The 106,906-nt window shown below is 50.1% G+C and carries 107 protein-coding genes, 8 pseudogenes and 1 other annotated feature; of the genes and pseudogenes, 67 read left to right on the top strand and 48 right to left on the bottom strand.

What is annotated here, in order from left to right; genetic code table 11:
* The first annotated feature begins 408 nt into the window (after window positions 1–408).
* Both BEA93_RS15550 and BEA93_RS15545 read left to right on the top strand, forming a co-directional pair.
* Window positions 409–1,101, top strand: a complete 693-nt coding sequence (locus tag BEA93_RS15550; protein ID WP_001131156.1) for a FadR/GntR family transcriptional regulator — start codon at window positions 409–411, stop codon at window positions 1,099–1,101.
* A gap of 21 nt (window positions 1,102–1,122) precedes the next feature.
* Window positions 1,123–1,302: pseudogene (locus BEA93_RS15545) on the top strand (MFS transporter); the annotation flags it as partial.
* 13 nt (window positions 1,303–1,315) lie between these two features.
* On the opposite strand, the gene rbsR reads toward BEA93_RS15545, so the two are convergent.
* The 7 genes from rbsR to kup all read right to left on the bottom strand — a co-directional run bounded on the left by rbsR (window position 1,316) and on the right by kup (window position 9,221).
* Window positions 1,316–2,308: a ribose operon transcriptional repressor RbsR gene (gene rbsR, locus BEA93_RS15540; protein ID WP_000224458.1), complete on the bottom strand. Its 993-nt coding sequence runs from the start codon at window positions 2,306–2,308 to the stop codon at window positions 1,316–1,318.
* Between the two features lie 3 nt (window positions 2,309–2,311).
* On the bottom strand, window positions 2,312–3,241 hold the full coding sequence (rbsK, locus tag BEA93_RS15535; RefSeq protein WP_001517412.1) for a ribokinase: 930 nt from the start codon (window positions 3,239–3,241) through the stop codon (window positions 2,312–2,314).
* A 126-nt stretch (window positions 3,242–3,367) separates the two neighbouring features.
* Complete coding sequence (gene rbsB / locus BEA93_RS15530) at window positions 3,368–4,258, bottom strand: ribose ABC transporter substrate-binding protein RbsB (RefSeq protein WP_001056270.1); 891 nt, start codon at window positions 4,256–4,258, stop codon at window positions 3,368–3,370.
* A 24-nt stretch (window positions 4,259–4,282) separates the two neighbouring features.
* On the bottom strand, window positions 4,283–5,248 hold the full coding sequence (gene rbsC / locus BEA93_RS15525) for a ribose ABC transporter permease (protein WP_000211871.1): 966 nt from the start codon (window positions 5,246–5,248) through the stop codon (window positions 4,283–4,285).
* 4 nt (window positions 5,249–5,252) lie between these two features.
* Window positions 5,253–6,758: a ribose ABC transporter ATP-binding protein RbsA gene (rbsA, locus tag BEA93_RS15520; RefSeq protein WP_000387763.1), complete on the bottom strand. Its 1,506-nt coding sequence runs from the start codon at window positions 6,756–6,758 to the stop codon at window positions 5,253–5,255.
* A gap of 7 nt (window positions 6,759–6,765) precedes the next feature.
* Complete coding sequence (gene rbsD / locus BEA93_RS15515; RefSeq protein WP_001517414.1) at window positions 6,766–7,185, bottom strand: D-ribose pyranase; 420 nt, start codon at window positions 7,183–7,185, stop codon at window positions 6,766–6,768.
* A gap of 167 nt (window positions 7,186–7,352) precedes the next feature.
* Window positions 7,353–9,221: a low affinity potassium transporter Kup gene (gene kup / locus BEA93_RS15510; protein ID WP_000102299.1), complete on the bottom strand. Its 1,869-nt coding sequence runs from the start codon at window positions 9,219–9,221 to the stop codon at window positions 7,353–7,355.
* A 222-nt stretch (window positions 9,222–9,443) separates the two neighbouring features.
* Here kup and ravA point away from each other — a divergent pair, with 222 nt between their 5' ends.
* A complete protein-coding gene (gene ravA, locus BEA93_RS15505; RefSeq protein ID WP_010377977.1) occupies window positions 9,444–10,940 on the top strand; it encodes an ATPase RavA in 1,497 nt (498 codons plus the stop codon).
* On the top strand, window positions 10,934–12,385 hold the full coding sequence (viaA, locus tag BEA93_RS15500; protein ID WP_001517416.1) for an ATPase RavA stimulator ViaA: 1,452 nt from the start codon (window positions 10,934–10,936) through the stop codon (window positions 12,383–12,385). The genes ravA and viaA overlap by 7 nt, the downstream gene beginning before the upstream one ends.
* 4 nt (window positions 12,386–12,389) lie before the next feature.
* Here the strand turns inward: viaA and asnA are convergent, their stop codons facing one another.
* Window positions 12,390–13,382: an aspartate--ammonia ligase gene (asnA, locus tag BEA93_RS15495; RefSeq protein ID WP_000845139.1), complete on the bottom strand. Its 993-nt coding sequence runs from the start codon at window positions 13,380–13,382 to the stop codon at window positions 12,390–12,392.
* Window positions 13,383–13,532: 150 nt separating this feature from the next.
* Here asnA and asnC point away from each other — a divergent pair, with 150 nt between their 5' ends.
* From asnC to phoU, 20 genes are all read left to right on the top strand, one after another.
* Window positions 13,533–13,991 (top strand): transcriptional regulator AsnC, encoded by a 459-nt coding sequence (gene asnC / locus BEA93_RS15490; protein WP_000433019.1) that lies wholly within the window; start codon window positions 13,533–13,535, stop codon window positions 13,989–13,991.
* Between the two features lie 89 nt (window positions 13,992–14,080).
* Entirely contained in the window at window positions 14,081–14,524 is a 444-nt protein-coding gene (gene mioC, locus BEA93_RS15485; RefSeq protein ID WP_000763754.1) for an FMN-binding protein MioC, read from the top strand.
* Window positions 14,525–14,902: 378 nt separating this feature from the next.
* Window positions 14,903–16,792, top strand: coding sequence for a tRNA uridine-5-carboxymethylaminomethyl(34) synthesis enzyme MnmG (mnmG, locus tag BEA93_RS15480; protein WP_105224718.1), 1,890 nt, complete (start codon window positions 14,903–14,905; stop codon window positions 16,790–16,792).
* 63 nt (window positions 16,793–16,855) lie between these two features.
* Complete coding sequence (gene rsmG, locus BEA93_RS15475; RefSeq protein WP_000932858.1) at window positions 16,856–17,479, top strand: 16S rRNA (guanine(527)-N(7))-methyltransferase RsmG; 624 nt, start codon at window positions 16,856–16,858, stop codon at window positions 17,477–17,479.
* A gap of 616 nt (window positions 17,480–18,095) precedes the next feature.
* Window positions 18,096–18,476, top strand: coding sequence for a F0F1 ATP synthase subunit I (gene atpI / locus BEA93_RS15470; protein ID WP_000116664.1), 381 nt, complete (start codon window positions 18,096–18,098; stop codon window positions 18,474–18,476).
* 8 nt (window positions 18,477–18,484) lie between these two features.
* Complete coding sequence (gene atpB / locus BEA93_RS15465; RefSeq protein WP_000135618.1) at window positions 18,485–19,300, top strand: F0F1 ATP synthase subunit A; 816 nt, start codon at window positions 18,485–18,487, stop codon at window positions 19,298–19,300.
* Between the two features lie 46 nt (window positions 19,301–19,346).
* The gene (gene atpE, locus BEA93_RS15460; protein ID WP_000429386.1) at window positions 19,347–19,586 is read left to right on the top strand and encodes a F0F1 ATP synthase subunit C; all 240 of its coding nucleotides are present in this window, start codon (window positions 19,347–19,349) and stop codon (window positions 19,584–19,586) included.
* A 61-nt stretch (window positions 19,587–19,647) separates the two neighbouring features.
* Entirely contained in the window at window positions 19,648–20,118 is a 471-nt protein-coding gene (gene atpF, locus BEA93_RS15455) for a F0F1 ATP synthase subunit B (RefSeq protein ID WP_001052219.1), read from the top strand.
* 14 nt (window positions 20,119–20,132) lie between these two features.
* Complete coding sequence (gene atpH, locus BEA93_RS15450) at window positions 20,133–20,666, top strand: F0F1 ATP synthase subunit delta (protein ID WP_001288591.1); 534 nt, start codon at window positions 20,133–20,135, stop codon at window positions 20,664–20,666.
* 12 nt (window positions 20,667–20,678) lie between these two features.
* Window positions 20,679–22,220 carry a F0F1 ATP synthase subunit alpha gene (gene atpA / locus BEA93_RS15445; RefSeq protein WP_001176745.1) on the top strand — a complete coding sequence of 514 codons (1,542 nt, stop codon included), beginning with the start codon at window positions 20,679–20,681 and terminating at the stop codon, window positions 22,218–22,220.
* 50 nt (window positions 22,221–22,270) lie between these two features.
* Window positions 22,271–23,134, top strand: a complete 864-nt coding sequence (atpG, locus tag BEA93_RS15440) for a F0F1 ATP synthase subunit gamma (protein WP_000896498.1) — start codon at window positions 22,271–22,273, stop codon at window positions 23,132–23,134.
* A gap of 26 nt (window positions 23,135–23,160) precedes the next feature.
* A complete protein-coding gene (atpD, locus tag BEA93_RS15435; protein ID WP_000190506.1) occupies window positions 23,161–24,543 on the top strand; it encodes a F0F1 ATP synthase subunit beta in 1,383 nt (460 codons plus the stop codon).
* A gap of 20 nt (window positions 24,544–24,563) precedes the next feature.
* On the top strand, window positions 24,564–24,983 hold the full coding sequence (locus BEA93_RS15430; RefSeq protein WP_001251965.1) for a F0F1 ATP synthase subunit epsilon: 420 nt from the start codon (window positions 24,564–24,566) through the stop codon (window positions 24,981–24,983).
* A 376-nt stretch (window positions 24,984–25,359) separates the two neighbouring features.
* Window positions 25,360–26,730 (top strand): bifunctional UDP-N-acetylglucosamine diphosphorylase/glucosamine-1-phosphate N-acetyltransferase GlmU, encoded by a 1,371-nt coding sequence (glmU, locus tag BEA93_RS15425; RefSeq protein ID WP_000933745.1) that lies wholly within the window; start codon window positions 25,360–25,362, stop codon window positions 26,728–26,730.
* 161 nt (window positions 26,731–26,891) lie between these two features.
* Entirely contained in the window at window positions 26,892–28,721 is a 1,830-nt protein-coding gene (gene glmS / locus BEA93_RS15420; protein WP_000334041.1) for a glutamine--fructose-6-phosphate transaminase (isomerizing), read from the top strand.
* 310 nt (window positions 28,722–29,031) lie between these two features.
* Window positions 29,032–30,072 carry a phosphate ABC transporter substrate-binding protein PstS gene (gene pstS / locus BEA93_RS15415; RefSeq protein WP_000867170.1) on the top strand — a complete coding sequence of 347 codons (1,041 nt, stop codon included), beginning with the start codon at window positions 29,032–29,034 and terminating at the stop codon, window positions 30,070–30,072.
* 86 nt (window positions 30,073–30,158) lie between these two features.
* Window positions 30,159–31,118: a phosphate ABC transporter permease PstC gene (gene pstC, locus BEA93_RS15410; RefSeq protein WP_097169380.1), complete on the top strand. Its 960-nt coding sequence runs from the start codon at window positions 30,159–30,161 to the stop codon at window positions 31,116–31,118.
* Entirely contained in the window at window positions 31,118–32,008 is an 891-nt protein-coding gene (gene pstA / locus BEA93_RS15405) for a phosphate ABC transporter permease PstA (RefSeq protein WP_001252002.1), read from the top strand. Before pstC ends, pstA begins: the two co-directional genes overlap by 1 nt.
* A 90-nt stretch (window positions 32,009–32,098) precedes the next feature.
* The gene (gene pstB, locus BEA93_RS15400; RefSeq protein ID WP_000063126.1) at window positions 32,099–32,872 is read left to right on the top strand and encodes a phosphate ABC transporter ATP-binding protein PstB; all 774 of its coding nucleotides are present in this window, start codon (window positions 32,099–32,101) and stop codon (window positions 32,870–32,872) included.
* 14 nt (window positions 32,873–32,886) lie between these two features.
* Window positions 32,887–33,612, top strand: coding sequence for a phosphate signaling complex protein PhoU (phoU, locus tag BEA93_RS15395; RefSeq protein WP_000377803.1), 726 nt, complete (start codon window positions 32,887–32,889; stop codon window positions 33,610–33,612).
* 93 nt (window positions 33,613–33,705) lie between these two features.
* On the opposite strand, the gene yieH is transcribed toward phoU, so the two are convergent.
* Window positions 33,706–34,371, bottom strand: a complete 666-nt coding sequence (gene yieH / locus BEA93_RS15390; protein WP_000078042.1) for a 6-phosphogluconate phosphatase — start codon at window positions 34,369–34,371, stop codon at window positions 33,706–33,708.
* Between the two features lie 166 nt (window positions 34,372–34,537).
* Here yieH and adeP point away from each other — a divergent pair, with 166 nt between their 5' ends.
* Window positions 34,538–35,875 carry an adenine permease AdeP gene (gene adeP / locus BEA93_RS15385; protein WP_010377951.1) on the top strand — a complete coding sequence of 446 codons (1,338 nt, stop codon included), beginning with the start codon at window positions 34,538–34,540 and terminating at the stop codon, window positions 35,873–35,875.
* A 54-nt stretch (window positions 35,876–35,929) separates the two neighbouring features.
* Here adeP and yieF read toward each other — a convergent pair whose 3' ends face one another.
* The 13 genes from yieF to BEA93_RS26365 form a co-directional block, all read right to left on the bottom strand.
* Window positions 35,930–36,496, bottom strand: a complete 567-nt coding sequence (gene yieF / locus BEA93_RS15380) for a class I chromate reductase YieF (protein WP_001517422.1) — start codon at window positions 36,494–36,496, stop codon at window positions 35,930–35,932.
* Between the two features lie 21 nt (window positions 36,497–36,517).
* The gene (locus tag BEA93_RS15375; protein WP_001517423.1) at window positions 36,518–37,267 is read right to left on the bottom strand and encodes a 4'-phosphopantetheinyl transferase family protein; all 750 of its coding nucleotides are present in this window, start codon (window positions 37,265–37,267) and stop codon (window positions 36,518–36,520) included.
* A gap of 156 nt (window positions 37,268–37,423) precedes the next feature.
* On the bottom strand, window positions 37,424–38,383 hold the full coding sequence (gene yidZ, locus BEA93_RS15370; protein WP_001517424.1) for an HTH-type transcriptional regulator YidZ: 960 nt from the start codon (window positions 38,381–38,383) through the stop codon (window positions 37,424–37,426).
* A complete protein-coding gene (mdtL, locus tag BEA93_RS15365; RefSeq protein WP_000086015.1) occupies window positions 38,358–39,533 on the bottom strand; it encodes a multidrug efflux MFS transporter MdtL in 1,176 nt (391 codons plus the stop codon). Before mdtL ends, yidZ begins: the two co-directional genes overlap by 26 nt.
* A 132-nt stretch (window positions 39,534–39,665) precedes the next feature.
* Window positions 39,666–40,913, bottom strand: a complete 1,248-nt coding sequence (gene tnaB, locus BEA93_RS15360; RefSeq protein WP_105224717.1) for a low affinity tryptophan permease TnaB — start codon at window positions 40,911–40,913, stop codon at window positions 39,666–39,668.
* Between the two features lie 91 nt (window positions 40,914–41,004).
* Window positions 41,005–42,420, bottom strand: a complete 1,416-nt coding sequence (gene tnaA / locus BEA93_RS15355) for a tryptophanase (protein WP_001517426.1) — start codon at window positions 42,418–42,420, stop codon at window positions 41,005–41,007.
* A gap of 218 nt (window positions 42,421–42,638) precedes the next feature.
* The gene (gene tnaC, locus BEA93_RS15350) at window positions 42,639–42,713 is read right to left on the bottom strand and encodes a tryptophanase leader peptide (protein WP_010377944.1); all 75 of its coding nucleotides are present in this window, start codon (window positions 42,711–42,713) and stop codon (window positions 42,639–42,641) included.
* 242 nt (window positions 42,714–42,955) lie between these two features.
* Window positions 42,956–44,320, bottom strand: coding sequence for a tRNA uridine-5-carboxymethylaminomethyl(34) synthesis GTPase MnmE (gene mnmE / locus BEA93_RS15345; protein ID WP_001282361.1), 1,365 nt, complete (start codon window positions 44,318–44,320; stop codon window positions 42,956–42,958).
* Window positions 44,321–44,425: 105 nt separating this feature from the next.
* Window positions 44,426–46,072, bottom strand: a complete 1,647-nt coding sequence (gene yidC, locus BEA93_RS15340; RefSeq protein WP_000378258.1) for a membrane protein insertase YidC — start codon at window positions 46,070–46,072, stop codon at window positions 44,426–44,428.
* A gap of 2 nt (window positions 46,073–46,074) precedes the next feature.
* On the bottom strand, window positions 46,075–46,332 hold the full coding sequence (yidD, locus tag BEA93_RS15335; protein ID WP_001307474.1) for a membrane protein insertion efficiency factor YidD: 258 nt from the start codon (window positions 46,330–46,332) through the stop codon (window positions 46,075–46,077).
* Entirely contained in the window at window positions 46,296–46,655 is a 360-nt protein-coding gene (rnpA, locus tag BEA93_RS15330; RefSeq protein WP_000239730.1) for a ribonuclease P protein component, read from the bottom strand. Before rnpA ends, yidD begins: the two co-directional genes overlap by 37 nt.
* A 16-nt stretch (window positions 46,656–46,671) precedes the next feature.
* The gene (gene rpmH / locus BEA93_RS15325; protein WP_000831330.1) at window positions 46,672–46,812 is read right to left on the bottom strand and encodes a 50S ribosomal protein L34; all 141 of its coding nucleotides are present in this window, start codon (window positions 46,810–46,812) and stop codon (window positions 46,672–46,674) included.
* Between the two features lie 238 nt (window positions 46,813–47,050).
* On the bottom strand, window positions 47,051–47,122 hold the full coding sequence (locus BEA93_RS26365) for a hypothetical protein (RefSeq protein WP_122983130.1): 72 nt from the start codon (window positions 47,120–47,122) through the stop codon (window positions 47,051–47,053).
* 296 nt (window positions 47,123–47,418) lie between these two features.
* Here BEA93_RS26365 and dnaA point away from each other — a divergent pair, with 296 nt between their 5' ends.
* The 6 genes from dnaA to yidA all read left to right on the top strand — a co-directional run bounded on the left by dnaA (window position 47,419) and on the right by yidA (window position 55,005).
* Window positions 47,419–48,819, top strand: a complete 1,401-nt coding sequence (gene dnaA / locus BEA93_RS15315) for a chromosomal replication initiator protein DnaA (RefSeq protein WP_000059100.1) — start codon at window positions 47,419–47,421, stop codon at window positions 48,817–48,819.
* 4 nt (window positions 48,820–48,823) lie between these two features.
* Window positions 48,824–49,924: a DNA polymerase III subunit beta gene (dnaN, locus tag BEA93_RS15310; protein WP_000673456.1), complete on the top strand. Its 1,101-nt coding sequence runs from the start codon at window positions 48,824–48,826 to the stop codon at window positions 49,922–49,924.
* Window positions 49,924–50,997 (top strand): DNA replication/repair protein RecF, encoded by a 1,074-nt coding sequence (gene recF, locus BEA93_RS15305; protein ID WP_105224716.1) that lies wholly within the window; start codon window positions 49,924–49,926, stop codon window positions 50,995–50,997. Before dnaN ends, recF begins: the two co-directional genes overlap by 1 nt.
* Window positions 50,998–51,025: 28 nt before the next feature.
* Complete coding sequence (gene gyrB, locus BEA93_RS15300) at window positions 51,026–53,440, top strand: DNA topoisomerase (ATP-hydrolyzing) subunit B (RefSeq protein WP_000072079.1); 2,415 nt, start codon at window positions 51,026–51,028, stop codon at window positions 53,438–53,440.
* A 239-nt stretch (window positions 53,441–53,679) separates the two neighbouring features.
* Window positions 53,680–54,078, top strand: a complete 399-nt coding sequence (locus tag BEA93_RS15295; RefSeq protein ID WP_000522197.1) for a YidB family protein — start codon at window positions 53,680–53,682, stop codon at window positions 54,076–54,078.
* A gap of 114 nt (window positions 54,079–54,192) precedes the next feature.
* Window positions 54,193–55,005 carry a sugar-phosphatase gene (gene yidA, locus BEA93_RS15290; protein ID WP_061090992.1) on the top strand — a complete coding sequence of 271 codons (813 nt, stop codon included), beginning with the start codon at window positions 54,193–54,195 and terminating at the stop codon, window positions 55,003–55,005.
* A 43-nt stretch (window positions 55,006–55,048) separates the two neighbouring features.
* Here the strand turns inward: yidA and BEA93_RS15285 are convergent, their stop codons facing one another.
* Window positions 55,049–55,705, bottom strand: coding sequence for a hypothetical protein (locus BEA93_RS15285; RefSeq protein WP_016249431.1), 657 nt, complete (start codon window positions 55,703–55,705; stop codon window positions 55,049–55,051).
* Window positions 55,706–55,984: 279 nt separating this feature from the next.
* On the opposite strand from BEA93_RS15285, the gene dgoR reads away from it, so the two are divergent.
* From dgoR to BEA93_RS15260, 5 genes are all read left to right on the top strand, one after another.
* Entirely contained in the window at window positions 55,985–56,674 is a 690-nt protein-coding gene (gene dgoR, locus BEA93_RS15280; protein WP_001517430.1) for a D-galactonate utilization transcriptional regulator DgoR, read from the top strand.
* On the top strand, window positions 56,671–57,549 hold the full coding sequence (dgoK, locus tag BEA93_RS15275; protein ID WP_016249429.1) for a 2-dehydro-3-deoxygalactonokinase: 879 nt from the start codon (window positions 56,671–56,673) through the stop codon (window positions 57,547–57,549). The genes dgoR and dgoK overlap by 4 nt, the downstream gene beginning before the upstream one ends.
* Window positions 57,533–58,150, top strand: a complete 618-nt coding sequence (gene dgoA, locus BEA93_RS15270) for a 2-dehydro-3-deoxy-6-phosphogalactonate aldolase (protein ID WP_001198729.1) — start codon at window positions 57,533–57,535, stop codon at window positions 58,148–58,150. Before dgoK ends, dgoA begins: the two co-directional genes overlap by 17 nt.
* Window positions 58,147–59,295: a galactonate dehydratase gene (dgoD, locus tag BEA93_RS15265; RefSeq protein ID WP_000705001.1), complete on the top strand. Its 1,149-nt coding sequence runs from the start codon at window positions 58,147–58,149 to the stop codon at window positions 59,293–59,295. Before dgoA ends, dgoD begins: the two co-directional genes overlap by 4 nt.
* Window positions 59,296–59,414: 119 nt before the next feature.
* Window positions 59,415–60,707 carry an MFS transporter gene (locus BEA93_RS15260; protein WP_000354284.1) on the top strand — a complete coding sequence of 431 codons (1,293 nt, stop codon included), beginning with the start codon at window positions 59,415–59,417 and terminating at the stop codon, window positions 60,705–60,707.
* Here BEA93_RS15260 and cbrA read toward each other — a convergent pair.
* A complete protein-coding gene (gene cbrA / locus BEA93_RS15255) occupies window positions 60,668–61,768 on the bottom strand; it encodes a colicin M resistance lipid reductase CbrA (RefSeq protein WP_105224720.1) in 1,101 nt (366 codons plus the stop codon). The genes BEA93_RS15260 and cbrA overlap by 40 nt on opposite strands.
* 100 nt (window positions 61,769–61,868) lie before the next feature.
* Between cbrA and BEA93_RS15250 the strand changes: the two genes are divergently transcribed.
* Window positions 61,869–63,083 carry a DUF3748 domain-containing protein gene (locus BEA93_RS15250; RefSeq protein WP_061090990.1) on the top strand — a complete coding sequence of 405 codons (1,215 nt, stop codon included), beginning with the start codon at window positions 61,869–61,871 and terminating at the stop codon, window positions 63,081–63,083.
* Window position 63,084: 1 nt separating this feature from the next.
* Here the strand turns inward: BEA93_RS15250 and BEA93_RS15245 are convergent, their stop codons facing one another.
* On the bottom strand, window positions 63,085–63,417 hold the full coding sequence (locus BEA93_RS15245) for a YceK/YidQ family lipoprotein (protein ID WP_010377863.1): 333 nt from the start codon (window positions 63,415–63,417) through the stop codon (window positions 63,085–63,087).
* A 238-nt stretch (window positions 63,418–63,655) separates the two neighbouring features.
* Window positions 63,656–63,728 (top strand) — a sequence feature (ROSE (Repression Of Heat Shock gene Expression) occurs in the 5'-region of heat shock genes and acts as an RNA thermometer to modulate expression.).
* On the opposite strand from BEA93_RS15245, the gene ibpA reads away from it, so the two are divergent.
* The 3 genes from ibpA (at window position 63,722) to BEA93_RS15230 (ending at window position 66,532) form a co-directional block, all read left to right on the top strand.
* Window positions 63,722–64,135: a small heat shock chaperone IbpA gene (gene ibpA / locus BEA93_RS15240; RefSeq protein ID WP_001243437.1), complete on the top strand. Its 414-nt coding sequence runs from the start codon at window positions 63,722–63,724 to the stop codon at window positions 64,133–64,135. (Overlaps the previous feature by 7 nt.)
* Window positions 64,136–64,246: 111 nt before the next feature.
* Window positions 64,247–64,675 carry a small heat shock chaperone IbpB gene (ibpB, locus tag BEA93_RS15235; RefSeq protein ID WP_001243426.1) on the top strand — a complete coding sequence of 143 codons (429 nt, stop codon included), beginning with the start codon at window positions 64,247–64,249 and terminating at the stop codon, window positions 64,673–64,675.
* A gap of 195 nt (window positions 64,676–64,870) precedes the next feature.
* Window positions 64,871–66,532, top strand: coding sequence for a putative transporter (locus BEA93_RS15230; RefSeq protein WP_001279777.1), 1,662 nt, complete (start codon window positions 64,871–64,873; stop codon window positions 66,530–66,532).
* Here BEA93_RS15230 and BEA93_RS25325 read toward each other — a convergent pair.
* Both BEA93_RS25325 and yidI read right to left on the bottom strand, forming a co-directional pair.
* A pseudogene (locus BEA93_RS25325) lies at window positions 66,529–66,612 on the bottom strand (GntR family transcriptional regulator); the annotation flags it as partial. The gene BEA93_RS15230 and the pseudogene BEA93_RS25325 sit on opposite strands and share 4 nt — an antisense overlap.
* Window positions 66,609–67,058: a protein YidI gene (gene yidI / locus BEA93_RS15225; protein WP_000511286.1), complete on the bottom strand. Its 450-nt coding sequence runs from the start codon at window positions 67,056–67,058 to the stop codon at window positions 66,609–66,611. The gene yidI and the pseudogene BEA93_RS25325, both read right to left, overlap by 4 nt.
* Before the next feature lie 106 nt (window positions 67,059–67,164).
* Here yidI and BEA93_RS15220 point away from each other — a divergent pair, with 106 nt between their 5' ends.
* The 3 genes from BEA93_RS15220 to BEA93_RS15210 are packed head-to-tail and all read left to right on the top strand — an operon-like array spanning window position 67,165 to window position 68,358.
* The gene (locus tag BEA93_RS15220; RefSeq protein ID WP_000703955.1) at window positions 67,165–67,512 is read left to right on the top strand and encodes a YidH family protein; all 348 of its coding nucleotides are present in this window, start codon (window positions 67,165–67,167) and stop codon (window positions 67,510–67,512) included.
* A complete protein-coding gene (locus BEA93_RS15215) occupies window positions 67,502–67,864 on the top strand; it encodes a DUF202 domain-containing protein (protein ID WP_001113441.1) in 363 nt (120 codons plus the stop codon). The genes BEA93_RS15220 and BEA93_RS15215 overlap by 11 nt, the downstream gene beginning before the upstream one ends.
* The gene (locus BEA93_RS15210; RefSeq protein WP_000148082.1) at window positions 67,861–68,358 is read left to right on the top strand and encodes a radical SAM protein; all 498 of its coding nucleotides are present in this window, start codon (window positions 67,861–67,863) and stop codon (window positions 68,356–68,358) included. The genes BEA93_RS15215 and BEA93_RS15210 overlap by 4 nt, the downstream gene beginning before the upstream one ends.
* A 7-nt stretch (window positions 68,359–68,365) precedes the next feature.
* Here the strand turns inward: BEA93_RS15210 and emrD are convergent, their stop codons facing one another.
* Window positions 68,366–69,550 carry a multidrug efflux MFS transporter EmrD gene (gene emrD / locus BEA93_RS15205; protein WP_105224714.1) on the bottom strand — a complete coding sequence of 395 codons (1,185 nt, stop codon included), beginning with the start codon at window positions 69,548–69,550 and terminating at the stop codon, window positions 68,366–68,368.
* Between the two features lie 403 nt (window positions 69,551–69,953).
* Between emrD and ivbL the strand changes: the two genes are divergently transcribed.
* The 7 genes from ivbL (at window position 69,954) to uhpT (ending at window position 77,168) form a co-directional block, all read left to right on the top strand.
* Complete coding sequence (ivbL, locus tag BEA93_RS15200; protein ID WP_001300753.1) at window positions 69,954–70,052, top strand: ilvB operon leader peptide IvbL; 99 nt, start codon at window positions 69,954–69,956, stop codon at window positions 70,050–70,052.
* 104 nt (window positions 70,053–70,156) lie between these two features.
* Window positions 70,157–71,845 (top strand): acetolactate synthase large subunit, encoded by a 1,689-nt coding sequence (gene ilvB, locus BEA93_RS15195; protein WP_105224713.1) that lies wholly within the window; start codon window positions 70,157–70,159, stop codon window positions 71,843–71,845.
* A 3-nt stretch (window positions 71,846–71,848) separates the two neighbouring features.
* A complete protein-coding gene (gene ilvN / locus BEA93_RS15190; protein ID WP_001181706.1) occupies window positions 71,849–72,139 on the top strand; it encodes an acetolactate synthase small subunit in 291 nt (96 codons plus the stop codon).
* Between the two features lie 72 nt (window positions 72,140–72,211).
* On the top strand, window positions 72,212–72,802 hold the full coding sequence (uhpA, locus tag BEA93_RS15185; protein ID WP_000633662.1) for a transcriptional regulator UhpA: 591 nt from the start codon (window positions 72,212–72,214) through the stop codon (window positions 72,800–72,802).
* On the top strand, window positions 72,802–74,310 hold the full coding sequence (gene uhpB / locus BEA93_RS15180) for a signal transduction histidine-protein kinase/phosphatase UhpB (protein WP_001517438.1): 1,509 nt from the start codon (window positions 72,802–72,804) through the stop codon (window positions 74,308–74,310). The genes uhpA and uhpB overlap by 1 nt, the downstream gene beginning before the upstream one ends.
* Window positions 74,311–74,319: 9 nt before the next feature.
* A complete protein-coding gene (uhpC, locus tag BEA93_RS15175; protein WP_001517439.1) occupies window positions 74,320–75,639 on the top strand; it encodes an MFS transporter family glucose-6-phosphate receptor UhpC in 1,320 nt (439 codons plus the stop codon).
* Window positions 75,640–75,776: 137 nt separating this feature from the next.
* Entirely contained in the window at window positions 75,777–77,168 is a 1,392-nt protein-coding gene (gene uhpT, locus BEA93_RS15170) for a hexose-6-phosphate:phosphate antiporter (protein ID WP_000879190.1), read from the top strand.
* 42 nt (window positions 77,169–77,210) lie between these two features.
* On the opposite strand, the gene adeD is transcribed toward uhpT, so the two are convergent.
* On the bottom strand, window positions 77,211–78,977 hold the full coding sequence (gene adeD, locus BEA93_RS15165) for an adenine deaminase (RefSeq protein ID WP_016262715.1): 1,767 nt from the start codon (window positions 78,975–78,977) through the stop codon (window positions 77,211–77,213).
* 174 nt (window positions 78,978–79,151) lie between these two features.
* On the opposite strand from adeD, the gene adeQ reads away from it, so the two are divergent.
* The 3 genes from adeQ (at window position 79,152) to nepI (ending at window position 82,401) form a co-directional block, all read left to right on the top strand.
* Window positions 79,152–80,486 (top strand): adenine permease AdeQ, encoded by a 1,335-nt coding sequence (gene adeQ / locus BEA93_RS15160; RefSeq protein WP_010377843.1) that lies wholly within the window; start codon window positions 79,152–79,154, stop codon window positions 80,484–80,486.
* A 52-nt stretch (window positions 80,487–80,538) separates the two neighbouring features.
* Window positions 80,539–80,991 carry a DUF1198 domain-containing protein gene (locus BEA93_RS15155; protein ID WP_105224712.1) on the top strand — a complete coding sequence of 151 codons (453 nt, stop codon included), beginning with the start codon at window positions 80,539–80,541 and terminating at the stop codon, window positions 80,989–80,991.
* Window positions 80,992–81,210: 219 nt separating this feature from the next.
* Window positions 81,211–82,401: a purine ribonucleoside efflux pump NepI gene (nepI, locus tag BEA93_RS15145; RefSeq protein WP_105224711.1), complete on the top strand. Its 1,191-nt coding sequence runs from the start codon at window positions 81,211–81,213 to the stop codon at window positions 82,399–82,401.
* 41 nt (window positions 82,402–82,442) lie between these two features.
* On the opposite strand, the gene yicS is transcribed toward nepI, so the two are convergent.
* The gene (gene yicS, locus BEA93_RS15140; RefSeq protein WP_000843473.1) at window positions 82,443–82,736 is read right to left on the bottom strand and encodes a protein YicS; all 294 of its coding nucleotides are present in this window, start codon (window positions 82,734–82,736) and stop codon (window positions 82,443–82,445) included.
* A 220-nt stretch (window positions 82,737–82,956) separates the two neighbouring features.
* Between yicS and nlpA the strand changes: the two genes are divergently transcribed.
* Window positions 82,957–83,775, top strand: coding sequence for a lipoprotein NlpA (gene nlpA / locus BEA93_RS15135; protein ID WP_000779416.1), 819 nt, complete (start codon window positions 82,957–82,959; stop codon window positions 83,773–83,775).
* Window positions 83,776–83,778: 3 nt separating this feature from the next.
* On the opposite strand, the pseudogene BEA93_RS15130 reads toward nlpA, so the two are convergent.
* Window positions 83,779–84,703: pseudogene (locus tag BEA93_RS15130) on the bottom strand (carboxylate/amino acid/amine transporter).
* Between the two features lie 201 nt (window positions 84,704–84,904).
* Here BEA93_RS15130 and fliB point away from each other — a divergent pair.
* The gene (fliB, locus tag BEA93_RS15120; protein ID WP_105224710.1) at window positions 84,905–86,119 is read left to right on the top strand and encodes a flagellin lysine-N-methylase; all 1,215 of its coding nucleotides are present in this window, start codon (window positions 84,905–84,907) and stop codon (window positions 86,117–86,119) included.
* Window positions 86,120–86,532: 413 nt separating this feature from the next.
* Here the strand turns inward: fliB and BEA93_RS15110 are convergent, their stop codons facing one another.
* The 11 genes and pseudogenes from BEA93_RS15110 to BEA93_RS15060 all read right to left on the bottom strand — a co-directional run bounded on the left by BEA93_RS15110 (window position 86,533) and on the right by BEA93_RS15060 (window position 92,211).
* Entirely contained in the window at window positions 86,533–87,570 is a 1,038-nt protein-coding gene (locus tag BEA93_RS15110; protein WP_001280590.1) for a virulence RhuM family protein, read from the bottom strand.
* 73 nt (window positions 87,571–87,643) lie between these two features.
* Window positions 87,644–87,748: pseudogene (locus tag BEA93_RS15105) on the bottom strand (DUF4942 domain-containing protein); the annotation flags it as partial.
* 344 nt (window positions 87,749–88,092) lie between these two features.
* On the bottom strand, window positions 88,093–88,935 hold the full coding sequence (locus BEA93_RS15100) for a DUF4942 domain-containing protein (protein WP_100616724.1): 843 nt from the start codon (window positions 88,933–88,935) through the stop codon (window positions 88,093–88,095).
* Between the two features lie 84 nt (window positions 88,936–89,019).
* Window positions 89,020–89,217 carry a DUF957 domain-containing protein gene (locus BEA93_RS15095; protein WP_087891818.1) on the bottom strand — a complete coding sequence of 66 codons (198 nt, stop codon included), beginning with the start codon at window positions 89,215–89,217 and terminating at the stop codon, window positions 89,020–89,022.
* Between the two features lie 48 nt (window positions 89,218–89,265).
* Window positions 89,266–89,442, bottom strand: a pseudogene (locus tag BEA93_RS15090) (DUF5983 family protein); the annotation flags it as partial.
* Window positions 89,439–89,816: a TA system toxin CbtA family protein gene (locus tag BEA93_RS15085; protein ID WP_105224709.1), complete on the bottom strand. Its 378-nt coding sequence runs from the start codon at window positions 89,814–89,816 to the stop codon at window positions 89,439–89,441. The gene BEA93_RS15085 and the pseudogene BEA93_RS15090, both read right to left, overlap by 4 nt.
* 89 nt (window positions 89,817–89,905) lie before the next feature.
* Window positions 89,906–90,274, bottom strand: coding sequence for a type IV toxin-antitoxin system YeeU family antitoxin (locus BEA93_RS15080; protein ID WP_105224708.1), 369 nt, complete (start codon window positions 90,272–90,274; stop codon window positions 89,906–89,908).
* Window positions 90,275–90,289: 15 nt separating this feature from the next.
* Window positions 90,290–90,937: an antitoxin of toxin-antitoxin stability system gene (locus BEA93_RS15075; protein WP_105224707.1), complete on the bottom strand. Its 648-nt coding sequence runs from the start codon at window positions 90,935–90,937 to the stop codon at window positions 90,290–90,292.
* 18 nt (window positions 90,938–90,955) lie between these two features.
* Entirely contained in the window at window positions 90,956–91,177 is a 222-nt protein-coding gene (locus BEA93_RS15070; RefSeq protein ID WP_105224706.1) for a DUF987 domain-containing protein, read from the bottom strand.
* Between the two features lie 68 nt (window positions 91,178–91,245).
* Window positions 91,246–91,722: a JAB domain-containing protein gene (locus tag BEA93_RS15065; RefSeq protein ID WP_123057415.1), complete on the bottom strand. Its 477-nt coding sequence runs from the start codon at window positions 91,720–91,722 to the stop codon at window positions 91,246–91,248.
* Between the two features lie 15 nt (window positions 91,723–91,737).
* Window positions 91,738–92,211 (bottom strand): antirestriction protein, encoded by a 474-nt coding sequence (locus BEA93_RS15060; RefSeq protein ID WP_000855078.1) that lies wholly within the window; start codon window positions 92,209–92,211, stop codon window positions 91,738–91,740.
* 100 nt (window positions 92,212–92,311) lie between these two features.
* On the opposite strand from BEA93_RS15060, the gene BEA93_RS25455 reads away from it, so the two are divergent.
* From BEA93_RS25455 to BEA93_RS15015, 9 genes and pseudogenes are all read left to right on the top strand, one after another.
* Window positions 92,312–92,557 carry a hypothetical protein gene (locus BEA93_RS25455; protein ID WP_157942461.1) on the top strand — a complete coding sequence of 82 codons (246 nt, stop codon included), beginning with the start codon at window positions 92,312–92,314 and terminating at the stop codon, window positions 92,555–92,557.
* Between the two features lie 554 nt (window positions 92,558–93,111).
* Window positions 93,112–93,366, top strand: coding sequence for an ash family protein (locus BEA93_RS25060; protein ID WP_236942060.1), 255 nt, complete (start codon window positions 93,112–93,114; stop codon window positions 93,364–93,366).
* On the top strand, window positions 93,294–93,491 hold the full coding sequence (locus tag BEA93_RS25055) for a host cell division inhibitor Icd-like protein (RefSeq protein ID WP_001372505.1): 198 nt from the start codon (window positions 93,294–93,296) through the stop codon (window positions 93,489–93,491). Before BEA93_RS25060 ends, BEA93_RS25055 begins: the two co-directional genes overlap by 73 nt.
* Window positions 93,484–93,888: a hypothetical protein gene (locus tag BEA93_RS15045; protein ID WP_001067132.1), complete on the top strand. Its 405-nt coding sequence runs from the start codon at window positions 93,484–93,486 to the stop codon at window positions 93,886–93,888. The genes BEA93_RS25055 and BEA93_RS15045 overlap by 8 nt, the downstream gene beginning before the upstream one ends.
* Window positions 93,842–94,204 (top strand): phage protein Gp27 family protein, encoded by a 363-nt coding sequence (locus BEA93_RS15040; RefSeq protein WP_105224705.1) that lies wholly within the window; start codon window positions 93,842–93,844, stop codon window positions 94,202–94,204. The genes BEA93_RS15045 and BEA93_RS15040 overlap by 47 nt, the downstream gene beginning before the upstream one ends.
* Before the next feature lie 320 nt (window positions 94,205–94,524).
* Window positions 94,525–95,253, top strand: coding sequence for a Mor transcription activator family protein (locus BEA93_RS15030; protein ID WP_105224704.1), 729 nt, complete (start codon window positions 94,525–94,527; stop codon window positions 95,251–95,253).
* Window positions 95,254–95,481: 228 nt separating this feature from the next.
* Complete coding sequence (locus BEA93_RS15025; protein ID WP_105224703.1) at window positions 95,482–96,306, top strand: phage protease; 825 nt, start codon at window positions 95,482–95,484, stop codon at window positions 96,304–96,306.
* Window positions 96,293–97,189: a Mu-like prophage major head subunit gpT family protein gene (locus BEA93_RS15020; RefSeq protein WP_105224702.1), complete on the top strand. Its 897-nt coding sequence runs from the start codon at window positions 96,293–96,295 to the stop codon at window positions 97,187–97,189. The genes BEA93_RS15025 and BEA93_RS15020 overlap by 14 nt, the downstream gene beginning before the upstream one ends.
* 43 nt (window positions 97,190–97,232) lie before the next feature.
* Window positions 97,233–97,844, top strand: a pseudogene (locus tag BEA93_RS15015) (phage tail tape measure protein); the annotation flags it as partial.
* Window positions 97,845–98,056: 212 nt separating this feature from the next.
* Here the strand turns inward: BEA93_RS15015 and BEA93_RS15005 are convergent.
* Entirely contained in the window at window positions 98,057–98,923 is an 867-nt protein-coding gene (locus BEA93_RS15005) for a DUF932 domain-containing protein (protein ID WP_236942059.1), read from the bottom strand.
* Between the two features lie 93 nt (window positions 98,924–99,016).
* Here BEA93_RS15005 and BEA93_RS25730 point away from each other — a divergent pair.
* Window positions 99,017–99,097, top strand: a pseudogene (locus BEA93_RS25730) (hypothetical protein); the annotation flags it as partial.
* A 161-nt stretch (window positions 99,098–99,258) separates the two neighbouring features.
* On the opposite strand, the gene BEA93_RS14995 reads toward BEA93_RS25730, so the two are convergent.
* The 4 genes from BEA93_RS14995 to BEA93_RS14975 all read right to left on the bottom strand — a co-directional run bounded on the left by BEA93_RS14995 (window position 99,259) and on the right by BEA93_RS14975 (window position 102,969).
* On the bottom strand, window positions 99,259–99,795 hold the full coding sequence (locus BEA93_RS14995) for a DUF4234 domain-containing protein (RefSeq protein ID WP_105224701.1): 537 nt from the start codon (window positions 99,793–99,795) through the stop codon (window positions 99,259–99,261).
* A 62-nt stretch (window positions 99,796–99,857) separates the two neighbouring features.
* Complete coding sequence (locus tag BEA93_RS14990) at window positions 99,858–101,159, bottom strand: hypothetical protein (protein ID WP_157942460.1); 1,302 nt, start codon at window positions 101,157–101,159, stop codon at window positions 99,858–99,860.
* A 42-nt stretch (window positions 101,160–101,201) separates the two neighbouring features.
* Complete coding sequence (locus BEA93_RS14980; RefSeq protein ID WP_105224699.1) at window positions 101,202–101,882, bottom strand: helix-turn-helix transcriptional regulator; 681 nt, start codon at window positions 101,880–101,882, stop codon at window positions 101,202–101,204.
* A gap of 202 nt (window positions 101,883–102,084) precedes the next feature.
* Entirely contained in the window at window positions 102,085–102,969 is an 885-nt protein-coding gene (locus BEA93_RS14975; protein ID WP_105224698.1) for a GTPase family protein, read from the bottom strand.
* A 105-nt stretch (window positions 102,970–103,074) separates the two neighbouring features.
* On the opposite strand from BEA93_RS14975, the gene BEA93_RS14970 reads away from it, so the two are divergent.
* Complete coding sequence (locus BEA93_RS14970) at window positions 103,075–104,019, top strand: hypothetical protein (RefSeq protein WP_105224697.1); 945 nt, start codon at window positions 103,075–103,077, stop codon at window positions 104,017–104,019.
* On the opposite strand, the gene BEA93_RS14965 is transcribed toward BEA93_RS14970, so the two are convergent.
* Window positions 104,016–104,825 carry a hypothetical protein gene (locus BEA93_RS14965; protein WP_105224696.1) on the bottom strand — a complete coding sequence of 270 codons (810 nt, stop codon included), beginning with the start codon at window positions 104,823–104,825 and terminating at the stop codon, window positions 104,016–104,018. The genes BEA93_RS14970 and BEA93_RS14965 overlap by 4 nt on opposite strands.
* Window positions 104,826–106,501: 1,676 nt before the next feature.
* On the opposite strand from BEA93_RS14965, the pseudogene BEA93_RS14955 reads away from it, so the two are divergent.
* Window positions 106,502–106,828, top strand: a pseudogene (locus tag BEA93_RS14955) (inovirus Gp2 family protein); the annotation flags it as partial.
* Window positions 106,829–106,906 lie beyond the last annotated feature (78 nt).

Here is a 106,906-nt window from a genome sequence, read left to right as displayed (position 1 = left end):
TTTAGCGTCTTGCGACGTTAAGAATCCGTATCTTCGAGTGCCCACACAGATTGTCTGATAAATTGTTAAAGAGCAGTGCCGCTTCGCTTTTTCTCAGCGGCGCGGGGTGTGCATAATACGCTTTCCCGCTACAGAGTCAAGCATTTTTTCGCTTTTCTCTGTCGAAGTTCTCAGGAGAACCCCGCTGACCCGGCGGCTTATTTGCCGTTGTTCCGTGTCAGTGGTGGCGCATTATAGGGAGTTATTCCGGCCTGACAAGAGGAAATTTAAAATAATTTTCCGAATGCGTGTTTTTTCATCAAAACACCTGTTAATGCGCCATAAAACAAGCAATTTGCCGTTTTTGCAACCGCAATCACACTTCCTGGTGGCATACTAAGGATGAAAAAAAGAATAAGGAAGATGAGTATGCCATTAAGCGCACAACAGTTAGCTGCACAGAAAAACCTTTCGTATGTTCTGGCTGAGAAGCTGGCGCAACGGATCTTAAAAGGTGAATACGCACCCGGCACCATTCTGCCTGGTGAAATTGAGCTGGGTGAGCAATTTGGAGTGAGCCGTACTGCGGTACGCGAAGCGGTCAAGACGTTAACGGCAAAAGGAATGGTTTTGCCACGTCCACGAATTGGTACGCGTGTCATGCCGCAATCCAACTGGAACTTTCTTGATCAAGAGTTGCTTACCTGGTGGATGACGGAAGATAACTTTCATCAAGTTATTGATCATTTTCTGGTTATGCGTATCTGTCTGGAACCGCAAGCCTGCTTACTGGCAGCAACGATGGGCACCGCAGAACAGAAGGCACATCTTAATACGCTGATGGCCGAAATGGTGGCATTAAAAGAAAATTTCCGCCGGGAACGTTGGGTTGAGGTTGATATGGCCTGGCATGAACACATTTATAAAATGAGTGCTAACCCGTTTTTGACCTCTTTCGCCTCGTTATTTCATTCGGTTTATCACACCTACTTTACATCGATAACCAGCAACACTGTAATAAAACTGGATCAGCACCAGGCGATCGTTGATGCGATAATCCATAGTGATGGCAACGCAGCTTTCAAAGCTTGTCAGGCACTGCTACTTCCCCTCGAGAAGTAAGACAGCCTAACGAAACACTGAATGAGCGATAAAAAGCGTGGTATGGCGAGTTTATTGTGGATTGCGGCAATGACCTTCTTTATGCAGACTCTCGATGCCGCCATTCTGAATACTTCCTTCCCCGCTATCGCTCATAGCCTCAATCGCTCACCCCTTGCCATGCAATCGGCCATTATCAGTTATACGTTAACGGCGGCAATATTTTGCTTGAAATCTAAGCAGAACCGCGCTCCATCAGAATCGGGGTGAGTTGTAATCGTTGTTGCTGTAAGGTTGGTTGAGCCATCCGGTGGATAAGTACATCAATTGCCAGCTCTCCCAGTTCATCTTTCGGTTGATGAATTGTGGTGAGCGGTGGCGTCATATAACGTGCCAGTTCAATATCGTCATAACCAATCACCGCGATGTCCTGCGGAACATGTAACCCAGCCTGGTATAACGCCTGGTACACACCGACCGCCATCGCGTCATTTCCAGTAAACACAGCCTGGGGACGTAACGGATGCGATAATAACTGCTGCATCGCGTCAAACCCGCCGTTAAATTCAAAATCGCCTGTCACTTCATAGCCATCAGGAACTTCCAGTCCAGCACGATCCATTGCCGCCCGGTAACCTTCCAGCCGCAAACGTGCAGGCGTTTTATCCAGCGGGCCGGTAATACAGGCAATACGGGTATAGCCTTTGTCGATCAGATATTGCGTCGCTAAATCCCCCCCCAGAAACGAGTTATCCTGAATGAGATCGCTGTCGCCATCGAACGGCGCCCAGTCCATCATCACGGTAGGAATTGTTGGATAGCGTTGCATGATCTCACGCGAAGGCTGGTGTGTTTCAGTACAGAGTAATAGCAAACCATCGACACGTTTTTGCATCAACGTTTCCAGATTGCGATTCATTCGCTGCTCATCGCCTTCGGTATTGCAGAGAACAAGGCTATAACCGCGTTCAAAGCAACTGCGTTCAACGCCACGCACCAGTTCAGAATAGAAAGGATTGGTACTGGCAGTGATCAACATGCCAATAGTATGTGTTTGATTGAGCTTGAGACTACGTGCCAGAGCTGATGGCGCGTAATTGAGTTCTTTAATCGCCGCTTCAACTTTGGCGGTAATCGCTTCGCTGACGAAGCGATCTTTATTGATGACGTGAGAAACTGTCGATGTAGAAACGCCCGCCAGACGGGCAACATCTTTCATTGTAGCCAAGCGTCACCTCTGCCTGTCTAAGAAGGTATCGATCTCTTCACGCCAGGGAACGGAAGGTTGTGCACCTTTACGTGTCACAGCAATCGCAGCGGCAGCATGGGCAAAACGAATCGCCTCAGGCAATGTTTTTTCTTCCAGCAACGCCGTGATTAACGCGCCATTAAAAGTATCTCCGGCAGCAATAGTATCAACAGCCTGAACCCGGAATCCAGGTACGCGCTGACCTTCGCCATTCACACTGGCCCACACGCCACGGCTCCCTAAGGTAATCAGTACAGTACGGATACCTTTCTCATGTAGTATCTGCGCAGCTTTCGCCGCATCTTCATCATTTTCAACACGAATACCGGTGAGCTTTTCTGCTTCCGTTTCGTTTGGCGTGATGATGTCCACCAGCGCCAGCAATTCGTCAGGAAGTTCACGAGCCGGAGCCGGGTTAAGTGCAACGATAGTTTTATTTTGATGGGCGATTTTCGCCGCTGCCATCACACTTTCGAGTGGTGATTCCAACTGCATTAATAATGCCGACGCGTTGGCAATACGCTCACGTTGCGCTTCCACCAGCGTTGGGGAAAGGGCTGCGTTAGCCCCGGCATGAATGCCGATAACGTTCTCGCCTTCGGCATTAACAAAAATCAGCGCTACGCCTGTCGATTCGCCCTTGATCACGCTGACCGGAGAAATATCAATATTATCAGTGGCGAGTTGCTGACGAACACTCTCACCAATGCTGTCATCCCCTGTGCAGGCAATGAACGCAATATTCGCGCCACTACGCCCTGCGGCCACAGCCTGATTCGCGCCTTTACCGCCGAATGCGACCTGATAGTGGTTACCGGTTACGGTTTCGCCTGGAGTAGGAAAAGATTGAAGATTAAGGATATGGTCAGCATTAATGCTGCCAAGAACAACGAGGCTGCCTGCATTTTGCATATTCGGGATGTCCATAAAATGCGCCACCGGGTTAGGGTGGCGCGTGCCCTGCTTTTCTTTATATTACACGTTCATCTGTCGATGCCGTATTTATGCCACCATCAGGTTATAAAACCTGATTAAAGACTACTGCTTAACAACCAGTTTCAGATCAACCGGATACTTAGCCTGAACTTTCTCGCCTTTCAGCACTTTATCGGCGGTTTCGACGCCTTTCGCGCCAATCTGATCGGGTAACTGAGCGATAGTCGCTGCTAGTTTGCCATCATTAACCGCTTTTTCGCCATCCGGCGTACCGTCAAATCCGACAACCATCACATCCGATTTACCGGCAGTTTGCAGAGCGCGCAGTGCGCCCAGCGCCATTTCATCGTTCTGCGCGAATACAGCCTGCACATCCGGGTGCGCCGTCAGCAAGTTCTGCATCACGTTCAGACCTTTGGTACGGTCGAAGTCTGCTGGCTGGCTGGCGAGAACGTTAAATTTGTGAGCTGCAACGGCCTGCTGGAAGCCTTCGCCACGTTCGCGAGCAGCGGATGTACCGGCGATGCCCTGCAATTCGATAACTTTCGCCCCTTCACCTGCTTTCTTCGCGATGTAATCACCGGCAATTTTGCCGCCCAGTACGTTATCGGAAGCAATGTGGCTAACAACGTCGCCTTTCGTTGCCTGGCGGTCAAGAGTGATTACCGGGATGTTCGCCTGGTTGGCCATCTTCACGGCGTTACCTACCGCGTCGGAGTCGGTCGGGTTAATCAGCAGAATTTTGGTGCCGCGAACAGTTAAGTCCTGCACATTCGCCAGTTCTTTTGCCGGGTTGTTCTGGGAGTCCAGCACCACCAGGTTATAGCCGAGTTTATCCGCCTCTTTCTGCGCGCCATCTTTCAGCGATACAAAGAACGGGTTATTGAGCGTGGAAACCACCAGCGCAATGGTATCTTTTGCCATTGCATTCGCACTGACGGTGGCGCTTAACGCAACAGCAGAAACCAGGGTAGCCAGTTTTTTCATGTTCATATTCAAGATGTCCTGTAGTCGTTATTACTGCTTTTTGTTGTCTACCAGCACCGCCAGCAAAATCACCACCGCTTTGACGATCATCTGGTAATAGGAGGAAACACCTAACAAATTCAAACCATTATTAAGGAAGCCAAGAATTAATGCGCCGATCAATGTCCCAACAATGCGACCTTTTCCGCCTGCCAGACTCGTACCCCCCAGAACCACCGCGGCAATGGCATCCAGCTCGTAGCCAGTCCCCGCCGTCGGTTGCGCAGAGGAAAGACGCGCTACTTCAATGATCCCAGCCAGCGATGCCAGCAGTCCACAAAGAGAGTAGACGATGATTTTGATTCTATTGACATTGATACCAGAAAGACGCGTTGCCGCTTCGTTGCCACCCAGCGCGTAGATGTAACGCCCCAGACGCGTGTGATGCAGCATGTACCAGGCCGCGAGGAAGACAATACCCATGATCCACACAGGCGTCGGTACGCCCAGCGGACGACCAATACCAAACCAGCCAAACAAGTCGGCGTTCTCGGTAAAGCCGGTATTCACCGGGCTACCGTTGGTGTAAACCATCGTCACGCCACGCAGTAAAAGCATCATCACCAGGGTAGCGATAAACGCCTGGACGCGGCCTTTCGCTACAATCACCCCGGTTACCGCGCCAATTGCAGCTCCTAATGCCAGTGCGGCAGCAACAGCCACCAACGCGTTAACTTCAATGCCAACGATGGAGGCAGCAACTGCACCAGTTAGCGCCAGCAGAGAACCGACGGACAGGTCGATACCCGACGTCAGGATCACCAGCGTCATGCCGACCGCCATAATGGCGTTAACCGAGGTTTGCTGGAGAATATTGAATAAGTTATTAACGGTGAAAAAGTTCGGACTTAACGTCGAGACAATCGCGATCAGCACCAGCAGAGCGATAAGCGATTTCTGCTCCATCAGCCACGCTTTCGTGAAATAACGGCGACCAGAGACAGTCTGGGTTGTCATTTTTTTACTCCTGATTCACGCGATTAAGCTTGCCCACAGCGGCAGCCATTAACACTTCCTGGGTGGCCTGCTCACGAGTAAATTCCCCGCTGAGATGCCCTTCATGCATAACGATGATGCGATCGCTCATGCCTAATACTTCTGGCATTTCCGATGACACCAGAATGATGCTCAAACCATCGGCTTTGAACTGGTTGATCAGTTGATAAATCTCTTTTTTCGCGCCGACATCCACGCCACGGGTGGGTTCATCAAGGATAAGCACTTTCGGGCGCGTCATCAGACCGCGGGCAATCGCCACTTTTTGCTGATTGCCACCGGAAAGCAGACCAATTGCCTGTTCCATCGACGGCGTTTTCACATTGAACAGACGAATAAAATCACTCACCGCCTGTTGCTCATCGGCATGCTTCAGACTGCCATCAGCACGGCTGAAGTAACGCAGGGCAGTTAGCGACATGTTCTCTTTTACTGACATGCCCAGCACTAAACCGTCGCGTTTGCGGTCTTCGGAGATATACACAATGCCATTTGCCAGGCCATCCTGCGGTGAACGGGTAACAACTTCATGCCCATCCAGAGTGACGTAACCGCTGGTGCGCGGCAGTGCGCCGTAGAGCACTTTCATCAGTTCGGTGCGGCCGGCGCCCATCAAACCAGAGACGCCGAGAATTTCACCTTTACGTAGGGTAAAAGAGACATCGTTAACGCCAGGTCCGCAGAGATTATCAACTTTCAGACGGATATCTCCCGGCGCTTTTTCCAGGTGTGGATATTGTTCTTCCAGTTTGCGGCCCACCATCATCTCAATCAGCGAATCTTCGGTTAGTGATGCCACTTCACGCTCGGCAATAAATTGCCCGTCACGAAAAACCGTAACGTCATCACAAATCTCGAAGATTTCTTTCATACGGTGGGAAATATAGACAACGCCGCGCCCTTGCAATTTCAGCTCGCGAATGACGCGGAACAGGGATTCGGTTTCGGTATCGGTCAGCGCATCGGTCGGTTCATCCATAATGATAACTTTCGACTCAAAGCTTAATACCTTCGCGATTTCAACCATCTGCTGGTCACCGATGGAAAGATCGCCCACCAGCTTGTCGCTTTTAAACCGCAGATTAAGTTTAGCCAGCAATTTATCCGCTTCGGCATACATGGTTTTCCAGTCAATTTTGCCAAAACGATTCACAAACTCTCGGCCGAGGAAAATATTTTCCGCAATGGTCAGTTGCGGGATCAGATTCAGTTCCTGGTGGATAATGCCAATTCCAGCTTCCTGAGAAGATTTCGGCCCGGTAAACGTCGTTTCTTTGCCCAGCCATAAAAGCGTACCGGCATCACGGGTATAGATACCGGTAAGCACTTTCATCATGGTGGATTTACCCGCGCCATTTTCACCTACCAGCGCCATCACGCGACCCGGATAGACATTTAGCGCGGCTCCCGAAAGCGCTTTTACGCCCGGGAAGGCTTTATCGATACCTTTAAGCTGTAGTAATGCTTCCATGGCGGCCTCAGAACGTCACGCCAGCACAGAGAATGATATTCGCATACGGGGAACACTCCCCGCTGCGAATTACCGCCTGACTGTTTGCGGTTTGTTGTTTGAATTGTTCATGCGTGATGTAACGAATTTCAATGAAATTTCCCTGGTGTTTTTGCAGCGTCTCAAGATGTGAGAGCAACGTTTCGTGGAGTTGCGGATTATGTTGTTTGATCTCTTCCGCGATAATGGCAGCCTCGACCTGCATTTCACTTGTGACGACGCCCAGCACCTGCATAAAAGAAGGTACGCCCTGGGTTAATGCCATATCGATACGCGTTGTACTTTTGGGGATAGGTAAACCAGCATCACACACCACCAGCGTATCGGTATGCCCCAGGCGGGAGATCACCGACGAAATACCTGAATTAAGAACGGCGCCTTTTTTCATTTTTTTCTCCATCAGCGAAACGTTTCGCTGACCCGCAGTTTAATCCCGTCTAATTAAGGAAAACCATCGCGACGTTGCAGAAATGTGATCAACATCGAAACGTTTTATATCGAGAACAAACAATGAAAATAAAAACGCCCCCTTATGGAGAAAGGAGGCGTCTGGGGTTAGATCTCGACCTGTGTACCCAACTCGATAACCCGGTTTGGTGGGATTTCAAACTGATCCGGAGCGCGCAACGCATTACGTTGCAACAGCAAATACAGCTTGCCGCGCAAACGTAAGTACCACGGACGTTTGCCGAGGATCAGTGATTCATGTGACATAAAGAAGGACGTTTCCATCATTCGACAACTTAACCCTTCCAGACCACAGCGGTGGAAAACTTCTTCTACGTTTGGCGTTTCCCGCCAGCCGTAACTTGCCACCACGCGCCAGAAAGTAGGCGACAGTTGTTCAATCTGTACCCGACGGACGTTATGGACATATGGCGCGTCTTCAGTACGCAGAGTTAACAGAATAACCCGCTCGTGCAATACCTTGTTATGTTTGAGGTTATGCATTAGAGCAAAGGGAATGACATTGATTGCGCGCGACATATACACCGCAGTTCCGGGCACACGAACAGGCGGTGATTTCTCCAGCGAAGCAATCATCGCCTCCAGAGAGTTACCATGTTCATGCATCCGCCGCAGCAGGCGGAAACGCTCACTCTTCCAGGTGGTCATCACGATAAACATCACCGTACCGAGGCTCAATGGCAACCAGCCACCGGAGAGCAGTTTATCAAGGTTAGCGGTAAACAGCGGGATATCAACACACAAGAAGGCAATCAGAATCAGCGCAACAAAATACTTATTCCAGTGCCAGTTCTGGCGCGCCACGGTAGTTGAAAGAATAGACGTCAGTACCATAGTTCCGGTAACTGCAATCCCATATGCCGCCGCCAGGTTACTGGAGTGCTCAAAGCTGACTATCACAATCACGACTGCGACATAAAGCATCCAGTTCACAAATGGAATGTAGATTTGCCCCGATTCCATTTCAGAAGTGTGAATAATGCGCATCGGAGACAAATAGCCCAGACGTACCGCCTGACGCGTCAATGAGAAGACACCAGAGATAACCGCCTGCGAGGCAATTACCGTTGCCAGTGCGGCGATGATCAGCAGCGGGATCAGCGCCCAGTCCGGTGCCAACAGAAAAAACGGGTTTTTAATCGCTTCCGGGTTCTTTAACAGCAGCGCCCCCTGACCGAAGTAGTTAAGGGTTAAAGAAGGCAGTACGACGGTAAACCATGCCAGGCGAATCGGGAACTTACCAAAGTGCCCCATATCAGCGTACAGCGCCTCAACACCGGTAATCGACAGAACCACCGCGCCTAACGCAATAAAGGAAACGGTTTTATATTCAAGGAAGAAATGCACCGCCCACATTGGGTTTAAGGCATGCAACACTTCTGGATTGGCAATAATGCTACGTAACCCAAGAGCTGCCAGAATCAAAAACCAGGTCAGCATAATCGGCGCAAAAAGCTTACCGACCATAGCAGTGCCATGTTTTTGAATCATAAACAGTAACGTGAGAACGATGATTGAGAGGGGAACAATCCAGGTGTCCAGTTGTGGGGCGACGATTTCCAGACCTTCGATGGCAGACATTACCGAAATGGCGGGTGTTATGACAACTTCACCATAGAAAAAGCTGCCGCCTATTAGCCCCATAATCACCAGAATTGAGGTCGTTCGCGCCGACGTATTGCGCCCGGCAAGCGACATCAGCGTCAGAATTCCCCCTTCACCGGCGTTATCTGCACGCATCACGAAGGTGAGATATTTTATGGAAACCACAAAGATTAGCAGCCAGAAGATCAGCGATAAAAAGCCAAACACGGCATCGCGTTCAACGCCAAAACCAAACTGGCCGGACAAACATTCACGAAGCGTATATAACGGGCTGGTACCAATATCGCCGTAGACAACTCCAATCGCCGCGAGGGTAATCGCGGGCAACGATTGCTTATTATCAGTGCTCATAGACTAGTCTTTCGTTGAAATATGAAATGTGTGCGTAGTCCCTTGGCCCACAAAAAAGCGTTCAGTATGCACGATTAACGGCAAAATCGTACTCCTAAATGCGGTCACATTAACCTGGCTCAAAGAAAAATAGCCCTCCTTTGAGACTATTTTTGCCACCATCAAGAAACGTCTATACTCGCAGTTTACGCAGAACTTTTGACGAAAGGACGCCACTTCATTATGGCTCACCCTCATTTATTAGCGGAAAGAATTTCCCGCCTGAGCAGTTCGCTGGAAAAGGGGCTTTATGAACGTAGCCACGCCATCCGCCTGTGTTTGTTAGCGGCATTAAGCGGCGAAAGCGTATTCCTGCTCGGCCCGCCAGGTATTGCCAAAAGTCTGATTGCCCGGCGTTTAAAATTCGCCTTTCAAAATGCTCGCGCGTTTGAATATCTGATGACCCGCTTCTCCACCCCGGAAGAAGTTTTTGGCCCGCTTTCCATTCAGGCGCTAAAAGATGAAGGCCGCTATGAGCGTTTAACCACCGGTTACCTGCCGGAAGCAGAAATCGTCTTTCTTGATGAGATCTGGAAAGCCGGGCCAGCGATTCTTAATACCCTACTGACCGCTATTAATGAACGCCACTTCCGCAACGGTGCACATGTCGAAAAAATTCCTATGCGCTTGCTGGTGGCGGCCTCCAACGAACTGCCGGAAGCAGACAGTAGCCTGGAAGCGTTATATGACCGTATGCTGATTCGTCTGTGGTTAGATAAAGTGCAGGATAAAGCGAATTTCCGCTCCATGTTGACCAGCCAACAGGATGAAAATGACAATCCCGTTCCTCCCTCTCTACAGGTTACAGATGAGGAATATGAACGCTGGCAGAAAGAGATTAGTGAAATTACGCTGCCCGATCATGTATTTGAGCTGATTTTTATGCTGCGCCAACAACTGGATAAATTGCCGGATGCCCCCTATATTTCCGATCGCCGCTGGAAAAAAGCAATCCGTTTACTGCAGGCCAGCGCCTTTTTTAGCGGTCGCAATGCGGTAGCCCCGATTGATCTGATCTTGCTGAAAGATTGCCTGTGGTATGACGCGCAAAGCCTGAATTTGATTCAACAACAAATTGATGTATTGATGACCGGTCACGCATGGCAACAGCAAGGGATGTTGACTCGCCTGGGCGCGATTGTGCAGCGTCGCCTGCAACTTCAGCAACAACAAAGCGATAAAACGGCTTTTACCGTGATTCGTCAGGGCGGTATGTTCAGCCGTCGCCCACAATATCAACTTCCAGCCGACGTTACCGCTTCCACGTTGACCCTGCTGCTGCAAAAACCATTAAAACTGCATGATATGGAAGTGGTTCATATCGCTTTTGAGCGTAGCGCACTGGAACAGTGGCTGAACAAAGGCGGTGAAATTCGCGGCAAATTAAATGGTATTGGTTTTGCCCAGAAGCTGAATATGGAAGTTGATAGCGCCCAACATCTTGTTGTCCGTGATGTCAGTTTGCAGGGTACGACACTGGCTCTCCCCGGCACATCTGCAGAAGGCCTGCCTGGCGAAATAAAACAACAACTGGAAGAGCTTGAAAGTGACTGGCGTAAACAACAAGTTTTATTCAGCGAACAGCAAAAATGTCTGTTTATCCATAGCGACTGGTTAGGTCGCATTGAAGCCAGCCTACAGGATGTCGGTGCCCAGATTCGCCAGGCGCAACAATGCTAACACTGGATACGCTTAATGTAATGCTGGCCGTCAGCGAAGAGGGATTGATCGAAGAGATGATCATCACGCTGTTGGCCTCGCCACAACTGGCTGTTTTCTTTGAAAAATTCCCACGCCTGAAGGCGGCAATCACTGATGATATTCCCCGCTGGCGTGAGGCGCTGCGCAGTCGGCTGAAAGATGCACGCGTCCCACAGGAACTCACTGAAGAGGTCATGTGCTATCAGCAAAGCCAACTTCTCTCCACACCGCAATTTATTGTGCAGTTACCGCAGATCCTGGACTTACTGCATCGACTAAATTCCCCATGGGCCGAACAAGCCCGGCAGTTGGTTGATGCCAACAGCACGATCACCCCAGCATTACACACGCTTTTTCTCCAACGTTGGCGCTTAAGTCTGATCGTGCAAGCGACGACGTTAAATCAACAATTATTAGAAGAAGAACGCGAACAACTGTTGAGCGAGGTTCAGGAACGCATGACGTTAAGCGGTCAACTTGAACCGGTTCTGGCGGAAAACAACACCGCAGCCGGTCGCTTGTGGGATATGAGCGCCGGTCAGCTCAAACGCGGCGACTATCAGTTAATTGTGAAATATGGTGAATTTCTTAACGAGCAGCCGGAGCTGAAACGTCTGGCAGAACAGTTAGGGCGTTCACGGGAAGCAAAATCGATCCCCCGCAACGATGCGCAGATGGAAACCTTCCGCACAATGGTACGCGAACCAGCGACCGTTCCTGAGCAGGTTGATGGCTTGCAGCAAAGCGATGATATTTTACGCCTTCTGCCGCCGGAACTGGCGACTCTGGGCATTACTGAACTGGAGTATGAATTTTACCGTCGGCTGGTGGAAAAACAGTTGCTCACTTATCGCCTGCACGGTGAATCATGGCGTGAAAAAGTTATCGAACGTCCGGTCGTCCATAAAGATTATGACGAACAGCCGCGCGGGCCGTTTATTGTCTGCGTAGATACATCTGGCTCAATGGGCGGCTTTAATGAACAGTGCGCGAAAGCGTTCTGTCTGGCCTTGATGCGCATTGCCCTCGCTGAAAATAGGCGCTGCTTTATTATGTTATTTTCCACCGAGATCGTCCGTTATGAGCTTTCAGGCCCACAAGGCATCGAGCAAGCGATCCGTTTTTTAAGCCAGCAGTTTCGTGGCGGCACCGATCTTGCCAGTTGTTTTCGCGCCATTATGGAGCGCTTGCAAAGCCGGGAATGGTTTGACGCCGATGCGGTGGTGATTTCTGATTTTATCGCCCAACGGTTGCCTGACGACGTGACGAGTAAAGTAAAAGAGTTGCAGCGGGTACATCAGCATCGCTTTCATGCAGTGGCGATGTCGGCGCACGGCAAACCCGGCATCATGCGCATTTTCGATCATATCTGGCGCTTTGATACCGGGATGCGTAGCCGCCTGCTCAGACGCTGGCGGCGATAAGTCATTACAACAGAGAAGAGACGCTCTCGCGAACGGCCGCAGGCCATACGCCGCACTGAACCTGCCCAATATGTGGCAGTTGCAGCAACAACATGGTTAAACGAGACTGACCGATACCTCCGCCGATAGTCTGTGGCATTTCGCCGCGCAGCAGCGCCTGATGCCACTCCAGTTGCAGACGATCTTCATCACCGGTCAGCGCCAGTTGATGTTTCAACGTCTCGGCATCCACACGGATACCCATTGAAGAAAGCTCAAACGCATCTTCCAGTACGGGGTTCCACACCAGAATATCGCCGTTCAACCCCGCATATCCAAGCTCTGAAGGAGTACTCCAGTCATCATAATCCGGTGCGCGCACGTCGTGGCGGTGGCCATCGCTTAACTTGCCGCCAATTCCGACGAGGAATACCGCGCCAAGATCTTTCGCAATCGCCCGCTCACGCCCTTTGGCATCAAGATCCGGATAACGGGACAGTAATTCCTGACTATGTACAAAGTGGATCTGATCCGGCAGGAACGGTGCCAGGCCAAACTCTTTGCTAACTGCGGCTTCGGTCGCTTTAATTCCCGCCCAGATCGCCTCTACCGTGCTTTTCAGAGTGGAGAATTGGCGCTCACCGTCGCCCATTACGCGTTCCCAATCCCACTGATCAACATAGACCGAGTGCAACGGGGAAAGACGGTCTTCATCGGGGCGAAGGGCTTTCATGTGCGTGTAAAGCCCTTCGCCCACGCTGAAGTCGTGTTGCCCTAATGTCTGACGTTTCCACTTCGCCAGTGAATGAACCACTTCGAACTGGGCGTCAGGCAGCGCTTTCACTTTTACCTGCACCGCTTTTTCACAGCCCGACAAGTTATCCTGCGTGCCATCCCCCACACGGCTAAGGATTGGCGCCTGGACTTCAATCAGCCCTAAGCGTTCTTCCAGTTGACGAGAAAAGTGAGATTTCACGAAGCTAATTTGACGTTGTTTGGCAATGTAAGCGGTTTTCATTTTTTATACTCCTGCGTCCTGTGCTTATGATTAAGCAACAAAAACCGGCACACATGCAATAATCATTCAATAAAAAGCCTTGCTTACTTTTGATTCATTAAAAATTAAGGCTAAAATAGACTGAATCATTAATATTCATAAGAAAAATCTATGGAAAATTATCAAATCGACAATCTGGACCGCGGCATTCTGGAAGCATTAATGGGCAATGCGCGTACCGCTTACGCCGAACTGGCGAAACAATTTGGCGTCAGTCCGGGAACGATCCACGTTCGCGTAGAGAAAATGAAGCAGGCAGGGATTATTACTGGTGCTCGGATTGATGTTAGCCCGAAACAGCTCGGTTATGACGTAGGCTGCTTTATCGGCATTATATTGAAGAGCGCCAAAGACTATCCTTCCGCGCTGGCAAAACTGGAAAGCCTTGATGAAGTAACTGAAGCCTATTACACCACCGGCCACTACAGCATCTTTATTAAGGTAATGTGCCGCTCGATCGACGCTCTCCAGCATGTACTTATCAACAAGATCCAAACAATTGATGAAATTCAGTCCACTGAAACTCTGATCGTACTGCAGAACCCGATCATGCGTACTATCAAGCCATGATCGACTTTTTTAATCCCATACTTTTCCACAGGTAGATCCCAAAGCGTTCACAGCGTACAATACGCCACTCTTAAAAAAGGTGGCGGTTTATGGCAGATATTACTCTTATCAGCGGCAGCACCCTCGGTGGTGCCGAATATGTGGCAGAACACCTGGCTGAAAAGCTGGAAGAGGCAGGTTTTACCACCGAAACGCTGCACGGCCCGTTGTTAGAAGAGTTATCTACCTCTGGGATCTGGCTGGTTATCAGTTCTACCCACGGTGCCGGAGACATTCCGGACAACCTCTCTCCTTTCTATGAAGCATTGCTGGAACAAAAAACCGATCTTTCTGCGGTACGCTTTGGCGCAATCGGCATTGGTAGTCGTGAATACGACACTTTTTGTGGTGCTATCGATAAACTCGATGCTGAACTCAAAAATTCCGGTGCGAAACAGATTGGCGAAACACTGAAGATCAACATCCTTGATCATGACATTCCGGAAGATCCGGCAGAAGAATGGCTGGGATCGTGGGTTAATTTACTCAAATAACTATACAGATCGTGCGATCTACTGTGGATAACTCTGGTAGGAAGCTTGGATCAACCGGTAGTTATCCAAAGAACAACTGTTGTTCAGTTTTTGAGTTGTGTATAACTCCGCATTCTGATCCCAGCTTATACTGACCAGGATCACCGATCATTCACAGCTAATGATCCTCAGCAGGTCATTGATCTTAAAAGCCAGATCCTTGTTATCCACAGACCAGGTCGATCCTAATAAGAGATCACAATAGAACAGATCTCTAAATAAAAAGATCTTCTTTTTAATACTCAGGATCCCAGGTCTTTCTCAAGCCGTCAAAGTTGAGTAGAATCCACGGCCCGGGCTTCAATCCATTTTCATACCGCGTTATGCGAGGCAATCACCATGTTTTATCCGGATCCTTTTGACGTCATCATCATTGGCGGGGGTCATGCAGGCACCGAGGCAGCGATGGCCGCGGCGCGTATGGGTCAACAGACTCTGCTTTTGACACACAATATCGACACTCTGGGGCAGATGAGCTGCAACCCGGCGATCGGCGGTATTGGGAAGGGACATCTGGTAAAAGAAGTGGATGCACTCGGCGGTCTGATGGCAAAAGCGATCGACCATGCAGGTATTCAGTTTAGGATACTAAACGCCAGCAAGGGGCCAGCGGTTCGGGCTACCCGGGCACAGGCGGATCGCGTGCTCTATCGTCAAGCGGTACGTACTGCTTTGGAGAATCAACCGAACCTGATGATCTTCCAGCAGGCGGTTGAAGATCTTATTGTCGAAAACGATCGCGTGGTCGGCGCTGTTACCCAAATGGGCCTGAAATTCCGTGCCAAAGCTGTCGTTCTTACTGTCGGGACTTTCCTTGACGGTAAGATTCATATCGGTCTGGATAATTACAGCGGTGGTCGTGCTGGCGATCCTCCATCCATTCCGCTCTCGCGCCGTTTACGTGAACTTCCGCTGCGTGTTGGTCGTCTGAAAACCGGGACACCGCCGCGTATTGATGCGCGTACCATCGACTTTAGCGTCCTTGCACAACAGCATGGCGATAACCCGATGCCGGTGTTCTCGTTTATGGGCAATGCGGCCCAGCATCCACAGCAGGTGCCGTGCTACATCACCCATACCAACGAAAAAACGCATGACGTGATCCGCAGTAACCTCGATCGCAGTCCGATGTATGCCGGAGTGATCGAAGGTGTCGGCCCACGCTACTGTCCGTCGATCGAAGACAAAGTCATGCGCTTTGCTGACAGAAACCAGCATCAGATCTTCCTGGAGCCAGAAGGGTTAACGTCTAACGAAATTTATCCGAACGGTATCTCCACCAGCCTGCCGTTCGATGTGCAGATGCAAATCGTCCGCTCCATGCAGGGGATGGAAAACGCGAAGATCGTGCGTCCGGGTTATGCCATTGAATATGACTTCTTCGATCCGCGTGACCTGAAACCTACGCTGGAGAGCAAGTTTATCCAGGGGCTGTTCTTTGCCGGTCAAATTAATGGCACTACAGGTTACGAAGAAGCGGCGGCGCAAGGTTTGCTGGCCGGTCTTAACGCCGCTCGCCTGTCTGCAGACAAAGAAGGCTGGGCACCGGAGCGCTCCCAGGCGTACCTCGGCGTACTGGTAGATGACCTCTGCACACTGGGTACTAAAGAACCGTATCGTATGTTTACCTCTCGTGCGGAATATCGTCTGATGCTGCGCGAAGATAACGCCGACCTGCGTCTGACTGAAATCGGACGTGAGCTGGGGCTGGTTGACGATGAACGTTGGGCGCGCTTTAACGAGAAACTCGAAAATATCGAGCGTGAGCGTCAGCGTCTGAAATCCACTTGGGTAACCCCGTCGGCGGAAGCTGCTGCCGAAGTGAATGCTCACCTGACTGCGCCGCTTTCCCGTGAAGCCAGTGGTGAAGATCTGTTGCGTCGTCCGGAAATGACCTATGAAAAATTAACCTCGCTGACGCCGTTTGCCCCTGCGTTGACAGACGAGCAGGCGGCGGAACAGGTTGAGATTCAGGTTAAATATGAGGGTTATATTGCGCGCCAACAGGATGAGATCGAAAAACAGCAGCGTAACGAGAACACACTGCTGCCTGCGACACTGGATTACCGCCAGGTATCCGGTCTGTCTAACGAAGTGATCGCTAAACTCAACGATCACAAACCGGCCTCTATTGGTCAGGCTTCGCGTATTTCTGGCGTCACGCCTGCGGCCATCTCCATTCTGCTGGTGTGGCTGAAAAAACAAGGTATGCTGCGTCGTAGCGCATAACGCATTAAAAATGCCTGGTAAGCACCCGCTTACCGGGCAACGCATCAAGAACAGGTAATCACCGTGCTCAACAAACTCTCTTCACTGCTGAAAGACGCAGGAATTTCGCTTACCGATCACCAGAAAAATCAGCTTATTGCCTACGTAAATATGCTGCATAAATGGAATAAGGCGTACAACCTGACTTCGGTCCGCGATCCTAATGAGATGCTGGTACGCCATATTCTCGACAGCATTGTCGTGGCACCGTATCTGCAAGGTGAACGTTTTATCGATGTCGGTACAGGACCGGGTCTGCCAGGTATTCCACTCTCTATTGTGCGTCCTGAGGCCCACTTCACGTTGCTGGATAGCCTCGGTAAACGCGTGCGCTTCCTTCGTCAGGTGCAACATGAGTTAAAACTGGAGAACATTGAGCCAGTACAGAGTAGGGTAGAAGAGTTTCCGTCAGAGCCACCGTTTGATGGTGTGATTAGCCGTGCTTTTGCCTCTCTGAACGATATGGTGAGCTGGTGCCATCATCTTCCTGGTGAGCAAGGTCGTTTTTATGCGCTGAAAGGCCAAATGCCAGAAGATGAAATGGCCCTGCTACCAGCAGAATATCAGGTTGAATCAGTGGTTAAACTTCAGGTTCCGGCTCTGGATGGCGAACGTCATCTGGTGGTGATTAAAGCAAATAAAATTTAATTTTTATCAAAAAAATCATAAAAAATTAATCGGTTTGACTGTTAACAACAACCGGGTTTTTTACTGATATAACTGGTTACATTTAACGCCACGTTCACGATTTTGATTCAATACTGTAACGTGGTTTTTTTTGATAAGCAGAAAATAAGTCATTAGTGAAAATATCAGCCGGCTAAAAATCGGCGCTAAGAAGCATAACTTGCTGTTAAAATATTATTAAGAATGTCAATGGCTGGTTTTTGTTATGTAAATGTCATTTATGAAAACAGTATCTGTTTTTAGACTGAAATATCAGAAGCTTGCAATGGCATCATTTGCCAAGTAAATAAATATGCTGTGCGCGAACATGCGCGATATGTGATCTGAAGCACGCTTTATCACCAGTGTTTACGCGTTATTTACAGTTTTTCATGATCCGACATGGTTAGCAGAAAAGTCGCAATTGTATGCACTGGAAAAATATTTAAACATTTATTCACCTTTTGGCTACTTATTGTTTGAAATCACGGGGGCGCACCGTATAATTTGACCGCTTTTTGATGCTTGACTCTAAGCCTTAAAGAAAGTTTTATACGACACGCGGCATACCTCGAAGGGAGCAGGAGTGAAAAACGTGATGTCTGTGTCGCTCTTGAGTCGAAACGTTGCTCGGAAGCTTCTGCTCGTTCAGTTACTGGTGGTGATAGCAAGTGGATTGCTGTTCAGCCTCAAAGACCCCTTCTGGGGCGTCTCTGCGTTAAGCGGGGGCCTGGCAGTCTTTCTGCCTAACGTTTTGTTTATGATATTTGCCTGGCGTCACCAGGCGCATACACCAGCGAAAGGCCGGGTAGCCTGGACATTCGCTTTAGGCGAAGCTTTCAAAGTTCTGGCAATGTTGGTGTTACTGGTGGTGGCGTTGGCGGTTTTAAAGGCGGTATTCTTGCCGCTGATCGTTACGTGGGTTTTGGTGCTGGTGGTTCAGATACTGGCGCCGGCTGTAATTAACAACAAAGGGTAAAAGGCATCATGGCTTCAGAAAATATGACGCCGCAGGATTACATAGGACACCACCTGAATAACCTTCAGCTGGACCTGCGTACATTCTCGCTGGTGGATCCGCATAACCCCCCAGCCACCTTCTGGACAATTAATATTGACTCCATGTTCTTCTCGGTGGTGCTGGGTCTGTTGTTCCTGGTTTTATTCCGTAGCGTAGCCAAAAAGGCAACCAGCGGCGTACCAGGTAAGTTTCAGACCGCGATTGAGCTGGTAATCGGCTTTGTTAATGGTAGCGTGAAAGACATGTACCATGGCAAAAGTAAGCTGATTGCTCCGCTGGCCCTGACGATTTTTGTCTGGGTGTTCCTGATGAACCTGATGGACTTACTGCCTATCGATCTGCTGCCGTACATTGCTGAACATGTACTGGGGCTGCCTGCTCTGCGTGTGGTTCCGTCTGCTGACGTGAACGTAACGCTGTCTATGGCACTGGGCGTATTTATCCTGATTCTGTTCTACAGCATCAAAATGAAAGGCATCGGCGGCTTCACGAAAGAGTTGACGCTGCAGCCGTTCAATCACTGGGCGTTCATTCCTGTCAACTTAATCCTTGAAGGGGTAAGCCTGCTGTCCAAACCTGTTTCACTCGGTTTGCGACTGTTCGGTAACATGTACGCGGGTGAGCTGATTTTCATTCTGATTGCTGGTCTGTTGCCGTGGTGGTCACAGTGGATCCTGAATGTGCCGTGGGCCATTTTCCACATCCTGATTATTACGCTGCAAGCCTTCATCTTCATGGTTCTGACGATCGTCTATCTGTCGATGGCGTCTGAAGAACATTAATTTACCAACACTACTACGTTTTAACTGAAACAAACTGGAGACTGTCATGGAAAACCTGAATATGGATCTGCTGTACATGGCTGCCGCTGTGATGATGGGTCTGGCGGCAATCGGTGCTGCGATCGGTATCGGCATCCTCGGGGGTAAATTCCTGGAAGGCGCAGCGCGTCAACCGGATCTGATTCCACTGCTGCGTACTCAGTTCTTTATCGTTATGGGTCTGGTGGATGCTATCCCGATGATCGCTGTAGGTCTGGGTCTGTACGTGATGTTCGCTGTCGCGTAGTAAGCGTTGCTTTTATTTAAAGAGCAATATCAGAACGTTAACTAAATAGAGGCATTGTGCTGTGAATCTTAACGCAACAATCCTCGGCCAGGCCATCGCGTTTGTCCTGTTCGTTCTGTTCTGCATGAAGTACGTATGGCCGCCATTAATGGCTGCCATCGAAAAACGTCAAAAAGAAATTGCTGACGGTCTTGCTTCCGCAGAACGAGCACACAAGGACCTTGACCTTGCAAAGGCCAGCGCGACCGACCAGCTGAAAAAAGCGAAAGCGGAAGCCCAGGTAATCATCGAGCAGGCGAACAAACGTCGCTCTCAGATTCTGGACGAAGCTAAAGCTGAGGCAGAACAGGAACGTACTAAAATCGTGGCTCAGGCGCAGGCGGAAATTGAAGCCGAGCGTAAACGTGCCCGTGAAGAGCTGCGTAAGCAAGTTGCTATCCTGGCTGTTGCTGGCGCCGAGAAGATCATCGAACGTTCCGTGGATGAAGCTGCTAACAGCGACATCGTGGATAAACTTGTCGCTGAACTGTAAGGAGGGAGGGGCTGATGTCTGAATTTATTACGGTAGCTCGCCCCTACGCCAAAGCAGCTTTTGACTTTGCCGTCGAACACCAAAGTGTAGAACGCTGGCAGGACATGCTGGCGTTTGCCGCCGAGGTAACCAAAAACGAACAGATGGCAGAGCTTCTGTCTGGTGCACTGGCACCAGAAACGCTCGCCGGGTCGTTTATCGCAGTTTGTGGTGAGCAACTGGACGAAAACGGTCAGAACCTGATTCGGGTTATGGCTGAAAATGGTCGTCTTAACGCGCTCCCGGATGTTCTGGAGCAGTTTATTCACCTGCGTGCTGTGAGTGAGGCTACCGCTGAGGTAGACGTCATTTCCGCTGCCGCGCTGAGTGAACAACAGCTCGCGAAAATTTCTGCTGCGATGGAAAAACGTCTGTCACGCAAAGTTAAGCTGAATTGCAAAATCGATAAGTCTGTAATGGCAGGCGTTATCATCCGAGCGGGTGATATGGTCATTGATGGCAGCGTACGCGGTCGTCTTGAGCGCCTTGCAGACGTCTTGCAGTCTTAAGGGGACTGGAGCATGCAACTGAATTCCACCGAAATCAGCGAACTGATCAAGCAGCGCATTGCTCAGTTCAATGTTGTGAGTGAAGCTCACAACGAAGGTACTATTGTTTCTGTAAGTGACGGTGTTATCCGCATCCACGGCCTGGCCGATTGTATGCAGGGTGAAATGATCTCCCTGCCGGGTAACCGTTACGCTATCGCACTGAACCTCGAGCGCGACTCTGTAGGTGCGGTTGTTATGGGTCCGTACGCTGACCTTGCCGAAGGCATGAAAGTTAAGTGTACTGGCCGTATCCTGGAAGTTCCGGTTGGCCGTGGCCTGCTGGGCCGTGTGGTTAACACTCTGGGTGCGCCAATCGACGGTAAAGGTCCGCTGGATCACGACGGCTTCTCTGCTGTAGAAGCTATCGCTCCGGGCGTTATCGAACGTCAGTCCGTAGATCAGCCGGTACAGACTGGTTATAAAGCTGTTGACTCCATGATCCCAATCGGTCGTGGTCAGCGTGAATTGATCATCGGTGACCGTCAGACCGGTAAAACCGCACTGGCTATCGATGCCATCATCAACCAGCGCGATTCCGGTATCAAATGTATCTATGTTGCTATCGGTCAGAAAGCGTCCACCATTTCTAACGTGGTACGTAAACTGGAAGAGCACGGCGCACTGGCTAACACCATCGTTGTGGTAGCAACCGCGTCTGAATCCGCTGCACTGCAATACCTGGCACCGTATGCGGGTTGCGCAATGGGCGAATACTTCCGTGACCGTGGTGAAGATGCGCTGATCATTTACGATGACCTGTCTAAACAGGCTGTTGCTTACCGTCAGATCTCCCTGCTGCTCCGTCGTCCGCCAGGACGTGAAGCATTCCCGGGTGACGTATTCTACCTCCACTCTCGTCTGCTGGAGCGTGCTGCGCGTGTTAACGCCGAATACGTTGAAGCTTTCACCAAAGGTGAAGTGAAAGGGAAAACCGGTTCTCTGACCGCGCTGCCGATTATCGAAACTCAGGCTGGTGACGTTTCTGCGTTCGTTCCGACCAACGTAATCTCTATTACCGATGGTCAGATCTTCCTGGAAACCAACCTGTTCAACGCCGGTATTCGTCCTGCGGTTAACCCGGGTATCTCCGTATCCCGTGTTGGTGGTGCAGCACAGACCAAGATCATGAAAAAACTGTCCGGTGGTATCCGTACCGCTCTGGCGCAGTATCGTGAACTGGCAGCGTTCTCTCAGTTTGCATCCGACCTTGACGATGCAACGCGTAAGCAGCTTGACCACGGTCAGAAAGTGACCGAACTGCTGAAACAGAAACAGTATGCGCCGATGTCCGTTGCGCAGCAGTCTCTGGTTCTGTTCGCAGCAGAACGTGGTTACCTGGCGGATGTTGAACTGTCGAAAATCGGCAGCTTCGAAGCCGCTCTGCTGGCTTACGTCGACCGTGATCACGCTCCGTTGATGCAAGAGATCAACCAGACCGGTGGCTACAACGACGAAATCGAAGGCAAGCTGAAAGGCATCCTCGATTCCTTCAAAGCAACCCAATCCTGGTAACGTCTGGCGGCTTGCCTTAGGGCAGGCCGCAAGGCATTGAGGAGAAGCTCATGGCCGGCGCAAAAGAGATACGTAGTAAGATCGCAAGCGTCCAGAACACGCAAAAGATCACTAAAGCGATGGAGATGGTCGCCGCTTCCAAAATGCGTAAATCGCAGGATCGCATGGCGGCCAGCCGTCCTTATGCAGAAACCATGCGCAAAGTGATTGGTCACCTTGCACACGGTAATCTGGAATATAAGCACCCATACCTGGAAGATCGCGACGTTAAACGCGTGGGCTACCTGGTGGTGTCGACCGACCGTGGTTTGTGCGGTGGTTTGAACATTAACCTGTTCAAAAAACTGCTGGCGGAAATGAAGACCTGGACCGACAAAGGCGTTCAATGCGACCTCGCAATGATCGGCTCGAAAGGTGTGTCGTTCTTCAACTCCGTGGGCGGCAATGTTGTTGCCCAGGTTACAGGTATGGGGGATAACCCTTCCCTGTCCGAACTGATCGGTCCGGTAAAAGTGATGTTGCAGGCCTACGACGAAGGCCGTCTGGACAAGCTTTACATTGTCAGCAACAAATTTATTAACACCATGTCTCAGGTTCCGACTATCAGCCAACTGCTGCCGTTACCGGCGTCAGATGATGATGATCTGAAACATAAATCCTGGGATTACCTGTACGAACCCGATCCGAAGGCGTTGCTGGATACCCTGCTGCGTCGTTATGTCGAATCTCAGGTTTATCAGGGCGTGGTTGAAAACCTGGCCAGCGAGCAGGCCGCCCGTATGGTGGCGATGAAAGCCGCGACCGACAATGGCGGCAGCCTGATTAAAGAGCTGCAGTTGGTATACAACAAAGCTCGTCAGGCCAGCATTACTCAGGAACTCACCGAGATCGTCTCGGGGGCCGCCGCGGTTTAAACAGGTTATTTCGTAGAGGATTTAAGATGGCTACTGGAAAGATTGTCCAGGTAATCGGCGCCGTAGTTGACGTCGAATTCCCTCAGGATGCCGTACCGCGCGTGTACGATGCTCTTGAGGTGCAAAATGGTAATGAGCGTTTGGTGCTGGAAGTTCAGCAGCAGCTCGGCGGCGGTATCGTGCGTACCATCGCAATGGGTTCCTCCGACGGTCTGCGTCGCGGTCTGGATGTAAAAGACCTCGAACACCCGATCGAAGTCCCTGTAGGTAAAGCGACTCTGGGCCGTATCATGAACGTACTGGGCGAACCGGTCGACATGAAAGGCGAGATCGGTGAAGAAGAGCGTTGGGCGATTCACCGCGCAGCACCTTCCTACGAAGAGCTGTCAAACTCTCAGGAACTGCTGGAAACCGGTATCAAAGTTATCGACCTGATGTGTCCGTTCGCGAAGGGCGGTAAAGTTGGTCTGTTCGGTGGTGCAGGTGTTGGTAAAACCGTAAACATGATGGAGCTTATTCGTAACATCGCGATCGAGCACTCCGGTTACTCTGTGTTTGCGGGCGTAGGTGAACGTACTCGTGAGGGTAACGACTTCTACCACGAAATGACCGACTCCAACGTTATCGATAAAGTATCCCTGGTGTATGGCCAGATGAACGAGCCGCCGGGAAACCGTCTGCGCGTTGCACTGACCGGCCTGACCATGGCGGAGAAATTCCGTGACGAAGGTCGTGACGTTCTGCTGTTCGTTGACAACATCTATCGTTACACCCTGGCCGGTACGGAAGTATCCGCACTGCTTGGCCGTATGCCTTCAGCGGTAGGTTATCAGCCGACCCTGGCGGAAGAGATGGGTGTTCTGCAGGAACGTATCACCTCCACCAAAACAGGTTCTATCACCTCCGTTCAGGCGGTATACGTACCTGCGGATGACTTGACTGACCCATCACCGGCCACCACCTTTGCGCACCTTGACGCAACCGTGGTACTGAGCCGTCAGATCGCGTCTCTGGGTATCTACCCGGCCGTTGACCCGCTGGACTCCACCAGCCGTCAGTTGGACCCGCTGGTAGTTGGTCAGGAACACTACGACACCGCGCGTGGCGTACAGTCCATCCTGCAACGTTATCAGGAACTGAAAGACATCATCGCCATCCTGGGTATGGATGAACTGTCTGAAGAAGATAAACTGGTGGTAGCGCGCGCTCGTAAGATCCAGCGCTTCCTGTCCCAGCCGTTCTTCGTGGCAGAAGTATTCACCGGTTCTCCGGGTAAATACGTCTCCCTGAAAGACACCATCCGTGGCTTTAAAGGCATCATGGAAGGCGAATACGATCACCTGCCGGAGCAGGCGTTCTACATGGTCGGTTCCATCGAAGAAGCTGTGGAAAAAGCCAAAAAACTTTAACGCCTTAATCGGAGGGTGATATGGCAATGACTTACCACCTGGACGTCGTCAGCGCAGAGCAACAAATGTTCTCTGGTCTGGTCGAGAAAATCCAGGTAACGGGTAGCGAAGGTGAACTGGGAATTTACCCGGGCCACGCACCGCTGCTCACCGCCATTAAGCCTGGTATGATTCGCATCGTGAAACAGCACGGTCACGAAGAGTTTATCTATCTGTCTGGCGGCATTCTTGAAGTGCAGCCTGGCAACGTGACCGTTCTGGCCGACACCGCAATTCGCGGCCAGGATCTCGACGAAGCGCGAGCCATGGAAGCGAAACGTAAGGCTGAAGAGCACATTAGCAGCTCTCACGGCGACGTAGATTACGCTCAGGCGTCTGCGGAACTGGCCAAAGCGATCGCGCAGTTGCGCGTTATCGAGTTGACTAAAAAAGCGATGTAACACCGGCTTGAAAAGCACAAAAGCCAGTCTGGAAACAGGCTGGCTTTTTTTCGCGCGTCGCCGCGAGATTTGTTCTGCTATGTTTTTATATCCCGCAATTAAACCGTCTTTATAACTCAGCGAAATCCTTCGTTGGTTTTCTTGTTTATTCATTGATCGAAATAAGAGCAAAAACATCAGGCTGACGCTTAAATGAAGGTGATGCCTTACTTTTATGCAGACAAAAGGCGTGACGATGGTCGAAAATGGTGCTTTCGCCAGCGAGGATAATCCGTTATTGAACAATTTATCCTCTGTCCATTTCACGATGAAAAAAATGTAGTTTTTTCAAGGTGAAGCGGTTTAAATTCGTTCTCAAATTACAGTCAGGACGCGTATGTTGAATAATGCTATGAGCGTAGTGATCCTTGCCGCGGGCAAAGGCACTCGCATGTATTCCGATCTTCCGAAAGTGCTGCATACCCTTGCCGGGAAAGCGATGGTTCAGCATGTCATTGATGCTGCGAATGAATTAGGCGCAGCACACGTTCATCTGGTGTATGGTCACGGTGGCGATCTGCTTAAACAGGCGCTGAAAGATGACAACCTGAACTGGGTACTTCAGGCAGAGCAACTGGGTACTGGTCATGCGATGCAGCAGGCTGCGCCTTTCTTTGCCGATGATGAAGACATTTTAATGCTTTACGGCGACGTACCGCTGATCTCTGTCGAAACACTCCAGCGTCTGCGCGATGCTAAACCGCAGGGCGGCATTGGTCTGTTGACGGTGAAACTGGATGACCCGACCGGTTATGGTCGTATCACCCGTGAAAACGGCAAAGTTACTGGCATTGTTGAACATAAAGATGCCACCGATGAGCAGCGTCAGATTCAGGAAATCAACACCGGCATTCTGATCGCCAACGGCGCAGATATGAAACGCTGGCTGGCGAAGCTGACTAACAATAACGCTCAGGGCGAATACTACATCACCGATATTATTGCGCTGGCGTATCAGGAAGGGCGTGAAATCGTCGCTGTACATCCGCAACGCTTAAGCGAAGTTGAAGGCGTGAATAACCGCCTGCAACTCTCCCGTCTGGAGCGCGTTTATCAGTCCGAACAGGCTGAAAAACTGCTGTTGGCAGGGGTTATGCTACGCGATCCGGCCCGTTTTGATCTGCGCGGAACGCTTACTCACGGGCGTGATGTTGAAATTGATACTAACGTTATCATCGAGGGTAATGTTACTCTCGGCAATCGCGTGAAAATTGGCACTGGTTGCGTGATTAAAAACAGCGTGATTGGTGATGATTGCGAAATCAGCCCATATACAGTGGTGGAAGACGCGAATCTGGCAGCGGCCTGTACCATTGGCCCGTTTGCCCGTCTGCGCCCGGGGGCAGAGCTGCTTGAAGGCGCACACGTCGGTAACTTTGTTGAGATGAAAAAAGCGCGTCTGGGTAAAGGTTCAAAAGCCGGTCATCTGACTTATCTGGGCGATGCGGAAATCGGTGATAACGTTAACATCGGTGCAGGAACCATTACCTGCAACTATGATGGTGCGAATAAATTTAAAACCATTATTGGCGACGATGTGTTTGTCGGCTCTGACACCCAACTTGTTGCACCGGTAACGGTTGGTAAAGGCGCGACTATTGCTGCGGGTACTACCGTAACGCGCAATGTTGGCGAAAACGCTCTGGCAATTAGCCGCGTGCCGCAGTCGCAAAAAGAAGGTTGGCGTCGTCCAGTAAAGAAAAAGTAATTCTGGCCGGGTAATCCGGCCTCCTGGGATGAAGAGATAACATAATCTCCCGCCCGCAAGCAGTAACTATAAAAATAACCCCACTCTCTACAAGGCTCGGGGCGCCCGGAAAAACGGGCATACAGGTTGACCGACAACGATATCAATCGGAATTAAAAACTATGTGTGGAATTGTTGGCGCGATCGCGCAACGTGATGTAGCTGAAATCCTTCTTGAAGGTTTACGTCGTCTGGAATACCGCGGTTATGACTCTGCTGGCCTGGCAGTAGTCGATGCGGACGGTAATATGACCCGTCTGCGTCGTCTCGGTAAAGTGCAAATGCTGGCCCAGGCAGCGGAAGAACATCCTCTGCATGGCGGAACGGGTATTGCTCATACCCGTTGGGCGACCCACGGTGAACCTTCAGAAGTGAATGCGCATCCGCATGTTTCTGAACACATTGTGGTGGTGCATAACGGCATCATCGAAAACCATGAACCACTGCGTGAAGAGTTAAAAGCGCGTGGCTATACCTTCGTTTCTGAAACCGACACCGAAGTGATTGCGCATTTGGTTAACTGGGAACTGAAACAGGGCGGCACCCTGCGTGAAGCTGTTCTGCGTGCTATCCCGCAACTGCGTGGCGCTTACGGTACGGTAATTATGGATACCCGTCACCCGGATACCCTGCTGGCGGCTCGTTCCGGTAGTCCGCTGGTTATCGGCCTTGGCATGGGCGAAAACTTTATCGCTTCTGACCAACTGGCACTGCTGCCGGTGACCCGTCGCTTTATCTTCCTTGAAGAGGGTGATATTGCGGAAATCACTCGCCGTTCAGTAAACATCTTCGATAAATCTGGCGCGGAAGTTAAACGCCAGGATATCGAATCCAATCTGCAATATGATGCGGGCGATAAAGGCATTTACCGTCATTACATGCAGAAAGAGATCTACGAACAGCCGAACGCGATCAAAAACACTCTTGCCGGGCGTATCAGCCACGGTCAGGTGGATCTAAGTGAACTGGGGCCGAACGCAGATGAACTGCTGTCGAAGGTTGAGCATATTCAGATCCTCGCCTGTGGTACTTCGTACAATTCAGGTATGGTTTCCCGTTACTGGTTTGAATCGCTGGCTGGTATTCCGTGCGACGTCGAAATCGCCTCTGAATTCCGCTATCGCAAATCTGCTGTTCGCCGTAACAGTCTGATGATCACCCTGTCGCAGTCGGGAGAAACCGCGGATACACTGGCTGGCCTGCGCCTGTCGAAAGAGCTGGGATATCTCGGCTCGCTGGCGATCTGTAACGTTGCAGGCTCTTCTCTGGTTCGTGAATCCGATTTGGCGCTGATGACCAACGCAGGTACTGAAATTGGCGTGGCGTCCACCAAAGCATTCACCACTCAGTTAACTGTGCTGTTGATGCTGGTGGCAAAACTGTCCCGCCTGAAAGGCCTGGATGCCTCCATTGAACATGACATCGTGCATGGTCTGCAGGCGCTGCCGAGCCGTATCGAGCAGATGCTGTCTCAGGACAAACGTATTGAAGCTCTGGCGGAAGATTTTTCTGATAAACACCACGCGTTGTTCCTGGGCCGTGGCGATCAGTACCCCATCGCGCTGGAAGGCGCATTGAAGCTGAAAGAGATCTCCTACATTCACGCCGAAGCCTATGCTGCGGGCGAACTGAAACACGGCCCGCTGGCGCTGATTGACGCTGATATGCCGGTTATCGTCGTTGCACCGAACAACGAACTGCTGGAAAAACTAAAATCCAACATCGAAGAAGTTCGTGCGCGTGGCGGTCAGTTGTACGTCTTTGCCGATCAGGATGCAGGATTTGTGAGCAGCGATAACATGCACATCATCGAGATGCCGCATGTGGAAGAAGTGATTGCTCCGATCTTCTATACCGTTCCGCTGCAACTATTGGCGTACCACGTCGCGCTGATCAAAGGCACCGACGTTGACCAGCCGCGTAACCTGGCAAAATCGGTTACGGTTGAGTAATACACAGATGCCCTGCTTTCGCAGGGCATTTTTTCCTGTTATGTTTTTAATCAAACATCCAGCCCACGTCATGTGACAAATCGTCATCTTCGGCTATTTTTTCACTGTCACAGAGTGAAAATTTTCTGTTATCTCTTCTTTATTAATATTTGTAACACACTGAATTTAAATGGTTATTTAAATAAGAGTGAAGGCTTTCTTTCTCTGTCATAAAACTGTCATAAACCTTACATATAACTGTCACCTGTTTGTCCTATTTTGCTTCTTGTAGCCAACAAACAATGCTTTATGAATCCTCCCAGGAGACATTATGAAAGTTATGCGTACCACCGTCGCAACTGTTGTCGCCGCGACCTTATCGATGAGTGCTTTCTCTGTGTTTGCAGAAGCAAGCCTGACAGGTGCAGGTGCAACCTTCCCTGCGCCGGTGTATGCCAAATGGGCTGACACTTACCAGAAAGAAACCGGTAATAAAGTTAACTACCAGGGGATTGGTTCTTCTGGTGGCGTAAAACAGATTATCGCTAACACCGTTGATTTCGGTGCTTCTGACGCACCGCTGTCTGACGAAAAACTGGCTCAGGAAGGACTGTTCCAATTTCCGACCGTGATTGGCGGCGTCGTGCTGGCAGTTAACCTGCCGGGTCTTAAATCTGGCGAACTGGTGCTGGATGGTAAAACCCTCGGTGACATCTACCTGGGCAAAATTAAAAAGTGGGATGACGAAGCGATCGTCAAACTGAATCCGGGTCTGAAACTGCCTTCACAGAACATCGCCGTGGTGCGCCGCGCAGATGGCTCCGGGACTTCTTTCGTTTTCACCAGCTACCTGGCGAAAGTAAATGAAGAGTGGAAAAACAGCGTTGGTACTGGCTCTACCGTAAAATGGCCGATCGGTCTTGGTGGTAAAGGTAACGACGGTATTGCCGCATTTGTTCAGCGTCTGCCGGGGGCAATTGGCTACGTTGAATATGCTTACGCGAAGCAAAACAACCTCGCCTACACCAAACTGATCTCCGCTGATGGTAAACCTGTTGCGCCGACCGAAGAGAACTTCGCAAATGCGGCAAAAGGCGCAGACTGGAGCAAAACATTCGCTCAGGATCTGACCAACCAGAAAGGCGAAGATGCGTGGCCGATCACCTCTACCACGTTCATTCTGGTTCACAAAGATCAGAAGAAACCAGAGCAAGGTGCAGAAGTGCTGAAGTTCTTCGACTGGGCATACAAAACCGGAGCTAAACAGGCCAACGACCTGGATTACGCCAGCCTGCCGGATAGCGTAGTTGAACAGGTTCGCGCTGCGTGGAAGACCAATATTAAAGACAGTAGCGGTAAGCCACTGTACTAATAAAACTCCAGGCCGGATAAGGCGTTTTACACCGTATCCGGCATTACAAAATGACTTTGTAAACGCGTTTAACTGAAGAGTAACTTATGGCTGCAACCAAGCCTGCTTTTAACCCACCGGGTAAAAAGGGCGACATAATTTTCAGCGTGCTGGTAAAACTGGCGGCGCTGATTGTGCTATTGATGTTGGGTGGCATTATTGTCTCTCTGATCATCTCCTCCTGGCCGAGCATTCAGAAATTTGGTCTGGCTTTCCTGTGGACCAAAGAGTGGGATGCGCCGAACGATATTTACGGGGCGCTGGTGCCGATCTACGGTACGCTGGTGACTTCGTTTATCGCGCTGCTGATCGCCGTCCCGGTGAGTTTCGGGATTGCCCTGTTCCTGACAGAGCTTGCGCCAGGCTGGCTGAAGCGCCCGCTGGGTATCGCCATTGAACTGCTGGCAGCCATTCCAAGTATCGTTTACGGCATGTGGGGGCTGTTTATTTTTGCACCGCTGTTTGCCGTCTACTTCCAGGAACCAGTCAGCAATATCATGTCGAATATCCCGATTGTTGGCGCGCTGTTCTCCGGCCCGGCATTTGGTATCGGTATCCTCGCGGCGGGCGTGATCCTCGCCATTATGATCATTCCGTACATTGCGGCGGTAATGCGCGATGTCTTCGAACAAACCCCGGTGATGATGAAAGAGTCAGCCTACGGTATCGGCTGCACCACCTGGGAAGTTATCTGGCGTATCGTTCTTCCGTTCACCAAAAATGGTGTGATCGGCGGCATTATGCTGGGTCTGGGGCGCGCGCTCGGTGAAACGATGGCGGTGACCTTTATCATCGGTAACACCTACCAGCTCGACAGCGCCTCGCTGTATATGCCAGGTAACAGTATTACTTCCGCGTTGGCGAACGAATTTGCGGAAGCAGAATCCGGTCTGCACGTGGCTGCACTGATGGAACTCGGCCTGATCCTGTTTGTGATTACCTTCATCGTCCTGGCCGCATCGAAGTTTATGATTATGCGCCTGGCTAAGAATGAGGGGGCACGCTAATGGCTATGGTTGAAACACAAACAACCGCGGCGCTGGCAGAATCCCGCCGCAAAATGCAGGCGCGTCGCCGCCTCAAAAACCGTATTGCGCTGACGCTCTCAATGGCGACGATGGCTTTCGGTCTGTTCTGGCTGATCTGGATTTTAATGTCCACCATCACCCGCGGTATCGACGGTATGTCTCTGGCGCTGTTCACCGAAATGACGCCGCCGCCAAATACAGAAGGTGGTGGCCTGGCGAACGCCCTGGCGGGTAGCGGCCTGTTAATTTTGTGGGCCACGGTATTCGGTACGCCGCTGGGGATTATGGCGGGGATTTATCTGGCGGAATATGGACGTAAATCCTGGCTGGCTGAAGTTATTCGCTTCATTAACGACATTCTGCTCTCCGCGCCGTCGATTGTTGTTGGTCTGTTTGTTTATACCATCGTGGTGGCTCAGATGGAGCACTTCTCCGGTTGGGCTGGCGTGATTGCCCTGGCACTGTTGCAGGTGCCGATTGTTATCCGCACCACCGAGAACATGCTGAAACTGGTGCCGGACAGCCTGCGTGAAGCGGCTTATGCGCTGGGGACGCCGAAGTGGAAGATGATCTCCGCGATTACTCTGAAAGCGTCGGTCTCCGGGATTATGACCGGTATTCTGCTGGCGATTGCTCGTATTGCGGGTGAAACCGCGCCGCTGCTGTTTACCGCGCTCTCCAACCAGTTCTGGAGCACGGACATGATGCAGCCGATCGCTAACCTGCCGGTAACGATCTTTAAGTTCGCGATGAGCCCGTTTGCGGAATGGCAGCAACTGGCCTGGGCTGGTGTGTTGATCATTACCCTGTGCGTACTGCTGCTGAACATTCTGGCGCGCGTTGTTTTTGCCAAGAATAAACACGGTTAACACTTTGCCGGATGCGGCGTGAACGCCTTATCCGGCCTACGGTAAGCCTGATTAGCGAAGTGCATCAGGCACGATGAGGAAAAGATTGCAATGAGTATGGTTGAAACTGCCCCGAGTAAAATTCAGGTTCGTAATTTGAACTTCTACTACGGCAAATTCCATGCCCTGAAAAACATCAACCTGGATATCGCTAAAAACCAGGTTACGGCGTTTATCGGGCCGTCTGGCTGCGGTAAATCGACGCTGCTGCGTACCTTCAACAAAATGTTTGAACTGTATCCGGAGCAGCGTGCGGAAGGTGAAATTCTGCTTGATGGCGACAACATCCTGACCAACACTCAGGATATCGCCCTGCTGCGTGCGAAAGTGGGCATGGTGTTCCAGAAACCGACGCCGTTCCCGATGTCCATTTACGACAACATTGCCTTTGGTGTCCGTCTGTTTGAGAAACTCTCCCGTGCCGACATGGACGAGCGTGTACAGTGGGCATTGACCAAGGCCGCATTGTGGAACGAAACCAAAGATAAATTACACCAGAGTGGTTACTCTCTCTCTGGTGGTCAGCAACAACGTCTGTGCATTGCGCGTGGTATCGCTATTCGCCCGGAAGTGTTGTTGCTCGATGAACCGTGTTCGGCACTCGACCCTATCTCCACCGGGCGTATTGAAGAGCTGATCACCGAATTGAAGCAGGATTACACCGTAGTGATCGTAACTCACAACATGCAGCAGGCTGCGCGTTGTTCTGACCACACGGCGTTTATGTACCTGGGCGAATTGATTGAGTTCAGCAACACGGACGATCTGTTCACCAAGCCAGCGAAGAAACAAACAGAAGACTACATCACCGGTCGTTACGGTTGATTCAGGAGTGCGTTATGGACAGTCTCAATCTTAATAAACATATTTCCGGCCAGTTCAACGCCGAACTGGAAAGCATCCGCACGCAGGTGATGACCATGGGCGGGATGGTGGAGCAACAGCTTACCGATGCCATCACTGCGATGCACAACCAGGACAGCGATCTGGCGAAGCGCGTGATCGAAGGCGACAAAAACGTCAACATGATGGAAGTGGCGATCGATGAAGCCTGCGTGCGCATTATTGCCAAACGTCAGCCGACGGCGAGCGACCTGCGTCTGGTGATGGTGATCAGTAAAACTATCGCTGAGCTGGAGCGTATTGGTGATGTGGCGGACAAAATCTGCCGTACTGCGCTGGAGAAATTCTCCCAGCAGCATCAGCCATTGTTAGTCAGTCTGGAGTCGCTGGGGCGTCACACCATCCAAATGCTGCACGACGTGCTGGACGCGTTCGCGCGCATGGACATTGACGAAGCCGTGCGAATCTATCGTGAAGATAAAAAAGTTGATCAGGAGTACGAAGGTATTGTTCGTCAACTGATGACCTACATGATGGAAGATTCGCGCACCATTCCGAGCGTACTTACCGCGCTGTTCTGTGCACGCTCCATCGAGCGTATTGGTGACCGCTGCCAGAATATCTGCGAATACATCTTCTACTACGTGAAGGGGCAAGATTTCCGCCACGTAGGCGGTGATGAGCTGGATAAACTGCTGGCAGAAAAAGAACCGAAAAAGTAACGCTAACTGTAGGACGGATAAGGCGTTTACGCCGCATCCGGCAAAATGTGAATACGTAATCTGCCCGGTGAACATATCACCGGGTTTCTTTATTTACCGTGTAATATCCCAGCCACGCGCCTTCCACAGTTCCGGCAATTGCGAAAGATGGGTAAAGGTAGTGACTTTCGGATGAACGATCGGCTTATTGTGCGGGTCAGCGCAGAAGTAAAACACTTCCATACCGGCATCGATTCCTGACTGTGCTCCTGCGCTGGAGTCATCGACCAGAATGCAGTTTTCAACGTTCACATTCATTGCTTTTGCGGCGTGGAACATTAATGCCGGATCGGGTTTCCAACGCTGAATGTCGTAACCGCTGAACAGTTTTTCCGGGAAATAGTGCAGCATGTTGAGCTTGCCGAGTGAATGCTGCATTTTGTTGACCGGACCGTTAGAGACGACGCACATCGGCACTTTCACGCTTTCCAGTAAGGCGTTTGCTCCCGCAATCACCTCCAGTTCGCTATCAAACAGACGCGCCACCTCTGCACGATAAACGTGTTCGGCATCGGCACGGACTATTTCTACGCCCTGTTCTTTGCTAATGATGTCGATGATTTCGTAGAGTTTTACGCCTTTAAAGCGGGTAAAAATCTCTTCAAGGTCAACGTTAATGCCAAACTCTTTGAACATCGTGACATAGGCACGAGAGCAAATAACCTCGCTGTCGACCAGCGTACCGTCGCAGTCGAAAAATACCGCTTCTATCTGGGACATGTCTTTCCTTTATCGTTAGTTTAACGTTTTCGTCATGCAGATTTGAGTGACGCAATCGTTGCCGTATAAGCAAATACAATTAAAAAAAGTTATCTTCAGCCGTCCATATTGTCTCATTTTGGTATAGGATAGCGACGGATTTTCCCTCCTTGTTCGGAAATAGATAATGAGTCAACAACACACAACCCAGGCTTCTGGCCAGGGGATGCTGGAACGCGTGTTTAAACTGCGCGAACATGGCACGACGGCACGGACCGAAGTGATCGCCGGTTTTACCACTTTCCTGACGATGGTTTACATCGTTTTTGTTAACCCGCAAATTCTTGGCGTAGCTGGCATGGACACCAGCGCCGTCTTCGTCACCACCTGTCTGATTGCTGCGTTCGGCAGTATTCTGATGGGACTGTTTGCTAACCTGCCAGTCGCGCTGGCTCCCGCTATGGGCCTGAACGCGTTCTTCGCTTTTGTAGTGGTGCAGGCGATGGGCTTGCCGTGGCAAGTCGGGATGGGCGCAATTTTCTGGGGCGCGATTGGTCTGCTGCTGCTGACTATTTTCCGCGTTCGCTACTGGATGATTGCCAACATTCCAGTAAGTCTGCGTGTGGGCATTACCAGCGGTATCGGTCTGTTCATTGGTATGATGGGGCTGAAAAACGCGGGGGTGATTGTTGCTAACCCGGAAACGCTGGTGAGTATCGGTAACCTGACATCTCACAGCGTACTGCTGGGTATCCTCGGCTTCTTCATCATTGCTATTCTGGCCTCGCGCAACATTCACGCGGCGGTGCTGGTTTCCATCGTGGTGACGACGCTTCTGGGCTGGATGCTGGGTGATGTGCACTACAACGGCATTGTCTCTGCGCCGCCGAGCGTAATGACGGTGGTGGGGCACGTGGATTTGGCCGGGTCGTTTAACCTCGGCCTGGCAGGCGTAATTTTCTCTTTCATGCTGGTCAACCTGTTTGACTCCTCCGGCACCCTGATTGGCGTGACCGATAAGGCGGGTCTGGCTGATGAAAAGGGTAAATTCCCGCGCATGAAGCAGGCGCTGTATGTCGACAGTATCTCTTCTGTTACCGGTTCGTTTATCGGTACATCTTCTGTCACGGCGTATATTGAATCTTCTTCTGGTGTTTCCGTTGGCGGTCGTACCGGTCTGACGGCAGTGGTTGTTGGTTTGCTGTTCCTGCTGGTTATCTTCTTGTCGCCGCTGGCGGGAATGGTGCCTGGCTATGCTGCTGCTGGTGCGCTGATTTACGTTGGCGTACTGATGACTTCCAGTTTAGCACGCGTGAAATGGCAGGATCTGACTGAATCCGTTCCGGCGTTTATTACCGCTGTGATGATGCCGTTCAGTTTCTCGATTACCGAAGGTATCGCGCTGGGCTTTATCTCCTACTGCGTGATGAAGATCGGCACAGGACGTCTGCGTGATCTAAGCCCGTGCGTAGTCATCGTTGCACTGCTGTTTATCCTGAAAATTGTGTTTATTGACGCTCATTAAAATCGATAGCACGCTAAAAAACCCGCCATGCGTTATTGCTGGCGGGTTTTTTATTTAGATTTTCACCCGCTGAATAAACTCGCCAAACGCAGTTAACTGCCCGGCCAGGTGATCCAGCGTTCCCTGATCAATCACCTCTCTGGTTTGCGGATCGACTTTGTTCTGAATCACGCCGCCCATAAACTCAGGTTTGTTCATTACCATCGCATCGAGGAAGACCAGAATCTGGCGCAGGTGATACTGACAACGTGCGCCGCCAATCACACCCATTGAACTGGTCTGAATCAGCACCGGTTTACCGGCCAACGGTTGATCCGGCAGGCGAGATAGCCAGTCGATGGCATTTTTCAGCCCACCCGGCACCGAGTAGTTATATTCCGGCGTGACAATCACCACACCGTCAGCCTGACGGATCTGTTCCGCCAGAGCTTCAACTGTCGCGGGAAAGCCTTCTTCCTGCTGAACATCTGCGTCATACAGGGGAATATCGGCAATGGAAGGCAACGCGTTGACTTCCATACCCGCCGGGGCAATTTTCGGCAGCGTACGTGCAACCATGCCATTAAATGAACCTTTACGCAGGCTCCCCAATAACGTAACCACCTTCAATTTTTCAGACATGATGACTCCTGTAGTTGTTTATTAATTTGGCGAAAAAGACTTCACGGTAGAGAGCTGGGCAAAACGCATCATCCGGCTGGTGGGGTTGTTGGCACGGTTGTGAATATCAGGCAGGCTTTTCCAGCCTTGTTTGCCATCAAACTCCCAGACATTGAGCTTTTCAATTGCCGGAGTGACTGCCACGGACCACACCAGCACGTCCTCTGCGTCGCATAATACTTCTACATGATTGAGATGGGCACATTTCAGGCGTCCCGCAATGGGCATCAATTGCAGATCGCGCGGGTCGTCATTCAGTACATCGCCGGTAAGTTTTAGCACGCTTCGACGCAAAGTAATGAGTTGCGCTCGTGCTTCGTTAGGATCGTTCTGTTTGCTGATCCATAACGATTCATTGCTGGAAAAAATAGGGTTATCGGGTGCATGGGGGCTATGAAACCCGCGTGTCGCGCGCTGGAGTTCCATATCGAGGCCGCATTCGCCTTCGGTTGTTAACGCCACACCGACGATATTTCCGGCATAGGATATTGAAAATGATGGCAAACTTTTATCGCGGAAAACTGGCTTTCCTTTAGCCTGGGTGACGATTTCCGGCAATTCACTAATGCCATACAGCATGAACATCAGTTCTGCGAGTAAACCTCTGGACGCCAGGAAACGGCTTTGACGATGAGGGGGAATATTTTGGGTTTCTTGATGACACTGCGAGGGTAGGCGAACAGATATCAGATGTCCTTCCGTTAACGTTCCTCGGGCAAAGTGAGTCGCCATTTTTCGCTCCATGCTTAATGGTCCATTATGAATACAAGAGTAATCATTTACTGGAACTATGGACAGACTAAAGCGGCGAAAAGTTCGATTCGGATAAACTTATTACATATATTTTACATTTAAACGCGAGATATGGTCGTATTTCATACAACTTGATTATGCCATCGAGGCGTAAAGATTTTTAATGGTTTCTCGTAACCAGACAATCTTCGGGTTATGGCTATTCCGTTTGTGCCACAGCAGAGTAAACGGTACTTCCAGCTTTTTTTGCTGGATTTCATCAAACGGGAGAGGGAGAGCAACCAGCGGAAGCTGGTGGAGCTGGTTGTAGTACTGACAGTAGCGTGGCGCGGTCGCCAGTAGCAGATTGTCAGGCTGCGCCGCCATAAATAGCGCCTGCTCAAATTCCGGTAGACTCATAGCAATCGTGCGTTCGCGTCCTGATTCTTGCAATACATTGTCCAGCGCCCAGGTATCGCTCTGTTCCCAGCAAATGCTGATATGCGGATAACGCAGAAACGAGTCCAGGTTCCACGCTTCATTCAGCACCGGATGATCTTTACGCAGCCAGACGCAGGGTAAATCGCTAAATAGCACTTCATAATCAATGGATAACGGCAGTGAACTTAGCAGTTCCCGGGAGCGTGGATGACTTTCACGCCCGGAAAAACCGATATCCACTTCACCACGAGTAATGGCATCCAGCGAATCGTAATCCCAGTTACGTAATTTAATAGTCGCCTGGGGGTAACGCTGGTAGATCTGTTTCGATAGCGCATTAAACATGATCATCATCAGCGGCGACTCCGCCGCCAGCTCAAATTTCAGGCCGCGCGGCGTTTCATGATGCGGTTTGTCCAGCAGTTGATTACTCATTTGCATCCACTCCGCCAGATTTTGCTCCATGCTGACCATCAGCGGTGTGGGCGTCAGACCCAACGGGGAGTTCACAAAGAGCGGATCATCAAACCATGTCCGAAGCTTTGCCAGCGATTTACTCACTGCCGAAGGTGTTACGTTCATCCGCTTCGCCGCTTTGGTCACGCTGCGCTCCTGCATCAGTAATTGCAGGCAGAGCAGTAAATTGAGATCAAGCGTGGTGATGGATTTCTTCATGAGCGGCAACAGGGCGTCCAGGTGCGACGAGCATAATCAGCAACAGGCTTACTATGCTACAGGCAATCAGAATCCCGATCAGCATATTCCAGGCGCTGATGCCAATCACTGCCGCCAGCCAAATCCACAGTGACGAGCCACAAACCTGTGCAATGCCTAACGTCGAGCTGGCCACGCCTGCGCGTAATGAAAACGGGCCTAATGCCTGGCTCATTGCCACGCCGAAGCCCACTGAGAAACCGGCGCAAATCAGCGTGATGCCAAACAGCGAAACCGCATGGGAAGGCGAAACTGCAAGGATGATACCCGCCGCCAGGAATAACATTTGCGAGGTGATCATCAGTGTGCGCGGCTTAAAAATTCCCAATGCAAACGGCGTGGAAAACGAAACGGTCATGCTGACGCCTGCGGTTAACGCCATAATGGTGGCGTATTCACCACGTTCGAAGCCCATAATTTCCATCATCAATACAGGCGACGTATTCACGAAGGTAAGAATCACGGAAACGCTGAGAGTGGTGATAAGCACACGGCTAAGGAAAAAACGATTAAGCAGCGACTCGGTATTCTCTCGTGGTCTGTCCGAAGCAGCAGGTGCAGCAGGGCGTGTTTCTTTTAAAATAAACAAAGACAACATGAGTACAGTGATGCCCATCATCGCCATTGTCCAGAACAGGCTCTGCCACGGAAATTTGAGCATAATCAGGTGCCCGAGTACCGGAGCTAACACCGGAATGATGCAGGTAATACCATTGAGCAATGACAGCACTTTTGCTCTGCGTCGATCATCCAGCGTGTCGCGTAAAATCGCGAATGCGACGACATAACAGCAGCCAGCGCCCAGCCCTTGCATAAAGCGTCCGACAAGAAATAGCGTGCTGGTTTCAGACAGTGAACAGAGCACAGAGGCGATAATAAATAGCGCCGCGCCGGGAATGGCGACAGGTTTTCTTCCTGAACGATCGGCCACTTTACCGGCAAACAGCATTGCTGCCGCCATCCCCGCCAGATAAACCGAGAAAGCTATATGCAACTGCGCTTCGCTGGCATTGAGATCGGCGGCAATGCGTGGCAAGCCGACCAGATACATATCAATACCTGCGGGATAAAGTAAAACCAGAGCAAAACTACAAATCAAAAAACGGGACATGGGCTAGCGTCCTGACGGTAAGGTGACGCAAAGCATACGTGGTGAAAGAGAATCAGGCGAGTTGCCATTTGGACATGAGTGATTTCCTGACAGGCAAAAAGCCAGCGAATGACCGCTGGCTTTTTGAAGTGCTTAACCAAATTTGGGTAACACATTAAAGACGTTACCAAACCAGCACAAAATCACGGTTATGCCAAAGAGAATAACAATCGCCGGAATAAGATTACCGCCCCAAACTGTGAATATCTGGTTGGGAAATTTCTTGCGGGCTTTGATAGCCAGTACCGCGGGGATAATCACCGCCCAGATGGTGGCGCACAACCCGGCACCGCCGATCCCGTAAATAAAGCCATTAGGGAAGACCAGATACAACAAAGCGGGTGGCAGGAAGGTTAACAGCACGGTTTTGCAACGTCCGGCGTGGGAGTTATCAATCTTAAACAGATCCGCCAGATAATCGAACAGCCCCAGCGTGACGCCAAAAAATGAACTGGCAACAGCTAAGTTTGAGAACACCAGCAGGCAAAACTCGATAATGCCATGCTGTTTGGTGCCGAGGAACGATTTTACCAGCGAATCAACATTGCCGCCCGAAGAGATAATCGCCTTAAAGCTTTCTCGCGGAATATTCCCCATTGTGCAATACAGCCAGAAGAGATAAATCACAAACGCCAGCAGCGAACCGAAGATCACGCTTTTGATTAGCTTATCTTTGCGTTTGCCATAGCAAATAATCAGGCTGGGAATATTGCCGTGGAAACCAAATGACGCCAGGCATACCGGCAAAGCCATAAAGATATACGGGAAGTAAGACGTCCCCGAAGTCGTGCTGGTGGCATCGCGCAGAATGGAATAATCGACCTGGAAGAAGAAAGAACCAAACACAATCACAAAGGAGATAATTTTCAGGCCGAGAAACAACGAGGTAATACGACTGGCGGCTAACGAACTTATCCACAGTACGCTGGCGACGAAAATGGCCGTGCAGATCCCAACAATGCGAGGATTAGCGTGATAGCCGAAATTCATCGATATCGTTTCGCTAATGATTGCGCCGTTAGCGGAGATATAGGCGTAGGTGAGAATATAGAGAACGAAAGCAACCGTAATACCACTAATAATGTTCCAGGTGTTACCGATTAAATCTTTGGTGATGGTATTAAAACTGGAGCCGACGGGATAATTTAAATTTGCTTCTAATAACAATAACCCAGAATGTAGCATTGAAAACCAGGCAATGATGAGGATAAATGCGCCCCAAAAAAACCAGGCACCAGCTAGATCAACAGGTAAAGCAAACATACCTCCACCAATTACTGTACCCGCTATAACCATGACACCCCAAAATGCAGAGTGTTTTTTTTCTGATTGTTCAGTCATGATGCCACCTTTAGAGGAAGGCTATTTTTGTTATTGAGGATGTAGAGAATAAGAGTGGCTAACATCCTTATAGCCACTCTGAGTATATTAATTAAACTTCTTTCAGTTTTGCAGTGAAGTGACGTAATACTTTGGGTTCGTATGTAAAGGTTAACCCTTTAATATTTGCCGCGTTCTCTTTCACATGTTTGAAGGCTTCAATAATGAAGTCCATATGTGTTTGCGTATAAGTTGCGCGTGGAATGGTTAAACGCAGCAGCTCAGCCGGACATGGTAATTGTTTACCGGTTTTCGGATCGCGACCTAACAGGAAAGACCCAATTTCTACCGCACGAATCCCCGCGACTTTATACAGCTCGCAGGCCAGCGCTTGTGCCGGAAACTGGTCTGCAGGGATATGCGGCAACAGTTTACCGGCATCCACGAATGCCGCGTGACCGCCCGCCTGCTGACACACTACGCCAATCTCTTCCAGGCCATCGACCAGATACTGCACCTGCGCAATACGATAGGCCAGCCAGTCCAGATTCATGCCGTCATACAGACCTACCGCCAGACGTTCCATTGCGCCGCCTTCCAGACCGCCATATGTCGGGAAGCCTTCCTGCACCACGCAAAGAGTTCTGCACTCGGTGTAGACATCGAAGAAGCTGTCATCTTTCACGCACAGCAGGCCACCCATTGGCACCATCGCATCTTTCTTGGCGGACATCGCCAGCATATCGGCATATTTGTAGGTTTCACGGGTGATCTGCTCGATAGTCCAGTCTTTATATTCCGCTTCGCGCTGTTTGATGAAATAGGCGTTTTCGGCAAAGCGTGCGGAGTCCATTACCACTGGAATGTCATATTTCTTCGCAATGCTGTACATCGCTTTCATGTTCGCCAGTGAAACCGGCTGGCCGCCTGCGGAGTTACTGGTGATGGTCGCGACGATATATGGCACATTATTCGGGCCAACTTCTTCAATACCGCGTTCTAATCCTTCAAGGTCAAAGTTACCTTTAAAGTCATAACGCACGCCAGTATCGAAGGCTTCTTTGATATAGACGTTGCGTACGGTACAGCCGTTAATCTGGCTATGGCCCTGAGTGGTGTCGAAGAAATAGTTAGAGAACGCCACCATTTTGCTGCGATCCAGGCCTTTTTCCTGTTCACGCTTTTTAATCAGTACCGGAATATAGATTTGCTCTGCACCTCGGCCCTGGTGCGTTGGAATGGTGTATTGATAACCAAAGATATTTTTTACTGACTCAGCTAATGCATAGTAGCTACGACTGCCGCTGTAGGCTTCGTCGCCGCGCATCATCGCTGCCTGCATACTCTGCGTCACCGCCCCGGTGCCGCTGTCGGTCAGTAAATCGATAAACACATCTTCGCTATCCAGCAGAAATGGGTTCATACCGGATTTAATAATCGCTTCTTCACGATAAGCGCGGGTAGTACGTTTTACGGGTTCAATAACACGAATGCGGAACGGTTCAGGGAGATGTTTAAAGTTTTCCATTACATAATCCTTCATTTATTTTAATTGCAATGATCCCTGTGAATATTACATTTGCAATATCTATTAATTTCCAAAATATATACATCTACAATTATTAGCTTAATAAAGCAATTAAGACGGAAATAACGTAGATAAAAAGGAAAATAAAGATATAGCAAACTCATAGATCACATTGAATCTAATCGGTTTGACTCTGGTGATGGCGACAGAAGGGAAAATTAAGGGCGGTGATCGACAATCTTGTTGTCAATATTAAACCACTTTGAGGTCACACATATATGTAAGGTATTCATAATGCACTTATCCTCGAAAGACACGACGCTACAGTATAATACTCAAGATTTTTGTCTATTCTGAAATTGTTTAAATGTGAATCGAATCACAAACGGTCGTGAAGCAATATTAAATGCTCTTTTTAAGAGAATAAATTATGTGAGAAGTTTAATTTTTATAAAAAGGGTTGATTAATAATAAGAGTGCCAACAAGAAAGCGAAACCGCATCTGACAATCAGAATGCGGCTTCGTAATTGCGGGTTACTTACCAATACAGAAGCTGGAGAAAATCCGTCCCAGCAGATCGTCAGAAGTAAACTCTCCTGTGATCTCGCTTAAGTTCTGCTGCGCCAGACGCAGTTCTTCCGCCAGTAATTCACCCGCCCATGCGCCCAGCAGTTGCGCTTTACCCTGCTGCAGATGCTCCGCCGCTTGCTCCAGCGCCTGTAAGTGACGGCGACGCGCCAGGAAACCACCTTCCATATTGGTATCAAAGCCCATGCTCTGTTTGAGATGGTTACGCAGAACGTCCACACCTTCGCCAGTGCGTGCTGAGAGGCGAATCAATGCATGGCCGTTAACTTCACTCATCCCCAGCGTTTCGCCAGTAATATCGGCTTTATTGCGCACCACGGTGATCGGCAGTTTAGCAGGCAGACGGGCAATAAATTCCGGCCAGATTTCTGCCGGATCTACGGCGTCTGTCGTGGTGCCATCGACCATAAACAGCACGCGGTCGGCCTGTTCAATTTCCTGCCATGCGCGCTCGATACCAATGCGTTCGACTTCGTCGCTGGCTTCGCGTAACCCGGCGGTATCGATGATATGCAGCGGCATCCCATCAATGTGGATATGCTCACGCAGTACGTCACGCGTGGTTCCGGCGATATCGGTAACGATAGCGGCTTCACGGCCCGCCAGCGCGTTTAGCAGGCTCGATTTACCGGCGTTAGGACGCCCGGCAATCACCACTTTCATGCCTTCACGCAGCAGGCTGCCCTGACGTGCTTCGGCGCGTACCGCGTCGAGATCGGCAATCACGTCATTAAGCTGGGCTTCAATTTTGCCGTCGGAGAGGAAATCGATCTCTTCATCGGGGAAATCAATCGCCGCTTCGACGTAAATGCGCAAGTGGGTGAGGGCTTCTACCAGATGATTAACTCGTGCAGAGAATGCGCCTTGCAGTGAGTTAAGCGCCGAGCGAGCCGCCTGTTCGGAGCTGGCGTCGATAAGATCCGCAATCGCTTCGGCCTGGGCTAAATCAAGTTTATCGTTGAGAAATGCGCGCTCTGAAAACTCACCTGGGCGGGCAATCCGCAGGCCTGGAATGGTCAGGATACGTTTTAACAGCAGGTCGAGGATCACCGGACCGCCATGACCTTGCAGCTCCAGCACATCTTCGCCGGTGAACGAGTTCGGGCCGGGGAACCATAGCGCGATGCCCTGATCCAGCACGCTGCCGTCGGCGTCTTTAAACGGAAGATAATCGGCGTAGCGCGGTTTGGGTAACTTACCCAGCACGGTTTCGGCAACCTCGCGCGCTTTGAGGCCGGAGATGCGCAGGATACCCACACCGCCACGTCCTGGAGGCGTGGCCTGGGCTACGATAGTGTCATTATCGCTCATGATGTTCCTGTTGCTTTGTTTGGCGGATGCGCTGTGCTTATCCGCCCTACGAAAAGAAAAAAGGCGGTCAACTGACCGCCCTTATTTTAGCGAAAACTCACCGAATCAGGATTTTTTCTTCTCGCGGCTATGCAGGCCACGTTTTTCCAGACCACGGTAAATCAACTGCTGCTGGATAATGGTTACCAGGTTGCTGACGATATAGTACAGCACCAGACCTGACGGGAACCACAGGAAGAACACGGTGAAGATGACCGGCATAAAGGTCATGATCTTCTGCTGCATCGGGTCGGTCACGGTGGTCGGTGACATCTTCTGAATGAAGAACATCGTTACGCCCATCAGGATCGGCAGGATGTAGTATGGGTCCTGTGCAGACAGGTCATGGATCCACAGTGCAAACGGTGCCTGACGCAGTTCAACGGAACCCATCAGCATGTAGTACAACGCCAGGAAGATTGGCATCTGGATCAGCAGCGGGAAGCAGCCGCCCAGCGGGTTAACCTTCTCAGCTTTGTACAGCGCCATCATTTCCTGGCTGATACGCTGTTTGTCATCGCCCAGACGCTCACGCATGGCCTGAATCTTAGGCTGCAGCATACGCATCTTCGCCATGGAGGTGTACTGCGCTTTGGTCAGCGGGTACATGATGCCACGAACGATAAAGGTGATGATGATAATGGAGAAGCCCCAGTTACCCACAAAGCTATGGATCCATTTCAGCAATTTGAACAGCGGCTGAGAGATGAACCACAACCAACCGTAATCAACGGTCAGATCCAGATGCGGAGCAACTGCCGCCATTTTGTCCTGGATTTCCGGGCCAACCCACAGGGTGCTGTTCATCGCGCCAGTCTGACCAGGCTGAACCAGTACCGGCTGAGACTTATAGCCGATAGCGGCGATGCCGTTACCCAGATTAGCGGTATAGAAGTTGTTGGTGCCGTCGTTATGCGGGATCCATGCCGTCGCGAAATACTGTTGCAGCATCGCGACCCAACCACCTTTCGAAGAGATGTTCAGGTTTTCGTTGTCGGCAATAGTATCGAACTTGTATTTCTCGTATTTTTCGTCAGGCGTGGAGTACGCCGCGCCACGGAAAGTGTGCAGTGCGAAGTTGCTGCTTCCGGTGTCGAGATGCGGTGGCAGAGTGATGGATTGCTTCAACTGACCAAAGGTGGAGATCTCCAGCGGTTTTTCGCCAGCGTTCTGCACGTTGTAGTTGACGTTGACAGCGTAATCACCACGTTTCAGGACAAACGTTTTAGTAAACGTGTTGCCTGCTGCGTCGGTATACGTCATCGGCACCTGCAGTTCGTTTTGACCTTCGGCCAGCACATAAGCGTCTTTTTCGACGTTATACAGTGGACGCGGGCCGTTAGCCGGATTATCCGGGCCATCACGACCGGTCAGACCGCTCTGTGCCTGATAAATAAACTGCGGTGAGGTTTCCAGCAACTGGAACGGCTGGGTAGAGTTCAGCTCTTTCGGGTAAGCCGGCAGCAGAGCCTGCTCAACATCACCACCACGGGTGTTGATGGTCAGATCAAGCACGTCGGTTTTTACCGAAATCAGTTTCCCCTGGCCACTGGCCGGTACGCCCTGGTCGGCGGCGCTACCCGCTGCGGTGGTCGTTGTCTGCGTGGTCTGTTGAGCCTGAGGTTGCGGGTTTTTATCCTGCTCCCAGGCTTGCCAGATCATGAAAGACACGAACAGCAAAGCGATGACTAAAAGATTGCGTTGCGAATCCATCGTTAGTGTTCTCTGGTATCAAATGGTCCGGGCGGGACGGGATCGTCACCACCAGGGTGTAAAGGGTGGCATTTTAATACGCGTTTCACCGTCAACCAACTGCCTTTTATCACTCCAAACCTGCGCAATGCCTCAATTCCGTAGCTTGAACAAGTTGGAGTGAAACGACAATGCGGCCCGAGTAGCGGACTAATCAGGCGTTGGTAGACCCGAATGAGGGCTATCAGGACCCGCGAGCCAGGCGACAGTGGCGGCGCCATAATTTTTCCAACGCTTCCGAGAGAGCACGGTTATCGAGGTCGGCAACCCCTTTTTTCGCCACCACCACGAAATCCATAGCCGGGAGTTCATGTTGGCGTAGACGGAAGCTTTCACGCGTCAGACGTTTAATCCGATTGCGTTCATGCGCTCGTCGAACGTTTTTCTTGGCGACTGTAAGACCGATACGGGGATGCCCCAGCGAATTCAGGCGGCCGAGGATGGTGATTTGCGGCGTGCCAGCCCGTTGTGGCTGCTGGAAGACGAATGTGAATTGACTGGGAGTTAACAAGCGTAACTCCCTGGGAAATGCGAGCTTAACCACTCAGGGGTTAGCTTTATTACTTAGAAACGGTCAGACGAGCACGGCCTTTAGCACGACGACGTGCCAGTACCTGACGACCATTTTTAGTAGCCATACGAGCACGGAAGCCGTGAGAACGGTTGCGCTTCAGTACAGACGGTTGAAAAGTGCGTTTCATGGCGATTTCTACCTAAACTTGAATAAATTCAATGGCTTTATTGGATATCCGCCCGAAAACCGAACGATGGACACCGAAGCCATGGGTGATTAAAGAGGCCGGATTGTAATAATTGTACACTCCGGAGTCAATTCTCTTTCCTTATTTACCGCGCTTTTCCGCACCTTTTCACAGGGAAAAAGTACAACTATATACCGGTGAAAACCAGCATTACGCGCCGGGTGGAGGATTATACGGGCTACCGGATAAAGCGCAAGGATCGTCCAGGATCTTTATTAGATCGATTAAGCCTAATTTTGTCTATGGTCATTAAATTTTCCAATATGCGGCTTAAATCGTGCCCGCCTGGTGTCTGGATCGTTTACACTTAGCGGGTTCTGGATCATCCTGTGGATAAATCGGGAAAATCTGTGAGAAACAGAAGATCTCTTGCGCAGTTTAGGCTATGATCCGCGGTCCCGATCGTTTTGCAGGATCTTGATCGGGCATATAACCGCAGACAGCGGTTCGTGCGTCACCCTTATGCAGGGTCTTTTCGACGTGCGTCAACAATCATGAATGTTTCAGCCTTAGTCATAATCGACTTTTGTTCGAGTGGAGTCCGCCGTGTCACTTTCGCTTTGGCAGCAATGTCTTGCCCGATTGCAGGATGAGTTACCAGCCACAGAATTCAGTATGTGGATACGCCCATTGCAGGCGGAACTGAGCGATAACACGCTGGCCTTGTACGCGCCAAACCGTTTTGTCCTCGATTGGGTACGGGACAAGTACCTCAATAATATCAATGGACTGCTAACCAGTTTCTGCGGAGCGGATGCCCCACAGTTGCGTTTTGAAGTGGGCACAAAGCCCGTGACACAAACGCTGAAAGTCCCTGCCAGCAATACAGTTGCACCGGCTCAGGCTGCTCAGGTGCAACCGCAACGTGCTGCGCCTTCTACGCGCTCAGGTTGGGATAACGTTCCGGCTCCGGCAGAACCGACCTATCGTTCCAACGTTAACGTTAAACATACATTTGATAACTTCGTCGAAGGTAAATCTAACCAACTGGCGCGCGCGGCGGCTCGTCAGGTGGCAGACAACCCTGGCGGTGCCTATAACCCGCTGTTCCTTTATGGCGGCACGGGGCTGGGTAAAACTCACCTGCTACATGCGGTGGGCAATGGCATTATGGCGCGCAAGCCGAATGCCAAAGTGGTTTATATGCACTCCGAACGCTTTGTTCAGGACATGGTAAAAGCCCTGCAAAACAACGCGATCGAAGAGTTTAAACGCTACTACCGTTCTGTTGACGCGCTGCTGATCGACGATATTCAGTTTTTTGCTAATAAAGAACGATCCCAGGAAGAGTTTTTCCACACCTTTAACGCCTTGCTGGAAGGTAATCAACAGATCATTCTTACTTCGGATCGTTATCCGAAAGAGATCAACGGCGTTGAGGATCGTTTGAAATCCCGCTTCGGCTGGGGGTTGACTGTGGCGATCGAACCGCCAGAGCTGGAAACCCGTGTGGCGATCCTTATGAAAAAGGCAGACGAAAATGACATTCGTCTGCCGGGTGAAGTGGCATTCTTTATCGCCAAGCGTCTACGCTCTAATGTGCGTGAGCTGGAAGGGGCGTTGAACCGTGTTATTGCTAACGCCAACTTTACCGGACGGGCGATCACCATTGACTTCGTGCGCGAAGCGTTGCGCGATTTGCTGGCATTGCAGGAAAAACTGGTCACCATCGACAATATTCAGAAGACGGTGGCGGAGTACTACAAGATCAAAGTCGCAGATCTCCTTTCCAAGCGTCGATCTCGCTCGGTGGCACGTCCGCGCCAGATGGCGATGGCGTTGGCGAAAGAGCTGACTAACCACAGTCTGCCGGAGATCGGTGATGCGTTTGGCGGTCGTGACCATACAACGGTGCTTCATGCCTGCCGTAAGATCGAGCAGTTGCGTGAAGAGAGCCATGATATCAAAGAAGATTTTTCAAATTTAATCAGAACATTGTCATCGTAAACCTATGAAATTTACCGTAGAACGTGAGCATTTATTAAAACCGCTACAACAGGTGAGCGGTCCGTTAGGTGGTCGTCCTACGCTACCGATTCTCGGTAATCTGCTGTTACAGGTTGCTGACGGTACGTTGTCGCTGACCGGTACTGATCTCGAGATGGAAATGGTGGCTCGTGTTGCGCTGATTCAGCCGCACGAACCAGGGGCGACGACCGTTCCGGCGCGCAAATTCTTTGATATCTGCCGTGGTCTGCCTGAAGGCGCGGAAATTGCTGTGCAACTGGAAGGTGAGCGGATGCTGGTGCGCTCCGGGCGCAGCCGTTTTTCGCTTTCTACTCTGCCAGCGGCGGATTTCCCGAATCTTGATGACTGGCAGAGCGAAGTTGAATTTACCCTGCCGCAGGCAACGATGAAACGTCTGATTGAAGCGACCCAGTTTTCGATGGCGCATCAGGACGTTCGCTATTACTTAAATGGTATGCTGTTCGAAACCGAAGGTGAAGAACTGCGTACCGTGGCGACTGACGGCCACCGCCTGGCGGTCTGTTCAATGCCAATTGGTCAGTCTTTGCCGAGCCATTCGGTGATCGTGCCGCGTAAAGGCGTGATTGAACTGATGCGTATGCTCGACGGCGGCGACAATCCGCTGCGCGTGCAGATTGGCAGCAACAACATTCGCGCCCACGTAGGTGACTTTATTTTTACCTCCAAACTGGTGGATGGTCGATTCCCGGATTACCGTCGCGTTCTGCCGAAGAACCCGGACAAACATCTGGAAGCAGGCTGCGATCTGCTCAAGCAGGCGTTTGCTCGTGCGGCAATTCTCTCTAACGAGAAATTCCGTGGCGTGCGTCTGTATGTCAGTGAAAATCAACTGAAGATCACCGCCAACAACCCGGAACAGGAAGAAGCGGAAGAGATCCTCGACGTCACCTACAGCGGCGCGGAGATGGAAATCGGCTTTAACGTCAGCTATGTGCTGGATGTTCTGAACGCGCTGAAATGTGAAAACGTGCGCATGATGCTGACCGATTCAGTTTCCAGCGTGCAGATTGAAGATGCGGCCAGCCAGAGTGCGGCTTATGTTGTCATGCCAATGAGACTGTAATGTCCCTCACCCGCTTGTTGATCCGCGATTTCCGCAATATCGAAACCGCGGATCTCGCTTTATCTCCCGGCTTTAACTTTCTGGTGGGTGCCAACGGCAGTGGCAAAACCAGCGTGCTGGAAGCTATCTATACGCTCGGCCACGGCCGGGCGTTTCGCAGTTTGCAGATTGGTCGCGTCATTCGCCACGAGCAGGAGGCGTTTGTTCTTCACGGGCGTTTACAGGGCGCAGAGCGCGAGACGGCGATTGGCTTAACCAAAGACAAACAGGGCGACAGTAAAGTCCGTATTGACGGTACTGACGGGCATAAAGTTGCGGAACTGGCGCACCTGATGCCGATGCAGTTGATAACGCCTGAGGGGTTTACTTTACTCAACGGTGGCCCCAAATACAGAAGAGCATTCCTCGACTGGGGATGCTTTCACAACGAACCCGGATTTTTCACCGCCTGGAGCAATCTCAAGCGATTGCTCAAGCAGCGTAATGCGGCGCTGAGGCAGGTGTCACGTTACGAACAGCTCCGCCCGTGGGATAAAGAACTGATCCCGCTGGCGGAGCAAATCAGCGCCTGGCGCGCCCAGTACAGCGCCGGTATCGCCGCCGATATGGCCGATACCTGTAAGCAATTTCTCCCTGAGTTTTCTCTGACTTTCTCTTTCCAGCGCGGCTGGGAGAAAGAGACAGAGTACGCTGAGGTGCTGGAACGTAATTTTGAACGCGATCGCCAGCTAACCTACACCGCGCACGGCCCGCATAAAGCGGACTTACGCATTCGCGCCGACGGTGCGCCGGTGGAAGATACCTTATCGCGTGGGCAGCTTAAGCTGCTGATGTGCGCCTTACGTCTGGCGCAAGGAGAGTTCCTCACCCGTGAAAGCGGGCGGCGGTGTCTCTACCTGATAGATGATTTTGCCTCTGAGCTTGATGATGAGCGTCGCGGGCTGCTTGCCAGCCGCTTAAAAGCGACGCGATCACAGGTCTTTGTCAGCGCGATCAGTGCTGAACACGTTATAGACATGTCGGACGAAAATTCGAAGATGTTTACCGTGGAAAAGGGTAAAATAACGGATTAACCCAAGTATAAATGAGCGAGAAACGTTGATGTCGAATTCTTATGACTCCTCCAGTATCAAAGTCCTGAAAGGGCTGGATGCGGTGCGTAAGCGCCCTGGTATGTATATCGGCGACACGGATGACGGCACCGGTCTGCACCACATGGTATTCGAGGTGGTAGATAACGCTATCGACGAAGCGCTCGCGGGTCACTGTAAAGAAATTATCGTCACTATTCATGCTGATAATTCCGTCTCTGTACAGGATGACGGGCGTGGCATTCCGACCGGTATTCACCCGGAAGAGGGTGTATCGGCGGCAGAAGTGATCATGACCGTGCTGCACGCAGGCGGTAAATTTGACGATAACTCCTATAAAGTGTCCGGCGGTCTGCACGGCGTTGGTGTTTCGGTAGTAAACGCCCTGTCGCAAAAACTGGAGCTGGTTATCCAGCGTGAAGGTAAAATTCACCGTCAGATCTACGTGCACGGTGTACCGCAGGCACCGCTGGCGGTTACCGGCGATACCGATAAAACCGGCACTATGGTACGTTTCTGGCCGAGCCTCGAAACCTTCACCAATGTAACCGAGTTTGAATATGAAATTCTGGCGAAACGCCTGCGAGAGTTATCCTTCCTTAACTCCGGCGTTTCCATTCGCCTGAAAGACAAACGTGACGGCAAAGAAGACCACTTCCACTATGAAGGCGGTATCAAGGCGTTCGTTGAGTATCTGAACAAGAACAAAACGCCGATCCACCCGAACATCTTCTACTTCTCCACCGAAAAAGACGGTATCGGCGTTGAAGTGGCATTGCAGTGGAACGATGGCTTCCAGGAAAACATCTACTGCTTTACCAACAACATTCCGCAGCGTGATGGCGGTACTCACCTGGCGGGCTTCCGTGCGGCGATGACCCGTACTCTGAACGCCTACATGGACAAAGAAGGTTACAGCAAAAAAGCCAAAGTCAGCGCCACCGGCGACGATGCGCGTGAAGGCCTGATTGCGGTTGTGTCCGTGAAAGTACCAGATCCGAAATTCTCCTCCCAGACTAAAGACAAACTGGTTTCTTCTGAGGTGAAATCGGCGGTAGAACAGCAGATGAACGAACTGCTGGCAGAATACCTGCTGGAAAACCCAACCGATGCGAAAATCGTGGTTGGTAAAATTATCGATGCTGCCCGCGCCCGTGAAGCGGCACGTCGTGCGCGTGAAATGACGCGTCGTAAAGGTGCACTGGACTTAGCCGGCCTGCCGGGCAAACTGGCGGACTGCCAGGAACGCGATCCGGCGCTTTCTGAACTGTACCTTGTGGAAGGGGACTCCGCGGGCGGCTCTGCGAAGCAGGGGCGTAACCGCAAAAACCAGGCGATTCTGCCGTTGAAGGGTAAAATCCTCAACGTCGAGAAAGCCCGTTTCGATAAGATGCTGGCTTCCCAGGAAGTGGCAACGCTCATCACCGCGCTTGGCTGCGGTATCGGTCGTGACGAGTACAACCCGGACAAACTGCGTTATCACAGCATTATCATCATGACCGATGCGGACGTCGACGGCTCGCACATTCGTACGTTGCTGTTGACCTTCTTCTATCGTCAGATGCCGGAAATCATTGAACGCGGTCACGTCTACATTGCCCAGCCGCCGCTGTACAAAGTGAAGAAAGGCAAGCAGGAACAGTACATTAAAGACGATGAGGCGATGGATCAGTACCAAATCTCCATCGCGCTGGATGGTGCTTCTTTGCATACCAACGCCAGTGCACCAGCTTTAGCTGGCGAAGCGTTAGAAAAGCTGGTGTCTGAGTACAATGCGGCGCAGAAAATGATCGTTCGTATGGAACGTCGTTATCCGAAGGCGATGCTGAAAGAGCTTATCTATCAGCCGACGCTGACGGAAGCGGATCTCTCTGACGAGCAGGTTGTTACCCGTTGGGTGAATGCGCTGGTGACAGAACTGAACGATAAAGAGCAGCATGGCAGCCAGTGGAAGTTTGATGTCCACACCAATGCCGAGAAAAACCTGTTCGAGCCGATTGTTCGCGTGCGTACCCACGGCGTGGATACTGACTACCCGCTGGATCACGAGTTCATCACCGGTGGCGAATATCGTCGTATCTGCACGCTGGGCGAGAAACTGCGTGGCTTGCTGGAAGAAGATGCGTTTATCGAACGTGGTGAGCGTCGTCAGCCGGTAGCCAGCTTCGAGCAGGCGCTGGACTGGCTGGTGAAAGAGTCCCGTCGTGGCCTCTCCATCCAGCGTTATAAAGGTCTGGGCGAAATGAACCCGGAGCAGTTGTGGGAAACCACTATGGATCCGGAAAGCCGTCGTATGCTGCGCGTTACCGTTAAAGATGCGATTGCTGCCGACCAGTTGTTCACAACTCTGATGGGTGATGCCGTTGAACCGCGTCGTGCGTTTATCGAAGAGAACGCTCTGAAAGCGGCGAATATCGATATTTAATGGCATTAGCAATGCGAGCGTGCCTGATGCGCTACGCTTATCAGGCCTACAATACTCATGCAATATATTGAATTTTCATGATTTTGTAGGCCGGATAAGGCGGTTACGCCGCATCCGGCAAGAAGCTATAAGAAAAGGGCGGAGATGATCTCCGCCCTTTTTACTCCTGTAATCCGCAACTATCATCCCGCAGAACTATACTTTCTGAGTCAACACGTAACGCTTTACAGGTGATTATCATGGGACTTTTCGATGAAGTTGTCGGTGCCTTTCTGAAAGGCGATGCGGGGAAATATCAGGCCATTCTGAGCTGGGTTGAAGAGCAGGGCGGCATCCAGGTGCTGCTGGAGAAACTGCAAAGTGGCGGCTTAGGTGCCATTCTCTCAACCTGGTTGAGTAATCAACAGGGCAATCAACCGGTTAGCGGCGAACAACTGGAATCGGCACTGGGTACGAATGCAGTAGCCGATCTCGGGCAAAAACTCGGCGTAGATACCAGTGCTGCTTCCAACATGCTGGCGGAACAATTGCCGAAGATTATTGATGCGCTATCTCCGCAGGGCGAAGTTTCACCGCAAGCCAATAACGATCTGCTTTCCGCAGGCATGGAGTTGCTGAAAGGGAAACTCTTCCGCTAAGCAAAAGGGGAGCACGCAAGGCGCGTTGCATCCCCCTTTTCCCTCGGGTGTTGTACTGATTTTTGAGCGGAATCGCGTTAGCATGGGTCAGGAATCAATCTACCTGGGGAACTCATGGCTATCAAACTCATTGCTATCGATATGGATGGCACCCTTCTGCTGCCCGATCATACCATTTCACCCGCCGTTAAAAATGCGATTGCCGCAGCTCGCGCCCGCGGGGTGAATGTCGTGCTGACGACAGGTCGTCCTTATGCAGGTGTTCACAGCTACCTGAAAGAGCTGCATATGGAACAGCCGGGCGACTACTGTATTACTTATAACGGCGCACTGGTGCAGAAGGCCGCTGATGGCAGCACCGTGGCGCAAACAGCCCTGAGTTATGACGACTACCGTTTCCTGGAAAAACTCTCTCGCGAAGTCGGTTCTCATTTCCATGCACTGGATCGCACCACGCTATACACCGCCAACCGTGACATCAGCTATTACACGGTACATGAATCATTTGTGGCGACCATTCCGTTGGTGTTCTGCGAAGCGGAGAAAATGGACCCTGACACCCAGTTCCTGAAAGTGATGATGATTGATGAACCCGCCATCCTCGACCAGGCCATCGCGCGTATTCCGCAGGAAGTGAAAGAGAAATATACCGTACTGAAAAGCGCGCCGTACTTCCTCGAAATCCTCGACAAACGCGTTAACAAAGGCACTGGTGTGAAATCATTGGCCGACGTGTTGGGCATTAAACCGGAAGAAATCATGGCGATTGGCGATCAGGAAAACGACATCGCAATGATTGAATATGCAGGCGTCGGTGTGGCGATGGATAACGCTATTCCTTCGGTGAAAGAAGTGGCGAATTTTGTCACCAAATCCAACCTTGAAGATGGCGTGGCGTTTGCTATTGAAAAGTATGTGCTGAATTAATCAGTGGGCGGGCAAACTGCATAAACGCGTTTGCCCGCAGCGATTAACAATTTCTGGTCGTGCATAAAATCAGGAACTGGAGTGGTGATGTTACTATATCCAGCGTAAGAGTGACTGGCAGCAACGCGTTAGCGAGGCCGCGCGGGACGCCATCTGTTGTTTTGTACTTATAAAATCCCACTGTAAAGGGTTGATGGAAAACCATCACGTTTGAGTAATCCGCTTTTTTATTTTTCTGGTGGATAGAGCCTTTCAGGCCGTCCAGCATCCATGTACAACGCTGGGTATCACACACAAAGCCATATTGTGTCGCCAGTGCTTTATCTTCCTCATTATCCCAGTCGTAATAGAGCGTTATGGCACCAGAAAAATTCGTATCACCGCTGCTTAAAATAAATTTCGCGTTATCGGAAACGGTGATTCTTTCGCCATGAATTACCGGGTCGTTCAGCATTTTAACCACCTCATCGCCGCCGTTGGTCAACAGGTAGTCCAGCGACTCTCCAACAAAAACATAGCCTTTCGTACCGTTACTATCCTCTGCCAGCGATAGACCCTTAATCGTGTCTGAGCGCCATTGCTGGGCATGTGGAGAGCTTGCGGTATTGAAAACCAGTCCAGCGGTTAGACATCCGGTCAACGCGAATGCTAAAGAACATAAACAGGCTGCTTTAATAAATCCTTGAAAATTCAATTGCATGATTAATCCTTTAAACAAGAATACTAAGCCGTTGGAAGCATACCTTTATTTCCCCGGCTGTTTACTCCCTGACAACCCTTTTCAGATTTGTGCCTGATGGATGCCATTTTCTTATGTGTTGTTCTTTTTGTGATCTAAATTGTAGTACAACAATACATGTTTGTACTACATTACACGTACAGTAAACGCGAATATCATCATGCTGGTACTACAAAGTTGCCGCGTTATGCATCGATCGGGGTAAAGTAGAGCAGAACATACAGAGCACAAGGACTCTTCATGACTCTCAATAAAACCGATCGCATTGTCATTACACTGGGTAAACAGATCGTTCACGGTAAATATGTACCTGGCTCGCCGCTTCCGGCCGAGGCGGAACTCTGTGAGGAGTTTGAAACCTCGCGCAACATCATTCGTGAAGTGTTCCGCTCGCTGATGGCGAAGCGGCTGATTGAAATGAAGCGTTATCGCGGCGCATTTGTGGCACCGCGTAATCAGTGGAATTACCTCGACACTGACGTACTGCAATGGGTGTTGGAAAACGACTACGACCCACGGCTTATCAGTGCAATGAGCGAAGTGCGAAATCTGGTGGAACCGGCGATTGCCCGTTGGGCGGCAGAGCGCGCGACCTCCAGCGATCTGGCGCAGATTGAATCGGCGCTGAACGAGATGATTGCTAACAATCAGGATCGCGAGGCGTTTAACGAAGCTGATATTCGCTACCACGAGGCGGTACTTCAGTCGGTACATAACCCGGTGTTACAGCAACTTAGCATCGCGATTAGTTCGCTGCAGCGGGCAGTTTTTGAACGAACCTGGATGGGCGATGAGGCCAACATGCCGCAAACGCTTCAGGAACATAAGGCGCTGTTCGATGCGATACGGCATCAGGACGGCGATGCGGCAGAGCAGGCGGCGCTTACCATGATCGCCAGCTCGACACGAAGATTAAAGGAAATCACATGACAGCTCGCTACATCGCAATTGACTGGGGATCGACCAATCTGCGCGCCTGGCTTTATCAGAGCGACAACTGCCTGGACAGCAGGCAATCAGAAGCAGGCGTCACGCGCCTGAACGGAAAATCTCCGGCTGCGGTGTTAGCAGAAGTGATAGCAGGCTGGCGTGAAGAGAATACGCCAGTGGTGATGGCAGGAATGGTTGGCAGCAATGTTGGCTGGAAAGTCGCTCCTTATTTATCCGTTCCTGCCTGTTTCTCATCTATTGGTGAACAGTTAACGTCTGTTGGCGACAATATCTGGATTATTCCCGGATTATGCGTCTCTCATGATGATAACCACAATGTGATGCGCGGCGAAGAAACACAATTGCTTGGCGCGCGTGCTCTTGCTCCTTCCTCTCTTTATGTTATGCCCGGTACGCATTGCAAATGGGTGCAAGCCGATAGCCAGCAAATCAACGATTTTCGCACCGTGATGACCGGTGAATTGCACCATTTACTGCTAAATCAGTCATTGATTGGGGCTGGTTTGCCGCCGCAGGAAAACTCTGCCGATGCCTTCGCGGCCGGTCTTGAACGCGGCCTTAATGCTCCCGCCGTATTGCCGCAACTTTTTGAAGTTCGCGCCTCGCATGTGCTGGGAACGCTTCCCCGCGAACAGGTCAGCGAATTTCTCTCTGGTTTGTTGATTGGTGCTGAGGTCGGCAGTATGCGCGACGACGTGGCTCATCAACAGGCTATCACCCTTGTCGCCGGAACATCGCTGACCGTGCGTTACCAACAAGCCTTTCAGGCTATGGGTTGCGACGTAACGGCGGTGGCGGGCGACACGGCATTTCTGGCTGGTATAAGGAGCATTGCTCATGCAGTGGCAAACTAAACTCCCACTGATCGCCATTTTGCGCGGCATTACGCCTGACGAGGCGCTGGCGCATGTTGGCGCGGTGATTGACGCCGGGTTCGACGCGGTTGAAATCCCGCTGAATTCTCCCCAATGGGAGCAAAGCATTCCCGCAGTCGTTGAAGCATACGGCGACAAAGCGTTGATTGGCGCAGGTACGGTACTGAAACCTGAGCAGGTTGATACGCTCGCCAGGATGGGCTGCCAGCTCATCGTTACGCCCAATATCCATAGTGAGGTCATTCGTCGTGCGGTGGGTTACGGCATGACCGTTTGCCCCGGTTGTGCGACGGCGACCGAAGCCTTTAGCGCGCTCGAAGCAGGCGCGCAGGCACTGAAAATATTTCCGTCATCGGCTTTTGGCCCGCAATACATCAAAGCATTAAAAGCGGTATTACCGCAGGACATCGCGGTCTTTGCCGTTGGCGGCGTGACGCCAGAAAACCTGGCGCAGTGGATAGACGCTGGTTGTGCTGGAGCGGGCTTAGGTAGCGATCTCTATCGCGCCGGACAGTCCGTGGAACGTACCGCGCAGCAGGCAGCAGCATTTGTTAAGGCGTATCGAGAGGCAGTGCAATGAAAATTACCAAAATTACCACGTATCGTTTACCTCCCCGCTGGATGTTCCTGAAAATTGAAACCGATGAAGGCGTGGTCGGTTGGGGCGAACCGGTGATCGAGGGCCGCGCCCGCACGGTGGAAGCGGCAGTTCACGAGCTGGGTGACTATCTGATTGGTCAGGATCCATCGCGCATCAACGACTTATGGCAAGTGATGTATCGCGCCGGTTTTTATCGTGGCGGCCCCATTCTGATGAGCGCCATCGCCGGGATCGACCAGGCGTTATGGGATATCAAAGGCAAAGTGCTGAATGCGCCCGTCTGGCAACTAATGGGTGGCCTGGTCCGCGACAAAATCAAAGCCTACAGTTGGGTCGGCGGCGATCGTCCGGCGGATGTTATCGACGGCATTAAAACCCTGCGTGAAATCGGCTTCGATACTTTCAAACTGAACGGTTGTGAAGAACTGGGTCTGATTGATAACTCCCGCGCGGTAGATGCGGCGGTCAACACCGTGGCACAAATTCGTGAAGCCTTTGGTAATCAGATTGAGTTTGGCCTTGATTTTCACGGTCGCGTCAGTGCGCCGATGGCGAAAGTGCTGATTAAAGAACTGGAACCGTATCGCCCGCTATTTATTGAAGAGCCGGTGCTGGCGGAACAAGCCGAATACTACCCGAAACTGGCGGCGCAAACTCACATTCCGCTGGCAGCGGGGGAGCGCATGTTCTCGCGCTTCGATTTTAAACGCGTGCTGGAGGCGGGGGGAATTTCGATCCTGCAACCGGATCTCTCCCACGCGGGCGGTATTACCGAATGCTACAAAATTGCCGGAATGGCGGAAGCCTATGACGTGACTCTTGCGCCGCACTGTCCGCTCGGCCCCATTGCACTGGCTGCTTGCCTGCATATCGACTTTGTCTCCTATAACGCCGTACTTCAGGAACAAAGTATGGGCATTCATTACAACAAAGGCGCGGAGTTACTCGACTTTGTGAAAAACAAAGAGGACTTCAGCATGGTCGGCGGCTTCTTTAAACCGCTAACGAAACCGGGCTTAGGCGTGGAAATCGACGAAGCCAAAGTCATTGAGTTCAGTAAAAATGCCCCGGACTGGCGTAATCCGCTCTGGCGTCATGAAGATAACAGCGTAGCAGAGTGGTAATTCCTGCCACGTAAGCCCCTCATCGGGCACTAAAACAGCAATACAAAAATATAACCCTCTGTAACTTACAGGGCATGGTGAGCGGCCTCGCTATGCCCAAAATCAGGAGATAGCTCGCTATGGATATTCCCGTAAATGCAGCAAAGCCGGGGCGTCGGCGTTATCTGACGTTGGTGATGATTTTTATTACGGTAGTGATTTGTTATGTCGATCGCGCCAACCTGGCCGTGGCTTCCGCCCATATTCAGGAAGAGTTCGGTATTACTAAAGCCGAAATGGGCTATGTATTTTCGGCCTTCGCCTGGCTTTATACCTTATGTCAGATCCCCGGCGGTTGGTTTTTAGATCGCGTGGGTTCACGTGTGACTTATTTTATTGCGATATTTGGCTGGTCGGTGGCGACATTATTCCAGGGATTTGCCACGGGCTTAATGTCATTAATTGGTCTGCGGGCGATAACCGGTATTTTCGAAGCGCCCGCTTTCCCGACCAATAACCGTATGGTGACCAGTTGGTTCCCGGAACATGAACGTGCTTCTGCCGTTGGTTTTTATACCTCTGGTCAGTTTGTCGGTCTGGCGTTTCTGACTCCGCTGCTGATCTGGATTCAGGAGATGTTGAGCTGGCACTGGGTGTTCATTGTCACCGGCGGTATCGGCATTATCTGGTCGCTGATTTGGTTTAAAGTTTACCAGCCGCCGCGCCTGACTAAAGGCATCAGCAAAGCTGAGCTGGATTACATTCGTGATGGTGGCGGTCTGGTGGATGGCGATGCGCCGGTGAAAAAAGAGGCGCGTCAGCCGTTAACGGCAAAAGACTGGAAACTGGTGTTCCATCGTAAACTGATCGGCGTCTATCTCGGGCAATTTGCGGTGGCGTCTACGCTGTGGTTCTTCTTAACCTGGTTCCCGAACTATTTAACCCAGGAAAAAGGGATAACGGCGTTGAAAGCGGGCTTTATGACCACGGTGCCATTTCTCGCTGCGTTTGTCGGTGTACTGCTCTCAGGATGGGTAGCGGATCTGCTGGTGCGGAAGGGCTTTTCGCTGGGCTTTGCGCGTAAAACACCAATAATCTGCGGCTTGTTGATCTCCACCTGCATTATGGGTGCTAACTATACCAATGACCCGATGATGATTATGTGTCTGATGGCGCTGGCATTCTTCGGTAACGGTTTTGCTTCGATTACCTGGTCGCTGGTCTCTTCTTTGGCACCGATGCGCCTGATTGGTTTAACCGGCGGGGTGTTTAACTTCGCCGGTGGTTTGGGGGGTATCACCGTTCCGCTGGTGGTGGGTTACCTGGCGCAGGGTTACGGTTTTGCACCTGCACTGGTTTATATCTCCGCCGTCGCGTTGATTGGCGCGCTCTCTTACATCCTGCTGGTAGGCGATGTGAAGCGCGTTGGGTAATCTCTCAACTGTGGAATATGTGCAATGCCACTGCGCATAATCCACTTTCTTAAGGCCGGTGCGGTCAGGCATCGGCTTTTCAGGATCTTACCGTAGAGTTTTAAACGCAGTTTGCGGGTGGCGCGCCAGTAAGCGGCATTGATTTTCTCCGGCTGCTTCAGTAGCACCGAACGCAGTATTTCCGCGCTATCCAGCGCATAGCTAATCCCCTCCAGCGAGCTGGCACTGATAAATCCCGCTGCTTCGCCAATAAGAAAAGCATTGTCTTTACCGCAGACAAAATCCTGCCAGCGTGAGGGAAACAACACGGTGCATTTTTCACTTTTCACCGCTTTGCCAAACTGGAACTGAAAGGCGTTCATTTTCTCTTTCAGCGCCGCAAAACGCGCCTGGCCGTCTTTCATCGGATAGGCACCGCCAAAAATAAAATAACCGTCTTTGCTGATACTCCATGAGTAACAGTCAGTTATCGCATTATCAAAGATACAGGAGTAGAACGGCGTCGGATGTTTCTCTGTGAACCACTGCTGGATAGCGACATATTTACGAATCTGATGATCCGGGTAGAGATGTCGTCGCACCATCGAGTTTGCACCATCAGCACCGACCAGATAGCGGGCAGTAATGTGTTGCTCCCAGCCATCGGCGCGAAAAATAACATGCCATTTATCATCCTCACGCCAGATTTTCCGGCACAGGCTGTCGTGGTAAACCTCAACGCTGGTGGGGATCAGCGATTTCATCCACAAGTCGAAGGCATGACGATTAATATTGATATAGCTTCGCTGGTAGTTACGCGTGAGCGATGCTGTGACGTCGACGGTTTTGACGCTGAAAATCTGTGGGTTGGCGATCACATCGACAGGGAGCGTTAGCCCGTCGCGAATAAAAGAACGCTGCGCGTCCGGTGCCAGCAGACCACCGCAAGGTTTGCTGAAACCTTCTGTACCGCACTGGTGCTTTTTATCCAGTGCAATCACCTGCATTTTTCCTGCTAACTGCCGCGCCAGTGCGGAACCCGCCGGGCCGAGGCCGATAATCGCTACGTCAAAATGTTCCATCTTTTTACTCACATTCATCACGATGGCAAAAGACTATTGTCTGAAAGTGAAGTCCTTGTGAAGTATGATGGCGGAAACCGTTTTGTATCAGGATCACGCCATGAAACAACTCACCAACGCTTCACGAAACCACCTGCTCACCAATACCAACACCTGGACACCCGATAGCCAGTGGCTGGTATTTGACGTGCGGCCTTCTGGCGCGTCGTTTACCGGCGAGACAATTGAGCGTGTGAATATTCATACCGGCGAGGTTGAAGTTATTTACCGGGCGTCACAGGGTGCACACGTTGGCGTGGTGACCGTTCATCCGAAGCTGGAGAAATATGTCTTCATCCACGGCCCAGAAAATCCTGATGAAACATGGCATTACGATTTCCATCACCGCCGCGGCGTGATTGTTGAAGGCGGAAAGATGAGCAATCTCGATGCCATGGATATTACCGTTCCGTACACTCCTGGGGCGCTACGTGGCGGCAGTCATGTACATGTCTTTAGCCCGAACGGTGAAATGGTGAGTTTTACCTATAACGACCATGTACTACATGAATGCTGCCCGGCGCTGGATTTGCGAAACGTCGGGGTTGCGGCACCGTTTGGCCCGGTTAACGTACACAAACAGCATCCGCGCGAATACAGCGGCAGCCACTGGTGCGTGCTGGTAAGTAAAACCACGCCCACGCCGCAGCCGGGCAGTGATGAAATCAATCGCGCTTATGAAGAGGGATGGGTCGGAAACCACGCGCTGGCGTTTATTGGCGACACACTTTCGCTGAACGGCGAGAAAGTACCGGAGCTGTTTATTGTAGAGCTGCCACAAAATGAAAACGGCTGGAAAGCGGCTGGTGAGGAGCCGTTAAGCGGCACGGAATCAACCCTGCCAGCGCCGCCGCGTGGTGTCGTGCAGCGACGTTTAACCTTTACTCACCATCGTACTTACCCAGGGTTAGTCAACGTTCCACGCCATTGGGTGCGTTGTAACCCACAGGGGACGCAAATCGCGTTTTTAATGCGTGACGATAACGGTATTGTGCAATTGTGGCTTATCTCCCCACAGGGCGGCGAACCGCGCCAGTTAACCGATAACAAAACGGATATTCAGTCAGCGTTTAACTGGCATCCGTCAGGAGAATGGCTGGGTTTTGTGCTGGATAATCGTATTGCCTGTGCACATGCGCAAAGCGGTGAAGTTGAGTATTTAACCGAAAATCACGCCAACCAACCTTCGGCAGACGCCGTGGTCTTCTCGCCAGATGGTCAATGGCTGGCGTGGATGGAAGCTGGCCAGTTGTGGGTCACCGAAACTGGCCACTAATTCAGTTCGTTGGCATTCGGGCTGGTGGAATGACGGCATTGATGGCCTGCGCGTCGGCTTCACTTTTTTCCACGCGAGAGCGCACTGAACTGTCTTTGCGGAATGCATCCCACGGCAGTAAAAGCGTGTCCATAACAGCGGTAAACGGCATATCAAGAATCACCAGTGACTTAGTGCCCCAGTTGGTTTCATTGTCACCAATCATGGTGGCGCTGGCACGGGTGCCAGGGTATGTTCCCTCTTTGCCCCCTGTATGGGACATCACGCTGGAACATCCTGTCATTAACGCCATCCCGCTGCACATTAAGAGTGCTAACAACACATTTCTTATCATAATAAATTCATCAGTTGATCGTTGGTGTTGGCATGATGTGTTATAGCGATCCCTTGCTGAAAATAACATCATCATCATGTCGCACTGTGGCGGCTATCGCACTTTAACGTTTCGTGCTGCCCCTCAGTCTATGCAATAGACCATAAACTGCAAAAAAAAGTCCGTTGGAAAGACTTGAAAAGTGCATATCCAGACCCATTTTTATACCGTAGCCGATGAGAACGCGCCTGATGGGTGTTCTGGCTATCCGACCTGTCCATTGTGGAAGGTCTTACATTCTCGCTGATTTCAGGAGCTATTGATTATGCGTAACTTTGATTTATCCCCGCTTTATCGTTCTGCAATTGGATTTGACCGTTTGTTTAACCACTTAGAAAACAACCAGAGCCAGAGTAATGGTGGCTACCCTCCGTATAACGTTGAACTGGTAGACGAAAACCATTATCGCATTGCTATCGCTGTAGCTGGTTTTGCTGAGAGTGAACTGGAAATTACCGCCCAGGACAATCTGCTGGTGGTGAAAGGTGCTCACGCCGACGAACAAAAAGAGCGCACCTATCTGTACCAGGGCATCGCTGAACGCAACTTCGAACGCAAATTCCAGTTAGCAGAAAACATTCATGTTCGTGGCGCTAACCTGGTGAACGGTCTGCTGTATATCGATCTCGAACGCGTGATTCCGGAAGCGAAAAAACCGCGCCGTATCGAAATCAACTAATTCTCTAAGGCCGCCTGGCGCGGCCTGGCAACTTCATGCTCGCCGTCAGGGAGCATATGCGAATCCTCGGATTTGCAGGTACTTACTCGCTTCTTAGAAGGAGAAATGACTATGCGTAACTTCGATTTATCCCCACTGATGCGTCAATGGATCGGTTTTGACAAACTGGCCAACGCACTGCAAAACGCCGGTGAAAGCCAGAGCTTCCCGCCGTACAACATTGAGAAAAGCGACGATAACCACTACCGCATTACTCTTGCGCTGGCGGGCTTCCGTCAGGAAGATTTAGATATTCAACTGGAAGGTACTCGCCTGAGCGTAAAAGGCACGCCGGAGCAGCCCAAAGAAGAGAAAAAATGGCTGCATCAAGGTCTTATGAATCAGCCTTTTAGCCTGAGTTTTACGCTGGCAGAAAATATGGAAGTCTCTGGTGCAACCTTCGTAAATGGTTTGCTGCATATTGATTTAATTCGTAATGAGCCTGAACCCATCGCAGCGCAGCGTATCGCTATCAGCGAACGTCCCGCGTTAAATAGCTAATTAGCTATTCTTTTTGCCCCGCCAGCCTGGTGGGGCTTTTTTTATTTACCATCTTCAACAATGTGTTAATTTTCGCCAATTTAAGATGTTCCTGCACTCTCTTTCCCGTGATAATGTGCGCCATAAGGCAAATCTGCTTCACCGATTCAGCCATAATCCATAGCAATTAAAATGTTATCTCAAGAGAAATGGACGATGAGTGATATAGCATTAACAGTCAGTATTCTGGCTTTGGTGGCGGTCGTCGGTTTGTTTATCGGCAACGTCAAGTTTCGCGGCGTTGGATTGGGCATTGGCGGCGTACTGTTCGGTGGGATCATCGTCGGCCATTTTGTTTCACAGGCTGGGATGACATTAAGTAGCGACATGCTGCATGTTATCCAGGAATTTGGTCTGATCCTGTTCGTTTACACTATCGGCATTCAAGTGGGGCCGGGATTCTTTGCCTCGTTGCGTGTCTCCGGATTACGCCTTAATTTGTTTGCCGTTTTGGTTGTCATCATCGGTGGCCTGGTCACCGCCATCCTGCATAAATTGTTCGATATCCCACTTCCCGTGGTGCTGGGGATTTTCTCCGGCGCGGTCACCAATACGCCAGCGCTGGGCGCAGGTCAGCAGATCTTACGCGATCTCGGCACACCGATGGAGATGGTTGATCAGATGGGGATGAGCTATGCGATGGCGTATCCATTCGGCATTTGCGGGATTTTGTTCACCATGTGGATACTGCGGGTTATTTTTCGCGTCAATGTTGAGACGGAAGCCCTGCAGCACGAGTCGACACGAACCAACGGCGGTGCGCTAATCAGGACGATTAATATCCGTGTTGAGAATCCTAATTTGCATAATTTAGCCATTAAAGATGTGCCGATTCTCAATGGCGATAAAGTTATCTGCTCGCGATTGAAACGAGAAGAAACCCTAAAAGTACCTTCGCCAGAGACCATTATTCAGTTGGGAGATTTACTGCATCTGGTGGGGCAGCCTGCGGATTTACATAATGCACAACTGGTGATTGGTCAGGAAGTGGATACTTCGCTGTCGACGAAAGGCACCGATTTGCGTGTCGAACGCGTGGTGGTCACCAATGAAAATGTGCTCGGCAAGCGTATTCGCGACCTGCATTTTAAGGAGCGCTATGATGTCGTCATTTCGCGACTGAATCGTGCCGGGGTTGAACTGGTCGCCAGTGGCGATATTAGCCTGCAATTTGGCGATATCCTCAACCTGGTTGGACGCCCGTCGGCTATTGATGCCGTTGCCAATGTATTAGGTAATGCGCAGCAAAAACTGCAACAGGTTCAGATGTTACCCGTGTTTATTGGTATCGGTCTTGGCGTGTTGTTAGGCTCCATTCCGGTGTTCGTGCCAGGATTCCCGGCGGCGTTGAAGCTGGGGCTGGCGGGTGGTCCGCTGATTATGGCGCTGATCCTTGGACGTATCGGCAGTATCGGTAAGCTGTACTGGTTTATGCCGCCAAGTGCCAACCTGGCACTGCGCGAACTGGGTATCGTACTGTTCCTTTCAGTTGTTGGTCTGAAATCCGGCGGCGATTTTATCCATACATTGGTTAATGGCGAAGGGCTAAGTTGGATAGGCTATGGTGCATTGATTACCGCGATTCCGCTGATCACAGCCGGCATTCTGGCGCGGATGTTAGCCAAAATGAATTATCTCACTATGTGTGGGATGTTGGCGGGTTCAATGACCGATCCACCGGCGCTGGCGTTTGCCAATAATCTTCATCCAACCAGTGGTGCAGCGGCTCTCTCTTACGCCACGGTGTATCCATTAGTCATGTTTCTGCGCATCATCACACCCCAGTTACTTGCGGTGCTTTTCTGGGGCATCGGTTAACCCTTTTCCGGGTGGAGTCGCCGTAAATGGTACTCCACCCGGTATTCACAGGCGTTTCTGAACATTACTGAGTTACTTAAACCAGTGAACCACCGGTCAGGAAAGAAAAGATCAGGAATATCAGCACAATTCCACAGATGATGCCGATACCAAAAAGCAAGGTATGGAAAGCCAGCGTCCCGCTACCAAAAAACAGTGCACCGCGAATGCTCCAGCGATTTTCTTTACGCATACCGGCAACAAACGCGCAGAGTAGCGCGGCAATGGCCAGGGCGATACCGCCGTGATCGAGGATTTTATCGACATCAACGTCCTCTTTTTTCTGCGTCGTGGTGATTTTTTCGCCTTTTATTCCGGCGAGAAGACCTCTTTTAATTTCCGCCGTTTTTTCTGCAATAACGCTTTCCAGCGTTGGCGGCGGCGTGGAAAAAGGGCCGAATGAAAAGTGGATAATGCCCATTATTAAAGCGATAGCACCGAACAGCATACCCAGTGAACTGATTTTATTTTGCGCTATGATACCCATCTGACCTCCTTGTAGCGGATGGCAAGCATATCAGGAAAGCGCCGGACGACATTCCTAAAAATAGACGAATAAGACATCGCTATTGCGAAACGACTAAGGAGCCATAGTGAAAATTTCCCGACTCGGAGAAGCGCCCGATTACCGTTTTTCTCTGGCTAATGAGCGTACCTTTCTGGCGTGGATCCGAACTGCGCTGGGTTTTCTGGCGGCAGGTGTTGGACTGGATCAGCTTGCACCGGATTTCGCCACGCCGGTCATTCGCGAACTGCTGGCATTGTTGTTGTGTCTGTTTTCCGGCGGGTTAGCGATGTATGGTTACCTGCGCTGGCTACGTAACGAAAAGGCGATGCGTCTGAAAGAAGATTTACCCTACACCAACAGCTTATTAATCATTAGCTTAATATTGATGATTGTGGCGGTGATCGTTATGGGACTGGTACTGTATGCCGGATAGCCGCAAAGCCAGACGGATTGCCGACCCGGGTCTTCAGCCGGAACGCACATCGCTGGCATGGTTTCGCACCATGCTGGGTTACGGTGCGTTGATGGCGTTGGCAATCAAACACAACTGGCATCAGTCAGGCACATTGTTCTGGATTTCTATTGGCATCCTTTCCTTTGTGGCATTGATCCTCTGGCGCTATACCCGCAATCGCAATTTAATGGATGTCACTAATAGCGATTTTTCCCAATTTTACGTAATCCGTGACAAATTTATGATCTCCCTCGCGGTGTTATCTCTTGCAATACTGTTTGCTGTAACGCATATACATCAAATTATCGTATTAATTGAGAGAATCACATGACAGGAAGTCAGGTTAGAAATGCTGAAGAGGACAGGCACAAATTGGTTATAGAGTATAAAGACGCTCTGCAACCTGCCGATTTTTATCAAAATTTCAAACAGCGAGGCATCCGCTCCGTGCAACTTATTCCCCACATTGAATTTGATGACCGGGGCGAGCTGACGGCAGCTTCGATGACAGAGGAGCTGTGGGGGCAATTTTTAATTGCCCTGTTCGAGTGTTGGGTGCGGGCAGATATCAGTCGTATATCAATTGAGCTTTTCGACGCCACCCTGCAAAAATGGTGCAGGAGCGAAAAACTGCAACCCCGGCGAGGCTGTCAGGGATGTGACTGGCATCGTCTTTGCCCACAAGCATGGGATGATCAGCCGGACGACGTGCTTTGTGCTGGCTATCAAGCTTTTTATTCCCACTCGGCACCGTACATGCGGGTGATGCGCGACTTGATAAAGCAGCATCGTTCTCCCATGGAGTTGATGACGATGCTGCGGTGATGCGAGCTTAAATGGCCTGCCCCTGGTGTGATATCCGCGTTGCCAGCGGCAGCCAGCAAAGCACAATCAATAACCCCATTAAGGTCATCAACAGCCCCAGACTTCCCTGACCGGTTTGCGGCAGCATCGCAGAGAGCGACGCCAGTACGCCGGAACCAATGTTTTGCAGGCCGCCAACCAGTGCGCCAGCAGTACCTGCCAGGAATGGAAACGGCTCCATCGCGCCGCTGGTGGCCAGCGGAAATAGCATTCCGGCACCAAAAAAGAACAGCGCGGCGGGAACGAGTAGTGTCCAGACATTCATCACGCCAAACCAGCCAGGGATCCACATCATCAGTCCTGCCAGCAGGCAACAGATAACTGACTGCCACATTAACGAAGAGAACCGTTTATTCGGGCGTCCGGCAAACCATGCGCCGAAAAATGCCGCCGGGATTGGCAGAATAAATAAAATACTGACCGTCATACTGCTCAGCCCTAATACTGCGCCCATCAACACACCAGAACAGGCTTCGAAAGCGGCAATTCCTGCCAGACCGCCAATAAGCATCAGTAAATAGCAGTTAAAACCGCCGTTACCGAAAAGAGTTTTATAACTGGTCAGTAGGCGCGTGCGTGGCGCATCGACAGGGCGCGTTTCCGGCATCCAGCGCGCCATACTGAACGTCACACCGGCACAGAGCACCAGCAAAAACAGGTAACAGGCCCGCCAGTTCCACATGGTATTCAGCAGACCGCCAATTAATGGCGCAAGCAAAGGGCTGACGAGAATACCCATATTTAACATGCTATTAGCGTGACGTAGCTGTGTCCGTTCATATAGATCACGCGGTAATGTACGCGCCATCACACCACCGACACCGGTTCCCATTCCCTGCATTGCGCTGGCAGTAATTAATACCGTCAGGCTGGAGGTGGTGACCGCCACCAGCGTTGCTAACATAAAAATGGACATTCCGACGAGGATCACCGGGCGGCGACCCACACGGTCGGAAATTGGGCCATAAAACAGTTGTGAGACACCGTAGGTCAGCAGATACGCGCCCATTACGCTCTGCACCGCCCCTTCACGGACGTTGAGATCGCGCGCCATATCGGCAATAGCTGGAATATAAATAGTTTGTGCCATCTGACCGACAGCCACGAGTAATACCAACATCAATAATAAATTGATGTTTCTATGCGTTTTCATTATCACAGATGCTTATATAAGAATATTTAGAATAAGTTGCTACGCATTCCAATAAATGCGGGAGAGGAATCTATCACATTGATAAATGTTAGCCAGATATATATATGGAATGATGAATAACGAAGCGGCAGAATATATAAACAACAGCGGCAATAAATGTTTCCGGAATGGATTGTAGTTTAAATAAATTCTGTAGATACGATGCGTCAGCATCGCATCGACACGAATCTGCCAGCAGAATGTAAAAGATCACCTCCTCAGGAGGTAGTCTTTTACTTCTTACGCTTCAGTACAAAACGTGATCAGTCCCTCATTTTTTCCCTGATGAAAAATTTTCCATTGTCTCTCCTGTAAACCTGTGCTTGTATAAATATTGTTAAACACAAAACAAACAAGGTCCCCAATGACTACTTCCATGCTCAACGCAAAACTACTACCAACTGCGCCATCCGCCGCAGTGGTCGTCGTGCGTGTGGTGGTGGTCGTCGGCAATGCGCCGTAGGGACTGGAACAACACACGATTCCAAAACCCCGCCGGCGCAAACCGGGCGGGGTTTTTCGTTTAAGCACCCCCGGAAAGTCGGCCCAGAAGAAAAGGACTGGAGCATGGCAAGTTCGGGCACAACATCGACACGTAAGCGCTTTACTGGCGCAGAATTTATCGTTTATTTCCTGGAACAACAGGGCATTAAGGTTGTGACGGGGATCCCTGGTGGCTCAATTCTCCCTGTCTATGACGCCTTAAGCCAAAGTACACAAATCCGCCATATTCTGGCCCGTCACGAACAAGGAGCGGGATTTATCGCCCAGGGGATGGCGCGCACCGACGGAAAACCAGCGGTTTGCATGGCCTGCAGTGGGCCGGGAGCGACTAATCTGGTGACTGCCATTGCCGATGCGAGGCTGGACTCCATTCCGCTGATTTGCATCACCGGTCAGGTTCCGGCCTCAATGATTGGCACCGACGCCTTCCAGGAAGTCGATACCTACGGCATCTCTATCCCCATCACCAAACATAACTATCTGGTCAGACATATCGAAGAACTTCCGCAGGTCATGAGCGATGCCTTTCGCATTGCGCAATCAGGCCGCCCTGGCCCGGTGTGGATAGACATTCCTAAGGATGTGCAAACAGCGGTTTTTGAGATTGAAGAACAACCTGCTCCGGTAGAAAAAGCCGCCGCGCCTGCCTTTAGTGAAGAGAGCATTCGTGACGCGGCAGCGATGATTAACGCAGCCAAACGCCCGGTGCTTTATCTGGGAGGCGGTGTGATCAACGCGCCTGCGCGGGTGCGTGAACTGGCAGAGAAAGCGCAACTGCCCACCACCATGACCTTAATGGCGCTAGGCATGTTGCCAAAAGCGCATCCGCTGTCGCTGGGTATGCTGGGAATGCACGGTGTACGCAGCACCAACTTTATCTTGCAGGAGGCGGATCTGCTGATTGTGCTCGGTGCACGTTTTGATGATCGGGCGATAGGCAAAACCGAGGAGTTCTGCCCGAACGCGAAAATCATTCATGTTGATATCGACCGCGCAGAGCTGGGCAAAGTTAAGCAAGCGCACGTGGCGATTCAGGCGGATGTTGATGATGTGTTGGCGCAATTAATCCCACAGGTGGAAGTCCAACCGCGTACAGAGTGGCACCAACAGGTGGCTGATTTACAACGCGAATTCCCGTGCCCTATCCCGAAAGCATGCGATCCGTTAACGCATTACGGCCTGATCAACGCCGTTGCCGCCTGTGTGGATGACAACGCGATTATCACGACCGATGTTGGTCAGCACCAGATGTGGACCGCACAAGCGTATCCGCTCAATCGTCCTCGTCAGTGGCTGACCTCCGGTGGGCTGGGAACCATGGGCTTTGGCCTGCCAGCGGCGATTGGCGCGGCGCTGGCAAACCCGGCTCGCAAAGTTTTATGTTTCTCCGGTGACGGCAGTCTGATGATGAATATTCAGGAGATGGCCACCGCCAGCGAAAACCAACTGGATGTCAAAATCATTCTGATGAACAACGAAGCGTTAGGGTTGGTGCATCAGCAGCAAAGCCTGTTCTACAAGCAGGGCGTTTTTGCCGCCACCTATCCGGGCAAAATCAACTTTATGCAAATAGCCGCCGGATTCGGCCTCGAAACCTGTGATTTGAATAACGAAGCCGATCCGCAGGCCGCGTTGCAGGAAATTATTAATCGCCCTGGCCCGGCGCTGATCCACGTGCGCATTGATGCCGAAGAAAAAGTTTACCCGATGGTGCCGCCAGGTGCGGCGAATACTGAAATGGTGGGGGAATAAACCATGCAAAACACAACTCATGACAACGTGATTCTGGAACTCACCGTTCGCAACCATCCGGGCGTAATGACCCACGTTTGTGGGCTTTTTGCCCGCCGCGCCTTTAACGTCGAGGGTATTCTCTGCCTGCCGATTCAGGACAGCGACAAAAGCCATATTTGGCTACTGGTTAATGATGACCAGCGGCTGGAGCAGATGATAAGCCAAATCGACAAACTGGAAGATGTGGTCAAAGTGCAGCGTAATCAGTCTGACCCGACCATGTTTAACAAGATTGCAGTGTTCTTTCAGTAACCGCTCAAGGCTTGAACAGCGGCGCGCTTATCGTTAAGGTAAGCGCGTTTTTTTACCCGCCAGGACAAGACCATGATCACCGTTGCCCTTATAGACGATCACCTTATCGTCCGCTCCGGCTTTGCGCAGTTGCTGGGGCTGGAACCTGATTTGCAGGTAGTTGCTGAGTTTGGCTCGGGGCGCGAGGCGCTGGCCGGATTGCCTGGGCGCGGTGTGCAGGTGTGTATTTGCGACATCTCAATGCCGGATATTTCGGGGCTGGAGTTGCTAAGTCTGCTACCAAAAGGGATGGCGACAATTATGCTCTCCGTTCATGACAGTCCGGCGCTGGTTGAACAGGCGCTTAATGCGGGCGCGCGCGGTTTTCTCTCCAAACGTTGTAGCCCGGACGAACTGATCGCCGCCGTGCATACAGTTGCCACGGGCGGCTGTTATCTGACGCCGGACATCGCCATTAAGCTGGCATCCGGCCGCCAGGATCCACTGACCAAACGTGAACGTCAGGTGGCGGAAAAGCTGGCGCAAGGGATGGCAGTAAAAGAGATCGCCGCTGAACTGGGGTTGTCGCCTAAAACGGTGCACGTACATCGCGCTAATCTGATGGAAAAACTGGGCGTCAGTAACGACGTTGAACTGGCTCGCCGCATGTTTGATGGCTGGTGATGAAGACGTTTTTTTCCCGCTTAATTACCGTTATAGCCTGCTTTTTTATTTTCTCTGCCGCGTGGTTTTGCCTGTGGAGTATCAGCCTGCATTTGGTTGAACGCCCGGAGCTGGCTGTGCTGCTGTTCCCGTTTGGCTTGCGGCTGGGACTGATGTTGCAATGCCCGCGCGGATACTGGCCCGTATTGCTGGGCGCGGAATGGTTGCTGATTTACTGGTTGATGCAGGCGGTTGGGTTAACGCATTTTCCGTTATTGATGATCGGTAGTTTACTGACGTTACTGCCCGTGGCGTTGATTTCTCGCTATCGCCATCAGCGTGACTGGCGCACGTTGCTGTTACAAGGAGCAGCGTTGACGGCGGCAGCGTTGTTACAGTCACTGCCCTGGCTTTGGCACAGGTATGGAAACGAGTCGTGGAACGCGCTGTTATTGACCTTAACTGGCGGTCTGACGCTGGCTCCTGTTTGTCTCGTGTTCTGGCATTACCTGGCGAATAACACCTGGCTACCGCTGGGGCCGTCGCTGGTTTCTCAGCCGATAAACTGGCGTGGACGCCATCTGGTCTGGTACTTGCTGCTGTTTGTTATCAGTCTCTGGCTGCAACTGGGGCTGCCGAACGAACTGTCGCGCTTTACGCCATTCTGCCTGGCGCTGCCGATTATTGCCCTGGCCTGGCACTATGGCTGGCAAGGAGCGCTGATTGCGACGCTGATGAACGCCATTGCGTTGATTGCCAGCCAGACATGGCATGATCATCCGGTGGATTTATTGCTCTCGCTGCTGGTGCAAAGCCTTACAGGCTTGTTGCTTGGTGCAGGTATTCAGCGACTGCGCGAGCTTAACCAGTCGCTGCAAAAGGAACTGGCGCGCAATCAGCATCTTGCCGAACGTTTGCTGGAAACCGAAGAGAGCGTGCGCCGCGACGTAGCGCGTGAACTGCACGATGATATCGGCCAGACCATCACCGCTATTCGCACCCAGGCGGGCATTGTTCAGCGATTGGCAGCGGATAACGCCAGTGTGAAGCAGAGTGGGCAGCTAATCGAACAACTGTCGCTGGGCGTTTACGACGCGGTGCGCCGCTTGTTAGGGCGGTTACGCCCACGTCAGTTGGATGACCTCACTCTTGAGCAGGCCATCCGTTCACTGATGCGAGAAATGGAACTGGAGGGGCGCGGTATTATCAGTCATCTCGAATGGCGGATAGATGAATCGGCGTTAAGTGAAAACCAGCGAGTAACGCTGTTTCGTGTCTGCCAGGAAGGGCTGAACAACATTGTGAAACATGCCGATGCCAGTGCGGTCACGCTGCAAGGCTGGCAGCAGGATGAGCGGTTAATGCTGGTGATTGAAGACGATGGTAGCGGTTTGCCGCCAGACTCAGGGCAACACGGTTTTGGCCTCACCGGAATGCGTGAGCGTGTAACGGCGCTGGGCGGCACCTTAACCATCTCCTGTCTGCACGGCACACGCGTCAGTGTCTCTCTCCCCCAACGTTATGTCTAAGGCTTGATGATGTTGCAGTTTCTGAAAGCGCCTGCCGACGCGCCGCTGATGAGTGATAAACGTGAAATTGATGCCTGCTACCGCTACTGGCGTCGGCATATTTTGTTGACCATCTGGTTAGGTTATGCGCTGTTTTATTTCACGCGTAAAAGTTTTAACGCCGCTATGCCGGAAATCCTTGCTACCGGCGTGCTAAGTCGTAGCGATATTGGCCTGTTAGCAACCCTGTTTTATATCACCTACGGTTTGTCGAAGTTTGTCTCCGGCATTGTCAGCGACCGCTCAAATGCGCGTTATTTTATGGGGATTGGGCTTATCGCGACTGGCATCATCAACATTCTGTTTGGATTTTCCACTTCGCTATGGGCGTTTGCCGTGCTCTGGGTGTTGAACGCCTTTTTCCAGGGCTGGGGGTCGCCGGTTTGTGCGCGTCTGTTAACTGCCTGGTATTCACGTACCGAGCGTGGCGGTTGGTGGGCGCTGTGGAATACGGCACATAACGTTGGCGGTGCGTTGATCCCCATCGTGATGGCGGCAGTTGCGCTGCATTATAGCTGGCGTATCGGGATGATGATTGCCGGAAGTTTAGCCATTATAGTGGGGGTTTTTCTCTGCTGGCGGCTACGCGACCGCCCGCAGGCGTTAGGTTTACCGGCGGTCGGAGAATGGCGGCACGACGCACTGGAGGTAGCCCAGCAACAGGAAGGGGCGGGGTTGACACGTAAAGAGATCCTCACCAAATATGTGTTGCTGAATCCATACATCTGGCTGCTTTCGTTCTGCTACGTGCTGGTTTACGTGGTTCGTGCAGCGATTAACGACTGGGGCAACTTGTACATGTCCGAGACGCTGGGCGTCGATTTGGTGACGGCGAATACCGCGGTAACCATGTTTGAACTGGGCGGATTTATCGGTGCGCTGGTTGCAGGCTGGGGATCGGACAAACTGTTTAACGGTAACCGTGGGCCGATGAATTTGATATTCGCCGCGGGGATTTTGCTTTCTGTCGGCTCGCTGTGGCTGATGCCGTTTGCCAGTTACGTGATGCAGGCGACCTGCTTTTTCACCATTGGCTTTTTTGTTTTTGGCCCGCAGATGTTAATCGGCATGGCAGCGGCAGAGTGTTCTCACAAAGAGGCGGCAGGGGCAGCGACGGGGTTTGTCGGCTTGTTTGCTTATCTTGGGGCATCGCTCGCCGGTTGGCCGCTGGCGAAAGTGCTCGATACCTGGCACTGGAGCGGTTTTTTTGTGGTTATCGCTATCGCCGCCGGGATTTCGGCGCTGCTGTTACTGCCCTTTTTGAATGCTCAGGCACCACGCGAAGCGTGATGCATCTCACCTTTTTACTTCATATCCGGCAAAACTAAGAAATTTTCCTGGTTTTGCCTGGACGCTATCCCAGGCCTGATTTGCTGCTGATTTTTACAATGAATACCTCACGCAGGTATTCATTTCAGGAGTAACCCATGCTGGCTTTCCTCAACCAGGTTCGCAAGCCGACTCTGGATCTTCCGCTCGAAGTGCGGCGCAAAATGTGGTTCAAACCGTTCATGCAATCCTACCTGGTGGTCTTTATTGGCTACCTGACGATGTACCTGATTCGTAAGAACTTTAACATTGCGCAGAACGACATGATCTCCACCTACGGGCTGAGCATGACGCAGTTGGGGATGATAGGACTGGGCTTCTCCATCACCTATGGCGTGGGTAAAACGCTGGTTTCCTATTACGCTGACGGCAAAAATACTAAGCAGTTCCTGCCATTCATGCTGATCCTTTCAGCTATTTGTATGCTGGGGTTCAGCGCCAGTATGGGCAGCGGCTCGGTTAGCCTGTTCCTGATGATTGCTTTCTACGCCTTAAGCGGCTTTTTCCAGAGCACCGGCGGTTCGTGCAGTTACTCCACCATCACCAAATGGACGCCGCGTCGTAAGCGCGGGACGTTCCTCGGTTTCTGGAACATTTCCCACAACCTCGGCGGCGCGGGTGCGGCGGGTGTGGCGCTGTTCGGCGCAAATTACCTGTTCGATGGCCACGTGATTGGCATGTTTATTTTCCCGTCGATTATTGCACTGATTGTCGGTTTTATCGGTCTGCGTTACGGAAGTGACTCCCCTGAAGCTTATGGTCTTGGCAAAGCCGAAGAACTGTTCGGTGAAGAGATCAGCGAAGAGGACAAAGAGACGGAATCCACGGATATGACCAAGTGGCAGATCTTTGTCGAATATGTTTTGAAAAACAAAGTGATCTGGCTGCTGTGCTTCGCCAACATCTTCCTGTACGTGGTGCGTATTGGTATCGACCAGTGGTCAACCGTCTACGCTTTCCAGGAACTCAAACTCTCTAAAGCGGTAGCGATTCAGGGCTTTACGCTGTTTGAAGCAGGCGCACTGGTCGGTACGCTGCTGTGGGGCTGGCTCTCCGACCTGGCGAATGGTCGCCGTGGCCTGGTGGCCTGCATCGCGCTGGCACTGATTATCGCGACACTCGGTGTGTATCAGCACGCCAGCAATCAATACATCTACCTGGCTTCTCTCTTTGCATTAGGTTTCCTGGTATTTGGTCCGCAACTGTTGATTGGCGTGGCGGCTGTTGGCTTTGTACCGAAAAAAGCGATCGGCGCTGCCGACGGGATTAAAGGCACCTTCGCCTACCTGATTGGTGACAGCTTTGCCAAGTTAGGTCTGGGGATGATTGCCGATGGTACTCCGGTATTCGGCCTTACCGGCTGGGCTGGAACCTTCGCCGCGCTGGATATCGCCGCAATTGGCTGTATCTGCCTGATGGCGATAGTCGCGGTGATGGAAGAACGCAAAATCCGCCGCGAGAAAAAAATTCAGCAGTTGACAGTGGCATAAACGTAACTGGTGACTTTTGCCCGGCATGATGCCGGGCTTTTTTTATTCCGCGATCTCAAGCGTAGTGAAGGAAAACGTCTCGCCATCAAACAAACCCTGGCTGGTCAGTTTCAGCGCGGGGATCACTGGCAGGGAAAGAAATGCCATCTGAATAAACGGTTCATCCGGTAGTGGACCACATTCACGGGCGGCGACTTTCAATGCGTCAATTTGTTCCGCCAGTGACTGCGCTGTGTCGGTGCTCATCAGCCCGGCAATGGGCAACGGCAGGTGGCTCTGTACCTGACCGTTACGTACTACGCAAAGCCCACCGCCGTCCTGAATAACCTGATTCACCGCCAGCGCCATTTCTTCAGTGCTACGACCGATCACCACAATGTTATGGCTGTCATGGCTGACCGTCGCCGCCATCGCGCCTTCGTTCAGGCCAAAGCCGCCGAGCAAACCACAGGCCGGAGTCAGTCGTTGTCCGTAGCGCTCAAGCACGGCAATAAAGCACACATCATCGCGATCAAAACCGTTTTCGCTGTAAACGCAGGAGCGGGAGTGCGTAATCAGTTCGTTATGAATAACGTCAATGACACGATAGCGTTTTCCGGGAGTAAATTGCAGCGCAAAGTCGCTGGCGGAAACTGGCTGGCGGGCAATGGTATTGCCATACGGCGGGGCAGATTGCGCCAGTCTTACCGACTCTTGTGCCTGTAAGGTTTGTGCGTCAATCGGTTCGCCTTTCACCAGTACCTGTTGTACTGTGACCTTACGCGCGTCACTTAGCAGAACGATATCGGCCTGTTTGCCTGGTGCCAGTAAACCGAGATGATTAAGACCAAAATGACGCGCCGTCGACCAACTGGCTACACGATATGCCACATGCAGCGGCACATTGTGTTGTTCGATCAGGCGGCGGATTAAGGCGTCGATATGCCCTTCATGGGCAATTTCCCACGGGTTACGGTCATCGGTACAGAGCATGCATTGCGGGCTGTTAAATTCGTTGATCAACGGTGCCAGTGCATTGAGATTGCGGGCGGCGGACCCTTCGCGGATCATCAACGACATACCGAGTTGTAATTTCCGGCGACCTTCTTCCAGCAGATAACTTTCGTGGCAGTTTTCAATACCCGCAGCAATATAAGCGTTAAGTTCTTTACCACCCAAACCGGGACAGTGACCGTCCAGCGTCAGATGGCGAAACGCGTCCAGTTTATCGAGTAGCGCATTTTGGCCGCTAATCACGCCTGGATAGTCCATCATCTCGGCCAGACCGGTAACCTGCGGATGATCCCGCCAGGTGAGCATCTGTTCGAGGGTAAAACTGGCGCCGTTTACATCGCAGCCTTCCAGGGCGGGAACGCAAGAACTGACCTGCAAATACTGATTCTGCCTTGCCTGTTCAGCGCAGCGGGCAAACCAGGCGAATCCGGCTTCACCCATGACGTTGACGATTTCATGAGGGTCGCAAATGACGGTTGTCAGGCCACGCGGCAGGGTGGCGGTTTCAAAGGTGACTGGCGTCATCATGCTGGATTCAATATGCAGGTGAGCATCAATAAACCCCGGCACTGCCGTTGCGCCGTTAGCATCAATTCGATGCAAAGCCGGAGCGTCGGCGTATTCTGCGCCAACACCGGCAATGTAACGCCCTTTAATCACAATCGGGCCGGAAATTTCTCCGCCATTGATCAGATCCAGAATAGAGACATTATCAATAATATAATCGGCAACGGCTTCTCCACGGGATACGGCTAACAATTCCTGGTATTCGCCCCGACTAATGTGATGAAATTTATGGCTAATAGAATTATTCATGTTTTTCTCATTTTGATTTTATCAGTTTGATTATTATTTATCATAAAGAAACGTCGCGAGATTATTAAAGAATATCCATTAATGTGCAATTGAAATGTGATAATTATCACTGAACCGTTGTTGTCATTTGTTTTACAAAAGCAAGGAATTAAATCTCCTTCAATGGACAAAAAAATGAATAATGACAATACCGATTACGTGAGTAATGAATCAGGGACGCTTTCGCGATTATTTAAACTGCCGCAACATGGGACCACCGTCCGCACAGAATTGATTGCAGGGATGACCACTTTTTTAACCATGGTGTACATCGTTTTCGTTAACCCGCAAATTCTCGGTGCGGCGCAAATGGATCCGAAAGTGGTGTTTGTCACCACCTGTCTGATTGCCGGTATCGGCAGCATTGCGATGGGGATATTTGCTAACTTACCCGTAGCGCTGGCTCCAGCAATGGGGCTGAATGCCTTCTTTGCGTTTGTGGTGGTGGGGGCAATGGGCATCTCCTGGCAGACCGGTATGGGCGCTATATTCTGGGGCGCAATAGGGCTATTTTTGCTCACGCTTTTTCGTATACGTTACTGGATGATATCTAACATTCCGTTAAGTTTACGTATTGGTATCACCAGTGGCATCGGGTTATTTATTGCCTTAATGGGATTAAAAAACACCGGTGTTATTGTCGCCAATAAAGATACGCTGGTGATGATTGGTGATTTAAGTTCTCATGGTGTGTTGTTGGGTATTTTAGGTTTTTTTATTATAACCGTGTTGTCATCACGTAATTTTCACGCCGCGGTGTTGGTTTCTATTGTTGTTACTTCCTGCTGTGGATTATTTTTTGGTGATGTTCATTTTAGCGGCATCTATTCCATTCCACCTGATATTAGCGGTGTTATTGGTGAAGTTGATTTGAGCGGAGCATTGTCGCTTGAACTGGCCGGTATCATTTTCTCCTTTATGTTGATCAACCTATTTGATTCATCAGGAACATTAATTGGCGTAACTGATAAAGCTGGCTTAATAGATAGTCACGGTAAATTCCCGAATATGAATAAGGCGCTGTATGTCGATAGCGTCAGTTCGGTGGCTGGCGCGTTTATCGGCACCTCTTCTGTTACCGCCTATATTGAAAGTACTTCTGGTGTGGCGGTCGGTGGTCGCACGGGGCTGACTGCGGTAGTGGTCGGCGTTATGTTCCTGCTGGTTATGTTTTTCTCGCCGCTGGTGGCGATGGTTCCTCCTTACGCAACCGCCGGGGCGTTAATCTTTGTTGGTGTGTTGATGACTTCAAGTCTGGCGCGCGTTAACTGGGATGATTTTACCGAATCGGTGCCCGCATTTATTACCACGGTAATGATGCCTTTTACCTTTTCAATTACTGAAGGTATCGCGCTGGGCTTTATGTCGTACTGCATCATGAAAGTGTGCACCGGGCGCTGGCGCGATCTGAACCTGTGTGTGGTGGTGGTAGCGGCGCTATTTGCGTTGAAAATCATCCTGGTGGATTAGTATCTGATAAGTGTTTCCAGATATCATGAGTGCCGTTTACGCAGGAGAACTCATGATCTGGATAATGCTTGCCACGCTGGCGGTGGTGTTTGTGGTTGGTTTTCGGGTGCTGACATACGGGGCCAGAAAAGCGATTCGCCGCCTGAGCGATCGGCTGAATATTGATGTGGTGCCTGTCGAATCGATGGTCGATCAGATGGGAAAATTAGCCGGTGACGAATTTTTACGTTATCTGCATCGCCCGGATGAGTCGCACTTACAAAACGCCGCGCAGGTGTTGCTCATCTGGCAAATTGTCATTGTCGATGGCAGTGAACAGAACCTGCATCAGTGGCATCGAATTTTGCAAAAAGCCCGTCTCGCCGCACCCATTACCGATGCACAGGTGAGGCTGGCGCTGGGTTTTCTACGAGAGACAGAGCCTGAAATGCAGGAAATTACCGCTTTCCAGATGCGCTATAACGCGTTTTTTCAGCCTACTGAGGGCGTTCACTGGCTGCATTAAAACCGCTTTGCCTGATGCGACGCTGGCGCGTCTTATCAGGCCTACAGACCGAGTACGGATAAGGCGTTCACGCCGCATCCGGCAATCTTTGTCTTGTTCCGTTTCAATCTTACCCTTACCTCATGCGACACCGTAAAAGTTGCAAAAACGTTAAATGCATCACACATTTCAATGTTAAAGTGGTCGGCTTTTCCCCTGAAACATGCCTCGAGTAACACCATGAGTGAATTTATTACAGAAAACCGCGGCGCGGGTGCCATCAGCCGACCGAACTGGTCAGCCGTTTTCTCGGTGGCGTTTTGCGTCGCTTGCCTGATTATCGTTGAGTTTTTGCCTGTCAGTTTATTGACGCCAATGGCTCAGGATTTAGGTATTTCGGAAGGGGTTGCCGGACAATCGGTGACTGTTACCGCCTTTGTAGCGATGTTTGCCAGTTTGTTTATTACCCAGACAATTCAGGCCACTAACCGTCGCTACGTTGTTATTTTGTTTGCCGTTTTGCTGACGCTCTCTTGCTTGCTGGTTTCCTTTGCCAGTTCCTTCAGGATGTTGTTAATCGGCCGCGCTTGTCTGGGACTGGCGCTGGGTGGGTTCTGGGCAATGTCAGCGTCGCTGACCATGCGGCTGGTGCCGCCTCGAATGGTGCCGAAGGCTCTGTCGGTGATCTTCGGTGCCGTTTCTATCGCGCTGGTGATTGCCGCGCCGTTAGGCAGCTTTTTAGGCGAGCTTATCGGCTGGCGCAATGTCTTTAACGCGGCGGCAGTGATGGGCGTTCTGTGTATTTTCTGGATTATTAAATCATTGCCCTCACTGCCTGGCGAACCGTCACATCAGAAGCAAAATACCTTCCGCCTGTTGCAGCGTCCGGGGGTGATGGCCGGGATGATCGCTATCTTTATGTCCTTTGCGGGGCAATTCGCTTTCTTCACTTATATTCGCCCTGTGTATATGAATCTGGCGGGATTCGGCGTAGATGGCTTAACGCTGGTACTGCTGAGTTTTGGTCTCGCCAGCTTTGTCGGTACATCGCTTTCGTCGATCATTCTTAAACGTTCGGTAAAACTGGCCTTAGCGGGCGCACCGTTAGTGCTCGCCTTTAGCGCGCTGATACTGGTGTTGTGGGGAAGCGATAAAATTGTTGCTACCGGCGTGGCGATTATCTGGGGGCTGACCTTTGCTTTAATTCCCGTTGGCTGGTCAACGTGGATCACCCGCTCACTGGCTGATCAAGCAGAAAAAGCCGGGTCTATTCAGGTGGCCGTTATTCAGCTTGCCAATACCTGTGGCGCGGCAATCGGCGGTTATGCGTTGGATAACATTGGCCTGACTTCGCCGTTAATATTGTCCGGTACGTTGATGTTGCTTACCGCACTGTTGGTTACCGCAAAGGTGAAAATGAAGAAATCCTGATGTCAGGTTAAAGAGGCGTTAGTCAGAGGTCATTGCCACTCTTACATATCCGGGCATTCTACCCGACCCAACGCTTCCCAGTAGTTATTCTGATTATTACGCTCCATCGCCACGATGGCTTCGCGTATGTGTTGTTTATTGCCTTCATCTGACAACATTAACTTTTCCCATGCTTCATCTGACAATGAAGCCTGTGGGGTGCAAATTTTCCGCAAATCCTGCAATACCGTATTTTTCTCTTTTGCGGATTGTAATGAGCTAAAAGGTGACTCGGCGTATACGATATCTGGCACAGTAAAAACGGTGAAAATAAGCAGTAGTGTCGTTGATTTCATGGATTCAACCTCTTACAAATGCGCATCGAATAAATCATAAGTGTAGTTTGCTTTATTCGCTCTCATCATGCTGTACGAAACGCGCTTGTGTAGTCAGTAAGAAGTGCCAGACCTTATATGCCTCTTTTATTCCTTTTTATTCTTATCGATAGCGTTTCGTTTTTTAAACCGCAGCGACCTTACCGCTATAGTCAGGTAATCATTAATAAAAGGATAAAAAATGAAACTGACAACACATCATCTACGGACAGGGGCTGCATTATTACTGGCGGGGATCTTGCTGGCAGGCTGCGACCAGCAAAGCAGCGATACAAAACACATTAAAGTTGGCGTAATTAACGGTGCTGAACAGGATGTGGCGGAAGTCGCTAAAAAAGTGGCCAAAGAGAAGTATGGCCTTGAGGTTGAACTGGTAGGATTTAGTGGCTCATTGCTGCCTAATGATGCAACAAATCATGGTGAACTGGATGCCAACGTTTTCCAGCATCGCCCTTTCCTTGAACAGGATAATCAGGCTCATGGTTACAAGCTGGTGGCGGTGGGAAATACCTTTGTCTTCCCGATGGCTGGTTATTCGAAAAAAATCAAAACGGTCGATCAGCTAGAAGATGGGGCGACAGTAGCAATTCCGAATGATCCGACCAATCTGGGGCGTGCGCTGTTACTGCTGCAAAAAGAGAAACTGATCACCCTGCAAGAGGGAAAAGGTTTACTGCCAACGGCGCTGGATATTACCGGGAACCCGCGCCATTTGCAGATAATGGAGCTGGAAGGGGCACAATTACCGCGAGTGCTGGATGATCCGAAAGTGGATGTGGCAATTATCAGCACGACTTATATTCAGCAAACCGGGCTTTCCCCGGTGCATGACAGCGTTTTTATTGAAGATAAAAATTCGCCGTATGTGAATATTCTGGTGGCGCGGGCAGATAATAAGGATGCAGAAAATGTGAAGGAATTTTTGCAATCTTATCAATCACCGGAAGTGGCTAAAGCGGCAGAAACTATCTTTAACGGTGGCGCGGTGCCGGGCTGGTAATCATCAACCGTACCGCGCTGGATAGTTAAATTTTTCTGGCGCGGCGGCGGGAATCTACAGAAATTAATATTACTGATGAAAGAATCAATAGTGTCCCTAACCAGTCTGGTAATGTGAAGGTGATCCCCAGTAACAGCAAAGAAAGCAGCGCGCTACTTAACGGTTCTGCGCAACTCAAAATGCTGGCTTTCGGCCCGCCAATTAACTGTGCGCCCTTCAAATACAGACTAAAGGTCAGTGAAGTTCCAATTACCACCAGATAGAAAAACGCCAGGATCAGGCTGCCATTAACCACGAAATTTGTTCCTTGCCCGGCATAAAAAGGTAGCAGGATCAGACCACCAATGAGCATACTCCAGCCAACGACGGGCAGCGTGCCGTAACGGGCAATGAGCGTTGAGGGGTATGTTGTATAGAATGCGGCAGCGAAGGCTGAAGCTATCCCCCAGAACAGCGCGGCAGGAGAGATCGATAACGATGTCGGATTACCGTGGGTGACCAACAAAAAGGTGCCCACGAGAGAGGTCAAAATCGCGGTAAATACCAGAATGCCGGGGCGTGATTTACGTACTAGTGAGAACCAGGCCACGATAATCGTTGGTGATAAAAATTGCAGCACCGTTGCTGTAGCGGCATTGGATTTTTCGATGGTCAGTAAGAAAGTAAGCTGGACGGTCAGCGCGCCAACGATGGAAAAAATCAGCAGGCTGATGGCATCTTTATGATTTCTAATGATTGAGAAGACTTTATCGCCGTGGACAAATGAGAGTGTCAGCAGAATAAACCCGGCAAATATCAGTCGCGTCATGGTAAGAAACTGCGATGACATCTGGCTTTGCTCCATGATGTATTGTGCGCAGACCCCTGAACTCCCCCACAAAACGGCGGCAATTAGAACGTTCAGCATTCCCTTTCTGGTGGAACTCATATTTTCCTCTGCATACTGTTTTGTCGTTTATGTTGCAGGCATGATAGCAAAAATGGCGAGGATGGTTCTTCAGGTAAACCAGTCATTTGATGGGGCGACATTTATGAAACGGGTGAAATACTTGTTAAACCGTCAGATTATGACGTTATCATTTTGTTCTGACAGCGTGCTATTGTTCGCTTTTTAAACGCGAAGAATGTTATGCAAATCCATAAAGTAATAACCCCCGAGTTTGTGAAGAAGTTTTCCTGCGTCGGTCCCAACTGCCTGATTTCCTGCTGTCAGGGATGGAATATACACATCGACAAGAAAACCCATCATACTTACCTCAACGAACAACACCCGAAAATTGCCCAGTTGGCGAAAGAGAATCTATTACGGGTGCGAAATGGTAAAAGCCGCTATTCGATAATCAAACTGGACGCGCAGGGGCAGTGTCCGTTTCTCGATGAAAATAAACTCTGCCTGGTTCATCGCGATCTGGGAGAAGACGCGCTTTCAGAAACCTGTTCTACTTATCCACGTAACAAAAGGCACTACGCGGATACAACTCGCCATTCGATGGTGCTCTCATGTCCAGAAGTAGCCCGACTGGTATTGTTTGATGCCGACAGCATGTTAGTGCACGAACAGGATGAGCTGTTGGCGAAGGCGAAAACCCCCTTCACTGCCAGGCAGCCGGTTAATCAGATCCACCAGATTGTGCATCTCTTTGCCTGGCACCTCCTGCAGTCGCCATCGTTGAACGTTGAAGAGAATCTGATGGCGCTGGCACAGTTTATGGTTTACCTACAGCGTATTGAGTTCGATCTGCACCGCTATTTTGTGCAGGCTGAACAGTACCATCAGGAGTTATTAAGCGAGCTGGCGGCAGGTATTAGCCTGATGAGTCAATCAACGCCTACGGAGTCGGTGGGATTGAAGGTGCGTGCGCTGACGGTATTGGGTTCGCTTGTCGCGAATAAGAGCAGCAGGGATCGTATTATTGCTGATGCGCATCGAAAGATGGCAGTGTATTTAGACGTAGCAAACAGCCCGGATAAGCAGGTTCTGGCTGACAAGTTTGCAGTTCTGGACAAGCAGTGGCAGCAGCTTTGCCAGGAATCTATCCTCAGCGCTCCGCATGTATTGCGCAATTTACTGACCTACAAAATTTACCACAGCCATTTTCCTGAGGATGATTTCTCAACGGTTATGCGCCAGGTTTACCGTTTGATCCTCGACTATTTCTACACAAAGCATTTGCTGAGTGTGATATCGCTGGAAGTCACTCCAGATGAGGCAACGGTGCTGAAGATTGTGGCGAGCCTTGCTGAGAAAACCTTGCATTCGCCAATTATCAATCAGCGGATGGATAAAGCGATCGACATGATCAATACCGGGGACGATCTCTCCTGCTTGCTGTTGATTTGTTGAAAAACAGGCGCAGTAGTAAGCCAGAAATCCCAGGGAATGCCAGCTTCAGCTCCCGTTGTTTTATCAGCGCAGGTAAAGCCAGGTCGATATGAAGCAGCATCGGGGAACAGGATTTCCCGGTGATTGCGGCCAGATCAGTCAGGTAAGATACCCCCAATGACCCCCCAAAAATAACGTGCCGCAGGTTGAAGTCGGTTGACCTCAGGATACAAATAAAACCTGGTATATAAGGAAATAGAAGAGGTTTTGTGAATGTCGGGAGAGTTCAGAAGAGGCAAATTGGCGGAAGATTATCGGGGTCGTATTTGATGGTTAATTTATTGATTTAATATTCATATTTTGAATTGGATAAATGAGTAACCCCCATAAGTATCCCCAAATGGTTTTGCATATGGAGTTGGGGGCATTCTGAGCTACTTTTTCGACTCTTTATTCCACTGTAGCAAAGCGGCAATATCCTTCTCGCCTTCGGCCTCTTTTAAGCACCGTTGTTGTTTGGCAAACTGAACATACTCCGTCTGCGCTTTTTCATCGGCCATTTTCTTACTGATTTTACCCGCGCCGTGTAGAACCTCACGGTCATTAAATTGCAGGAACTGATCCAGCTTATCCTGCCAGTCGCGCAAAAAGACCTGCTGACGACGACGGGCCTGATCCTCGGCAAAGTCCAGCCACATGTTAACCACGCGATTAAGCTCGCTGACTTCATCCTGGGTGAGATAATTTTTTGCCACCGTCACGTCGCTCTTACGCACCTCTTCACCTTTATAGCTGGTCAGCCCCATATGCGGCTGGCTGGCATCGGCACGCAGATGAATGAGTTCAGCAGCGGTATGCCCGGTACAGGCAAAATGCAGTTTGTTCTGGATGGTTTGAAAAAATTGCGTGGTTTCTTTTAACGAAGGCTGATAGTCAGCAGCTAATGCAAAGATCTCCCGCACCCGCAAATATACCCGGCGCTCGCTGGCGCGAATATCGCGGATACGTTCGAGCATCTCATCAAAATAGTCGGGCACAACCGATGAACCGACAGGGGGATTCTTCAGTCGCTCATCGTCCATCACAAAACCTTTGATCAGGTATTCCTGAAGCGTCTGCGTTGCCCACTGACGGAATTGAGTGCCGCGAGGCGAGCGAACGCGATAGCCAACAGCGAGTATTACAGGCAGGCTGTAATGTAGCTTGTTGCGACTTACCTGGCGGTTACCTTCCTGTTGAACTTGTAAGTAAGACTTACAGGTTGCGTTTTGGTCAAGTTCGCCTTCTTCATAGATCGCTTTAATGTGCTGCGTGACGGCCTGAGGAGTGATCTGATAAAGGTTTGCGATGGTTGCCTGAGGGAGCCAGAGTGTTTCTTGTTCAAAGCGACATTCAACACGCACTTCTCCGTCACCGCTGGCAAACATAATAAATTCGCCTTCTGGGGACTGGGTTAAGTCTTTGTCTGACATGCCGCCTCCGTTAGAATCAAATCCGCAATGCTATAACTCACGTAGTATGCCAGAGAACCGCATATGAACAGTGTTATTTTGCTGATAACGCTGACGGATAGTGCTTCGCCACCATGTCATTCATCTTACCCACCAGATCCAGCCGCTTGAATGTGATATGCCCACTGCCTTTCTGGTAATCGAGTGCCATGACATCCTCCGGCTTTTGACGAATCCATCATCCAGGGGGATGTGCGCCAGTAACTAACCTGATACCCCAAAAATAACGCTATTCAGGACGGGTCACAGGATACAAATAAAGCCAGGTATATAAGGAAATAGAAGAGGTTTTGTGAATGTCGGGAGAGTTCAGAAGAGGCAAATTGGCGGAAGATCACAGGAGTCGAATATGAGTGTTAATGTTTTGATTTTAAATGATTAATCTGTGTTGGATAAATGAGTAACCCCCATAAGAACCCCCAAATGACTTTGCGTAAGGGAATGAAGCTAAAATACACAATCGAATCAATTCTTAGAGCTTTATTATGAAGGTAACACTCCCGGATAGTGTTTCGCAATAATATCATTCAGCCTGTCAACCAGTTCTGGTTTCCTGAACGTGATGTGCGCGGAGCCTTTCTTAAAGTATCTGATGCTGAACATCTCATCTTCATAGCACTCTTTACCCTGAACAGACCGGATGTGATCATCCAGATGAATGGTGATGTTTTCCCGGTTGTCGGGGATCGGTTTACCGCTGAACAGGTGCAACATTCTTTCCAGATCGGCGAGTCGGTCAGCCTGTTGCCCGGTGATAAGATGAAATCCCCACCGATCCCACCTTACCAGGTTGTTAATGATAATTTTACTGCCAAATTTACAGGGGCAATTAGTTTTGTAATTCCAGCTCAGTCCCCTGAAGACGTTGATCACCCCTCGCTCAAACACTTCATCTTTGTTCTGATGCAGTTGTTTAAATGTGCTCAGAATGTTCGCTTCGCTGATTTCCGGAAAATTATCGTATTCCAGTGACCGGTACCATGTCTCACGGGCCTGCGCATCCATTAATGACAGCATCCCGGAACGTTGCATCAGGTCACGCCAGATTTCGCGATCGAGATTGCGGGTGATAGCTTTCATTGCCGTTTCAGGTTTTTCCATCAGCCAGCAACCGCAGCGAAAATCCTGTTTCATCGCCCAGTCCAGTACGGTTTTACCGCCAATACTTTCTGTCATTGCTGAGATTTCTGCCAGTTGCCGGGTAAGTGTGTCGATTTGCAGCAGCGTACTCTTTCGTACAGCCAGAATGTGGCGGATACTGGTTGAGCAGATAACGTCCGTATGCCCGTTGACCACTTCCGGACGGGGGGCTGTGATTTCAGACATAATCGATATTCCTTTTTGCAGATAAATGAAAACGCCAGCCCTGTTCAGGCTGGCGTCAGTGGAATGAAGTCTGGTGAGTAAGACTCACCGGTTCTGTTGCAGAAGCTGCAGTTGGCGCAGGGTACGGATATCCTCCCTGGCCTGTTCAATACAGGGCAACAGTGCTGCCGAATCCGTTTTATCCTCATCGTTGTCAAATATAATTTCCGATTCGCAGTCAATATTGTCCTGCAGCCACGCAATGAGGATATCCAGCGCTGTTTCAGTGGTTAATGGCATCACGCTCTGTATCACTGTATTGTCTTCCGGCAACTGATGAGGGCTGGCAGAAGTTGCCGGTGTTTCGGTAGCGTCACGTTCATCCACCACGCGGAGTGAATAACCGTTTTCAGCGACTTTGTTAATCAGTTCAGCGAGCTTAATACCATCGACGTCAACGACAATGCGCCCCATGTTAAGCGCCTGCACGTTAACGCTGTCTGCCTCCAGCGTCAGGGCCAGTTTCATTGTTTCGCCCCCGGATGTTTACCCAGGGTAATGTTATTTACCGTTCTGTAGTTGTCGCGTGTCATCAGGCCGGTTGCCCGGCGGGCCCGGAGGATATCGATGTTGTTTATTAACTGAGAGTGGGTACAGGTGCTGAATCCCGGCTGGTCGGTACGTACCAGCGCGTATTTTTCAACGAGAAAGTTCACCGCATCACACAGTGAAATGCCAGCTTCAATATGCTGCTCAATCACACGTTCATCGGCGAACGGTGTGTCATTCAGCGTGAGGCCGTAGTGCTGGTCCAGCAGTCGGGTGAGTAGTGTCTGCCAGACGGTGACGGGAGACGGGCAGCGCGATGCCTTCCGTACGTGTGTATCGGGTAATGTTTTCATACTGAAGGTTTTCCTGATATGCAGAGATGAGAAATGGGAAAGTGGTGCGGTGAAAGCACCTGGCCGGAGCAGAAGGTTATTCTGATTATTTACTTTTTCGTTTCGGGCGTTGGATAAACAGCCATATAAACGTAGCCACAACTGCCGAGGGTGTCGGCTTCGCAGGTCAGCCCTTTTGCATACAGCGTGACGGTATGCTGATGGCGGGGATTCAGTTCACCGCTGGTGAGCATGAGTTCCAGTTGTTTCATCAGCAGCGGAAAAGCCTGGTCCAGATGGTACGCATCCGCGTCGCTGAACCGGCCTCTGATACCGGCACGGTCTGTAAGGTAATGCAACCGGTTACCCTCCTGCACCAGACGTGCCCCGAAACAGGGCGTCACGGAGCAGGGGAGTCCCCACCAGATGCGGTCGTTATGGTCGTCGGGATAATTTGTCTCATGGAGTTTGTCTGACACGATAAAGTCCTCAGGTCAGCCGGCGCGCAGACCGGCTTCGGTGAAGGTGTATTCGTTGATGAGAAGGGCCTCATCAACAGCGGCATCAGAGGTCAGCCTGTTGTACTCGTTTTCCAGCTGACGGTACAACCAGAAGGCCAGGTCGCGCAGGGCTTCGCTGACAGCGGCTTCCGCATCGGCTGTCATAGCCTGACCAGTCGGACTGTTCCGGGTGACGGTGATATCCATGCTGTACGGATGGCAGTAACGTCCCCGGTGACTGATTTCAGCCTGTAACTGCCAGAAGTTACGCTTCTGTACCGCCTGCAGGGCATCCGCGATACGATGAAGCTCACGGTCCTGAGGGGCATATTCCCTGATTTTCCGGGGTGTCGCTGGCTGCCAGTGCCAGCGCCCTTCAAAACAGGCTCCGTCCCCCTGGCTGCAGAATCCGCTGAACCAGATGCACGGCTCTTCCATAAACCTGCCGTTGCTGAGCCGGAAAACGCGCTGGCGGAGGTCAATTCCGAAAATGCCACAGACCTCCCTGAAGTCCTCATACACGTTTTCATACCAGTTGCTGTCAGAATGGTGCACACGGTACCAGTCGCGGGCTTTTTCCCGTGCAGAAGGGCAGGAAAGTTCATCCAGCGTATACACTGTGGTGGTGATAATGCTGCTCATCAGAATCCCCTTTCTGACTCAGTTCAGAGTGACGCTCATCAACCGGACATACGGGCCAAAACTGTCCTTACGGCGTTCTGCAAACACGGCCAGCACACCGGGAATATCCTGCACTTCACGACCGGTATGCGCTTCAGCGCTGCCGTGCCAGCGGTACTTACCGGTACAGAACGGAAAAAGACGGGATGCAGGATGCTGTTGGTGAATACGCATGGCTTCACCACGGGTGATAATTTTCATGATGGGATACCTCTGAAGACAGAAGATAAAAGTGAAAACAAGTGTGATGTAGTTGTGACGGTGACGGGTTAAAGCAGACCGTGTTCGGCAAAGGAGAAAACCTGGCTGCCACCGACTATCAGATGGTCCGGCACCCGGATATCCACCAGGCCCAGTGCCTGTACCAGACGTTCCGTGATAAGGCGGTCTGCCTTGCTGGGTGTGACTTCACCGGACGGGTGATTGTGCACCAGCACCACGGCAGCGGCATTGTGGTACAGGGCGCGTTTAATCACTTCCCGGGGATGGACTTCCGTGCGGTTGATGGTGCCGGTGAAGAGGGTTTCACCGGCAATCAGCTGATTCTGGTTATTCAGATACAGCCCCCGGAATTCTTCACGCTCCAGTCCCGCCATGTTCAGAATCAGCCATTCCCGTGCCGCACGGGTGGAGGTGAAGGCCACGCCGGGTTCATGAAGATGGCGGTCCAGGGTTTTCAGGGCCCGCAGAATGAGACTGCGCTCGCCGGGCGTCATCTCTCCGGGCAGAAAGGAAAGCTGCTGCATTGTCCCTGCCTCCATTCAGTCGATGATGCGCATAATGGCGCTGCATTCCGGATGCTGCAGGGCGTAATCCCGCAGCCGGTAATAGTGGACCGTCATGGCATAATTCTCTGTACGACAGGCGTGATGACTGTACGCCATCAGACAGGCGGCAATGCCGGCAGCTTCCGGACTCATTTCAGCGCGGTTACCGTTCATGGCATTGAACAGTACCCATGTTTCGTCATCATCGTCATCCGGTTCGGGGGCCATAAATGCGCCACCGTTGTTCAGGGTGTACAGATTCCAGATACCACCGCAGTAGTCTTCGCAAAGACGGTCCATCCAGCCGAAGATACGGGGCTCCAGGGTCACCCACTGTGGAATGAGGCCAAAGTGCTGCGGCCAGAAACTGATACGTTGTTCATCAGGGACGAGGCTGGCAACCAGTTGTTGCAGGTCAGTCTCCGGTGCTGAGACCGAAGAGGTGGTGTTCTGAGACAATGTTTTCATATGTGAAATCCTTGTAGTGTGAATAAATGCGAGGAAGTAAAGGTCGGGTGGCTGATAACATCACGTTCATCACTGACCGTGAGACCCGGTAATATCAGGGATGAATGATATTCGGCTGAAATTCCGGACAGCCGTACGCGTAACCGTTCCGGTCACAGACGGATGGCCTGATGCCATTGCCTGTACTCAGTCTGCACAGACTGATTTCTCCGGGACGGTAAAGCAGACGGGTATACCAGGCGCACAGGTCATCATCAGAAATGGAACGACATCCCGGCAGCGCCTTCAGGGACAGGCTGCATCAGCGCAGGCTCTCCAGCAGCGTTTCCGCCATCACCCACTGTGATGGTTCATGATAAATACGAAAAGAATAATACGGGATTAGGCTGATAAAGTCGGGAATAGATTGGAGTGAAAAATCTTTTGTATCAGCAGTTTGTTAGCGCAAAGATATGTGTTGGTAAACTTATCCCTTCATTTTTGTGAAACACGAAAAAATGAAATGATTACGTGCTTGTTTCACTAAAGAGGCGAAAAGATGGTTGATTATATAAAGTCTTAAAATATGTTCAAAACCGCTTCAATACTGCATTTGAAGCTGGTTTAAGGTGGGGTATAGGTGTCTGATAACAGAATTTACTATAAACGTTGTTGATACATCATGAATTTAAATGTTTTTATTTAAAATCATTATGTTAGTGAATATTGTATGATGCATAGATGTAAAGTAGCGCATTGCATATCTATGCAATATGTGTCGGACGTGCATAAACACTTGCCAACCAATTTTATTGTTGATAACTTATAAAAGCACTCGATAAAGTCGAGTGTCGGGCGTAGGAACCCGTGTAAGCACATGGCGACACAAGACGCGCCAAGCGTCTTTTTTATTGTCGTAATATCAGCGCATCTGCATTCAGTGGCTTATGGTTCACCGTATCTATGGTGGCGCTGGTGGGGCAGCCGAAAGGCTGGCCGGTTTCCTTGTGCGCCGGTATTCCTACCCCCGCCAGCGTCACCGCCCCTTATGAGTGTAGGAACTCAGGCGGTGACTCCTTAAATTTGCACGAGGAGGCTGCCAAATGGCTACGACCCCAACCACTTTACGCTCTGAATTTACCTTTCATTTTCTGGCTGTTCGCCGTTCCGATCTGAACGACCGCCCACACCGCGAATCTATTAACGCACCTGATGAAGCAACTGCCCGTCGTATGCTGGCACGTGATTTTGTGTTGGTGTTTGCTGCCTGCATCCCTTCTAAAGGGGGTAAACATGAATAATGTTGTCAAGTTTCCGGTGCGGAATAATAAAAAAGTTGCGAAATCGAGAGAAGATATTGCTGTAAATCTGTTTAAAGATATTGTTGCTGCTTTATCAAAACAGGCGCGTGACTATATTAATGATGGCGTTACCGGGATCAATGGATGCCTAGATGGTAATGGCGGATATGAAACCTTTCTATCCTCTTTGTTGCTTTATATTCGTGGCATTGACTCAAAAATTGGCCTGTTTAGTATGTCTCTTGATTCAATACATCCAATACTACATGATGCATGCAATGACTTAACGAAAGTTATTTCCCTGACGGAGCGTTTTATTGAAAGTAGAGGCGTAATCGCAGAGGCGGCAAATGGAAAACTTACAGAAGAACAAACGCGGCAGACTTTCAAAAATTGAGTTGCTGCCTGAAAAGATAAAAAGGAAACTTGATAAAATGCTTATCTCGCGTAAGTATTCTCAGGCTGAAATTTTAAATATCATAAATCAGGATATAGTAATAGCAGGGTGTTCAGAACTGGTCATATCCAAAACCGGATTGAACAGATATGCGATTAGTTTAATCGATGCTGTTTCGGTAGCCAGAAAACATGGAGAAGTGTCTCGCCGTTATAAGCATGCCGAACTACACAGGAGACTTGATAAACTTGAATCAAAGATAGACAGATTAGGGACCAGACTTGAACAAGTGTTAGAGCTTCTCGAAAAAAATTAACTATCCCAAAGCCGCCCAGTGCGGCTTTTTTATTGTCTGCCACTTGCTGCATATATCCGTGCATACTTCATGGAAAACGGTAAATCTATCTTCCCCAAAAATCCCGTGTAATCTCACAGCATCCAGAGCAAACGGAGATGGTTCTTTTTTGAAAAAATTATGTTTTATCACAATCGGGGATAAACTTATTTTTGATTCCCATATCCGCAATAATCGTTATCGTAACATTGCGGATAACGTTAAGTTTGCTGCAAGCATTGGCTACCGCGCATCGCGCTCAAATGTACACAGGTATATGCAAAAGCTTAAGCGAGAAGATAATGGCTAAACAAACCTTTAAAAATCTCATGTTAACGCCGCCACACAATGATATTACAGCGATAAATAGATTCATTGTTTCTTCATGCTTTGCTCGTGATATTTGTGATGTTATGTCTTATATCGGTAAAATGGGATATGCATGTAATTATAATGAAGTCAGTGAGCATGTGAAATTGATTGAAAAACAGTTCTACGCAGTAAAACATGAACAGAGAGGCGAGTGTGAAATTGATGTTTTTTGTAATGTCGCAGGCACCGCTCTCTTTAATGAATTTATGTCTGTTTGCGGGAAACAGACGTTCTATCTTGATGCAATGAAGTTTGAACCGGATTTTTTTAGTAGTGGCCCGGTTAAGCATATCCGAAAAACTGCTATTATCGCTTTATTGAGAAAAGAAACAAAGATTCTTCCAGAAAGTGTAACCATGATTATGGGAGCTATTGAGGCGGCATTAAAAAAAACTGGAGTAGACCCACAAGAAGAAGTAAATGGCACGACAAAAACATTTATTGCAACAAAAGCATTTCTGGAAGTTGTAGGCGGAATCCAGTTTTATTTACCTAAGGCCGACTCACTGAGTAGAATAATAAAAAAAGCAGATATGTATGCAGATAGTTATGTTATGTCTCCTGCTGAATTGGCTATTAAGTATGGGGAGTCTGGTAAATCGATATACACAACAATAAAACATGTAAGGGCGCTCATTGGCGATTATGACTTAAATTAACGTTAATGATAAGTAATGAACATTTGCTAATGATGCTGACAGCAAAACACTTAATGCATGAATATAGAATCAGGGGTATTTCGCACCTAACAAATGGGAATTGCCTCAAACGCATTACGGCTGTGTTTTGGCTCATGATGGGCAAACACCTTACCTTCATATCTTTGAAGGCGCTACGGCGTTTTTGAAGGGGTTTTGAAGGGGGTTAACTCAATAACAGAGGAACTAATGAACGTAATTGCTTTATGTACTGATTTGTCGGGTGATAAGACTCCTCCTGAATGGGTTGAGTTGCTACCAGCTGGGCCAGAAATTAAAGGGCGTGACGGAAGACACTGGACGCTCAAAGATCCACAGAGCATTAAACAGGCGTTTTCTGGTCGGGGAATGTCACTGGTTGTTGATTATGAACACTCTACAGAAGTTGTTGCTCCAAAAGGTGGCGAGGCTCCTGCCGCCGGATGGATTAATGACGTTGCTGTTCGTAATGATGGTTCTGTATGGGGAAAAGTTGAATGGACCCCACGAGCAATAGATTTCATCACATCCCGTGAATACAGATACCTTTCACCGGCTTTCCGTCATTCTCAGGATGGTGAAATACTGGAACTCGTTAGCGTGGCGTTAACGAATAAACCAAATCTAAAACTAACGGCACTAAATACTCAGCAAACGATTAGCAAAATCGCACTGGCACTTAACATGGAGGAGATTAATTCACTTGAAGAAGTTCTGACAGCGTTAAATAAAAGACAGGCTGAACAACATATTCAGATTGTAAATGAATATATCGAAAAAGCCGTTTTCTGTCCGGCTCAACGGAATATTCTTCTGTCCATGTGTTCAAGTGTTGGAGAAAATGCATTCAGGGAGTTTGCTGATATACAGGAAAAATCGACGAGTAATTTTTTACACTTTGCCAGGTCTGTAAGCGTAAAAGGTAAAGAACCCCCAAGAACACTTACTGAATCACAACTGGCTGTTTGCCGCATTACAGGTGTAAGCGAAGAAGACTATTTGATGGCTTTAGGAAAAGAAAATGAAAGATATTAATTGTGTAATTGCTGATGCTACTATCGCTTTTAATGCCAAGTTTGAATCAGGAAAAAAAGCCTACAATCCTGTACATCCAACGATTGCTTCAGAAGTAACGTCTTCATCGGCAGTTAGTGCTTATGGCTTCCTCGAAGATTTCCCGGAAATCAAAGAGTGGTTAAACGACCGACAGTTAAAATCACTGTCAACCCGTGATTATTTTCTGAAAAATAAAACGTTTGAAAGCAGCATTCAAATTAAACGTGAGGATTTTGAAGATAATGATTATGGTAAGTATTCAATGGTTTTTGAACAGTACGGGCGCAAAGCAGCTGCATTCCCTGATAAGTTACTGTTTGAAGCTATGAAGAAAGGGCACTTATCAGAAGGAATTGATGGGCATAACTTCTTTGCTACTGACCATCCTAATGGTGAAGGCGTTTATTCAAACCTCTATGGAAGCAATCCAGCAAAAAACGCAGGTGCAACGCCGTTATGGTACTTATTTGATGGTAGTCAGGGATTGAAACCTTTTATTTATCAGGTTCGTCGTCCAATGGCTGTAACTTCTGTTACTGATTCCGGCGCTACTGATGTGTTTCTGAATAATCGTTTTCTGTTTGGTGTTGATGGGCGTCTTAACGTTGGATATGCAATGTGGCAATGCGCAGCGGCATCATGGGATACACTGAATGAAACCACATTTAATGAAGTGTACGACGGGATGTTATCCGTTAAGGGAAGTAGCGGTGAACCATTGGGAATCGTGCCTACTGTTATTGTAGTTCCCGTATCGTTAAGAGCCGCAGCGGAAAAACTGCTGTTACGTCAGTATCTGGATAACGGAGAAGACAATCCAAATTATAAACGCGTGGAAATTATTGTTTCACCATTTATTTGATAATTCGGAGGGGATTTCCCCTCCTGTTTTTATGGGGAATATAATGAGTAATAAGTTAAGCACAGAAATACTGATAAATCTTACGGGAAATCTGACCGCTAAAGCACGATAGTACGGCGCAAATATGTCGCAGTTCGCCCGTAACCATCAGAAGGCAATGCGACTGGTCAAGGCCACAACTGAATCCGCCACGCGTGGTCTTGATATGCTGGGTAATCGCTACACAGCGATGATTGCAGGTTTTGCAGGTAGCGCCATGATGCGTGAGTTTGCGCAGGTGGATCGCCGGATGACCCGTATTGGTATTGCCGCAGAAAAGACGCGCGACGAAATGGCGCAGATGCTGAATGGTATTCAGGACACCGCCATCAAATTTAAGGTTGATGACAGTGAACTGATAAGCGCAGTGGAAAAAGTCGGCACGGTGACAGGCGAGATTGAGTTTGGCATCAAAAACAAGGATGTGATGGCGGCCTCCATCGCAGCGTCAGGAAGTGAAGGTGAGTTCATCGGCTCGCTGTTTTCCCTGTTTACGAAGTTCGGCATTAAGAATGAAGACGACTCACTGAAAGCAATGGACACCCTGAACCTGCTGGGGAAGGAAGGTGCCTATGAACTGAAAGACTTTGCAGAAAAATCCACCCGCGGGATGTCCTGCAATCCACACAGAACGCGCCATTCGTACCACAGCAATTGCAGGGAGAAATCCGTGTGGTGGTGGAAGGTGATGCACGCGTGAAAAGCGTCAGAGTGGATCAACCCGGCGTCAGACTTAGTGCTCAGGCAGGGGGTACCAGTGTAGAACAAAGTTAAATATATGCTGTATATCACAAAATAGCAGCATATTAATTCAATGTGTCCGATTTTTTATTCGGTGGTGTTGGTGGTGTTTTGTTTTTTTTTTTCGCGCTTTTTGTGAGATGCTTTCGCGTTTTTTGTGAAACGCCTCACCCACAATGCGCGGTTGAGCTTAATATCGGTGTCGATGCTGTGAATGGCACGGGTGTGGATACGTTTTCCTCTGGCACTGCGACCGGAAATCCCGCCTTTCAGCATATTCTCCTGGATGGTCTGATAAGCACTCCACAGGTCCTTACCGTAATCCTCCCGGCGTCGTGGCGTCAGAATGTCAGCGGTGGTGACGGGCTGATGTTCGTCACCATAACGGTAAGTCAGTGCCGCCTGTGCCAGCGCCTGGCGTGCCGGTGGCGGCAGGACCAGCGACTGCATGGCATCACGCTTCTCCTCTATCCGGTCAAACACGCCCACCACCTCGTAAGCCCCTTTGATAACTTTCTCCACTACATTTCCCCGGTGTGGAACACGCACTTCCCCCAGAGACTGGCCACAGACGCATCCGTTCTGGCAGACGAACCTGAAGTAACCCGGCAACATCTGGTAGCTGGAGGTACCGTCATGGGAGTTCAGCAGGATGATTTCAGGGACATGTTGCCCGTTTATCTCCCCGTCACGGCGCAGACGCAGCATGTGTTTGGTATACCCACGGCGGCCCGGGTCACGTACGCGGGTCTGGCAGGCAAAGAAGGGCTGAAAACCTTCCTGCTGCAGGCTTTCCAGCACTGTGATTGTGGGGATCCAGGTATAGTTCTCGCTTCTGGATGTGTGCTTATTTTCCCCGAATACGCTGGGGACGACCTGCATCAGTTCTTCGCGAGTTAAGGGGCGGTCACGGCGCATCTGGTTCGCATAACCAAAACGGCTGGCTAATCGCATAATTGGCTCCTTATGAATGATTAAGCGGTATAAATGAAAAAGCCGCGTCTCCCGGAGAAGACGCGGCCTGATGGACGAAATTAATGAGGTTTATTGTCTGAGAAGCCCTTCACTGGCGAGCCTCGCATTAAGCTGTTTTCCGGCACTGGGTTCAGAGTTCCGGCAGCACCAGCGTAGCTGACATTCAGCATTGCGATAAGCTGTTGTGACGGCAACCGCCTGCTCTCGAGAGAAAGGGCCTTCGGATAGTAAACAGGACTATGCTCTGCCGAAGAAATCAGAGAAAAACGCCACCAGTCGGTGGCGCCAGTAATGAAATAAATGCAAAGGATATATTACTGAGGTGAGTTATCCCGGGGGCGGGAGTCTGGTTCACCATAAATTATCCGGTGTTTTGCCAGCGATTCCGGCATGGCATTAATACAATAATTGATGTAGAAAATGTGAAATAAAAATGTCCATACCGGGTTCATTTTTAATTCAAAGCGGAACTGTGTCAGTGCATATTGTTGCAGAGCCGCTCTGGCTCTGAAAGCCCAGATGATGGTGAGGATAATCCAGACCAGCGAGACCAGCGTGGCAATACCGTACATGGTTTCAGCAGCGCGGCTGTAACCATAGACGTCACCGTATTCGTCGATCTGAACCGGAAAAGCCATTTTCAGCATGGCGGATATTCCCAGGCATACTGCCATCCAGATAATCATTGCAGAAGAGGAGAATCGCTGACGGGTTTCATCCATGATGGTGTCCTGATATTTATACAGCCACATCAGTGGATAAACACCATATGTGGCGGCTCCCAGTAATACCAGATGCCATGTGGATGTATTCAGTTTTTCTTTTAACGATGAAATAGTGGAATCATTCATCACGGTTTCCTTATCATTAATTACGTGTGTGGAATTTTCAGAAATAAAATATTGTGTTGTTTTTAGCGGACTGCTTCTCCTCTCACAGTGTAACCTTCAATAAAATCAGCCATATCCTCGTTGTCTTTGTGGCTGTTGTCAGGGAACTGCTCAATGGCGAACAATTCAGAGAAAGTATTTCTGCAGTTCAGGGTGGCAATCCGGGTTCCTTGGTTAAACACGAGAATGCCATCAAATGCCGGTGTTTCTCCGTCGTAGCGCTGCACAACCACATAGTCGTATGAACCTTTATGAAAACGCAGATATTTCAGTTTTCCTTTACCCCGGTTAAGATCGCGCCAGTAATGAAAGGCACTGACGCCAAACATGCCTTCTTTTAATTCCAGCTCCAGCGTGCCGTCTTTTTTGAGAAGGTGGTAGGTGTAGGGAAAACCATCCTGTGCAAGAGCAGACAGAGCCTTACCGTTTGTGAGCGTACAGTCTGCCAGTGCTGTCGCCGGGATCGCAGATTGCGAATCAGGTGCTGCTGGCCTGGCTTTTTCCGGTTCAGGGGGATTTTGCTCCCCGGACCCGGTATCGGTTTTCCCGAGAGAAGTGACGGTGGCATCGTAAGCCGGCGTCTGAATACGTGTATCCGGTGGATTGTTATCGGCGTCATTAAAACGCTTTGTCGTTGATGAATAGCCTGCCTGTTCGTTGGTGTAGCCGCCTGTAGGCATCCGTGATTTCTTACGCCATTCTCCATTCACTTTTTCATACCCGGATTCTGTCATCATCCGTTCCTGCAGACTGGTGATTTCTGTTTCAGGGGAGTGCGGTTGCCTGTCTCCGGAATACAGAAACTCGTCCAGTGTCATCTTTTTGTTCTTCCGGGTATCCGTGTGGCTGAGTGATTTCGGAATAAATGTCTTACAGGTTTCGGTGAAGTTACCTTTACGGAAGGTGGCAGTTTTCCCTTCAATGGTAACGGTTGCTCCCATGAAGTGTGTGAAAGCCGGTATGGCACGGGCTGCCATATCCGGTGCTGCACGGGGGGTATCCCCCAGCGTCACCATTCTGCGAAATCCCGTGGCGCTGTTACATACCATGAGAGATTTCCAGGTCTGGTCGTTGATTCTGGTAGTGATAAAGCGGGTTCCCAGAAAATCGAGATTATCCGGACATCCCTTGTCCATGCTCATAAAAACCATACCTTCATCAGAAATGAGGGCAGTTTCATTTCCTTCACTACTGATGGCCTGGCATGCGCCGTTTCTGATTTCCCAGTTGTCGGTAAAATAGTCGCAACCGGTAAGAACGGATATTGCCGAAGCTATCATCAGGGAATGACGTAATACCCGCATGTTCAGTTTTTTGTTCAGCATATTGTCTCCATACCTGTCGGAACGGCTTTGGCAGGCCGGCGATCACAGGTTAAAGGTGTTGATAAGTTTATGGATGAAAGGGAAATGTGGCAGAGCGGAGATAAAACGCTCTTCAGAGACCAGACTGTGGATGTGGTCTCTCCGTTCAAACCGTTCTGATGTCAGGCTGACCGATTTGATGTCTGCCAGGGGAAAGACCCGCAGTTTTCCCTTCTGTAACGCGATCAGATACCAGCTTCCGCTGTAATAAATGAGCCGGCAGGGTTCCAGTGACGGATGCCATTGCTCAGTCACCAGCGAGATGTGGATGCACTGTCTTATTGCCAGGATGAGTTGCGAGAAACACTCGGGGAGTGTTGCAGTGATATCCGGCGCCGGTAGCCAGATAAGGCAGGGAGAGGGCTCCTGGTTGTCGGTAAGACAGGTTATCAGCCGTCCGTTCCGGAGCGGAAGTATCCGTGCGATCCCCGTATTCTGTATAAATGAAAGCATTTCAGGGATTGCGCCCGGGTTGCTCTGCCGTCTGAGACTGTACCGGCCATTTCTGTACTCTAAGTCCAGGTGAACCAGACGCTGATGAAAATCGCGCTGTAAGGTACGTTCTGTAACACCAAATTCATCTGACAGTGTTTTTAGTGACAGAGATTCTCCGGCCATCAGTCGGCTGATAATGAGTGATAAGCGAACCGCCAGGCGATCATGCCGGGAACGATTATCAGACATAGATGTGCACTCCGTAAGAAAACATCTTTTATTTCATAATGTTATTATGCATCATGATGTTGAAAGGATGTGTCGCATCCGAATAATCAGGAATAAAATGCAGCAGAAAAAATATTCCTTTAATTATCTGATTTTTAAGCAGGGTTTCATAAAAAGAAGAATGCTTGTTAATCCAGCGACACATCCTGTCGGCGTGAGTGTGTCAGAACAGACGATCCCACAGTGTGATCAGCAGGTGGATAATGCGGTCCCGGGCCTTACGCAGAAGATGTAACATCCAGGCCGGAAAGCTGAATCGGGCAACGGCAGCGTCAAAGCTTTTCCCTATGGCGTCACCAAAAGTTTGTTGTGCGTGTTTCTGGGCCTGTTCAGAGCGGTTTTCCCCCCGGATATGTGAATAAACCGCGCTGGTTGCCTGTGGTGGCAATGCGTGGATCATCAGCGACACAAACGCCGGAAGATTCCAGCCGACAGGGGCGGCAACGGAGAGTACCGGAAATGATGAAGGGAACAGGGTTGCCACCCGGGCTGTGACTGTTGCCAGTGAGAGTTCCTGCTGACGGGACGGGCATTTTTCTGTGTCGTTCCATTCTTCAGCAGGAAATACGCGATCGGCATGGCTGAGAACAAACAGAAAACGCGAGGGATCTGCGCCTTCATTCAGTAAAAACTGATGCATGGCAATATCGGCAGCATACGCACGTTCATCAGCCCGCAGGATCCAGATAATCAGATCCAGTTCCGGTAGCAACTGATGATAAAGTGCCCGGTATTCCTGATCATGCTGCGGTGTCTCACCAATGCCGGGCAGATCGACCAGCGTCATTCTGCGTTCACCGATCTGCAGGGTGAGGTGATGAGCCTGGCGGGTGCAGCCGTTCAGGGGATGCGTGGCGCAGATACGGGACTGAAAAATGGCATTACACAGGCTGCTTTTGCCGGTGCCGGATTTACCCATAATGCCAATCACGGGCTCGTAATGAATAACACCGTGGAGATGTTCAAGGATTTTCTGGCGAATTTCTTCAGGAAGAAACGTCAGATATGATTTTACTTGTGTGGAGAGGGAAGAATGGCTGAATGACATACCGGTATCCTGTTGATTTCACTGAACCGGATCACACTAATCCGGCTTATCATTCAGGTAATATGGGCGTGAAAAAATCTGGAGTGACAAAGTGTGGGAGGGGTGATGGCATCACCGTCGATTAATACGCTACGCAGAATGAGTATTTGTAAAAGTCCGGCCTGGAAAGATACTCAGCGAATACTGAAGCGCAGCGGACTCGTGTACAGAGGAGAACGGTCAGAATCGTTTGATCCGGAGAAACATTTTAATCGTTATACGGTGCGTTATCTGTATCTGCTTAACATGATTGCACTTGAGTTAAGGGAAGACACACGGATTAAGGTTGAGGTGGGCCACTGGTATCGTATGACGGGTAAACATTTATCTCTCAATATCCCGCCTTTTATGCTGATCCCACGTAATATCCGGAGAAAAGTGGATGGATTCAGACAATCAGAAGGTAAAACAATAAAAAAACCGATTCAACCGTTCACGGGCAGTTTGTATGAGGTTTTGAGCAGGGATATTGATTCGGCTAAGCTGGACGCATGGATTGCTGGACTATCTCTGAGTGCGCTGGAGGGAGCGAAGGAAATCTCAATCATGGGATTTAGTCCATGGGCTGTAGCCAAATCTGTTCGTCAGTCTGCATCCCCGACGTTTGAACTGTTTTATCAGGAGTATCAGTCTCTGGTATTAAAATCTGTTTTTAAACTGGAACCGGGATTTGAACAACTTTTAACAAGACTAAGCTTTATAAAACAATCAATCCTCAGCAAACAACAATACAGGGTTAAATCGCAGTTACTGGAGAGACTGGGGAATGTGTTGTTTTTCACGTCGCTTTATAACCAGGGATGTTTAGAGGAGTTTGTCAATGCACTTGTGGAAAAGGAGGACATTTATCTGAAAGCGTCCCCCGGGGAAGAAAAGGTGAAAGCACACCAGAAGCTGATTAACTACATTGAAGAGTTCTGCAACAAAATGACGGAAAAGTACCTGATATCCGCAGCCAGGAGACACTACCAAAAGAAGAAAATCGCCAGGAGCAGAAGTGGTGAAAGTTAATCCAGGCTGTGGTTCTGAATCACCAGTCTGTGGTTCTGAATCAGATGTTCCAGGACAGCCTGTTGTGTTGTTTTCAGTTCTCTGGTCAGTCTGTCCAGAGTACGTTTTGCATCTGATGATATTTTAACGTTGATTTGTACCCGCTTATCTTTTTTTCCGTCGGTAAACTGTTTTCGGAATGCATTGTGCATCTTGTCGAAAAATTTTTCTTTTGCGGCAACCCCATAGTGAAGTACTTTTGGCAACTGTGAGTATGGTGTATCTGCGGGGAATAAAATTTTTAGTAAAACTACGATAGCAATGTATCTTTCGTTATCACTTACAGGATAAAACCAGGAAAGATACGTGTGCGGGATGCGTGCATTGATATATTCCCATGCCCATTCGAGTTGTTCTGTATTCTTTTTAAGCCATTTGGCTTCGTTTCTCTTCTCGATCTCCAGCCAGTTTTGATGCATTTTGGCGATAAACCAGTCTGATTGATTATCACGGATTAATGCATTAATCCATTTGCTTATAACATCCAGCCTCATTTCATGATCTGAAGGAATTGTTGTTATGGGTATACTCCCCGCAGGAATCAGCCCCATCATGGCTGTATTGAACCCTAATTCATTACGAACCCCAAGGAGTTTGGGATCTGTGTTAATTATAACTAACCAGAACCAGAATGCTGCAATTTCATTTTTTTTAACCCATTCAGGTATGTGATTATCTGTCAGTTGTTTATCATGCAACAAATACCCAATTGTTTCATTTATCCTGCTATATCCATTCACGTTATAACCATCTTCATATTGTTTCATCTGATTACGCCTCAATCGCATTCTCTTCTGGTGATTTTCACTATCACATGGAAATCGAATATGCAAGGAAGTTAACAAAAAAAACATTGCATCCGGACTTGTGTTCAAAAAGTAATCACTTCAAAGCTTGACACACCCTGTGAGATGCTGAAGAACTATTCACGATCTATTCTTAATCTATTCATAATAAATTAAAACATGCTATCAACTACGTCTCATATCCTTCTTGGGTGTGTCGTTGTACTGTTCGACTGTTCTTGTGGTCAGATTAACAATCTGAAGAGTAAAAGCGACAGTAATCTGTCTGTTATAGTGGCGATAAAAACACTGAATGCGCATCCTGTATGTGAAATCCTGTCATGTGGAGCAGTAAGCAATGACAGACATGCATGTTATATGTGAAGGGGGCCGGGAGACGACATAATCAGTATGGCTGTCATTCTGGTTGTAAAACGCGATCACTTTCCGGGGGGGGGAAAGATGATATGGAAGCTGACAAACGGTTTGCTTCGGATTGTCTTTTCTGGGGCCTGAAATACGGGGGACAGAAAAATAATTCCAGAGTAAATCTGCTCTGTTTTCAGAAAAGAAAACTCCATGCTGGCTGTAAAAGTGAAAAATCAACACCCAGTATGCATGGATGTCTGAAGATGTTGAGAATGTCGGTATGATACTATATACACATATTTTACTAAGTATTTTTACTAAGCATTTCAGTAAGTGTTATACACGTATTTTCTACTAAGTGTTTTACCAGACATACACGTGTTTTCATAAACAGCCCTATAAGTGTTTTCATTAAGCATTGCTGTACACATTGCTTTGTCTGAAACACATCCAGTTTAGTAAATCTTTACGTTAGCTAAAATCAGTTTAAAGCTGCTGTAAAACCTTTCTGTTTAAGCAATCAATCTGCTATTCGATTTTACTGATGTTGCGTTTAACCTTTTCTGAGTTTTTGTGTTTTTAGTCGTTAACCTGAGACAAGTGTCTTTACGTAAAAACGCAAATCCGACTGAGATAACCTGGTGTGATTTACGGTGTGCTTGCGACGATTTTGTTAAATGGTTCTATGGATGATTTTGTGACGATGAGATTGATGAGATGATTAACTGGCCCTGGTGTTTTTTCTCAGTGCAAGGTGATTATCTTCATCATAAGGCTCTTTTCAGAAAAAGCGTGATGATTGGTTCTGGTGTTTTGATTCAGATGAGATTTACGTTATCGATGGTTAATCGTTTTTATGGTGTGTTGAAAAGTAACGTTTTCAGGATAAGAAAATCGATTCTGATATTGGTGAACTTTGTTCTTGTGGCAGGGTTATCTGTAAACAGGTTTTAAGTGCGCTATTCGGCTCTGTGATTGAGTTGTGTGGTTAAGCTGTAGGTTTTGGTGTTGTTGTTGATTTACAGCGCCAGAAAGCGTTCTGATTGCGTTTTTGATGTTTTGTTTGCACGTTCTGTTGATCCGTTTCCCTTCAGGCTTTGTAGTTTTTAAAAACCATTTATGCCGTTGTTGTGTGTTTTATCCTGCGTGTAGGTTTATCTTTTCTTCGTGGGGGATTCATTCTGTTTTAATCAGGAGCCATTGGCGTTGCTCAATGGCGGGATGCCGTAAAGTTTTACCGCAGTGATTAATGATGTGAAGTCAATCCAAATCAACGGAGATCTCTCATCATGAATCAACCAATACACAATGCTTACTGGTTATCCCGTTTTGAAAGTATTCTCAACAGTGCCCTGGCGCAACACCGTGCCGTCTCGTTAATCCGGGTGGATTTACGTTTCCCTGAGTATATGCCTGCCACCATCATGGATACCGATTTAGATTCAGCGGTGATTTCTCGTTTTTTCGAATCCCTGAAAGCAAAAATTCAGGCTTACCAGCGGAAAAAACGACGAGCCAACAAGCGTGTGCGTGCAACCACTCTGCATTATTTCTGGTGTCGGGAGTTTGGCAAGGAAAAAGGCAGGAAACATTATCACGTGATATTACTGCTCAACAGTATCGTTCCGGCGAACTCATATTGACGCATTTTTCAGGCGAGCCACTGGCAGCGCATACGATTGATCACCGTCTGA

Source organism: Escherichia sp. MOD1-EC5950 (assembly GCF_002965345.1).
GTDB lineage: Bacteria > Pseudomonadota > Gammaproteobacteria > Enterobacterales > Enterobacteriaceae > Escherichia > Escherichia marmotae.
This window is presented reverse-complemented; position numbering and strand designations above follow the sequence as displayed.

What these genes read in the sequence shown, in the direction of transcription:
- BEA93_RS15550 (WP_001131156.1), top strand. Translation starts at nt 409, where the DNA reads ATGCCATTAAGCGCACAACAGTTAGCTGCACAGAAAAACCTTTCGTAT.
- rbsK (WP_001517412.1), bottom strand. Translation starts at nt 3,241, where the DNA reads ATGCAAAATGCAGGCAGCCTCGTTGTTCTTGGCAGCATTAATGCTGAC.
- rbsB (WP_001056270.1), bottom strand. Translation starts at nt 4,258, where the DNA reads ATGAACATGAAAAAACTGGCTACCCTGGTTTCTGCTGTTGCGTTAAGC.
- rbsC (WP_000211871.1), bottom strand. Translation starts at nt 5,248, where the DNA reads ATGACAACCCAGACTGTCTCTGGTCGCCGTTATTTCACGAAAGCGTGG.
- rbsA (WP_000387763.1), bottom strand. Translation starts at nt 6,758, where the DNA reads ATGGAAGCATTACTACAGCTTAAAGGTATCGATAAAGCCTTCCCGGGC.
- rbsD (WP_001517414.1), bottom strand. Translation starts at nt 7,185, where the DNA reads ATGAAAAAAGGCGCCGTTCTTAATTCAGGTATTTCGTCGGTGATCTCC.
- kup (WP_000102299.1), bottom strand. Translation starts at nt 9,221, where the DNA reads ATGAGCACTGATAATAAGCAATCGTTGCCCGCGATTACCCTCGCGGCG.
- ravA (WP_010377977.1), top strand. Translation starts at nt 9,444, where the DNA reads ATGGCTCACCCTCATTTATTAGCGGAAAGAATTTCCCGCCTGAGCAGT.
- viaA (WP_001517416.1), top strand. Translation starts at nt 10,934, where the DNA reads ATGCTAACACTGGATACGCTTAATGTAATGCTGGCCGTCAGCGAAGAG.
- asnA (WP_000845139.1), bottom strand. Translation starts at nt 13,382, where the DNA reads ATGAAAACCGCTTACATTGCCAAACAACGTCAAATTAGCTTCGTGAAA.
- asnC (WP_000433019.1), top strand. Translation starts at nt 13,533, where the DNA reads ATGGAAAATTATCAAATCGACAATCTGGACCGCGGCATTCTGGAAGCA.
- mioC (WP_000763754.1), top strand. Translation starts at nt 14,081, where the DNA reads ATGGCAGATATTACTCTTATCAGCGGCAGCACCCTCGGTGGTGCCGAA.
- mnmG (WP_105224718.1), top strand. Translation starts at nt 14,903, where the DNA reads ATGTTTTATCCGGATCCTTTTGACGTCATCATCATTGGCGGGGGTCAT.
- atpI (WP_000116664.1), top strand. Translation starts at nt 18,096, where the DNA reads ATGTCTGTGTCGCTCTTGAGTCGAAACGTTGCTCGGAAGCTTCTGCTC.
- atpB (WP_000135618.1), top strand. Translation starts at nt 18,485, where the DNA reads ATGGCTTCAGAAAATATGACGCCGCAGGATTACATAGGACACCACCTG.
- atpE (WP_000429386.1), top strand. Translation starts at nt 19,347, where the DNA reads ATGGAAAACCTGAATATGGATCTGCTGTACATGGCTGCCGCTGTGATG.
- atpH (WP_001288591.1), top strand. Translation starts at nt 20,133, where the DNA reads ATGTCTGAATTTATTACGGTAGCTCGCCCCTACGCCAAAGCAGCTTTT.
- atpA (WP_001176745.1), top strand. Translation starts at nt 20,679, where the DNA reads ATGCAACTGAATTCCACCGAAATCAGCGAACTGATCAAGCAGCGCATT.
- atpG (WP_000896498.1), top strand. Translation starts at nt 22,271, where the DNA reads ATGGCCGGCGCAAAAGAGATACGTAGTAAGATCGCAAGCGTCCAGAAC.
- atpD (WP_000190506.1), top strand. Translation starts at nt 23,161, where the DNA reads ATGGCTACTGGAAAGATTGTCCAGGTAATCGGCGCCGTAGTTGACGTC.
- BEA93_RS15430 (WP_001251965.1), top strand. Translation starts at nt 24,564, where the DNA reads ATGGCAATGACTTACCACCTGGACGTCGTCAGCGCAGAGCAACAAATG.
- glmU (WP_000933745.1), top strand. Translation starts at nt 25,360, where the DNA reads ATGTTGAATAATGCTATGAGCGTAGTGATCCTTGCCGCGGGCAAAGGC.
- glmS (WP_000334041.1), top strand. Translation starts at nt 26,892, where the DNA reads ATGTGTGGAATTGTTGGCGCGATCGCGCAACGTGATGTAGCTGAAATC.
- pstS (WP_000867170.1), top strand. Translation starts at nt 29,032, where the DNA reads ATGAAAGTTATGCGTACCACCGTCGCAACTGTTGTCGCCGCGACCTTA.
- pstC (WP_097169380.1), top strand. Translation starts at nt 30,159, where the DNA reads ATGGCTGCAACCAAGCCTGCTTTTAACCCACCGGGTAAAAAGGGCGAC.
- pstA (WP_001252002.1), top strand. Translation starts at nt 31,118, where the DNA reads ATGGCTATGGTTGAAACACAAACAACCGCGGCGCTGGCAGAATCCCGC.
- pstB (WP_000063126.1), top strand. Translation starts at nt 32,099, where the DNA reads ATGAGTATGGTTGAAACTGCCCCGAGTAAAATTCAGGTTCGTAATTTG.
- phoU (WP_000377803.1), top strand. Translation starts at nt 32,887, where the DNA reads ATGGACAGTCTCAATCTTAATAAACATATTTCCGGCCAGTTCAACGCC.
- yieH (WP_000078042.1), bottom strand. Translation starts at nt 34,371, where the DNA reads ATGTCCCAGATAGAAGCGGTATTTTTCGACTGCGACGGTACGCTGGTC.
- adeP (WP_010377951.1), top strand. Translation starts at nt 34,538, where the DNA reads ATGAGTCAACAACACACAACCCAGGCTTCTGGCCAGGGGATGCTGGAA.
- yieF (WP_001517422.1), bottom strand. Translation starts at nt 36,496, where the DNA reads ATGTCTGAAAAATTGAAGGTGGTTACGTTATTGGGGAGCCTGCGTAAA.
- BEA93_RS15375 (WP_001517423.1), bottom strand. Translation starts at nt 37,267, where the DNA reads ATGGCGACTCACTTTGCCCGAGGAACGTTAACGGAAGGACATCTGATA.
- yidZ (WP_001517424.1), bottom strand. Translation starts at nt 38,383, where the DNA reads ATGAAGAAATCCATCACCACGCTTGATCTCAATTTACTGCTCTGCCTG.
- mdtL (WP_000086015.1), bottom strand. Translation starts at nt 39,533, where the DNA reads ATGTCCCGTTTTTTGATTTGTAGTTTTGCTCTGGTTTTACTTTATCCC.
- tnaB (WP_105224717.1), bottom strand. Translation starts at nt 40,913, where the DNA reads ATGACTGAACAATCAGAAAAAAAACACTCTGCATTTTGGGGTGTCATG.
- tnaA (WP_001517426.1), bottom strand. Translation starts at nt 42,420, where the DNA reads ATGGAAAACTTTAAACATCTCCCTGAACCGTTCCGCATTCGTGTTATT.
- mnmE (WP_001282361.1), bottom strand. Translation starts at nt 44,320, where the DNA reads ATGAGCGATAATGACACTATCGTAGCCCAGGCCACGCCTCCAGGACGT.
- yidC (WP_000378258.1), bottom strand. Translation starts at nt 46,072, where the DNA reads ATGGATTCGCAACGCAATCTTTTAGTCATCGCTTTGCTGTTCGTGTCT.
- yidD (WP_001307474.1), bottom strand. Translation starts at nt 46,332, where the DNA reads ATGGCGCCGCCACTGTCGCCTGGCTCGCGGGTCCTGATAGCCCTCATT.
- rpmH (WP_000831330.1), bottom strand. Translation starts at nt 46,812, where the DNA reads ATGAAACGCACTTTTCAACCGTCTGTACTGAAGCGCAACCGTTCTCAC.
- dnaN (WP_000673456.1), top strand. Translation starts at nt 48,824, where the DNA reads ATGAAATTTACCGTAGAACGTGAGCATTTATTAAAACCGCTACAACAG.
- recF (WP_105224716.1), top strand. Translation starts at nt 49,924, where the DNA reads ATGTCCCTCACCCGCTTGTTGATCCGCGATTTCCGCAATATCGAAACC.
- gyrB (WP_000072079.1), top strand. Translation starts at nt 51,026, where the DNA reads ATGTCGAATTCTTATGACTCCTCCAGTATCAAAGTCCTGAAAGGGCTG.
- BEA93_RS15295 (WP_000522197.1), top strand. Translation starts at nt 53,680, where the DNA reads ATGGGACTTTTCGATGAAGTTGTCGGTGCCTTTCTGAAAGGCGATGCG.
- yidA (WP_061090992.1), top strand. Translation starts at nt 54,193, where the DNA reads ATGGCTATCAAACTCATTGCTATCGATATGGATGGCACCCTTCTGCTG.
- BEA93_RS15285 (WP_016249431.1), bottom strand. Translation starts at nt 55,705, where the DNA reads ATGCAATTGAATTTTCAAGGATTTATTAAAGCAGCCTGTTTATGTTCT.
- dgoR (WP_001517430.1), top strand. Translation starts at nt 55,985, where the DNA reads ATGACTCTCAATAAAACCGATCGCATTGTCATTACACTGGGTAAACAG.
- dgoK (WP_016249429.1), top strand. Translation starts at nt 56,671, where the DNA reads ATGACAGCTCGCTACATCGCAATTGACTGGGGATCGACCAATCTGCGC.
- dgoA (WP_001198729.1), top strand. Translation starts at nt 57,533, where the DNA reads ATGCAGTGGCAAACTAAACTCCCACTGATCGCCATTTTGCGCGGCATT.
- dgoD (WP_000705001.1), top strand. Translation starts at nt 58,147, where the DNA reads ATGAAAATTACCAAAATTACCACGTATCGTTTACCTCCCCGCTGGATG.
- BEA93_RS15260 (WP_000354284.1), top strand. Translation starts at nt 59,415, where the DNA reads ATGGATATTCCCGTAAATGCAGCAAAGCCGGGGCGTCGGCGTTATCTG.
- cbrA (WP_105224720.1), bottom strand. Translation starts at nt 61,768, where the DNA reads ATGGAACATTTTGACGTAGCGATTATCGGCCTCGGCCCGGCGGGTTCC.
- BEA93_RS15250 (WP_061090990.1), top strand. Translation starts at nt 61,869, where the DNA reads ATGAAACAACTCACCAACGCTTCACGAAACCACCTGCTCACCAATACC.
- BEA93_RS15245 (WP_010377863.1), bottom strand. Translation starts at nt 63,417, where the DNA reads ATGATAAGAAATGTGTTGTTAGCACTCTTAATGTGCAGCGGGATGGCG.
- ibpA (WP_001243437.1), top strand. Translation starts at nt 63,722, where the DNA reads ATGCGTAACTTTGATTTATCCCCGCTTTATCGTTCTGCAATTGGATTT.
- ibpB (WP_001243426.1), top strand. Translation starts at nt 64,247, where the DNA reads ATGCGTAACTTCGATTTATCCCCACTGATGCGTCAATGGATCGGTTTT.
- BEA93_RS15230 (WP_001279777.1), top strand. Translation starts at nt 64,871, where the DNA reads ATGAGTGATATAGCATTAACAGTCAGTATTCTGGCTTTGGTGGCGGTC.
- yidI (WP_000511286.1), bottom strand. Translation starts at nt 67,058, where the DNA reads ATGGGTATCATAGCGCAAAATAAAATCAGTTCACTGGGTATGCTGTTC.
- BEA93_RS15215 (WP_001113441.1), top strand. Translation starts at nt 67,502, where the DNA reads ATGCCGGATAGCCGCAAAGCCAGACGGATTGCCGACCCGGGTCTTCAG.
- BEA93_RS15210 (WP_000148082.1), top strand. Translation starts at nt 67,861, where the DNA reads ATGACAGGAAGTCAGGTTAGAAATGCTGAAGAGGACAGGCACAAATTG.
- emrD (WP_105224714.1), bottom strand. Translation starts at nt 69,550, where the DNA reads ATGAAAACGCATAGAAACATCAATTTATTATTGATGTTGGTATTACTC.
- ivbL (WP_001300753.1), top strand. Translation starts at nt 69,954, where the DNA reads ATGACTACTTCCATGCTCAACGCAAAACTACTACCAACTGCGCCATCC.
- ilvB (WP_105224713.1), top strand. Translation starts at nt 70,157, where the DNA reads ATGGCAAGTTCGGGCACAACATCGACACGTAAGCGCTTTACTGGCGCA.
- ilvN (WP_001181706.1), top strand. Translation starts at nt 71,849, where the DNA reads ATGCAAAACACAACTCATGACAACGTGATTCTGGAACTCACCGTTCGC.
- uhpA (WP_000633662.1), top strand. Translation starts at nt 72,212, where the DNA reads ATGATCACCGTTGCCCTTATAGACGATCACCTTATCGTCCGCTCCGGC.
- uhpB (WP_001517438.1), top strand. Translation starts at nt 72,802, where the DNA reads ATGAAGACGTTTTTTTCCCGCTTAATTACCGTTATAGCCTGCTTTTTT.
- uhpC (WP_001517439.1), top strand. Translation starts at nt 74,320, where the DNA reads ATGTTGCAGTTTCTGAAAGCGCCTGCCGACGCGCCGCTGATGAGTGAT.
- uhpT (WP_000879190.1), top strand. Translation starts at nt 75,777, where the DNA reads ATGCTGGCTTTCCTCAACCAGGTTCGCAAGCCGACTCTGGATCTTCCG.
- adeD (WP_016262715.1), bottom strand. Translation starts at nt 78,977, where the DNA reads ATGAATAATTCTATTAGCCATAAATTTCATCACATTAGTCGGGGCGAA.
- adeQ (WP_010377843.1), top strand. Translation starts at nt 79,152, where the DNA reads ATGAATAATGACAATACCGATTACGTGAGTAATGAATCAGGGACGCTT.
- BEA93_RS15155 (WP_105224712.1), top strand. Translation starts at nt 80,539, where the DNA reads ATGATCTGGATAATGCTTGCCACGCTGGCGGTGGTGTTTGTGGTTGGT.
- nepI (WP_105224711.1), top strand. Translation starts at nt 81,211, where the DNA reads ATGAGTGAATTTATTACAGAAAACCGCGGCGCGGGTGCCATCAGCCGA.
- yicS (WP_000843473.1), bottom strand. Translation starts at nt 82,736, where the DNA reads ATGAAATCAACGACACTACTGCTTATTTTCACCGTTTTTACTGTGCCA.
- nlpA (WP_000779416.1), top strand. Translation starts at nt 82,957, where the DNA reads ATGAAACTGACAACACATCATCTACGGACAGGGGCTGCATTATTACTG.
- fliB (WP_105224710.1), top strand. Translation starts at nt 84,905, where the DNA reads ATGCAAATCCATAAAGTAATAACCCCCGAGTTTGTGAAGAAGTTTTCC.
- BEA93_RS15110 (WP_001280590.1), bottom strand. Translation starts at nt 87,570, where the DNA reads ATGTCAGACAAAGACTTAACCCAGTCCCCAGAAGGCGAATTTATTATG.
- BEA93_RS15100 (WP_100616724.1), bottom strand. Translation starts at nt 88,935, where the DNA reads ATGTCTGAAATCACAGCCCCCCGTCCGGAAGTGGTCAACGGGCATACG.
- BEA93_RS15085 (WP_105224709.1), bottom strand. Translation starts at nt 89,816, where the DNA reads ATGAAAACATTACCCGATACACACGTACGGAAGGCATCGCGCTGCCCG.
- BEA93_RS15075 (WP_105224707.1), bottom strand. Translation starts at nt 90,937, where the DNA reads ATGAGCAGCATTATCACCACCACAGTGTATACGCTGGATGAACTTTCC.
- BEA93_RS15070 (WP_105224706.1), bottom strand. Translation starts at nt 91,177, where the DNA reads ATGAAAATTATCACCCGTGGTGAAGCCATGCGTATTCACCAACAGCAT.
- BEA93_RS15065 (WP_123057415.1), bottom strand. Translation starts at nt 91,722, where the DNA reads ATGCAGCAGCTTTCCTTTCTGCCCGGAGAGATGACGCCCGGCGAGCGC.
- BEA93_RS15060 (WP_000855078.1), bottom strand. Translation starts at nt 92,211, where the DNA reads ATGAAAACATTGTCTCAGAACACCACCTCTTCGGTCTCAGCACCGGAG.
- BEA93_RS25455 (WP_157942461.1), top strand. Translation starts at nt 92,312, where the DNA reads ATGAATGATATTCGGCTGAAATTCCGGACAGCCGTACGCGTAACCGTT.
- BEA93_RS25055 (WP_001372505.1), top strand. Translation starts at nt 93,294, where the DNA reads ATGGCTACGACCCCAACCACTTTACGCTCTGAATTTACCTTTCATTTT.
- BEA93_RS15045 (WP_001067132.1), top strand. Translation starts at nt 93,484, where the DNA reads ATGAATAATGTTGTCAAGTTTCCGGTGCGGAATAATAAAAAAGTTGCG.
- BEA93_RS15040 (WP_105224705.1), top strand. Translation starts at nt 93,842, where the DNA reads ATGGAAAACTTACAGAAGAACAAACGCGGCAGACTTTCAAAAATTGAG.
- BEA93_RS15030 (WP_105224704.1), top strand. Translation starts at nt 94,525, where the DNA reads ATGGCTAAACAAACCTTTAAAAATCTCATGTTAACGCCGCCACACAAT.
- BEA93_RS15025 (WP_105224703.1), top strand. Translation starts at nt 95,482, where the DNA reads ATGAACGTAATTGCTTTATGTACTGATTTGTCGGGTGATAAGACTCCT.
- BEA93_RS15020 (WP_105224702.1), top strand. Translation starts at nt 96,293, where the DNA reads ATGAAAGATATTAATTGTGTAATTGCTGATGCTACTATCGCTTTTAAT.
- BEA93_RS15005 (WP_236942059.1), bottom strand. Translation starts at nt 98,923, where the DNA reads ATGCGATTAGCCAGCCGTTTTGGTTATGCGAACCAGATGCGCCGTGAC.
- BEA93_RS14995 (WP_105224701.1), bottom strand. Translation starts at nt 99,795, where the DNA reads ATGAATGATTCCACTATTTCATCGTTAAAAGAAAAACTGAATACATCC.
- BEA93_RS14990 (WP_157942460.1), bottom strand. Translation starts at nt 101,159, where the DNA reads ATGCTGAACAAAAAACTGAACATGCGGGTATTACGTCATTCCCTGATG.
- BEA93_RS14980 (WP_105224699.1), bottom strand. Translation starts at nt 101,882, where the DNA reads ATGTCTGATAATCGTTCCCGGCATGATCGCCTGGCGGTTCGCTTATCA.
- BEA93_RS14975 (WP_105224698.1), bottom strand. Translation starts at nt 102,969, where the DNA reads ATGTCATTCAGCCATTCTTCCCTCTCCACACAAGTAAAATCATATCTG.
- BEA93_RS14970 (WP_105224697.1), top strand. Translation starts at nt 103,075, where the DNA reads ATGGCATCACCGTCGATTAATACGCTACGCAGAATGAGTATTTGTAAA.
- BEA93_RS14965 (WP_105224696.1), bottom strand. Translation starts at nt 104,825, where the DNA reads ATGAAACAATATGAAGATGGTTATAACGTGAATGGATATAGCAGGATA.